The organism is Nocardioides sp. Soil_C_8 (genome assembly GCF_057656315.1).
Genome location: NZ_JBDGKQ010000003.1, coordinates 338485 through 453827 on the forward strand (window position 1 = coordinate 338485; position 115343 = coordinate 453827).

Annotated in this window: 85 protein-coding genes and 4 tRNA genes (2 of these 89 only partly in view); 56 read left to right on the forward strand and 33 right to left on the reverse strand. The window is 72.0% G+C overall.

What is annotated here, in order from left to right:
- A protein-coding gene (locus AC3A3L_RS15215; protein WP_487640885.1) for a potassium channel family protein crosses the window boundary here: on the forward strand, positions 1-1094 show its 3' portion. Its footprint begins 4 nt before the window's first position; the window shows 1094 of its 1098 coding nt (coding positions 5-1098); its start codon lies off the left edge, out of view; it ends in the stop codon at positions 1092-1094.
- Positions 1095-1098: 4 nt separating this feature from the next.
- Positions 1099-1722, forward strand: a complete 624-nt coding sequence (locus AC3A3L_RS15220; RefSeq protein ID WP_487640886.1) for a hypothetical protein — start codon at positions 1099-1101, stop codon at positions 1720-1722.
- 100 nt (positions 1723-1822) lie between these two features.
- On the opposite strand, the gene AC3A3L_RS15225 is transcribed toward AC3A3L_RS15220, so the two are convergent.
- Positions 1823-2614 carry an IclR family transcriptional regulator gene (locus tag AC3A3L_RS15225; RefSeq protein WP_487640887.1) on the reverse strand — a complete coding sequence of 264 codons (792 nt, stop codon included), beginning with the start codon at positions 2612-2614 and terminating at the stop codon, positions 1823-1825.
- 135 nt (positions 2615-2749) lie between these two features.
- Here AC3A3L_RS15225 and AC3A3L_RS15230 point away from each other — a divergent pair, with 135 nt between their 5' ends.
- The 4 genes from AC3A3L_RS15230 (at position 2750) to AC3A3L_RS15245 (ending at position 18404) form a co-directional block, all read left to right on the forward strand.
- Positions 2750-4129 (forward strand): MFS transporter, encoded by a 1380-nt coding sequence (locus AC3A3L_RS15230; protein ID WP_487640888.1) that lies wholly within the window; start codon positions 2750-2752, stop codon positions 4127-4129.
- Positions 4126-5745, forward strand: a complete 1620-nt coding sequence (locus AC3A3L_RS15235) for an arylsulfatase (RefSeq protein ID WP_487640889.1) — start codon at positions 4126-4128, stop codon at positions 5743-5745. Before AC3A3L_RS15230 ends, AC3A3L_RS15235 begins: the two co-directional genes overlap by 4 nt.
- A gap of 405 nt (positions 5746-6150) precedes the next feature.
- On the forward strand, positions 6151-7746 hold the full coding sequence (locus AC3A3L_RS15240) for a CHAP domain-containing protein (protein WP_487640890.1): 1596 nt from the start codon (positions 6151-6153) through the stop codon (positions 7744-7746).
- Between the two features lie 167 nt (positions 7747-7913).
- Positions 7914-18404 (forward strand): DUF7507 domain-containing protein, encoded by a 10491-nt coding sequence (locus AC3A3L_RS15245; protein WP_487640891.1) that lies wholly within the window; start codon positions 7914-7916, stop codon positions 18402-18404.
- 35 nt (positions 18405-18439) lie between these two features.
- On the opposite strand, the gene AC3A3L_RS15250 is transcribed toward AC3A3L_RS15245, so the two are convergent.
- The gene (locus AC3A3L_RS15250; RefSeq protein ID WP_487640892.1) at positions 18440-19126 is read right to left on the reverse strand and encodes a class E sortase; all 687 of its coding nucleotides are present in this window, start codon (positions 19124-19126) and stop codon (positions 18440-18442) included.
- A 167-nt stretch (positions 19127-19293) separates the two neighbouring features.
- Between AC3A3L_RS15250 and AC3A3L_RS15255 the strand changes: the two genes are divergently transcribed.
- Both AC3A3L_RS15255 and AC3A3L_RS15260 read left to right on the forward strand, forming a co-directional pair.
- Positions 19294-19596 carry a hypothetical protein gene (locus AC3A3L_RS15255; protein ID WP_487640893.1) on the forward strand — a complete coding sequence of 101 codons (303 nt, stop codon included), beginning with the start codon at positions 19294-19296 and terminating at the stop codon, positions 19594-19596.
- A 114-nt stretch (positions 19597-19710) separates the two neighbouring features.
- Positions 19711-22002: a catalase gene (locus AC3A3L_RS15260; protein WP_487640894.1), complete on the forward strand. Its 2292-nt coding sequence runs from the start codon at positions 19711-19713 to the stop codon at positions 22000-22002.
- Between the two features lie 53 nt (positions 22003-22055).
- Here AC3A3L_RS15260 and AC3A3L_RS15265 read toward each other — a convergent pair.
- The 3 genes from AC3A3L_RS15265 to AC3A3L_RS15275 all read right to left on the reverse strand — a co-directional run bounded on the left by AC3A3L_RS15265 (position 22056) and on the right by AC3A3L_RS15275 (position 22331).
- Positions 22056-22130: transfer RNA gene (locus AC3A3L_RS15265), tRNA-Val, on the reverse strand.
- 21 nt (positions 22131-22151) lie between these two features.
- Positions 22152-22222, reverse strand: a tRNA-Cys gene (locus tag AC3A3L_RS15270).
- Positions 22223-22258: 36 nt separating this feature from the next.
- A tRNA-Gly gene (locus AC3A3L_RS15275) sits at positions 22259-22331 on the reverse strand.
- Between the two features lie 162 nt (positions 22332-22493).
- On the opposite strand from AC3A3L_RS15275, the gene AC3A3L_RS15280 reads away from it, so the two are divergent.
- The 12 genes from AC3A3L_RS15280 to pyk all read left to right on the forward strand — a co-directional run bounded on the left by AC3A3L_RS15280 (position 22494) and on the right by pyk (position 36947).
- Positions 22494-23321 (forward strand): aminotransferase class IV, encoded by an 828-nt coding sequence (locus AC3A3L_RS15280; RefSeq protein ID WP_487640895.1) that lies wholly within the window; start codon positions 22494-22496, stop codon positions 23319-23321.
- Positions 23318-23680 (forward strand): phosphoribosyl-AMP cyclohydrolase, encoded by a 363-nt coding sequence (hisI, locus tag AC3A3L_RS15285; RefSeq protein WP_487640896.1) that lies wholly within the window; start codon positions 23318-23320, stop codon positions 23678-23680. The genes AC3A3L_RS15280 and hisI overlap by 4 nt, the downstream gene beginning before the upstream one ends.
- On the forward strand, positions 23673-24305 hold the full coding sequence (locus AC3A3L_RS15290) for a Trp biosynthesis-associated membrane protein (RefSeq protein ID WP_487640897.1): 633 nt from the start codon (positions 23673-23675) through the stop codon (positions 24303-24305). The genes hisI and AC3A3L_RS15290 overlap by 8 nt, the downstream gene beginning before the upstream one ends.
- A 53-nt stretch (positions 24306-24358) precedes the next feature.
- Positions 24359-24559 carry an HGxxPAAW family protein gene (locus tag AC3A3L_RS15295; protein WP_268111052.1) on the forward strand — a complete coding sequence of 67 codons (201 nt, stop codon included), beginning with the start codon at positions 24359-24361 and terminating at the stop codon, positions 24557-24559.
- An 81-nt stretch (positions 24560-24640) separates the two neighbouring features.
- Positions 24641-25438 carry an indole-3-glycerol phosphate synthase TrpC gene (trpC, locus tag AC3A3L_RS15300; protein WP_487640898.1) on the forward strand — a complete coding sequence of 266 codons (798 nt, stop codon included), beginning with the start codon at positions 24641-24643 and terminating at the stop codon, positions 25436-25438.
- A gap of 2 nt (positions 25439-25440) precedes the next feature.
- A complete protein-coding gene (trpB, locus tag AC3A3L_RS15305) occupies positions 25441-26742 on the forward strand; it encodes a tryptophan synthase subunit beta (RefSeq protein WP_487641198.1) in 1302 nt (433 codons plus the stop codon).
- Positions 26739-27542, forward strand: a complete 804-nt coding sequence (trpA, locus tag AC3A3L_RS15310) for a tryptophan synthase subunit alpha (protein ID WP_487640899.1) — start codon at positions 26739-26741, stop codon at positions 27540-27542. The genes trpB and trpA overlap by 4 nt, the downstream gene beginning before the upstream one ends.
- The gene (locus AC3A3L_RS15315; RefSeq protein WP_487640900.1) at positions 27532-28128 is read left to right on the forward strand and encodes an SCO family protein; all 597 of its coding nucleotides are present in this window, start codon (positions 27532-27534) and stop codon (positions 28126-28128) included. The genes trpA and AC3A3L_RS15315 overlap by 11 nt, the downstream gene beginning before the upstream one ends.
- Positions 28129-28136: 8 nt before the next feature.
- The gene (gene lgt, locus AC3A3L_RS15320) at positions 28137-29132 is read left to right on the forward strand and encodes a prolipoprotein diacylglyceryl transferase (protein ID WP_487640901.1); all 996 of its coding nucleotides are present in this window, start codon (positions 28137-28139) and stop codon (positions 29130-29132) included.
- 152 nt (positions 29133-29284) lie between these two features.
- Positions 29285-33838, forward strand: a complete 4554-nt coding sequence (gene gltB / locus AC3A3L_RS15325) for a glutamate synthase large subunit (RefSeq protein WP_487640902.1) — start codon at positions 29285-29287, stop codon at positions 33836-33838.
- A 62-nt stretch (positions 33839-33900) separates the two neighbouring features.
- Positions 33901-35385: a glutamate synthase subunit beta gene (locus AC3A3L_RS15330; RefSeq protein WP_487640903.1), complete on the forward strand. Its 1485-nt coding sequence runs from the start codon at positions 33901-33903 to the stop codon at positions 35383-35385.
- A gap of 113 nt (positions 35386-35498) precedes the next feature.
- Positions 35499-36947, forward strand: coding sequence for a pyruvate kinase (gene pyk / locus AC3A3L_RS15335; RefSeq protein ID WP_487640904.1), 1449 nt, complete (start codon positions 35499-35501; stop codon positions 36945-36947).
- Between the two features lie 153 nt (positions 36948-37100).
- On the opposite strand, the gene AC3A3L_RS15340 is transcribed toward pyk, so the two are convergent.
- Positions 37101-37176: transfer RNA gene (locus AC3A3L_RS15340), tRNA-Leu, on the reverse strand.
- 122 nt (positions 37177-37298) lie between these two features.
- On the opposite strand from AC3A3L_RS15340, the gene AC3A3L_RS15345 reads away from it, so the two are divergent.
- The 7 genes from AC3A3L_RS15345 to AC3A3L_RS15375 all read left to right on the forward strand — a co-directional run bounded on the left by AC3A3L_RS15345 (position 37299) and on the right by AC3A3L_RS15375 (position 43715).
- Positions 37299-37865 carry an ANTAR domain-containing response regulator gene (locus AC3A3L_RS15345; RefSeq protein WP_487641199.1) on the forward strand — a complete coding sequence of 189 codons (567 nt, stop codon included), beginning with the start codon at positions 37299-37301 and terminating at the stop codon, positions 37863-37865.
- A gap of 199 nt (positions 37866-38064) precedes the next feature.
- Positions 38065-39225, forward strand: a complete 1161-nt coding sequence (locus AC3A3L_RS15350) for a branched-chain amino acid ABC transporter substrate-binding protein (RefSeq protein ID WP_487640905.1) — start codon at positions 38065-38067, stop codon at positions 39223-39225.
- 137 nt (positions 39226-39362) lie between these two features.
- On the forward strand, positions 39363-40292 hold the full coding sequence (locus tag AC3A3L_RS15355) for a branched-chain amino acid ABC transporter permease (RefSeq protein WP_487640906.1): 930 nt from the start codon (positions 39363-39365) through the stop codon (positions 40290-40292).
- Positions 40289-41428: a branched-chain amino acid ABC transporter permease gene (locus tag AC3A3L_RS15360; protein ID WP_487640907.1), complete on the forward strand. Its 1140-nt coding sequence runs from the start codon at positions 40289-40291 to the stop codon at positions 41426-41428. The genes AC3A3L_RS15355 and AC3A3L_RS15360 overlap by 4 nt, the downstream gene beginning before the upstream one ends.
- A complete protein-coding gene (locus AC3A3L_RS15365; RefSeq protein ID WP_487640908.1) occupies positions 41421-42356 on the forward strand; it encodes an ABC transporter ATP-binding protein in 936 nt (311 codons plus the stop codon). Before AC3A3L_RS15360 ends, AC3A3L_RS15365 begins: the two co-directional genes overlap by 8 nt.
- Positions 42346-43056 (forward strand): ABC transporter ATP-binding protein, encoded by a 711-nt coding sequence (locus AC3A3L_RS15370; RefSeq protein WP_487640909.1) that lies wholly within the window; start codon positions 42346-42348, stop codon positions 43054-43056. Before AC3A3L_RS15365 ends, AC3A3L_RS15370 begins: the two co-directional genes overlap by 11 nt.
- A 116-nt stretch (positions 43057-43172) precedes the next feature.
- Positions 43173-43715, forward strand: a complete 543-nt coding sequence (locus AC3A3L_RS15375) for an N-acetyltransferase family protein (protein WP_487640910.1) — start codon at positions 43173-43175, stop codon at positions 43713-43715.
- Between the two features lie 21 nt (positions 43716-43736).
- Here AC3A3L_RS15375 and AC3A3L_RS15380 read toward each other — a convergent pair whose 3' ends face one another.
- Positions 43737-44189 (reverse strand): hotdog fold thioesterase, encoded by a 453-nt coding sequence (locus AC3A3L_RS15380; protein WP_487640911.1) that lies wholly within the window; start codon positions 44187-44189, stop codon positions 43737-43739.
- Positions 44190-44230: 41 nt separating this feature from the next.
- Between AC3A3L_RS15380 and polA the strand changes: the two genes are divergently transcribed.
- Positions 44231-46933 carry a DNA polymerase I gene (gene polA, locus AC3A3L_RS15385; RefSeq protein WP_487640912.1) on the forward strand — a complete coding sequence of 901 codons (2703 nt, stop codon included), beginning with the start codon at positions 44231-44233 and terminating at the stop codon, positions 46931-46933.
- On the opposite strand, the gene AC3A3L_RS15390 is transcribed toward polA, so the two are convergent.
- Together AC3A3L_RS15390 and AC3A3L_RS15395 are read right to left on the reverse strand one after the other, a co-directional pair.
- Positions 46927-48195: a lipopolysaccharide biosynthesis protein gene (locus tag AC3A3L_RS15390; protein ID WP_487640913.1), complete on the reverse strand. Its 1269-nt coding sequence runs from the start codon at positions 48193-48195 to the stop codon at positions 46927-46929. The genes polA and AC3A3L_RS15390 overlap by 7 nt on opposite strands.
- 54 nt (positions 48196-48249) lie before the next feature.
- Positions 48250-48957 (reverse strand): class I SAM-dependent methyltransferase, encoded by a 708-nt coding sequence (locus tag AC3A3L_RS15395; protein WP_487640914.1) that lies wholly within the window; start codon positions 48955-48957, stop codon positions 48250-48252.
- 25 nt (positions 48958-48982) lie between these two features.
- Here AC3A3L_RS15395 and AC3A3L_RS15400 point away from each other — a divergent pair, with 25 nt between their 5' ends.
- Positions 48983-50722, forward strand: coding sequence for an MmpA family trehalose lipid delivery protein (locus tag AC3A3L_RS15400; RefSeq protein WP_487640915.1), 1740 nt, complete (start codon positions 48983-48985; stop codon positions 50720-50722).
- 36 nt (positions 50723-50758) lie between these two features.
- Positions 50759-50935 carry a hypothetical protein gene (locus AC3A3L_RS15405; RefSeq protein WP_487640916.1) on the forward strand — a complete coding sequence of 59 codons (177 nt, stop codon included), beginning with the start codon at positions 50759-50761 and terminating at the stop codon, positions 50933-50935.
- A gap of 2 nt (positions 50936-50937) precedes the next feature.
- Here the strand turns inward: AC3A3L_RS15405 and AC3A3L_RS15410 are convergent, their stop codons facing one another.
- The 3 genes from AC3A3L_RS15410 to AC3A3L_RS15420 are packed head-to-tail and all read right to left on the reverse strand — an operon-like array spanning position 50938 to position 55522.
- Positions 50938-52035: a glycosyltransferase family 4 protein gene (locus AC3A3L_RS15410; RefSeq protein WP_487640917.1), complete on the reverse strand. Its 1098-nt coding sequence runs from the start codon at positions 52033-52035 to the stop codon at positions 50938-50940.
- A 2-nt stretch (positions 52036-52037) separates the two neighbouring features.
- The gene (locus AC3A3L_RS15415; RefSeq protein ID WP_487640918.1) at positions 52038-54053 is read right to left on the reverse strand and encodes a hypothetical protein; all 2016 of its coding nucleotides are present in this window, start codon (positions 54051-54053) and stop codon (positions 52038-52040) included.
- A complete protein-coding gene (locus AC3A3L_RS15420; RefSeq protein ID WP_487640919.1) occupies positions 54050-55522 on the reverse strand; it encodes a glycosyltransferase in 1473 nt (490 codons plus the stop codon). The genes AC3A3L_RS15415 and AC3A3L_RS15420 overlap by 4 nt, the downstream gene beginning before the upstream one ends.
- A 157-nt stretch (positions 55523-55679) precedes the next feature.
- Here AC3A3L_RS15420 and AC3A3L_RS15425 point away from each other — a divergent pair, with 157 nt between their 5' ends.
- Positions 55680-56531 (forward strand): 2OG-Fe(II) oxygenase, encoded by an 852-nt coding sequence (locus AC3A3L_RS15425; protein WP_487640920.1) that lies wholly within the window; start codon positions 55680-55682, stop codon positions 56529-56531.
- Positions 56532-56590: 59 nt separating this feature from the next.
- Positions 56591-58231, forward strand: a complete 1641-nt coding sequence (locus AC3A3L_RS15430; protein ID WP_487640921.1) for a hypothetical protein — start codon at positions 56591-56593, stop codon at positions 58229-58231.
- Here AC3A3L_RS15430 and AC3A3L_RS15435 read toward each other — a convergent pair.
- Complete coding sequence (locus AC3A3L_RS15435) at positions 58207-59391, reverse strand: acyltransferase family protein (protein ID WP_487640922.1); 1185 nt, start codon at positions 59389-59391, stop codon at positions 58207-58209. The genes AC3A3L_RS15430 and AC3A3L_RS15435 overlap by 25 nt on opposite strands.
- Before the next feature lie 131 nt (positions 59392-59522).
- Between AC3A3L_RS15435 and AC3A3L_RS15440 the strand changes: the two genes are divergently transcribed.
- Genes AC3A3L_RS15440 through AC3A3L_RS15455 form a run of 4 tightly spaced genes read left to right on the forward strand, consistent with a single transcriptional unit; the run spans position 59523 to position 64867 of the window.
- Positions 59523-60407, forward strand: a complete 885-nt coding sequence (locus AC3A3L_RS15440) for a PorA family protein (RefSeq protein WP_487640923.1) — start codon at positions 59523-59525, stop codon at positions 60405-60407.
- A gap of 31 nt (positions 60408-60438) precedes the next feature.
- A complete protein-coding gene (locus tag AC3A3L_RS15445) occupies positions 60439-61416 on the forward strand; it encodes an AAA family ATPase (protein WP_487640924.1) in 978 nt (325 codons plus the stop codon).
- Positions 61413-62627 carry a DUF58 domain-containing protein gene (locus AC3A3L_RS15450; RefSeq protein WP_487640925.1) on the forward strand — a complete coding sequence of 405 codons (1215 nt, stop codon included), beginning with the start codon at positions 61413-61415 and terminating at the stop codon, positions 62625-62627. Before AC3A3L_RS15445 ends, AC3A3L_RS15450 begins: the two co-directional genes overlap by 4 nt.
- Positions 62624-64867 (forward strand): transglutaminaseTgpA domain-containing protein, encoded by a 2244-nt coding sequence (locus tag AC3A3L_RS15455; RefSeq protein ID WP_487640926.1) that lies wholly within the window; start codon positions 62624-62626, stop codon positions 64865-64867. The genes AC3A3L_RS15450 and AC3A3L_RS15455 overlap by 4 nt, the downstream gene beginning before the upstream one ends.
- On the opposite strand, the gene AC3A3L_RS15460 is transcribed toward AC3A3L_RS15455, so the two are convergent.
- Positions 64805-65623, reverse strand: a complete 819-nt coding sequence (locus AC3A3L_RS15460) for a class I SAM-dependent methyltransferase (RefSeq protein ID WP_487640927.1) — start codon at positions 65621-65623, stop codon at positions 64805-64807. The two genes, AC3A3L_RS15455 and AC3A3L_RS15460, sit on opposite strands and share 63 nt — an antisense overlap.
- Before the next feature lie 74 nt (positions 65624-65697).
- Complete coding sequence (locus AC3A3L_RS15465; RefSeq protein ID WP_487640928.1) at positions 65698-69345, reverse strand: Ig-like domain-containing protein; 3648 nt, start codon at positions 69343-69345, stop codon at positions 65698-65700.
- Between the two features lie 218 nt (positions 69346-69563).
- Between AC3A3L_RS15465 and AC3A3L_RS15470 the strand changes: the two genes are divergently transcribed.
- The 3 genes from AC3A3L_RS15470 to AC3A3L_RS15480 all read left to right on the forward strand — a co-directional run bounded on the left by AC3A3L_RS15470 (position 69564) and on the right by AC3A3L_RS15480 (position 73104).
- Complete coding sequence (locus tag AC3A3L_RS15470; protein WP_487640929.1) at positions 69564-70466, forward strand: phosphotransferase family protein; 903 nt, start codon at positions 69564-69566, stop codon at positions 70464-70466.
- Positions 70467-70659: 193 nt separating this feature from the next.
- Complete coding sequence (rpsA, locus tag AC3A3L_RS15475) at positions 70660-72141, forward strand: 30S ribosomal protein S1 (RefSeq protein WP_311290569.1); 1482 nt, start codon at positions 70660-70662, stop codon at positions 72139-72141.
- A 120-nt stretch (positions 72142-72261) separates the two neighbouring features.
- Complete coding sequence (locus AC3A3L_RS15480; protein WP_487640930.1) at positions 72262-73104, forward strand: patatin-like phospholipase family protein; 843 nt, start codon at positions 72262-72264, stop codon at positions 73102-73104.
- A gap of 4 nt (positions 73105-73108) precedes the next feature.
- Here the strand turns inward: AC3A3L_RS15480 and AC3A3L_RS15485 are convergent, their stop codons facing one another.
- The 3 genes from AC3A3L_RS15485 to AC3A3L_RS15495 form a co-directional block, all read right to left on the reverse strand.
- On the reverse strand, positions 73109-74383 hold the full coding sequence (locus AC3A3L_RS15485) for a class I adenylate-forming enzyme family protein (RefSeq protein WP_487640931.1): 1275 nt from the start codon (positions 74381-74383) through the stop codon (positions 73109-73111).
- Positions 74384-74450: 67 nt separating this feature from the next.
- Positions 74451-82379, reverse strand: coding sequence for a PKD domain-containing protein (locus AC3A3L_RS15490; protein ID WP_487640932.1), 7929 nt, complete (start codon positions 82377-82379; stop codon positions 74451-74453).
- Positions 82380-82505: 126 nt separating this feature from the next.
- A complete protein-coding gene (locus AC3A3L_RS15495) occupies positions 82506-82664 on the reverse strand; it encodes a hypothetical protein (protein ID WP_487640933.1) in 159 nt (52 codons plus the stop codon).
- Between the two features lie 94 nt (positions 82665-82758).
- Between AC3A3L_RS15495 and AC3A3L_RS15500 the strand changes: the two genes are divergently transcribed.
- Together AC3A3L_RS15500 and AC3A3L_RS15505 are read left to right on the forward strand one after the other, a co-directional pair.
- The gene (locus tag AC3A3L_RS15500) at positions 82759-83709 is read left to right on the forward strand and encodes a GlxA family transcriptional regulator (RefSeq protein WP_487640934.1); all 951 of its coding nucleotides are present in this window, start codon (positions 82759-82761) and stop codon (positions 83707-83709) included.
- Positions 83710-83819: 110 nt separating this feature from the next.
- Entirely contained in the window at positions 83820-85109 is a 1290-nt protein-coding gene (locus tag AC3A3L_RS15505) for an aspartate aminotransferase type Ic (protein ID WP_487640935.1), read from the forward strand.
- Between the two features lie 4 nt (positions 85110-85113).
- Here AC3A3L_RS15505 and AC3A3L_RS15510 read toward each other — a convergent pair whose 3' ends face one another.
- Positions 85114-86961 (reverse strand): ABC transporter ATP-binding protein, encoded by a 1848-nt coding sequence (locus tag AC3A3L_RS15510; protein ID WP_487640936.1) that lies wholly within the window; start codon positions 86959-86961, stop codon positions 85114-85116.
- An 82-nt stretch (positions 86962-87043) separates the two neighbouring features.
- Between AC3A3L_RS15510 and AC3A3L_RS15515 the strand changes: the two genes are divergently transcribed.
- Genes AC3A3L_RS15515 through AC3A3L_RS15525 form a run of 3 tightly spaced genes read left to right on the forward strand, consistent with a single transcriptional unit; the run spans position 87044 to position 89444 of the window.
- Positions 87044-87487: a MarR family winged helix-turn-helix transcriptional regulator gene (locus AC3A3L_RS15515; RefSeq protein WP_487640937.1), complete on the forward strand. Its 444-nt coding sequence runs from the start codon at positions 87044-87046 to the stop codon at positions 87485-87487.
- Positions 87484-88080 carry a dephospho-CoA kinase gene (gene coaE / locus AC3A3L_RS15520; RefSeq protein WP_487640938.1) on the forward strand — a complete coding sequence of 199 codons (597 nt, stop codon included), beginning with the start codon at positions 87484-87486 and terminating at the stop codon, positions 88078-88080. Before AC3A3L_RS15515 ends, coaE begins: the two co-directional genes overlap by 4 nt.
- Positions 88081-88121: 41 nt before the next feature.
- Positions 88122-89444, forward strand: coding sequence for a glycoside hydrolase family 3 N-terminal domain-containing protein (locus AC3A3L_RS15525; protein ID WP_487640939.1), 1323 nt, complete (start codon positions 88122-88124; stop codon positions 89442-89444).
- A gap of 141 nt (positions 89445-89585) precedes the next feature.
- Here AC3A3L_RS15525 and AC3A3L_RS15530 read toward each other — a convergent pair whose 3' ends face one another.
- Complete coding sequence (locus AC3A3L_RS15530; RefSeq protein WP_487640940.1) at positions 89586-90548, reverse strand: sigma-70 family RNA polymerase sigma factor; 963 nt, start codon at positions 90546-90548, stop codon at positions 89586-89588.
- A gap of 186 nt (positions 90549-90734) precedes the next feature.
- Here AC3A3L_RS15530 and AC3A3L_RS15535 point away from each other — a divergent pair, with 186 nt between their 5' ends.
- The 3 genes from AC3A3L_RS15535 to AC3A3L_RS15545 all read left to right on the forward strand — a co-directional run bounded on the left by AC3A3L_RS15535 (position 90735) and on the right by AC3A3L_RS15545 (position 93316).
- The gene (locus AC3A3L_RS15535) at positions 90735-91454 is read left to right on the forward strand and encodes a 5-oxoprolinase subunit PxpA (protein ID WP_487640941.1); all 720 of its coding nucleotides are present in this window, start codon (positions 90735-90737) and stop codon (positions 91452-91454) included.
- A 387-nt stretch (positions 91455-91841) separates the two neighbouring features.
- Positions 91842-92444 (forward strand): 5-oxoprolinase subunit B family protein, encoded by a 603-nt coding sequence (locus AC3A3L_RS15540; RefSeq protein WP_487640942.1) that lies wholly within the window; start codon positions 91842-91844, stop codon positions 92442-92444.
- Positions 92441-93316: a 5-oxoprolinase subunit C family protein gene (locus AC3A3L_RS15545; RefSeq protein WP_487640943.1), complete on the forward strand. Its 876-nt coding sequence runs from the start codon at positions 92441-92443 to the stop codon at positions 93314-93316. Before AC3A3L_RS15540 ends, AC3A3L_RS15545 begins: the two co-directional genes overlap by 4 nt.
- A 12-nt stretch (positions 93317-93328) precedes the next feature.
- Here the strand turns inward: AC3A3L_RS15545 and AC3A3L_RS15550 are convergent, their stop codons facing one another.
- Positions 93329-94630: a DNA polymerase IV gene (locus AC3A3L_RS15550; protein WP_487640944.1), complete on the reverse strand. Its 1302-nt coding sequence runs from the start codon at positions 94628-94630 to the stop codon at positions 93329-93331.
- 192 nt (positions 94631-94822) lie between these two features.
- Between AC3A3L_RS15550 and AC3A3L_RS15555 the strand changes: the two genes are divergently transcribed.
- Both AC3A3L_RS15555 and AC3A3L_RS15560 read left to right on the forward strand, forming a co-directional pair.
- On the forward strand, positions 94823-95815 hold the full coding sequence (locus tag AC3A3L_RS15555; RefSeq protein WP_487640945.1) for a DUF4192 domain-containing protein: 993 nt from the start codon (positions 94823-94825) through the stop codon (positions 95813-95815).
- A gap of 53 nt (positions 95816-95868) precedes the next feature.
- Positions 95869-97332, forward strand: a complete 1464-nt coding sequence (locus AC3A3L_RS15560) for a glutamate-cysteine ligase family protein (protein WP_487640946.1) — start codon at positions 95869-95871, stop codon at positions 97330-97332.
- A 377-nt stretch (positions 97333-97709) separates the two neighbouring features.
- On the opposite strand, the gene AC3A3L_RS15565 is transcribed toward AC3A3L_RS15560, so the two are convergent.
- Positions 97710-98189, reverse strand: a complete 480-nt coding sequence (locus AC3A3L_RS15565) for a hypothetical protein (RefSeq protein WP_487640947.1) — start codon at positions 98187-98189, stop codon at positions 97710-97712.
- Positions 98190-98313: 124 nt separating this feature from the next.
- Here AC3A3L_RS15565 and AC3A3L_RS15570 point away from each other — a divergent pair, with 124 nt between their 5' ends.
- The 4 genes from AC3A3L_RS15570 (at position 98314) to AC3A3L_RS15585 (ending at position 102111) form a co-directional block, all read left to right on the forward strand.
- The gene (locus tag AC3A3L_RS15570; RefSeq protein ID WP_487640948.1) at positions 98314-98715 is read left to right on the forward strand and encodes a universal stress protein; all 402 of its coding nucleotides are present in this window, start codon (positions 98314-98316) and stop codon (positions 98713-98715) included.
- Positions 98716-98762: 47 nt separating this feature from the next.
- Complete coding sequence (locus AC3A3L_RS15575; protein WP_487640949.1) at positions 98763-99329, forward strand: HhH-GPD-type base excision DNA repair protein; 567 nt, start codon at positions 98763-98765, stop codon at positions 99327-99329.
- Between the two features lie 374 nt (positions 99330-99703).
- A complete protein-coding gene (locus tag AC3A3L_RS15580) occupies positions 99704-100984 on the forward strand; it encodes an RNA polymerase sigma factor (protein ID WP_487641200.1) in 1281 nt (426 codons plus the stop codon).
- A 101-nt stretch (positions 100985-101085) separates the two neighbouring features.
- Positions 101086-102111 (forward strand): M28 family peptidase, encoded by a 1026-nt coding sequence (locus AC3A3L_RS15585; protein WP_487640950.1) that lies wholly within the window; start codon positions 101086-101088, stop codon positions 102109-102111.
- A 4-nt stretch (positions 102112-102115) separates the two neighbouring features.
- Here AC3A3L_RS15585 and AC3A3L_RS15590 read toward each other — a convergent pair whose 3' ends face one another.
- Complete coding sequence (locus tag AC3A3L_RS15590) at positions 102116-103231, reverse strand: CapA family protein (protein WP_487640951.1); 1116 nt, start codon at positions 103229-103231, stop codon at positions 102116-102118.
- Positions 103232-103311: 80 nt separating this feature from the next.
- Between AC3A3L_RS15590 and AC3A3L_RS15595 the strand changes: the two genes are divergently transcribed.
- The gene (locus tag AC3A3L_RS15595) at positions 103312-103854 is read left to right on the forward strand and encodes a hypothetical protein (protein WP_487640952.1); all 543 of its coding nucleotides are present in this window, start codon (positions 103312-103314) and stop codon (positions 103852-103854) included.
- Between the two features lie 12 nt (positions 103855-103866).
- On the opposite strand, the gene AC3A3L_RS15600 is transcribed toward AC3A3L_RS15595, so the two are convergent.
- From AC3A3L_RS15600 to AC3A3L_RS15610, 3 genes are all read right to left on the reverse strand, one after another.
- Complete coding sequence (locus tag AC3A3L_RS15600; protein ID WP_487640953.1) at positions 103867-104694, reverse strand: EamA family transporter; 828 nt, start codon at positions 104692-104694, stop codon at positions 103867-103869.
- A 10-nt stretch (positions 104695-104704) separates the two neighbouring features.
- Positions 104705-105181, reverse strand: a complete 477-nt coding sequence (locus AC3A3L_RS15605; protein ID WP_487640954.1) for a DUF456 domain-containing protein — start codon at positions 105179-105181, stop codon at positions 104705-104707.
- Between the two features lie 109 nt (positions 105182-105290).
- Positions 105291-105536: a DUF7455 domain-containing protein gene (locus AC3A3L_RS15610; protein WP_487640955.1), complete on the reverse strand. Its 246-nt coding sequence runs from the start codon at positions 105534-105536 to the stop codon at positions 105291-105293.
- A gap of 234 nt (positions 105537-105770) precedes the next feature.
- Here AC3A3L_RS15610 and AC3A3L_RS15615 point away from each other — a divergent pair, with 234 nt between their 5' ends.
- Positions 105771-107843, forward strand: a complete 2073-nt coding sequence (locus AC3A3L_RS15615) for a DNA gyrase/topoisomerase IV subunit B (protein ID WP_487640956.1) — start codon at positions 105771-105773, stop codon at positions 107841-107843.
- A gap of 19 nt (positions 107844-107862) precedes the next feature.
- On the opposite strand, the gene AC3A3L_RS15620 is transcribed toward AC3A3L_RS15615, so the two are convergent.
- From AC3A3L_RS15620 to sigJ, 3 genes are read right to left on the reverse strand one after another with little or no spacing between them, the layout of a single operon-like run.
- Entirely contained in the window at positions 107863-108291 is a 429-nt protein-coding gene (locus tag AC3A3L_RS15620) for a hypothetical protein (RefSeq protein WP_487640957.1), read from the reverse strand.
- Positions 108288-109058 (reverse strand): SDR family oxidoreductase, encoded by a 771-nt coding sequence (locus AC3A3L_RS15625; RefSeq protein ID WP_487640958.1) that lies wholly within the window; start codon positions 109056-109058, stop codon positions 108288-108290. Before AC3A3L_RS15625 ends, AC3A3L_RS15620 begins: the two co-directional genes overlap by 4 nt.
- A 35-nt stretch (positions 109059-109093) precedes the next feature.
- On the reverse strand, positions 109094-110029 hold the full coding sequence (sigJ, locus tag AC3A3L_RS15630) for an RNA polymerase sigma factor SigJ (protein ID WP_487640959.1): 936 nt from the start codon (positions 110027-110029) through the stop codon (positions 109094-109096).
- A gap of 92 nt (positions 110030-110121) precedes the next feature.
- Between sigJ and AC3A3L_RS15635 the strand changes: the two genes are divergently transcribed.
- On the forward strand, positions 110122-110376 hold the full coding sequence (locus tag AC3A3L_RS15635; protein WP_487640960.1) for a hypothetical protein: 255 nt from the start codon (positions 110122-110124) through the stop codon (positions 110374-110376).
- Positions 110377-110391: 15 nt separating this feature from the next.
- Here AC3A3L_RS15635 and AC3A3L_RS15640 read toward each other — a convergent pair whose 3' ends face one another.
- The 4 genes in view from AC3A3L_RS15640 to AC3A3L_RS15655 are tightly spaced (at most 20 nt apart) and all read right to left on the reverse strand, a layout consistent with a single transcriptional unit that may run on beyond the window.
- Positions 110392-110886, reverse strand: a complete 495-nt coding sequence (locus AC3A3L_RS15640) for a beta-class carbonic anhydrase (protein WP_487640961.1) — start codon at positions 110884-110886, stop codon at positions 110392-110394.
- A 20-nt stretch (positions 110887-110906) separates the two neighbouring features.
- Positions 110907-112676: an MFS transporter gene (locus AC3A3L_RS15645; RefSeq protein WP_487640962.1), complete on the reverse strand. Its 1770-nt coding sequence runs from the start codon at positions 112674-112676 to the stop codon at positions 110907-110909.
- A complete protein-coding gene (locus AC3A3L_RS15650) occupies positions 112673-113404 on the reverse strand; it encodes an LppX_LprAFG lipoprotein (protein WP_487640963.1) in 732 nt (243 codons plus the stop codon). The genes AC3A3L_RS15645 and AC3A3L_RS15650 overlap by 4 nt, the downstream gene beginning before the upstream one ends.
- Before the next feature lie 4 nt (positions 113405-113408).
- Positions 113409-115343: the 3' portion of a DNA gyrase/topoisomerase IV subunit A gene (locus AC3A3L_RS15655; protein ID WP_487640964.1), read on the reverse strand. 573 nt of this gene lie beyond the right edge of the window; only the last 1935 of its 2508 coding nucleotides appear in the window; its start codon lies beyond the right edge, outside the window; the stop codon is at positions 113409-113411.

A 115343-nucleotide genomic window follows, 5' to 3' on the forward strand; every position in this document is an offset into this window, starting at 1 on the left:
GTCCCGACAGCGTCCACCCCAGCGTGGGGCGGGTCTCCCTTCCCGAGACCGAGCGGTCGCCCTGGTGGGAGCTCGGCCGACGCCTCCTGCTGGCCGCCGCGATCCTCGTCGGGACCGTCCTGCTGGTCTACTTCGACCGCGAGGGCTACCGCGACAACGCCCACCCCGATCGCCTGCTGACGCCGCTCGACGCGTTCTACTACACGACGGTCACGCTCAGCACGACCGGCTACGGCGACATCGCCCCGGAGTCGGAGCAGGCCCGGCTCATCAACGCCCTGGTGATCACGCCTGCCCGCATCGCCTTCCTGGTCCTGCTGATCGGCACCACCCTCGAGGTCCTCGCCTCGCAGGGACGCGAGATGTTCCGGGTCGCCCGGTGGAGGAAGAAGAAGATGGACCAGCACGTCGTCGTGGTCGGCTACGGCACCAAGGGCCGCAGCGCGATCGAGACCCTCGTCAACAACGGCTACGACCGGGGATCGATCGTCGTGGTCGACCCCGGGCCGGTGGCGCTGGAGGAGGCGAACCGCGACCAGCTGGTCGGCATCGCCGGCGACGCCACACGGCGCGGGGTGCTGCGCCAGGCGGGCGTGGACAAGGCGACCCACGTCATCATCACCACCGACCGCGACGACTCCAACGTGCTGGTCACCCTCACCGTTCGCCAGCTCAACCCGGACGCCTGGATCGTCGCGTCGGTGCGCGAGCACGAGAACGTGCCGCTGATGAGGCAGTCGGGCGCCAACTCCGTGATCACGTCCTCCGACGCCGTGGGCCGCCTGCTCGGCCTGTCGTCGATGTCGCCCATGCTCGGCTCGGTCATGGAGGACCTGATGACCTACGGCGAGGGGCTGGAGGTCGCCGAGCGCGAGCTGCTCGTCTCCGAGGTCGGCAAGCAGCCGCAGCGGCTGCCCGACCAGGTCATCGCCGTCGTGCGCGACGAGAAGGTCTACCGCTACTTCGACCCCGTGGTCTCGCTGCTCGCCCGGGGTGACAAGCTCATCGTCATCCGGCCGGCGAAGGAGCTGCCGTGGGCGCCGCGCCCCGGCACGCACGGCGAGGACCTGGCAGACGAGGACGACCAGGCGTGACCTCGTGATCGCCTCGCACCGCCACCGCTTCGTCTTCGTCAAGACCCGCAAGACCGCCGGCACCAGCCTCGAGATCGCGCTGTCGCGCCACTGCGGCCCCACCGACATCGTCACCCGGATCAGCCCCGAGGACGAGGAGCTGCGCGCCGCCGCCGGGGGAGTGGGACCCCAGAACGACGACACCGACCCCAGCTCGTACGCCCACATGGGGGCCCGCCGCGTCATCGAGGTGATCGGGCGAGAGACGTGGGACGACTACTTCACCTTCGCGGTCGAGCGGAACCCCTTCGACGTGGTCGCCTCCTCCTACCGCTACAGCGCCCGCAAGCCGACCTTCACCAAGACCTTCGCGGAGTTCGTGCGGACCCCGAAGCGGATGGAGCGGCTCGCGCTCAACGAGCGCCTCTACCGGCTCGACGGTCGCGTCGTCGTCGACCGCGTCTACCGCTACGAGGAGCTGCCCGACGCCGTCGCGGACATCTCCGCCCGGCTCGGCATCGAGCTCGACCTGCCCCACGCGAAGCAGGGCAGCGGTCCGCACTACCGCGAGCTCTACGGCCCCGGTGACGCCGAGATCGTCGCGGCGCGCTTCGAGCGGACCATCCGCGAGTTCGGCTACGAGTTCTAGCCTCGCTCTCCGGTGCGGAACCCCCGCTCGAGCGGGGAAACCAGCACTCGGAGGCCTTTGCAAAGGCCTCCAGGAGTCAGAAGAGGCCGACAAGTCCGACTCAGGACGGGCGGTGGCCGAGGCGCCCGGAGATCCGGGCAGCCGCGTCCTGGAGCAGCGGCAGGAGCTCGTCCATCCGGTCGGCGGGCAGCCGTTCCGAGGGAGCGGTGATCGAGAGCACCGCGGCGAGCGCGCCGTCGGCGCCGCGGACGACCGCCGACATGGTGTGCACGCCCTCGATGGTCTCCTCGAACGCACGGGCATGACCGGTACGCCGTACCTCCTCGACCTGGCGGCGCAGCTCGTCCGCGACGGGCGGGTTCACCGGGTCGATGTCGGTGTGCTCGCGGTCGTCGAGGACGCGCAGGATGTCCTCGTCGGGGCGCGCGGCGAGCAGCAGGCGCGCGGGGGCGCCGAACCACAGCGGCAGCGGACGTCCGACGTCGAAGCGCGCACTGAGGCGGCGCTCCGGCTCCACCTGCTCGACGTGGATCAGCCGGTCGCCGTGCCCCACGGACAGACCCACCGTCTCGCCCACCTCGCCGGCGAGGTCGGTCATCGGCCCGATCGCCGCGGCGTGGAGGCTCAGCCCGCGCTGGTACGCCGACCCCAGTGCGAGGGTGCGCGGTCCGAGTCGGTAGCGCCTGGTCGCCGGGTCCCGCACCGCGAGGTCGACGGCCTCGAGCTCGACAAGGATCCGCTGGACGGCCGACTTCGACAGTCCGGTGCGCTCGGCGACCGTCCGCACGCTCGGTGGGGCGGTGTCGGCGGCGAGCAGGTCGAGGACTGCGACCGCGCGACGGAGCGACCCACGCTCCTCCACACGACGCGCCGGGGCAGGTGACAGGTCCACGCAGGCACTCCTCGGTCGGTGGCAGGGGATGGCAGGCACTCCTTGACACGTGCCCTCGGGCGCCCGAACACTGTCGCAGTGTCCCACTACGGGAAGCACTGTCCCACTCATCGGGACATGACGCAAGGAGATCACATGTCGCAGCCCGGCACGACGGCACCCGCCGCTCCGGACTCCTCACGGGACGAGGCCGAGATCCGCCGCGTGGCAGGCGCGAGCCTGATCGGCTCGGTGGTCGAGTGGTACGACTTCTTCCTCTACGGGACGATGGCCGCGCTGGTCTTCAACAGCCAGTTCTTCCCGACCTTCGACCCGCTGGTCGGCACGATGATCTCGTTCGCCACCTTCGCCGCGGGCTTCGTCACCCGCCCGCTCGGCGGCTTCATCTTCGGCCACTTCGGCGACCGCATCGGACGCAAGAAGATGCTCGTGCTGACCATGCTCATCATGGGCCTGTCGACCTTCGCGATGGGCCTGCTCCCGACCTATGCGTCGATCGGGGTGGCGGCGCCCATGCTGCTGCTGGCCCTGCGCATGCTGCAAGGCATCGGGCTCGGCGGCGAGTGGGGAGGTGCCGTGCTGCTGTGCGTAGAGCACGCGCCGGACGACCGCCGCGGGTGGTTCTCGTCGTGGCCCCAGCTCGGCGTGCCGATCGGCCTGCTGACCTCCACCCTCGCCGTGACTGCGGTGACCCAGCTGCCCGAGGAGGCGTTCCAGTTGTGGGGCTGGCGCGTGCCGTTCCTCGTCTCGATCGTGCTGGTCGTCGTCGGGCTGGTGATCCGGCTCAAGATCGACGAGCCGCCGGCGTTCAAGGAGATCGAGGAGGCCGAGGCCACGGCCTCGCTGCCGCTGGTCGAGGTGTTCCGCAACCACCCCAAGGTCACCCTTCTGGCGATGGGCGCCCGGGTGAGCGAGAGCGTCACGTTCAACATCTACAACGCGTTCCTCGTCACCTACACCGTCACCGTGCTCGGCCTCGCCGCGTCGGTGGTGCTCGACGCGCTGCTGGTCGCCTCGGTCGTCGGCTTCGTCGCGATCCTGGTCTCCGGGCGGCTGTCCGACCGGTTCGGTCGCCGTCCGGTCTTCGCCACCGGGGCCGGGCTCGCGCTGGTCAGCGCCGTGCCGATCTTCGCGCTGGTCAACACCGAGAACGCCGTGCTGATCACCCTCGGCGTGGTCGTCGGGTGGGGCCTGGCCGCGTGCATCATGTTCGGCCCCGAGGGGGCGATGTTCGCCGAGGTGTTCCCCACCCGGGTGCGCTACTCCGGGATGAGCGCCGTCTACCAGATCGGGGTCATCCCGACCGGCGCCGTCGCACCGCTCATCGGTACCTCGCTAGTCAGCGCGTGGAGCGGCTCGGTCTGGCCGGTCGCGGTCTACGTGATGGCGATGGCGGCGATCTCGCTCGTGTCGGTCTTCTTCCTGCCCGAGACGCACCGCCGCGACCTGCGCGACGCCAGCGCGTACGACGCCCCGCGCGCGCAGGACCTCACCGGGACGGGAGCGACCCGATGACCGCGCCCGAGCGTCGCCCGGACGTGCTGCTGGTCCTGGCGGACGACATGGGCTTCTCCGACATCGCCTCCTACGGCGGCGAGATCCGCACGCCGTCACTCGACCGCCTGGCCGCCGGTGGCGTGCGGATGACGCAGTTCTACAACACGGCCCGTTGCAGCCCGTCGCGCGCGTCGCTCATGACCGGGCTGCACCCGCACCAGGTGGGCATCGGCATCCTGAACTTCGACGACGCCCCGGACGGCTACCCGGGCAACCTGAGCGAGGAGTGCGCGACCGTGGCCGAGGTGTGCCGCGACGCCGGCTACGCCACGTACCTCTCGGGCAAGTGGCACCTCGCGGTCGACATGGAGGACCCCAACCCGGCGTGGCCCACCCGTCGCGGCTTCGACCGGTTCTTCGGGACGCTCGAGGGGGCCGGCTCGTTCTACCGCCCCCGCACGCTCGTGCGGCAGGAGACCAACGTCGAGCACGAGGCGGAGGAGGCCGGCTGGTTCTACACCGACGCGATCTCCGACACCGCGGTGCAGTTCCTCGCCGACCACGAGCAGGAGCGCGGCGACGCCCCGTTCTTCCTCTTCCTCTCCTACACCGCGCCGCACTGGCCGCTGCACGCGCACGAGGAGGACATCGCGTCCTACGCCGGCCGCTTCGACGCGGGATGGGACCAGCTGCGCGAGGAGCGGCTCGAGCGCCTCGTCAAGGAGGGGATCATCGACCCGACGTGGCCGCTCACCCCGCGCGACGAACGCGTCCCCGCGTGGGAGGAGGTCGTCGACCGCGAGTGGGAGGCGTCCCGCATGGCGACGTACGCCGCCCAGGTCGACCGGATGGACCAGGGGATCGGTCGGGTCCTCGACCAGCTCGAGGCCACCGGCCGCCTCGACAACACCCTCGTCGTGTTCCTCTCCGACAACGGCGGGTGCGCCGAGGAGATGCCGCCGGGGGAGGGGGCCCGCGAGTTCGTCACCGCCTTCGTGCCGCTGCAGGACACGACGCGGGAGGGCGAACCGGTGGTCCCGGGCAACGACCCGTCGCTCCGTCCCGGGCCGGAGTCGACGTACATGTCCTACGGCCGGTCGTGGGCCAACCTCTCCAACACGCCGTTCCGGGAGTACAAGCACTGGGTGCACGAGGGTGGCATCTCGACGCCGTTCATCGCGCACTGGCCGGCCGGCCTGCCGACCGACGGCTCGCTGTGCCGGGTGCCGAGCCAGCTCGTCGACGTACTGCCCACCATCGCCGAAGCGGCGCGCGCCGGCTACCCGGCCCAGCGCAACGGCCGCGACGTGCCCCCAGTGGAAGGGGTGAGCCTCCTGTCCGCGCTGCGCGGCCAGCGGGAGGACGTCGAGCGCGACCTCTTCTGGGAGCACGAGGGCAACTGCGCCGTGCGACGCGGCCGGTGGAAGCTGGTCCGGAAGCACCGCGGGGCCTGGGAGCTCTACGACATCGAGGCCGACCGCACCGAGCTGGACGACCTGGCGTCGGGGCACCCCGAGCTCGTGGCCACCCTCGCCGAGGCCTGGCAGGCGTGGGCGGACCGCTGCGGGGTCATCCCGCGCGAGGAAGTCCTCGCGCTCTACGCGGCGCGCGGGCACGGACTCCCGGAGGAGTGACTCCGGGGGAGTGAGGGCAGCGGGCGACCACCACGGGGGTGTGGTCGCCCGCTCGCCGTCCGACGTGGCGGCCCTGCCGGCGTCGCGTCACAGCACGCACCGACAGGGCCTCGACCGGGGCCCCACGCACCCGATCTGACCTGCAGGTGCTCGTCAGGGTTTCCTTGATACATCGGGTCCACCCCTGGGGCGGTGCCGGCGGGTGCCGCGGCGAGATCCTGCTCACTCCCACGCGGGGCGCCGAGAATTACACGCTTGATCTTCTCCCAACGGCGTGGCGGCCTTGACTTTTGGCTCATACGATCGCTTCTCGTGCACCAGCAGTCACAAGCGCCACACTCGTCACACAGGCGACACGCGCCCACCTCAGCCCTCCAGCACCTCGTACGGCGCGCGACCCGCGCGGTGACGCTGTTCACCGGGATGCTCGCACTCGTCCTGCTGGTCGTGCCGACGACCGCCGGCCGGATCAGCCTGGCGTCGTCGACGTACCTGTGCACCGGCTACCAGTCCTGCGCAGCAGCCGGGTACGGCAACGGCGGCTACCAGCAGGCCTCCTCGAAGATGTACTGGCGCATGTACGCCGGGCACAACTGCACCAACTACGTGGCGTACCGGCTCATCCAGTCGGGCATGCCGGACGTCCGTCCGTGGCAGGGCAGCGGCAACGCGTCGAACTGGGGCGTGGCGATGGCATCCATCACCGACCAGGTCCCGACCGTCGGCTCCATCGCCTGGTACCGGCCCCACGTGACGCCGGCGGGCTCGGCCGGCCACGTCGCCTACGTGGAGCAGGTCATCTCCGACACGGAGATCATCGTCTCGGAGGACTACTGGGGCGGCGACTTCTACTGGCGCCGCATCACCAAGACCGGCGGCGGCTGGCCGAGCGGGTTCATCCACTTCAACGACCGCGTGGTCCAGCCCACGTCACCCCCCACCATCGCCGGGTCACCCATGGTCGGCGCGCCCCTGGAGGTGGCAGCCGGGGCGTGGACCCCGGCGCCCACCAGCATCACCTACCGCTGGCTCGCGGACGGTGCCGCGATCCCCGGCGCCACCGGCCCCAGCTACGTGCCCACGCCCGACGTGAAGGGCAAGGCCCTCACCGCCCAGGTCACGGCCCAGCTCAGCGGCTACACGCCCGGAGAGGCGGCGCTGGCCACCGCCCCGGTCGCCCCCGGCACGTTCCAGAAGGCCCAGCTGCCCGCGATCCAGGGTGAACCGCAGGTCGGGACCACCCTCACGCTCACCCCGACCGCGTGGGCGCCGCAGCCTGCGAAGGCCAAGACGCAGTGGTACGCCGACGGGAGCGCGCTCCCCGGGGCGACCGGGTCGTCGCTGACCCTGACGCGGGACCAGATCGGGAAGAAGATCAGTGCGCGGGTGACGGCGAGCTCGAAGGGCTACAAGAAGTCGAGGGCGACCGCGCCGGAGACCGCACCCGTGCTCGCGAAGCCGGTCACGCTCACCAAGCCGACCCGGGTCAAGGGCGCGGCACAGGTCGGCAGCCGCCTCGTGGTGAAGCCCGGCACCGCCAAGCCGAGCGACGCGACGCCCAGCTACCGATGGCTGCGCGACGGACGACGCATCGCCAAGGCCACGCGCCCCACCTACACGGCCCGTCGCGGGGACATGGGCCACGCCCTGTCCGTCGAGGTCACGTGGAACCGGCGCAACTTCCGTGCCACGACCGAGACCATCGCCGTGCCTGCGGTCACGACCGTTCCCAAGATCCGGGTCACCCCCGAGGCGAAGCGTGGTCGTGTCGCCGTCGACATCCGCGTCAAGGCACTGGGAGCACCCAAGCCGGCCGGTGCGGTCACCGTCAGCGTCGGCCGACGGACGGTCGAGGGCCAGCTCGTCGACGGGAGGGTGCGCCTCGTGGTGCGGGACGTGCAGCCGGGACGGCGTCCGCTGGTCGTGAGCTACGGGGGCACCGACCTCGTCCAGGCCGCGGTCTCGCGCACGACGGTCACGGTGCGGGGGCGCAAGACGTAGGCACGTGGTGGCGTCACGGCGTCTCACCCCTCTGGGGGTTCCGTGAGTTCTCCGCCGTTCGGTTGAGTTCCGTTCTGTTACTGGAATGTGGCAGTCCCGTGGGAGGGAGTGACGGCGCGCGCGTGTCGTCGCCGGCGGGCTCACTCGACACGTGAAGGACACACGCGATGCCTGCCTCTCGGACGGTTTCCACGTGGCTGCGCGCTGGCGCAGCACTCCTCCTGGTCGCCGTCAGCCTGGCGCTCACGGTCGTGGCGCCTGCCGAGCGCGCCGATGCCGCGGTGATCCGCCCGTTCACCACGGTCTTCTCGCAACAGACCAACGGGTCGATCCAGGTCACCGGCAACACCGTCTTCACCTGCGGAGCCACCGCGGCGTGCCAACAGGCCCAGACCGGCGCCGTGTCGTCGAGCAACAACAACTTCACGATGGTGCCCCTGGACACCGACGCCGACGCCACCACCACGCGGTCGTCGTCCGCCAACCTCACCATCCCGCCGGGAGCGCGCGTGCTGCACGCCGGCCTCTACTGGGGTGGCGCCCGGACGGCCGGCACCGGCGGCACGGCCGCCACAGGGACCGTCGGCAACATCCGCTTCCGCACCCCCGGCGCGGCGTCCTACACGACCCTGACGGCCCAGCAGCTCGACAACCAGACCAGCTCGACACAGGACTACTCCGCCTACCGCAACGTGACCGACCTGGTCCGCTCGGCCGGTGCCGGCACGTACTGGGGCGCCGACATCTCGGCAGCCACCGGGGTCGACCGCTACGCCGGGTGGAGCCTCGTGGTCGCGCTGGAGGATCCCGCCGCACCGCTGCGGGACCTCACGATCTTCAACGGCTACGCCACCGTCGTCACCAACGAGAACGTCGACACGACGATCTCCGGCTTCCTTGCGCCTCCCAGCGGCGCCGTCGGCGCCCGGTTCGGCAGCGTGACCTACGAAGGCGATGCGGGCATCACCGGTGACTACTTCCAGGTCGGCACCAACCGTCTCGCCGACGCGCAGAGCCCGTCGGCCAACTTCTTCGGCAGCCGGATCACGAGCGGTGGCGCCAACCTCGCCAACCGCAATCCCGCCTCGCTCAACAACCTGGGCCTCGACGCGAAGGTGGTCGATGCACCGGGCGTGATCCCCAACGGGGCGACCTCGGCCAACCTGCGCTTCGCCTCGACCGGCGACTTCTTCTACCCGGCGGCGCTGACCACCCAGATCGACCTGTACGCGCCCACGATCCAGGGAACGAAGTCGGTCACCAACCTCTCGGGCAACGCCCCGGCCAAGGTGGGTGACGTCCTCGAGTACACCCTCACCTTCAGCAACACCGGGGACGACGCCGCGACAGGTGCCGTGCTGACCGACGCGCTCCCGACGGGCACGACCTTCGTGCCCGGGTCGCTGCGGGTGACCGCCGGTGCCAACCAGGGCGCCAAGACCGACGCGGCGGGCGACGACCAGGGCGAGTACGACGCCGCCACGCGCACCGTCCGGCTGCGGACGGGCACCGGCGCCACCGCCGCGGCCGGCGGCCGCCTGGCGCCGTCCGCCACCACGACCGCCACGTTCCGGGTCCGGGTCGACGCGCAGTCGGCAGGTGCCACGCTGCGCAACACGGGCGTCCTCACCTACCGCGCGGAGACCATCGGCCGCGACTACACCTACTCCACCGCGGAGGTCGCCACCCCGGTCGCGGAGGAGGCCGACGTCTCGCTCACCAAGTCGGGGACGCCCGAGACCGTGCTGGCGGGCAACCAGGTGTCCTACACCCTCACCGCCCGGAACGCGGGCCCGTCGACCGCCTCCGCGGTCCAGGTGGTCGACACCCTCCCCGAGGGCGTCACGCTCGTCTCGAGCACCCCGGCCTCCGGCGCCTGCTCCGCGGCGGCCGGAACCCTGACCTGCGACATCGGCGCCATCGCGTCCGGGGCCACCGCGACGGTGACGGTCGTCGTACGCGTCCCACCCGGCTCGGTCGCGACCACGCTGACCAACGTGGCCCGTGTGAGTGCCGCGACGTCCGACCCCGACCCGGGCAACAACAACGCCTCTGCGACGACCGCCGTCACCCGTCAGGCGGACGTGGGGCTCACGAAGTCGGCCTCGCCCACCAACCCGGTGCCGGGCACGGCCGTCACCTACACCCTCGTCGCCACCAACAGCGGGGCCTCGCGCGCCGCGGGCGTCACGGTGACCGACAGCCTTCCCGCCGGGCTGTCCGTCCGCTCGGCGACCACGGACCGCGGGACGTGCGAGGTCACCGGCAGCCAGGTCGCCTGCACCGCCGCCGGGCTCGACCCGGGCGAGTCGGCGACCGTCACCGTCGTGGCCGACGTCCCGTCGGGCGCACCGTCCACGGCGCTCACCAACTCTGCGCGCGTCGTCTCCACCACGCCCGACCCCGACGCGTCGAACAACGCAGCGTCCGTCACCGTCACCCCCCAGGCCCCCCGCGCCGACCTTGTCGTGACCAAGCAGACCGTGACCTCGCCCCTCGTCGCCGGCCGCCCGGTGCGGCACCTGGTGACCGTTCGCAACGACGGTCCCTCCGACGCCACCGAGGTGACGCTGGACGACCCGGTCCCCGCTGCCGTCACAGGCGTGTCCGCCACCCCCAGTGCCGGGTCGTGCACGGTCGACGCCGGTCGCGTGCGGTGCGACCTCGGCCTCCTCCCCGCCGGCCGATCGGTCCAGGTCGCGATCGACGGCGACCTCGCGCCCGGCGCGACCGGGACGCTGGCCAACTCCGCCACCGCCTCCTCGCCGACCACCGACCCGGCACCGGGCAACAACACCGGCACCTCGAGCGCGCCCGTCACCGCCAGCGCCGATCTCGCCGTCACCAAGTCGGCCGGCCCGGTCACCGACGGCGCGGTGGCGACCTACAGCATCGTCGTCACCAACAACGGCCCCTCGGTCGCGCGATCCGTCACCGTCGTCGACGACGTGCCGGCGCCGCTGTCGTACCAGGGGTCCAGCTCGGACCAAGGAACCTGCTCCGTCGCCGCGGCGACCGTCACCTGCGCGGTCGGCGACCTGGCACCCGGCGCGAGCGCCACCGTCACCGTGCGCGCGCAGACACCGGCCAACGGCAGCGGCCGCGGGGTGACCAACACCGCCCGCGCCTCCTCGCCCACCCCCGACCCGGTCGGTGCCAACAACGCTGCGAGCTACACCCTGCCCACCACGGCGCAGGCCGACGTGAGGCTCACGAAGACCGTGTCGCCCGGCCCGGTCGTCGCGGGCGAGTCCGTGACCTACCAGCTCACCGCTCGCAACGCCGGTCCCTCCGACGCCGCCGGCGTCACGATCACCGACACCATCGGCGCCAGGGTCACCGGGGTCAGCGCGAGCACCACGACCCCCGGCGCGACCTGCGCCGTACCCGTGGGCAACGACGTGTCGTGCACAGTCCCGTCCCTGGCCAGCGGTGCGACGTTCGTCGTGACCATCACCGGTTCCGTCGCTCCGGGCGCGACGGCCGGGGCGCTCGTGAACGACGCGGACGTCAGCTCGACGACGCCGACCGACCCGACCTTGGACAACAACACCGCGTCGGCGACCGTCGAGGTGGTGCGCAGCGCCGACGTGTCGGTGACGAAGACCGGGACCGACACCGTCGCGGCCGGCGAGCAGGGGGAGTGGACCCTCGTCGTGCGCAACGACGGCCCGTCGACCGCGACGGACGTGCAGCTCACCGACTCGCTCCCGTCCGGGGTCACCTTCGGCGGCGCGACGGGGGCGTCCTGCTCGGCCGAGCGCGGCGTCGTCACCTGCCCGGTCGGCACCCTCGCGCCGGGCGCCGAGGCGACCGTGACCGTGCGCGGCACGTTCGACGCCGGACTCCTCGGAGGAGTCGAGCAGGTCAACACCGCGAGCGTCTCGTCGTCCACGAGCGACCCCGATCCGGCCGACAACACCGACGACCAGCCCGTCACGCTCACCGAGGACTCCGACGTCAGCGTCACCAAGGAGGCCGTGCCGGCCACCCTGGTGCCCGGCGCCGAGTCGCTCTACGTCCTCACCGTCAGCAACGACGGGCCCTCCGACGCGCGCGACGTCGTGCTCACCGACGCGCTCGACGGGGACCTGACCTTCGTCGAGGCGACCATCGAGGGCGGCGGCTGCACCGTGTCCGGCCAGGTCGTCACCTGCCGCCGGGACCTGCTCCCGGCCGGAGCGAGCGCGACGGCCCGCATCCGGGTGCTGGTCGACCCCGACCGGCGTACGCCCCTCGCCAACACCGCCGCGGTGACCAGCAGCAGCGACACCACCCCGGCCGACAACGAGTCGAGCGTCACCAGCCAGGTGGCCCCCAGCGCCGACCTCGCCGTCCTCAAGACCGCCTCCGACGACCAGGTCGCCGCCGGTGAGGGCGTCACCTACACGCTGACCGTCGTCAACAACGGGCCGTCGCTCGCCAGCGCCGTCGACCTGACCGACGACCTGCCGGAGGGCGTCGTGCCGGCCTCGGCGACCACCACGTCCGGCACCTGCGCCATCACCGGCCAGCAGCTGACCTGCGACATCGGCGACGTCGAGCCGGGTGCGCCGGTGACCGTGACCGTCGTCGCCGGGACCGCCCCGGGTGCGGCGGCCGGGCCCCGACAGAACCGGGCCGAGGTGTCCTCCCCGACCACCGACCCCACGCCGGGCAACAACACGGCCCGGGCCACCGTCGACGTGGTGGCCGAGGCGGACGTCCAGCTCACCAAGACCGCCGGGAGCGAGAGCCTCGTGCCCGGGCGCCCCGTCAGCTGGACGATCGTCGTCAACAACGCCGGACCGTCCACGGCCCGCGGCATCGTGGTGACCGACACGGTGCCAGGAGCGGTCACGATCACCTCGGCGTTCCACGGAACGGCCACCCCCTGCGCCGTCGCGGGGCAGCAGGTCACCTGCGACCTCGGTGACCGTCCGCCGGGTCAGCGGGTCATCAGCATCACCGGCACGCTCGCCTCGTCGTACGCCGGCACCGAGCTCGCCAACACCGCGCGGGTCGAGACGGCGACGTCGGACCCGACCCCCGGCAACAACGCGGCCACGGCGACGTCCGGCATCTCGCGCATCAGCGACCTCGAGATCGTCAAGACCGTCGACGACCCCACGCCGGTCGCCGGGCAGCGGATCACCTACACGCTCGCCGTGCGCAACAACGGCCCCTCCGACGCCCTGAACCCCCAGCTGATCGACCAGCTGCCGAGCGGCCTGACCGACGTCGTCATCCGGACGCCGACGCTCCAGGGCCAGCCGGCCACGGCCGAGTGCGAGCTGCGCCAGCCCGTCAATCCCGGCACCGTGGACAACCCGGCGGCGCCGACCGTCTTCTGCAACGGTCCCGTGTTCCGCGCCAACCTGCCCGAGGCGGTGATCGGCAGCGTCACGGCGACCGTCGCGCCGGGCTTCACGGGCACCCTGACCAACACCGGCCGGGTGAGCTCGGACACGATCGATCGCGCCGCGGACAACAACGAGTCGTCCGTCGCGACCGTCATCGGCGCCAGCGCCGACGTGTCGGTCGACAAGGCGCTCGTCGACGGCCCGCCCGTGCCCGGCGAACGCGTCGCGTGGACGATCACCGCGGACAACGCCGGCCCTTCCACGGCACGGTCCCTCGTCGTCACGGACGACGTGGACGACGCGCTGACCGGCGTGACGGCCACCGTCGGTGGCAGTGCAGCACCGTGCACCGTCGGGCAGGGGAACGTGGTGACCTGTGCCCTCGGGGACCTCGGGCTCCAGGGCAACCCGGTCGTCGCCCTCTCCGCCGACGTGCCCCCCGACTTCACCGGCACCCTCGTCAACACGGCCGAGGTGTCGTCGACGACCCCCGACCCCGACCCGACCGACAACAGCGACACCGTGTCGACGACGCCGACCGGATCGGCGGACGTGGCGATCACCAAGACGCTCGTCACCGACCCGCCCGTCCCCGGCGAACCGGTGAGCTGGAGGCTGCTGGTCACCAACAGCGGCCCCTCGGTCGCGCGTGACGTCGTGGTGACCGACGACCTGCCCGACGCGCTCACCTCCGTGACCGCGACCACCGGGGCGACCCCGAACCCGTGCACGGTGGGTGCCGGGGGCGTCGTCACCTGCGACCTCGGCGACCTGCCCGCCGGCGGCGCCGGGTCGAGCGTGGCGATCACGATCGCCGGCGAGCTCCCCGAGGACTTCCGCGGCGCGCTCGACAACACCGCAGCTGTGGACTCGGCGACGGACGACCCGGACCCGAGCGACAACTCCGACTCGGCGGGCGGCACGGCGGCGCCAGCGGCCGACGTCTCCGTCGTCAAGAGCATGACGCCGCTCCAGCCGGTGCCGGGCGAGGACGTCACGTTCTCTCTCGTCGTCACCAACAACGGTCCGTCGACCGCGCGTGACGTCGTGCTGACCGACGACGTCGCGGACGCGCTCACCGGCATCACCGCCGGGACCGGCGCGACGGCCAACCCGTGCACCGTCGCCGGCGACACGGGGCTGGTGAGGTGCGAGCTGGGCGACCTGCCCGCGACCGGCGCGGGCGCCACCGTCGTCGTCACCATCAGCGGGACCCTGGCCGAGGACTACACCGGCGCCCTCAGCAACACGGCCGCCGTCTCGACGACCACGGCCGACCCGGTCCCGGACAACGACTCCGACACGGTCACCGGCACGGCTGCGCCGGTGGCCGACGTGGCCGTCACCAAGACGCTCACCACCACCCCGCCCGTCCCGGGCAGCGAGGTCTCGTGGTCGCTGGTCGTCACCAACACCGGGCCCTCGACCGCGCGCGGGGTCGTCGTCACCGACGACGTGCCGGCCGCGGTGACCGACCTGCAGGCGTCCGCCCCCTGCAGCGTCGGGTCCGACAACGCCGTGACGTGCGAGCTCGGCACCCTCGCCGACGGCGCCAGCGAGACCATCACCCTCACGGGCACGCTGGAGCCCGACTTCGAGGGCACGCTGTCCAACACGGCCCAGGTCGCGTCCTCGACCGACGACGCCGACCCGTCCGACAACGAGGCGACGTCCACCGCCACGGCCGCTCCCGACGCCAACGTCGGGATCGTCAAGACGGTGTCGCCGAGCAACCCGGTCCCGGGTCAGCCGGTCGAGTGGACGCTGGTGGTGACCAACACCGGCCCGTCCGTGGCGCGCGAGGTCGTCGTCAGCGACGACGTCGACGACCGCATCACCGACCTCACCGCCTCGTCCCCCTGCACTGTCGGCGCGGACAACCAGGTCACCTGCGAGCTCGGCGACCTCGCACCGTCCGACGACCCGGTCGCCGTGATCACCCTGACCGGCGACGTGCCCGCGGACCTCGACGGCCCGCTGAGCAACACGGCCACGGTGAGCTCGCCCACCGACACCAACACCCCCGTCAACGACTCGTCGACCGCCGAGCCCGCAACCGCCCCGGGGGCCGACCTCCGCGTGGTGAAGACGGCGTCCACGCCGACGCCCGCCCCAGGCGGGACCATCACCTGGACGGTGACGGTGACCAACGGGGGACCCTCGGTCGCGCAGGACGTGGTGATCACCGACGACGTCGCCGATGCGCTCACCGGTGTCACGGCGAGCGCGCCCTGCACCGTGGGCGCCGACAACGCCGTCCGCTGCGAGGTCGGTGACCTCGCGACGACCGGCGCCGGCGCGACCGCGACGGTGACCATCAGCGGACGGCTGCCGGCGACGTTCACCGGTGACCTGCCCAACACAGCATCCGTCGCCTCCGACACCCCGGACGCCGACCCCTCGGACGACTCCGACACGGTCGTCGCCACCGCCGAGCCGCGGGCCGGCGTGTCCGTCGCCAAGGGCGTCAGCCCCGCGAGCCCGGTGCCGGGCGCCGACGTCACGTGGACCGTCACCATCTCCAACGCCGGCCCGTCCGTCGCGCGCGACGTGGTCCTCACCGACGACGTGGTCGACGAGATCTCCGGGCTGCGCGCCACGGTCGGCGGCGGAGCCGACGCCTGCACGATCGGGGAAGGCAACGCCGTACGCTGCGAGCTCGGCACCCTCGCGGCGCCGGACACCGTGGTCGTCACCCTCGTGGGCCGGGTGCCGGCCGGCTTCACCGGCGACCTGGACAACACCGCGGTGGTCGCCGCGCCGGACGACACCGACGCCTCGGACAACTCGGCGACCGCGGAGGCCACCGCGGACCCCCGGGCCGCCGTCTCGATCGCCAAGTCCCTCTCCGGTGACGAGGTCGTGCCCGGGGAGACCGTCACCTGGACGGTGACGGCCGCCAACGGCGGTCCGTCGGTCGCTCGTGACGTGGTCGTCACCGACGACGTCCTCGACGCCCTGACCGATGTCACCGCCACGACGGGGCAGGGGGCCGACCGCTGCACCGTCGGGACCGGCAACGCGGTCACGTGCGCGCTCGGTGACCTGGGCCCGGGGACCTCGCAGACGATCACCGTCAGCGGCCGGCTGCCGGCGGACTACTCCGGTGAGGTCGACAACACGGCGACCATCGCCTCGCCTACCGACGACACGACCGGCGACGACTCGGCGTCCACGGACGACACCGCCGTTCGGCGCGCGGACGTCGGCGTCACGAAGTCGTTGCGTCCCGCCGCCCCGGTGCCGGGGGAGGAGGTCACCTGGACCGTCGCGGTGAGCAACAACGGTCCGTCCGTGGCGCGCGACGTCGTGGTCACCGACGACGTCCCCGACGCAGTCACCGACGTGACGGTGAGCGCCGACGGCGATCCCGACCGGTGCACGGTCGGGACCGGCAACGCGGTGACCTGCGAGCTCGGCGACCTCGCACCCTCCGGCGCCGGCTCCGTCGCCACCATCACGATCACCGCGACACTTCCCGCCGACTTCACCGGCGACCTGACCAACACCGCGTCGGTGGACTCGGCAACACCCGACGACAACGCGGACAACGACCAGTCGACCGCCGTCGGCACGTCCGCCCCCCGGGCCGACGTCCGCATCGCCAAGTCGGTCGACCCCGGCCGCCCCGTCGCCGGGGAGGACGTCACCTGGACGGTCGTCGTCGCCAACGACGGTCCCTCGGTCGCGCGCGACGTCACCGTGTCCGACGAAGTGGAGGACGAGATCAGGGACCTCACCGCGACCGCGGACTCCGACCCCGACGCCTGCACGGTGTCGACGGACAACGTGGTCACCTGCGACCTGGGCGACCTCCCGGCCACCGGGGACGACGCCGAGGTGGTCGTCACGCTGACCGGACGCGTCCCGGCGACCTACGTCGGCGCGCTCGACAACACCGCCGCGGTGGCGTCCCCCACGGACGACACCCCCGGCAACAACAGCGCCACCGCCGAGGCGACCGTCGACGGCCGTGCCGACGTGTCCATCACCAAGACCGCGTCGACGTCGGCACCGGTGCCCGGGGAGCGGATCAGCTGGGACGTCCGGGTCGCGAACGCCGGACCGTCGCTCGCGCGGGACGTCCTGGTCACCGACGACCTCCTCGACGACCTGACCGACGTCACCGTGACCGGAGGCGGCGGCACCTGCACCGTCTCCACCGGCAACCTGGTGCGCTGCGAGCTGGGCGACCTGGCGGCGGACGCGTCCGCCGCGGTCACGATCAGCGGCGTGCTCCCCGCGGGCCACACCGGCGCGGTCGACAACACCGCGCGCGTCACCTCGCCGACCGACACCACGCCCGGCAACAACGAGGCGAGCACGGGGGGCACGGCAGCCCCGCGCGCGGACCTCTCGATCGACAAGGCGATGGCGCCGGCCCGCCCGGTCGCCGGCGAGGACGTCACCTTCACCCTCGCCGTGCGCAACCAGGGCCCGTCGACCGCACGCGACGTGGTCGTCTCGGACACGCTCATCGAGGCACTGTCGGCCAGGTCGGCCGTGATGACCGGCGGTGGGTCCTGCGACGTCGAGGGGCAGCGGGTCACCTGCACGCTGCCGCGCCTGGCACCCGGTGACGCCGCCACCGTCACGCTGGTCGCGGCGGTCTCCCCGGCGTACACCGGCGAGGTGACCAACGTGGCGTCGGTCTCCGCGGCCACCCCCGACCCCGACGAGACCGACAACGTCGACCAGGTCAGCGAGGGCCCGGGCAGCGGCTGCGCGTCGCGACCGGGCGCGCGGGTGCAGGTCTGTCCGGACGTGCGCATCAGCAAGACCGCATCGGTCGACCGTGCCGCGCCCGGTGACCGGATCACCTACACCATCACCGTCTCCAACGCGGGTCCCTCGACAGCGACGGACGTCCGGGTGGTCGACGCACTCGACGAGGACCTCACGCTCGTGTCCGCGGAGGTCGTCGAGGGCGGGGGCGAGACCAGCACGACCGACGGCCGGTTGACCGCGCTCCTCGGATCGCTCGCGCCGGGCGCCTCGTGCACCCTCCGCCTCGTCGCTGTCATCGACGACGACGCCGTGGGGGAGGTGCCCAACGTGGCCGTCGCCTCGACGTCCACGCCCGACGCCGGCAACGTGCAGGTCCAGGACGGTGCTGCCGTGGAGGTCCTCGCCGAGGACGCGCCCGACGGCGGCAGCGATGGCGGCGGCAACGCCGGCGACACCGAGGGGGACGACGGCGTGCTTCCCGACACCGGTCTCCCCGCCGGCGTGGTGCCGCTGACGGCGCTCAGCGTCCTGCTGCTGGCGCTCGGGCTCTGGCTCGTACGCCGGTCGCGCGTGAGCGGGGGCCGCTGACGGTCGACAGAGCACCGCGGGGTGCCGCCCGGCCGTCAGGCCCGGTTCGGTTCCTTCGACCGGAGGTGTCCGAAGGCCACCAGTCGGTCGTCGGTGTGGAACAGCTCCGAGCAGGTCGTCAGGGTGAGCAGCCGGCTGCCCGGCTCCTGCGCGGGTTGCGTGCCGCCGTCGGGGTTTCGCGGGAGCGCGTCGAGCACCCAGCCGGCGGTGAACGGCACCGTCAGGTCGTCCCCGCCGGTGTCGAGGACGTAGGTGTACGTCCAGGTCCGCGTCTCGACCACGACCTCGTCGCCCGGCTCGAGGTCCGGCATCGCACGCAGGGGCTCGCCGTGGGTGACCCGATGGGCTGCCAGGGCGAAGTTGCCGCGCCCGCCCGGTCCGGCACCGGAGGTGAACCGGCCGAAGCCCGCCGCGAGGACCTCGTCGCTGGTGCCCTCGAGCAGGGGCACGGCCCAGTCGTCGCCGAAGCGTGGGATCCGCACGATCGCCGACACCGACCCGTGGGTGGTCTCGACGGCTTCCGGGCCCTTCGCAGGAGCGTTGCCGACGTCGCGGACCCACGCCTGCTCGACCTCGTCGACGAGGGCGCGGTGCGTGCGCTGCGAGACGACGTTGGTGCCCCACACCTGCCAGGCGACGTACGCGCCGAGGCAGAGGCCGGCGACGACCAGGACGACGCCCACGCGTCCTGCCCAGCGCGCCGTGGTCGCGTCGTCGGCCATGTCCGGAGTCTGCCGCACGGACCCGGCCGGCGTGCGCACCGGCCCGGACCGGGGACGGACCGGGCCGGGACAGCCCTGCCCCGACAGCGCGCTCGTTCCGGCCGGGGCACATGCGCACCCAGCACCGTGGGAACGGGACCGCGACCACGAGTGAGGAGCGAGGACCCATGACCAGTCACGACGACGCCGCGCGCGAGGCCGCGTCCGAGGAACGCGCATCCACACCGGGCTCGGCCGGTCCGCAGCGTGCAGCGGGCGGCATGGGCTCGAGCAGCGAACGTGTCGGTCATGCCGGGCCGGGGCAGGAGGGGACCGACGGCGTACGGGACACCTCGGTGGTGGACGCCGAGGGAAGCGTGCCGCCGGAGCAGAGCCCCGGGGACCGCGAACCCCAGCCCGAGGGACTCGAGCCCAAGGCCGGCTACCCGAGCCTGGATCCGCGACACGAGGAGAAGCCCTACAAGGGTTGACGCCGGGCTCGGCGCGGGCGACGCCCGTCGGGTTCGGGCGTCCGGCGACGGCGCATCCCTCGAGGCGGTGGGGGTACGGGGGGCCTCGTCCGCACCCCATCTCGAGGAGCCCGCATGTGCCCCAAGAAGTCCGCAGCCAAGAAGCCCGCAGGCGCGGCGAAGAAGGCGGCCGGCAAGGCGGTCAAGGCCGCCGAGGCCGTCGCTGACGCCGTGTCCCTCACGGACAAGCCCGTCCCGGGTGCCCCCGGCAGCGAGCCGCCGACGCTCGAGGAACCCACCACGCCGCGTGAGGTGCCGCCGCCGAAGGCGGACCAGCAGCAGCCCACGCCGATGTCGCCCACGGGCGCGCCGAGCGCGGACCCGTCGACCGCGAGCGCCCAGCAGGGCGCCTACCTGACGACCGCGACCGGTGTCCGCATCGGCGACAGCGACCACTCGCTCAAGGCAGGCCCGCGGGGCCCGACGCTCCTGTCGGACCACCACCTGCGCGAGAAGATCATGCACTTCGACCACGAGCGCATCCCGGAGCGCGTGGTCCACGCGCGCGGAGCCGGTGCGCACGGCGTGTTCGTGGCCAACGGCGCCGCGTCGAAGGTCAGCCGGGCAGCCGTGTTCGCCAAGGGTGAGGAGACCCCGGTCTTCGTGCGCTTCTCCACGGTGCTCGGATCTCGTGGATCGGCCGACACGGTCCGCGACACCCGCGGGTTCGCGACGAAGTTCTACACGCGCGAGGGCAACTGGGACCTGGTCGGCAACAACATCCCGGTCTTCTTCATCCAGGACGGGATCAAGTTCCCCGACGTGATCCACGCCGGCAAGCCGCACCCGGACCGCGAGATCCCGCAGGCGCAGAGCGCGCACGACACGTTCTGGGACTTCGTCTCCCTCCACACCGAGGCCCAGCACCACGCCCTGTGGAACATGTCCGACCGGGGCATCCCGCGCAGCTATCGCACGATGGAGGGCTTCGGCGTCCACACGTTCCGCCTCGTCGACGCCGAGGGCGGCACGACGCTGGTCAAGTTCCACTGGAAGCCCAGGCTCGGCGTCCACTCGCTCGTGTGGGAGGAGGCCCAGCTGATCGGCGGCCTGGACCCCGACTTCCACCGCCGCGACCTCTACGACGCGATCGAGTCCGGCGCCTTCCCCGAGTGGGACCTCGGCATCCAGACCTTCCCGGACACCCCGGACCAGATGTTCGAGGGCATCGACCTGCTCGACTCCACCAAGCTGGTCCCGGAGGAGCTCGCACCCGTCCAGGTGATCGGCACCCTGACGCTCAACGGGAACCCGACCAACTTCTTCGCCGAGACCGAGCAGGTCGCGTTCCACACCGGGCACCTGGTGCCCGGCATCGACGGGACCGACGACCCGCTGCTGATGGCCCGCAACTTCTCCTACCTCGACACCCAGCTCACCCGGCTCGCCGGGCCGAACTTCAACCAGATCCCGATCAACCGCCCGCACGCCCCGGTCGCCGACAACCACCGCGACGGCTTCCACCAGCAGGCCGTCCACGGCGGCGTCGCGCCGTACAAGCCGAACTCGCTCGACGGCGGTTGCCCGTTCTTCGCGGGTGCCGACGAGGGCGCGTTCGTCGACGTTCCGGTCACCGTGCCGGAGGCGTCGAAGGTGCGCGAGAACCCGGCGACGTACGACGACCACTTCAGCCAGGCGCGCCTGTTCTGGAAGAGCATGACCCCGGTCGAGCAGGAGCACATCGTCCTCGCCTACACCTTCGAGCTCGGCAAGTGCTACGAGCAGGCGATCAAGGAGCGTCAGCTCCTCGCCCTCGCCAACATCGACGACGAGCTGTGCGCCCGGGTGGCCCAGGGCCTCGGCCTCCCCGCCCCGGAGCGGACCGTGCGCTACGACGAGCCCGACCCGAGCCCGGCCCTGTCGCAGGTGGGGGAGACGTGGCCCACCGACGGGCGGATGGTCGGCATCGTCGTGGACCCCGCCGGCGACCTCGGGTCGGTCGCCCAGCTGCGCGAGGCGCTCCTCGCGGCCGGCCTCCTGCCCCTCCTCATCGGCCCGCACGGCGGCGACCTGGGCGACGGGCTGGTGGCGCAGCGGACGTTCGCCACCGCCCGGTCCGTGGAGTTCGACGCGGTGGTCGTCGCCGGCGCCGCGCCGCCCGCACCGGACGCCGTGCCCGCCCGCGACTCCAAGGCGGGCGGCTCCGCGGCCGTGGCCACCGACCCCCGGGTCGACCTCCTGGTCGAGGAGTGCTTCCGCCACAGCAAGGCGGTGGCAGCAGCAGGAGACGGGCGTGCGGTCCTCGACGCGCTCGGCATCGGTGGTGCCGGGGTGACGACCGGCGACACCGGCTCGGACGTCGCGGACGACCTGCTGACGCTCCTGTCGGCGCACCGCGTCTGGGAGCGTTTCGCCACGACCGTGTGACCCCACATGAGCGAGAGGCCGGCTTCCGTGGGGAAGCCGGCCTCTCGTCGTGCTGGTGGGCGATACTGGGTTTGAACCAGTGACCTCTTCCGTGTCAAGGAAGCGCGCTACCGCTGCGCCAATCGCCCAGGTCTTGAGTTGTGACTGCGAGGTGGGTACGGGATTTGAACCCGTGTAGACGGATTTGCAGTCCGTTGCCTCGCCTCTCGGCCAACCCACCGTGGAGGTTCCGGAAATGAACGGGGGAGACCTTCCGAGCGGACAACGAGACTCGAACTCGCGACCTCAACCTTGGCAAGGTTGCGCTCTACCAACTGAGCTATGTCCGCCTGCATCCCTGACCGTTTCACCGGCCCTGAGTGCGAGTGGAACAGTAGCCCATGGCCGACGCGGCGCCAAAATCGGCCCCCCGTCCAGGGTGTCCCACCCGCCCCAGTGCTCCCGTCCGGCGCCCCGGGAGGCGCCCCGGGAGGCGCCCCTAGAGTGACGCCATGCGCGCGTGGATCGACGGTGACCTCCTGACGGACCCGACCCAGGGGGCCGTCGCTGTCACCGACCACGGGTTCACCGTCGGCGACGGGGTGTTCGAGGCGGTGAAGACCCTGGACGGCGTGCCGTTCGCGCTGACCCGGCACCTGACCCGCCTCGAGCGGAGTGCCGCCGGACTCGGACTGCCGGCGCCCGACCTCGACGACGTACGACGGGGTGTCGCGGCCGTGCTCGACGGTGCGGGCGACGAGGCGATCGGTCGGCTGCGGATCACCTGGACCGCCGGCCCGCAGCCGATGGGGTCGGGACGTGGCGGGGGACCGGCGACCCTCGTGGTGGCCTACAGCGCCATCGACCACGCGGCGTCCGAGACCGCGGTCGTGACCGTCCCGTGGACGCGGAACGAGAACGGTGCCACCGCCGGGCTCAAGACCACGTCCTACGCCGAGAACGTGATCGCGCTGGCCCACGCCCAGCGCCACGGCGGCACGGAGGCCGTCTTCGCGAACACCGCCGGCAACCTCTGCGAGGGCACCGGCTCCAACGTGTTCTACGTCGTCGACGGCGAGCTGCGCACCCCGAGCTTGGCGTCGGGCTGCCTCGCCGGCATCACCCGCGAGCTGGTCATCGAGTGGTGCGGCGCGGTCGAGGTCGACGAGCCGCTGGCCGACGTGCAGGCAGGGGCGAGCGAGGCGTTCCTCGTCTCCACCACGCGCGACGTCCAGGCCATCGCCCGGTGGGACGACCGCGACCTCGCGGCGCCCGGACCTGTCACGCAGCGGTGTGCGGAGACGTGGCGTGCCCGCGAGGCTGAGACGATGGACCCGTGACGACCCCACCCTCGACCCTCGACCCCGCCATCGCCGCCCGCCTGCGGCACACGGCGGAGGGCCTCGTCCCGGTCGTCGTCCAGCAGCACGGGTCCGGTGAGGTCCTGATGCTCGCCTGGGTCGACGACGAGGCGCTCGCCCGCACCATCGACACCGGGCGGGCGACGTACTGGTCGCGCTCGCGGCGCGAGTACTGGGTCAAGGGCGACACCTCCGGACACGTCCAGTGGGTCAAGGAGGTCCGCCTCGACTGCGACGGCGACACGCTCCTGTTCGTCGTCGACCAGGTCGGCGACGCGTGCCACACCGGCGACCACACCTGCTTCGACGCCGACCTCGTGCACCGGGTCGATGACTGAGCCCGGGACGGAGGGCGAGGCGCCACCCGCGAAGCCACGGCGCACCTTCGGTCCCGTCGTCCTCCTCGGCGTCGCGTCCGCCGCACTCGCCGCGTGGGCCGCGAGCAAGCCCTGGGTCTCCGGCGCCGGCGCCGACTCCTCCGTGGACGCGTCCACCTCCACGGCGATGACGGCCGTGGGTGAGATCGCGACCTCCCCGCTCGGCACGGCCCTCGCGTTCGTCGTGCTGGCCTGCTGGGGCGTCCTGCTGGTGACACGAGGCCGGTTCCGCCGTGGGATCGCCGCGTTGGGCGCGCTCACCGCGCTCGGCTACGCCGCGACCGTCGTGTGGGCGCCGTTCACCCTGCCGGACCACCTCGTCGAGCAGGTGCGCCGGCGGACGGGCGCCACCCTCGACGACACGTCGCTGACCGGCTGGTACTGGCTCGCCGTCGTCGCCGCCCTCCTGGTGCTCGCCTCGACGGGGCTGGCGCTCCGCCTCGTCCGCACCTGGCCCGAGATGGGCACCAGGTACGACGCACCCACGGGCGCGCACGCCACCGACGACGCCGTTGCCGGTGGCCGCCCCGCCGAGAACATCGACATCTGGAAGGCCCTCGACGAGGGCCGGGACCCGACCGCCTAGACTCGTCGCGCACACCGCACGACCCCGGCTCGACCGACGAAGGAGCACCAACGATGGCTGCTGGCCACGGCAACACCCCCGCTGCTTGGACCGCTGTGGCGATCGCGATGCTCGGCTTCGTCGTGGGCAGCGTCGCCCTGCTGCAGGTCCCGACCCAGATGACCCTGCTCTGGATCGGCATCATCATCGCCGTCGTCGCGTTCCCGCTGTTCCTCGTGCTCTCCAAGCTCGGCTTCAACTCCTCCGAGCACTGAGCGCCACAGCCTGCCACGGGGCACGTCCGTCCACTGGGCACCGGCCCCGGACGGACTGGGCCCGGGTGAGAGGCTGAGGTCATGCCAGCGACCGGTTCCGTCCTCGACGACATCGTCGCGGGAGCACGCGAGGACCTCGCCCGCCGCGAGGCCTCGCTCCCGCTCGGTGACCTGCGAGCCCGCCTCGCCGACGCCCCGCCGCCGCGCGACCCGATGCCGCACTTCCGCGCAACCGGGTCCAGCGTGATCTCGGAGGTCAAGCGGCGCAGCCCGAGCAAGGGTGCCCTCGCCGACATCCCCGACCCGGCGTCCCTCGCGAAGGCCTACGCCCGTGGCGGTGCCGCGGCGATCTCCGTGCTGACCGAGGAGCGCCGCTTCGGCGGCAGCCTCGACGACCTCCGCACCGTGCGCGCCGCGGTCGAGACGCCGATCCTGCGCAAGGACTTCATCGTCGAGGGCTACCAGCTCGTCGAGGCCCGCGCTGCCGGCGCCGACCTCGCGCTGCTGATCGTCGCCGCGCTCGACGACGACACCCTCCGCCGGCTCCACGACGAGGCGACCGCCCTCGGGCTGACCGTGCTGGTCGAGGTCCACGACGAGGCGGAGGCGGAGCGCGCGCTGGCGCTCGGCGCCGAGCTGATCGGCGTCAACAGCCGCAACCTCAAGACCCTCGAGGTGGACCCCGGCGTGTTCGGCCGCCTCGCTCCCCAGCTGCAGGGCGACGCGGTCCTCGTCGCCGAGAGCGGCATCTCGGGTGTCGCCGACGTCCAGCGCTTCGTCTCCGAGGGAGCAGGCGTGGTGCTGGTCGGGGAGGCACTGGTCAAGGACGGCGACCCGGAGGCCGCCGTACGAGCGATGACAGGAGTGACGGCACCGTGAGCGTGCAGTCGAACGTCCAGGCGAGCAAGCAGACGAGCGGGACCGGCAGGTACGACGCCGACGAGCGTGGCTACTTCGGCGAGACGTGGGGCGGCCGCTTCATGCCCGAGGCCCTCGTCGCCGCGCTCGACGAGCTGACCGAGGCCTGGCAGGGCGCGATGGCCGACGAGTCCTTCGTCGCCGACTTCGAGCGGGTGCTGCGCGACTACGCCGGCACGCCGAGCCGGCTCTACCACGCCGAGCGGCTCTCCGAGCTGGTCGGGGCGCGTGTGCTGCTCAAGCGCGAGGACCTCAACCACACCGGCGCCCACAAGATCCGCAACGTGCTCGGCCAGGCCCTGCTGACCAGGCGGATGGGCAAGACCCGGGTGATCGCCGAGACCGGGGCCGGGCAGCACGGCGTCGCCAGCGCCACCGCGGCTGCGTGGTTCGACCTCGACTGCACGGTCTACATGGGCGCGGTCGACACCCGCCGCCAGGCGCTCAACGTCGCCCGCATGCAGCTCCTCGGCGCAAAGGTCGTCCCGGTCGAGTCCGGCAGCGCGACGCTCAAGGACGCGATCAACGAGGCGCTGCGCGACTGGGTCGCCAGCGTCGACCACACCGCGTACCTCTTCGGCACCGCCGCCGGCCCGCACCCGTTCCCGAGCATGGTGCGCGACTTCTGCCGCGGCATCGGCGACGAGGCCCGCGCCCAGTGCCTGGAGCAGTACGGCGTCCTCCCCGACGCCGTCGCGGCCTGCGTCGGCGGCGGCTCCAACGCCATCGGCCTGTTCACCGCGTTCCTCGAGGACGAGGGCGTGGAGATCCACGGCTTCGAGCCCGGGGGAGACGGCGTCGAGACCGGCCGGCACGCCGCCACCATCCACGCGGGCGAGGTGGGGGTGCTCCACGGCGCCCGCACCTACGTGCTCCAGGACGACGACGGCCAGACGATCGAGTCCCACTCGATCTCCGCCGGCCTCGACTACCCCGGCGTCGGTCCGCAGCACTCGTGGCTCGCCGCCGCCGGGCGGGCGACGTACACACCCGTCACCGACGCCCAGGCCATGGACGCGATGGCGCTGCTCAGCCGCACCGAGGGGATCATCCCGGCCATCGAGTCCGCCCACGCGATCGCGGGTGCGCTCGACGTGGCCAAGCGGCTCGGCGAGGAGAAGGGTCCCGACGCGACGGTGATCATCAACCTCAGCGGCCGCGGCGACAAGGACATGGGCACGGCGATCGAGTGGTTCGGCCTCGGCGACGCCGACCTCGGCCCGGACGCCGACCTCGAGCAGGCGTCCGAGGAGGCCGTGCAGTGACCTCGACGACCAGCGCCTTCGAGAAGGCGCGCGCCGAGGACCGGGCAGCCCTCATCGGCTACCTCCCGGCCGGCTACCCGAGTGTCGAGGGCTCGATCCGCGCGATGCGGACGATGGTCGAGGCGGGCTGCGACGCGATCGAGATCGGCCTGCCCTACAGCGACCCCGTCATGGACGGCCCGACGATCCAGGCCGCCGCCCAGGCCGCCCTCGACGGGGGCGTCCGCACCGCCGACGTCATGCGCGTGGTGGAGGAGGTCGCCGCGACCGGCGTGCCCACCCTCGTGATGACCTACTGGAACCCCGTCGAGCGCTACGGGGTCGAGCGGTTCGCCGCCGACCTGGCGCAGGCCGGGGGCGCCGGCCTGATCACGCCCGACATCACCCCGGACTACGGCTCGGAGTGGATCGCGGCCGCCGACGCGCACGACCTCGACAAGGTCTTCCTGGTCGCGCCGAGCTCGACCGACGAGCGCGTCGCGATGACCGCCCACGAGAGCCGCGGCTTCGTCTACGCCGCCGCCGTCATGGGTGTCACCGGCGCACGTGACGCGACCTCCGCCCTCGCCGGCCCGCTCGTCGGACGCGTCCGTGCGGCGGGCGACGTGCCGGTGGCCGTGGGCATCGGGGTCAGCAACGGCGACCAGGCCGCCGAGGTGGCCGCGTTCGCCGACGGCGTGATCGTCGGATCGGCGTTCGTCCGCTGCCTGCTCGACCACGAGGGCGACGAGGCTGCCGGGCTCGAGGCGCTGCGCGGCCTGACCGCCGACCTCGCGGAGGGCGTACGACGTGCGCGCTAGGGCACTCGCCGCGGTCCCGCTGCTCGCGCTGCTGGCGGCCTGCGGCGGGGGAGCGGAGTCGAACGAGCTCACCGGCACCGTCCTCGACCCGCCGTTCGAGGTGTCGTCGACCCCGCTCGTCGACACCGACGGGCAGGCCTTCAGCCTCACCGACGACACCGACAAGGACCTCACGCTCGTCTTCTTCGGCTACACCAACTGCCCCGACATCTGCGGGCAGGTGATGGCCACCCTCGCCGGCACCCTCACGCGGTTCGACGACGAGCAGAAGGACCGGCTCGACGTCGTCTTCGTGACCACCGACCCGGCGCGCGACGACGAGGCGGTGACCGAGGACTACGTCAGCGCGTTCGACCCGAGCATCATCGGCCTCACCGGCGACCTCGACGACATCGTCGAGGTCGGCGAGAGCCTCGCCGTCGGGATCGACAAGGGTGACAAGCTGCCCAGCGGGGGCTACGACGTCACCCACGGCACCCGCGTCTACGCCATCGACGCCGACGACGAGTCGCCGCTCATGTGGGACCACGACGTGTCGCAGGCCCAGCTGGCCCACGACGTCACGATGTTGCTCGACGAAGGATGATGCTCCCCATGCTGACCGTGCCGGCCCTCGTCGGATCGCCCCTCGTGACCCTGATGTCCATCCCGAGCCCCGCCGACGGCGTGTGGAACCTCGGGCCGGTCCCGATCCGCGGCTACGCGCTGAGCATCATCCTCGGCATCGTGCTCGCGATCTGGATCGGCGAGCGGCGCTGGGTCGCCCGCGGCGGCACCGCCGGCGAGGTCAGCGACCTGGCGATCTGGGCCGTGCCCTTCGGGCTGGTCGGCGGCCGGCTCTACCACGTGATCACCGACTGGCACCTCTACTTCGGGGAGGGCCGGAACCCGATCACCGCGCTCTACGTCTGGCGCGGCGGTCTCGGGGTGTGGGGGGCGATCGCCCTCGGCGCCGTCGGGTTGTGCATCGGCGCGCGGCTGAAGGGCATCAAGCTGCTGCCCCTGGTGGACGCGCTGGCCCCCGGCGTGCTCGTCGCCCAGGCGGTCGGACGATGGGGCAACTGGTTCAACCAGGAGCTCTACGGCCGCCCCACCGACCTGCCGTGGGGCCTGGAGATCGACGTCGCCCACCGCCCGGCCCAGTACCTCGACCAGGCGACGTACCACCCGGCGTTCCTCTACGAGTGCGTGTGGAACCTCGCGGCGTTCGCGCTCATCATCTGGCTCGACCGCCGCTTCCGCCTCGGCCACGGGCAGGTGGCCGCGCTCTACGTCATGCTCTACACGCTCGGCCGCGGCTGGATCGAGAACCTCCGCATCGACGACGTGCAGATGGACGACGTGCTCGGGCTGCGCCTCAACGTGTGGACCTCCATCGTGCTCTTCGTCCTCGCGACCGCCTGGTTCATCTGGTCCGCCGTGCGCCACCCCGGCCGCGAGGAGGTGGTCCGCACCCGGGAGCCCGAGGTCGAGGACGCCGAGCGCACCCGGGACGCGGACTCCACCGAGCACACCGACACCGAGCACACCGACGACGTCGAGGGCGCCGAGCAGACCGAGGACGGACGCCCCGCCGGTCCCACGGCCTGACACACGGGGCGCCGGCGGCGCCTGCCGGTGATAGGTTCCGTCTTGCTCGGGCCAACGTCGTCCCCAGCGGTAACTTCCACCCCCTCGCCCGTCGTGGACCCAGCGAGATCCAGGTCCGCGACGCGCGGAGACGACGACGGGAGAATGCCTCCATGCACGCATTCCCGCCGAACTTCCCTCCCGCGCAGGGTCTCTACGACCCTCGCCACGAGAAGGACGCCTGCGGTGTCGCCATGGTGGCGACCCTGACCGGTGTGGCCAGCCACGACATCGTGGCCAAGGCGCTCACCGCCCTGCGCAACCTCGACCACCGCGGCGCCGCGGGCGCCGAGGTCAACTCCGGCGACGGCGCCGGCATCCTCATGCAGGTGCCCGACGCCTTCCTCCGCGAGGTCGTCGACTTCGACCTGCCGCCCGCGAGGGCGTACGCCGTCGGCACCGCGTTCCTGCCCGGTGACGACGACGCGGTGGCCAAGACCCGCCGGCGCATCGAGGAGCTCGCCGACGAGGAGGGCCTCACGGTCCTCGGGTGGCGCGAGCTGCCGGTCGACGACAGCACGCTCGGCGCGACCGCGCGCAGCGTGATGCCGAGCTTCGCGCAGGTCTTCGTCGCGGGCCGTGGCGCCCGGGTCAGCGGGATGGCACTGGAGCGGCGGGCCTTCTGCCTGCGCAAGCGCGCCGAGTCCGAGACCGACGTCTACTTCCCGTCGCTCTCCTCGCGCACCCTCGCCTACAAGGGCATGCTCACCACCGACCAGCTCGACCAGGTCTTTCCCGACCTGACCGACGAGCGGGTCGCCTCGGCGATGGCTGTCGTGCACTCGCGCTTCTCCACCAACACCTTCCCGAGCTGGCCGCTGGCGCACCCGTTCCGGTTCATCGCCCACAACGGCGAGATCAACACCGTGATGGGCAACCGCAACTGGATGCGCGCCCGCGAGGCGCTCCTCGAGAGCGACCTGATCCCCGGCGACCTCGAGCGGCTGTTCCCGATCTGCACGCCCGGCGCCTCGGACTCGGCGTCGTTCGACGAGGTGCTCGAGCTGCTGCACCTCGCCGGCCGGTCGCTGCCCCACGCCGTGCTGATGATGATCCCGGAGGCGTGGGAGAACCACCGCGAGATGGACGCCAAGCGCCGTGCGTTCTACGAGTTCCACTCCATGCTGATGGAGCCGTGGGACGGGCCGGCCTGCGTCGTGTTCACCGACGGCACCCAGATCGGCGCCGTCCTCGACCGCAACGGCCTGCGCCCCTCGCGCTACTGGGTCACCGACGACGGCCTCGTCGTGCTCGCCTCCGAGGTCGGCGTGCTCGACCTCGACCCCGCCACGGTCGTCCGCAAGGGCCGCCTGCAGCCGGGCCGGATGTTCCTCGTCGACACCGAGGAGCACCGGATCATCGAGGACGAGGAGATCAAGAGCCAGCTCGCCGCGGAGCAGCCGTACGACGAGTGGCTGCACGCCGGGCTGATCCACCTCGACGACATCGACGACCTCGAGCACATCGTCCACACGCACGCCTCGGTCACCCGCCGCCAGCAGGTCTTCGGCTACACCGAGGAGGAGCTGCGGGTCCTGCTGAGCCCCATGGCCAACACCGGGGGCGAGGCGCTCGGGTCGATGGGCACCGACACGCCGATCGCCGCGCTGAGCGAGAAGCCGCGGATGCTCTTCGACTACTTCTCGCAGCTGTTCGCCCAGGTCACCAACCCGCCGCTCGACGCGATCCGCGAGGAGCTCGTCACCTCGCTGAGCGGGTCCATCGGCCCCGAGGCCAACCTGCTCCAGCCGACCCCCGCGTCGTGCCGCCAGATCGTGCTGCCGTTCCCGGTCTTCTCCAACGACGACCTGGCCAAGATCCGCCACATCAACCGCAACGGCGACATGCCGGGCTTCCAGGTCCACGTCGTGCGCGGCCTGTACGCCGTCGAGGGCGGGGGAGCGGCCCTCGAGGCCCGCCTCGACGAGCTGTGTGCCGAGGTGTCGGCGGCCATCGCCGACGGCGCGCGCATCATCGTCCTCTCCGACCGGCACTCGACCGCCGAGCTGGCCCCCATCCCGTCGCTGCTGCTCACCGGCGCCGTCCACCACCACCTCGTCCGCGAGAAGACCCGCACCCAGGTCGGCCTGCTGGTCGAGGCCGGCGACGTCCGCGAGGTCCACCACGTGGCGCTGCTGGTGGGCTACGGCGCCGCCGCGGTCAACCCCTACCTGGCGATGGAGTCGGTGGAGGACCTCGCCCGCGAGGCCTACTACGTGAAGGTCGACGCCGACAAGGCGGTGGCGAACCTGATCAAGGCGCTCGGCAAGGGCGTGCTCAAGGTGATGTCCAAGATGGGCGTCTCGACGGTCGCGTCCTACACCGGCGCGAAGATCTTCGAGTCCGTCGGCCTGTCCCAGGCCGTCATCGACCGCTACTTCACCGGCACGACGTCCAAGCTCGGCGGGATCGAGCTCGACACGATCGCCGAGGAGGTGGCCCGCCGCCACGCGACGGCGTACCCCCGTCGCGGCATCACGCCGGCGCACCGCGAGCTCGCCGTGGGCGGTGAGTACCAGTGGCGTCGCGAGGGCGAGCCGCACCTCTTCGACCCGGAGACGGTCTTCCGGCTCCAGCACTCCACCCGCACCGGCAGCTACGACATCTTCAAGCAGTACACCGACCGGGTGAACCAGCAGTCCGAGCGGCTGATGACGCTGCGCGGGCTCTTCACCTTCAAGGACGGTGTCCGCGAGCCCGTTGCCATCGACGAGGTGGAGCCGGTCTCGGCGATCGTGAAGCGGTTCTCCACCGGCGCGATGTCCTACGGCTCCATCAGCCAGGAGGCGCACGAGACCCTCGCGATCGCGATGAACCGGCTGGGCGGCAAGTCCAACACCGGGGAGGGCGGCGAGGACCCGGACCGCCTCTACGACCCCGAGCGCCGCTCGTCGATCAAGCAGGTCGCGTCGGGCCGGTTCGGCGTCACTTCGGAGTACCTCACCAACGCCGACGACATCCAGATCAAGATGGCGCAGGGCGCCAAGCCCGGCGAGGGCGGCCAGCTGCCCGGCCACAAGGTCTACCCCTGGGTGGCCAAGACCCGGCACTCCACGCCCGGCGTGGGCCTGATCAGTCCGCCGCCGCACCACGACATCTACTCCATCGAGGACCTGGCGCAGCTGATCCACGACCTCAAGAACGCCAACCCCGCGGCGCGCATCCACGTGAAGCTCGTCTCCGAGGTCGGCATCGGCACGGTCGCCGCAGGTGTCTCCAAGGCCCACGCGGACGTCGTGCTGGTGTCCGGGCACGACGGCGGCACCGGTGCCTCCCCGCTCACCTCGCTCAAGCACGCGGGCGGACCGTGGGAGCTCGGCCTGGCCGAGACGCAGCAGACGCTGCTGCTCAACGGGCTGCGCGACCGGATCGTGGTGCAGGCCGACGGCCAGCTCAAGACCGGGCGCGACGTCGTCATCGCCGCGCTGCTCGGTGCGGAGGAGTACGGCTTCGCGACCGCGCCGCTCGTGGTCAGCGGCTGCATCATGATGCGCGTCTGCCACCTCGACACCTGCCCGGTCGGCGTCGCGACCCAGAACCCGGTGCTGCGCGAGCGCTACAGCGGGCAGGCCGACTACGTCGTGAACTTCTTCGAGTTCATCGCCCAGGAGGTCCGCGAGCTCCTCGCCGAGCTCGGCTTCCGCAGCCTCGACGAGGCGATCGGCCAGGTCGGCGCGCTCGACGTGGCCGGTGCGGTGGACCACTGGAAGGCCGCGGGGCTCGACCTCACGCCGATCCTCCACCAGGCGTCCGCGCACGGCGAGTTCGGCCAGTTCGAGGACCAGGACCTGCGCAACACGAAGACGCAGGACCACGGGCTCGCCAAGGCGCTCGACAACGAGCTGATCGCGATCGCCGCCCCGGCGCTCGAGAACGGCGAGCCCGTGCGCGCCCAGGTCGCGATCCGCAACGTCAACCGCACCGTCGGCACGATGCTCGGCCACGAGGTCACCAAGCGCTACCGCGGCGACGGCCTGCCCGACGGCACGATCGACATCACCCTCACCGGCTCGGCCGGCCAGTCGTTCGGTGCGTTCGTGCCGCGCGGCGTCACGCTGCGCCTCGAGGGCGACGCCAACGACTACGTCGGCAAGGGCCTCTCCGGCGGCCGGCTGGTCGTCCGGCCCGACCGCGCTGCCACGTTCGAGGCGGCCGAGCAGATCATCGGCGGCAACACGATCGGCTACGGCGCCACGTCCGGACAGCTGTTCCTGAGCGGTCGCGTGGGCGAGCGGTTCTGCGTGCGCAACTCGGGCGCCACGGCCGTCGTCGAGGGCGTCGGCGACCACGGGTGCGAGTACATGACCGGCGGCGTCGTCGTCGTCCTCGGTCCCACGGGTCGCAACTTCGCGGCCGGCATGTCGGGCGGCTACGCCTTCGTGCTCGACCTCGACGAGCAGCGGGTCAACCCCGAGCTCGTCGAGCTCGCCCCGGTGACCGGCAAGGCCGCCGACGAGCTCAGGAGCCTGGTCGAGCAGCACGCCGAGGAGACCGGCTCCGCCGTGGCCACCTCGCTGCTGGCCGACTGGGACGCCTCCCTCGCCCGATTCACCGAGGTGATGCCGAGCGACTTCAAGCGCGTGCTCGAAGCACGTGAGGAGGCGCTGGAGGACGGCCTCAGCGAGGACGAGGCCGCCGCCCGGATCATGGAGGTGCTCCATGGCTGACCGCACCGCACCCCGCACGCACCCGACCACCACCCCCTGTCCTGCGAAGAAGGTGAACCAGCATGGCTGACCCGAAGGGCTTCCTGAAGCACGGCCGCGAGGTCGCCTCCCGACGCGAGGTCGCCGAGCGCGTCCAGGACTGGGACGAGGTCTACCCCGACGGGATCGGCCGCGCGCTGCTGCCGATCATCAACACCCAGGCCGGCCGCTGCATGGACTGCGGCATCCCGTTCTGCCACCAGGGCTGCCCGCTCGGCAACATCATCCCCGAGTGGAACGACCTGGTCTGGCGCGACGACTGGGACGGGGCGATGGACCGCCTCCACGCGACCAACAACTTCCCGGAGTTCACCGGTCGTCTGTGCCCGGCCCCCTGCGAGACCGCCTGCGTGCTGGGCATCAACCAGGACCCGGTCACCATCAAGAACGTCGAGGTCTCGATCATCGACCGCGCCTGGGGCTCGGGCTACGTCCGGCCGCAGCCGCCGGAATGGCTCTCGGGCAAGACCGTGGCCGTCATCGGCTCGGGCCCGGCGGGCCTCGCGGCCGCCCAGCAGCTGACGCGCGCCGGTCACACCGTCGCGGTCTACGAGCGCGCCGACAAGATCGGCGGGCTGCTGCGCTACGGGATCCCCGAGTTCAAGATGGAGAAGAAGCACCTCGACCGGCGCCTGGACCAGATGCGCCGCGAGGGCACCGTGTTCCGCGCCGGGGTTGACGTCGGCGGTGACCTGACGGGCGACAAGCTGCTCGACCGCTACGACGCCGTGGTGCTCGCCATGGGCGCGACGGCTGCGCGCGACCTGCCCGTGCCCGGCCGCGAGCTCGGCGGGATCCACCAGGCCATGGAGTTCCTGCCGCAGGCCAACCGCGTGGCGCTGGGCGAGGCCCCGACCGCCGACGGGTCGGACCAGATCGTGGCCACCGACAAGGACGTCGTCATCATCGGCGGCGGCGACACGGGTGCGGACTGCCTCGGCACGTCGATCCGGCAGGGCGCCCGCTCGATCACCCAGCTGGAGATCATGCCGCAGCCCGGTGACGACCGGCCCTCGGGCCAGCCGTGGCCGACGTACCCCATGACGTTCCGCGTCTCCTCGGCCCACGAGGAGGGGGGCGACCGGGTCTACGCCGTGTCGACGCAGGAGTTCGTCGGCGACGCCGACGGCCGGGTCTCCGCGCTGCGCCTGGTCGAGGTCGACGCGAAGTTCCAGCCCGTCGAGGGCACCGAGCGCGAGATCCCGGCGCAGCTGGTGCTGCTCGCCATGGGCTTCACCGGCCCCGAGCGCACCCGGCCCGAGGGCCCCGGGCTCATCGACCAGCTCGGCGTCGAGCTCGACGAGCGCGGCAACGTCAAGCGTGACGCGTCGTACGCCGCCTCGGTGCCCGGCGTCTACGTCGCCGGCGACGTGGGGCGGGGTCAGTCCCTGATCGTCTGGGCGATCGCCGAGGGTCGCAGCGCGGCCGCTGCGGTCGACGCCCACCTGACCGGCTCGACCACGCTGCCGTCCCCGATCAAGCCGCACGAGCGCCCGCTGGTCGTCTGAACCACCGCGAGCGGTGAGTGAGGCAGGTTCCTCCGCCAGAAAACCTGCCTCACTCACCGCTCGACGTGGGTCGGGGTCTTTGGAACGATCCAATCTCCGATAGGGTGAAGCACGTGCGTAGAGCAAAGATCGTCTGCACCCTGGGCCCCGCGGTGAACACCCCCGAGGGGATCCGGTCCCTCGTCGAGGCCGGCATGGACGTCGCGCGGCTCAACATGAGCCACGGGGCGTACGCCGACCACGAGGCCGTCTACCGGCTGGTCCGGCAGGCCTCCGACGAGTCCGGGCACGCGATCGGCATCTTCGCCGACCTGCAGGGCCCGAAGATCCGTCTCGAGACCTTCGCGGACGGACCGGTCAAGCTCAAGCGCGGCGCCACCTTCACCATCACCACCCGCGACGTCGAGGGCACCGCGGAGATCTGCGGCACGACCTACAAGGGTCTGCCCGGCGACGTGAAGGCCGGCGACCCGCTGCTCATCGACGACGGCAAGGTACGGCTCAAGGTCACGTCGGTGGACGACACCGACGTCGTGACCGAGGTCGTCGTGCCCGGCAAGGTGTCCAACAACAAGGGCATCAACCTGCCCGGCGTCGCCGTGTCGGTGCCCGCCCTGTCCGACAAGGACACCGAGGACCTGCGCTGGGCGCTCCACCTCGGCGTCGACTTCGTGGCGCTCAGCTTCGTGCGCAACGCCGCCGACGCGGAGGACGTACGCGTCATCATGCGCGAGGAGGGGATCTCGGTCCCCGTCATCGCCAAGATCGAGAAGCCGCAGGCCCTCGACAACATCGACGAGATCGTCGACGCCTTCGACGGCATCATGGTCGCGCGCGGCGACCTCGGCGTGGAGTGCCCCCTCGAGGACGTCCCGATCCACCAGAAGCGCATCATCGACAAGGCGCGGCGCAACGCCAAGCCGGTCATCGTCGCCACCCAGATGCTCGAGTCGATGATCAGCGCGCCCGCGCCGACGCGAGCCGAGGCCAGCGATGTCGCCAACGCCGTCCTCGACGGTGCCGACGCGGTCATGCTGTCCGGCGAGACGAGCGTGGGGGAGTACCCCATCGTCGCCGTCGAGACCATGGCCCGCATCGTCCAGTCCACCGAGGAGCACGGTCTCGGCCACATGGCGGAGGTGGAGTGGCAGCCGCACACCCGCGGCGGCATCATCGCGAAGGCGGCCGCCGAGGTCGCCGAGCGTGTCGAGGCGAAGTACGTCGTCGCCTTCACCACGAGCGGTGACTCTGCCAAGCGGCTCTCGCGCTACCGCGGCCCGATTCCCGTCCTCGCCTTCACCCCCGAGGCCCGCACCCGCTCCCAGCTGGCGCTGACCTGGGGGGTCGAGACCTTCCAGGCGGGGGAGGTCGAGCACACCGACGAGATGGTGCGACAGGTCGACGAGGCGCTCCTCGCCATCGGACGCGTCCAGGAAGGTGACCTCGTCGTCATCATCGCCGGCAGCCCGCCCGGCATCCCGGGCTCGACGAACGCCCTGCGGATCCACCGCATGGGCGATGCCATCAACGAGGTCACCCCCGCCTACCGCCGCAGCCGCTGACCTGGCTCCGGCGGTGCCGGAGCCACATTCGACGTGCCAGGAATGTGGCTGGGCCACCGCTCGCGGAGTCGTCGGGGTCGTGTCGTCGGCGGGTGGTGCCGGAGCCACATTCGACGTGCCACGAATGTGGCTGGCCCACCGCCGGCGCAGTAGTGGTGCCCCGGGTGAGATTCGAACTCACACTGGATGGTGTTTGAGACCACTCTCTCTGCCGTTGGAGTACCGGGGCGGAATCGGCGTCGGAACCCTATCCGAACTAGCCTTGCCGTCGTGACGCAGCCCGTTGAGAGCAGCACCCCCGCAGACGGCGTACGCCGGGTCGTGATCGCCGAGGACGAGGCGCTGATCCGCATGGACCTCGCCGAGATGCTCGGCGAGGAGGGGTACGACGTCGTCGGCCAGGCCGGCGACGGCCGACGGGCCATCGAGCTGGCGCGCGAGCTCCGGCCCGACCTCGTCATCCTCGACGTCAAGATGCCCGTCCTCGACGGGATCGCGGCGGCAGAGACGATCGCGGGGGAGCGGATCGCACCGGTCGTCATCCTCACCGCGTTCTCCCAGCGCGACCTCGTGGCACGCGCGCGTGACGCCGGCGCGATGGCCTACCTCGTGAAGCCGTTCCAGCGCGGAGACCTGGTGCCAGCGATCGAGATGGCGGTCAGCCGCTACGCAGAGATCACCGTCCTGGAGCGCGAGGTCTCCGACCTCCAGGAGTCGCTGGCGACGCGGAAGTCCGTCGACCGGGCCAAGAGCGTGCTCCAGGAGAAGCTCGGGCTGAGCGAGCCCGACGCCTTCCGGTGGATCCAGAAGACCGCGATGGACCTCCGGCTCTCGATGAAGCAGGTCGCCGACGGCGTGGTGGAGCACGGCGTCGCCGGGCTCGCCGACGGCGACCCCGGGGCAGCCACCCCCTCCTGACCCGGGCTCGTCAAGGTCTCCTCAAGGCCGCAACCGCCTCGCATGTTTCGCACGCGTTTCCGGTACAGACCGGTTGGTCACGAAACGGCAACGGCACGCAACTCGGGCCGCTCAATCGTGTCCCGCGCCACATTCAGGGTGTTAGGTTCCCGCCACGAGGCTGCCGAGGTGGACAGCCCAGAGAACTACGGAGGGATCCATGATCCGCTCATCCAAGACGTGGCAGGCTGTCGCGTTCACGGCTGTGGCCGGCCTGGCGCTCAGCGCCTGCGGCACGACCGACACCGGCGGCGGCAGCGACAGCGGCGGCGGTGGCGACGACTGCACCTTCAAGATCGGTGCCATGGGCGCGCTGTCCGGCGCCAACGCCAGCATCGTCATCCCGTCCGTGGACGGCGCCGAGCTGGCGCTCGAGCAGTGGGACAACGACGAGTGCGACGTGACCCTCGAGCGCTTCGACACCGAGGGCGACCCGGCCAAGGCCACGCCGGTCGCGACCCAGATCGCCGGCGACGAGTCGTTCATCGGCGTCATCGGCGGCGCCTTCTCCGGTGAGACCCGCGCGACCAAGAGCATCTACCAGGACGGCGGCGTCCCGATGATCTCGCAGTCGGCGACCGCGACCGACCTGACGCAGGAGGACCCGGTCGAGGTGTTCCACCGCCTCGTGCCGTACGACGACTACCAGGGCGCCGCGATCGCCAAGTACCTCACCGACGAGGTCGGCGCCAGCAAGGTGTTCGTCGTCGACAACTCCGAGGCCTACGGCGAGCCCCTGGCCGACCGCGTCGAGGAGACCCTCGGCGACGCCATGGTCCAGCGCGACAAGACGCAGGTCGGCCAGACCGACTTCGCCCCGACGATCTCCAAGATGGAGTCGGCCGAGCCCGACGCCATCTTCTACGGCGGCTACATCGCCGAGGCGGCCCCGCTGCTCAAGCAGATCCGCGACGCGGGCATCGACGTCCCGTTCGTCGGTGGTGACGGCCTCTACGGTGCCGACTTCGGCAACGCCGTGGGTCCGGCCGGCGAGGGCGCGGTCGTGATGTGCCCCTGCGCCCCGATCGAGGAGGACAGCACCTTCGCTGCCGACTTCGAGGAGGCCTACGGTGGCGCTCCCGGCGCCTACGCGGCCGAGGGCTACGACGCGATGAGCGTCTTCCTCGCCGCGCTGGACGACGGTGCCCGCACCCGCGAGGACGTCCTGGCGTTCGTCAACGACTACGAGGGTGAGGGCCTGAGCAAGGACATCGCCTTCGACGACAGCGGTGACGTCCCCGCCGAGCAGGTCTCCTACTGGGCCTACAAGAACGAGGGCGGCACACTGACGCCCGAGGTCGAGGTCAAGCCCGAGAGCTGATCCAGGCACCAAGCATGACACCGCGGGGGCGGCCGGAACTCGGCCGCCCCCGCTCCATGGGCCCGGACCGGGCCGCTCTACTGGGAGGGTCCTGAGTGGACTTCGACGCCTTGATCAACGGGTTGGACCGTCACACATTGGACGGCATCACCCGCGGATCCATCTACGCGCTCGTCGCGCTCGGCTACACGATGGTGTACGGCGTGATGAAGCTGATCAACTTCGCCCACTCCGAGGTGTTCATGGTGGGCACCTGGACCGTGCTGGGCGTCTACACCGTCCTCGGAGCCACGGCCGGGATGGGCATCGGCATGGTCGTCGCGGCCACGCTCCTGGCCCTCCTGGCGGCCATGCTCGCCTCGGCCGGCACCGCGCTCGCCGTCGAGCGGATCGCCTACCGGCCCCTGCGCAAGAAGGGCGCTCCGCCGCTCATCTTCCTCATCACCGGCATCGGCTGCTCGATCGTCCTGGTCGAGACCTTCGGCCAGGTGCTCCGGGCGTTCTTCGGGCCGCCCTTCGGCCGCGTGACGGTCAACATCCCGTCGGTGATCGAGACCAAGGTCGCCTTCACCATCCCGGGGATCGACCTGCCCGTCACCAACACCCGGCTGCTGATCATCATCGGCGCCATCGTCATGATGGTCGCCCTCGACACGTTCGTGAACAAGAGCCGCCTCGGCCGCGGCGTCCGCGCCGTGGCGCAGGACCCCGACACCGCCTCCCTCATGGGCGTCAACCAGGAGCGCGTGATCATGCTCGTCTTCGTGCTCGGTGGCGCGATGGCCGGTGTCGCCGCCCTCCTGTTCACCGTCCAGTACGACATCACGAAGTTCGACATCGGCTTCATTATCGGGATCAAGGCGTTCACCGCCGCCGTCCTCGGCGGCATCGGCAATCTGCGCGGTGCGCTGGTCGGTGGCCTGCTGCTCGGCGTGGTCGAGGTGTACGCCTCCCAGGTCTGGGACTCCAGCTGGACCGACGTCACCGCCTTCATCGTCCTCGTCCTGGTCCTGATGTTCCGGCCCACCGGACTGCTCGGTGAGTCCCTCGGAAAGGCACGCGCATGAGCCAGATCCTCGACTCCTACCGCGGGCTCCAGCTCGGCAACCGCTGGGACCGCGCCCCGAAGTGGGTGCGCTCCCTCGGCCTGCTGCTGGTGATCGCGTTCGCGTTCTACCTGCCCTTCCTCAACATCCTGCCGTTCGCCTACATCCGCACCGACCTGAACCCGACGGGCTCCGACTGGTCGAGCGTGCTGTTCCTCATCGTCGTCTACATGATCGCGGCCGTCGGGCTCAACGTCGTGATCGGGTTCGCCGGGCTGCTCGACCTCGGCTACGTCGGCTTCTACGCCCTCGGCGCCTACTCCGTGGCCCTGTTCGGGTCGCCCTCGTCGCCGGTCGTCGCCTCGCTGCAGTCGCGGTTCGGGCTGTCCGAGGAGTGGGCCGTCCCGTTCGCCATGTGCATCCCCATCGCGATTGCGATGTCGCTCACCGCGGGTGTGATCCTCGGCGCTCCGACGCTGCGGCTGCGAGGCGACTACCTCGCGATCGTCACGCTCGGATTCGGCGAGATCATCCGCATCACCGCGCGCAACCTGGACAACGTCACGGGCGGTGCCGCGGGCATCACCCAGGTCCCCGTGCCGCCCGGCCCGGAGATCGACGGACGGTCGTTCTTCAACACCATCGACGCCGAGCGCTGGTACTGGCTGGCGCTCGTCGTCCTCATCATCATCGTCTGGCTGGCCAGCCGCCTGGAGCACAGCCGTGTCGGTCGTGCCTGGCTGGCCATCCGCGAGGACGAGGACGCGGCGGCGGTCATGGGTGTCGCCGGGTTCAAGTTCAAGCTGTGGGCCTTCGCCATCGGTGCATCCGTCGGTGGACTCGCCGGGCTCCTGTTCGGCTCCAAGCAGCAGTACGTCGAGCCCAACGCGTTCATGCTCAACCTGTCGTTCCTCTTCGTGGCCATGGTGGTCATCGGTGGCTCGGGCAACATCGTCGGCGTCCTCATCGGTGCCTTCCTGCTGACCTACCTCCCCGAGCGCTTCCGCGAGCTCCAGGAGTGGCGTCCCTTCGCCTTCGGGCTGGCGCTGGTGCTGGTGATGGTGCTGCGGCCGCAGGGCCTGGTGCCGAGCAGGCGGCGCGCCGCAGAGATCGAAGACCGACGACACGAGGCCCAGGAGGCTGCCGCAGATGTCTGAGCACAACACCGAGGTCGTCGAGGAGCTCAAGGACACCTCGGACCACGACCAGATCGCCATCGAGGCCTCGGGCGCCGAGGGCGACGTCCTGCTCGAGGTCGACCACGTCACGCTCCGCTTCGGCGGCGTGGTGGCGCTGAACGACGTCGACTTCGAGATCCGCCGGGGCGAGATCCTGGGACTGATCGGCCCCAACGGCGCCGGGAAGACCACGTGCTTCAACGCGATGACCGGTGTCTACACGCCGACCGAGGGGACGATCCGCTTCAAGGGTCAGGAGATCGCGGGCACCAAGCCGCACAAGATCAACCACCTCGGCATCGCACGCACCTTCCAGAACATCCGGCTCTTCCCGGAGATGTCGGCCCTGGAGAACGTCATGGTCGGGTGCGACGCCCGGCACAGGACGAGCGTGCTCGGGGTGCTGTTCCGTGCCTACCGGGTCCGTCCCTCCGAGGAGGAGCTGCCGGCGAGCGGCATCCGCCGCAGCTTCGCCAAGGTGTTCGGCATCAGCCGCCACACGTTGGAGGAGCGAGCCGGTCGACGTCGCTCGATGGAGCTGCTGCGCTTCGTCGGCATCGCCGACCGGGCCCACGAGGTCGCGCGCAACCTGCCCTACGGCTATCAGCGGCGCCTCGAGATCGCTCGCGCGCTCGCCACGGAGCCGGAGCTGATCTGTCTCGACGAGCCGGCTGCCGGCTTCAACCCCGCGGAGAAGGAGGACCTCATGGGCCTCATCCGCCGCATCCGCGACCTCGGTCACACGGTCCTGGTCATCGAGCACGACATGAAGCTGGTCCTCGGCGTCACCGACCGGATCATCGTGCTCGAGTTCGGCCAGAAGATCGCCGAGGGCACTCCTGAGGAAGTCGCCCGCAACCCGAAGGTCATCGCCGCCTACCTGGGAGAGCCTGACGATGCTGCTTGAGATGAAGGACGCCGTGCTGAACTACGGCAAGATCCAGGCCCTCCACGGGATCACCGTGACGGTCAGTGAGGGCGAGATCGTGTCCCTCATCGGTGCCAACGGCGCCGGCAAGACGTCGACGATGCGCGCCCTGTCCGGGGTCCGCGGGCTGTCGGCGGGATCCGTCGTCTTCGACGGCCAGGACGTCACCAAGATGCGGGCCGACCAGCGCCTGCGCAAGGGGCTCGTGCTGTGCCCCGAGGGCCGCGGCATCTTCCCCGGCATGACGGTCACCGAGAACCTCAACATGGGCGCCTACACCCGCAAGGACAAGGCGGCCATCGACGAGGACTACGACCGGGTCTTCGGCCTCTTCCCGCGCCTGCAGGAGCGCAAGAAGCAGGTCGCCGGCACCATGTCGGGCGGTGAGCAGCAGATGCTCGCCATCGGCCGCGCCCTCATGTCGCGTCCCAAGCTGCTGATGCTCGACGAGCCGTCGATGGGCCTCGCGCCGATGCTGATCCAGCAGATCTTCGACATCATCACCGAGATCTCCCAGCAGGGCACCACGATCCTGGTGGTGGAGCAGAACGCCAAGCAGGCCCTCTCGCGCAGCGACCGGGCCTACGTGCTGGAGACCGGCAACATCGTCAAGACCGGCACGGGCGCCGAGCTCCTCGACGACCCGACGGTGCGTGAGGCCTACCTCGGCGTAGCCTGATCCCGCCAACGGGGATAGGGTTCGTCCCGGCGTGGTGCCGCGACAGGCGGCAGGGGGCCACGGTGGGTGCTCGAGGAAGTGGTGTGTCGATGAGTCGGACGCCGGTGACCGTACGCGTGGCAGAGGCCACGGACGTCCCTGCCCTGCGTGAGCTGTGGAGCGCCATCCTGCGTCGGGGTGCGCTCGACGAGCAGCTCGCCGACGTGGCGGGGATCGTGGCCGCCGCCGACGCGCGCGAGGACCAGTGCGTGGTCGTGGCCGAGGTCGACGGCGAGGTCGCGGGGGGCGTGTACCTCGAGGCGACGACGTTCACGCCGCTCAACCTCGAACGGGCCGTCCTCGCGGTCTCGCCGCACGTGTTCACCCGGTTCCGCCGCAAGGGGGTCGGCAGCGCGCTCATGGAGGCCGCCTGCCGGTTCGCCGAGCAGCACGGCATCAGCCACGTCCAGACCGCGGCGGCGGCCGAGGCGCGCGACGCCAACCGCTTCATGGCTCGGCTGTCGTTCACCCCGCAGGCGACGCTGCGGGCCGCCACCACCAGCGCCGTGCGTGCCCGCCTCCCGCAGTCGCGCCAGGCCACGCCGGCGGCGACCAGCCGGCAGCGGATCGACCGGGTCCTCGCGGCCCGTCGGATCCGTCGCGAGCGCGTCCCGGGCTGAGCCCGGACGTCAGGGCCTGCGTCAGCTGGGGGCGTCCAGCAGCGCGCAGGTGATGCGCGAGGTGCAGACCCGGCGGTCCTGGTCGTCGGTGATCACGATCTCGTACGACGTCGACGACCGGCCGAGGTGGATGGCGGTGGCGACGCCCGTGACCAGGCCCGACGTGGCGGCGCGGTGGTGGGTGGCGTTGATGTCGACCCCGACCGCGATCTTCGCCGGGTAGGCATGGATGGCGGACCCGATGGAGCCGAGGGTCTCGGCCAGCACGACCGACGCGCCGCCGTGCAGCAGGCCGAAGGGCTGGGTGTTGCCCTCCACGGGCATGGTCGCCACGACCCGCTCCGCGGAGACCTCCACCAGCTGCACGCCCATCTTGTCGTTGAGGCGCCCGTTGCCCTGCGGGAGGAAGGCGATGAGCTCCTCGACGCTCAGGTCGGCCAGCGACGTGGGCGGGGACGCAGGTGTCTCGTTCATGCGGTCATTCTGCTGTCGGTGGCGGCCGATAGAGTCGGCGGGTGCCTGAGACGAGCGAGACGACCCGCCCCCGCCTCCTCCTGCTGGACGGCCACTCCCTGGCCTACCGGGCGTTCTTCGCCCTCCCGGTGGAGAACTTCGCGACCGCGTCCGGCCAGCACACCAATGCCGTCTACGGCTTCACCTCGATGCTCGTCAACGTGCTGCGCGACGAGCAGCCCACGCACGTCGCGGTCGCCTTCGACAAGTCCCGCCAGACCTTCCGGCTCGAGCAGTACAGCGACTACAAGGCCAAGCGCAACAAGACGCCGGACGAGTTCGGCAGCCAGCTGCCGCTGATCCGGCGGGTGCTCGACGCGCTCCACATCCAGCACCTGTCGATGGAGGGCTACGAGGCCGACGACATCATCGCGACGCTGGCGACCCAGGCCCTGGGCGAGGGCATGCAGGTGCTGATCATGACCGGCGACCGCGACTCGATCCAGCTCGTCACCGACGACTCGACCGTCCTCTACACGATGCGCGGCGTCAGTGAGCTGGCGCGGCTCACGCCGGCGGCGGTGGAGGAGAAGTACGGCGTCCCGCCGCACCGCTACCCCGAGCTCGCCGCCATCGTGGGAGAGACGTCCGACAACCTGCCCGGCGTCCCGGGCGTCGGCCAGGGCTACGCCGCGAAGTGGATCAACCAGTTCGACGGCCTCGACAACGTCATCGCCCGCGCCGACGAGATCACCGGCAAGAAGGGCGAGGCACTGCGCGCCCATCTCGGCGACGTCATCCGCAACCGCCAGCTCAACGCGCTGGTGCGCGACCTCACGCTGCCGGTGCGTCCCGACGGCCTCGCCCGGCAGCCGTGGGACCGCACCGCCGGCCTCGAGCTCCTCGACGAGCTCGAGTTCCGGGGCGAGCTGCGCACGCGGCTGCTCGACACGATCGACCCGGATCCCGCCGACACCGCCGAGGCCGAGGCCGGATTCGAGCTCGACGGCCGCCGCCTGGGCGCCGGTGAGGCCGGATCATGGCTCGACGAGCACGCACACGCCGGGACGCGGGTCGGTGTGGCCGTCCAGGGCAGCTGGCGGGCCGGCACGGGCGAGGTGCTCTCCGTGGCGGTGGCGACCCGCGAGGGGCAGGCGGCCTGGATCGACGTGACGGAGATCGGCGCCGACGACGACGCAGCCGTCGCGGCGTGGCTGGCCGACCCGGAGCGACCGAAGGCGATCCACGACGCCAAGGGGCCGAGACTGGCGCTGGCGGCGCGCGGCTGGGACCTCGCCGGGCTCGAGGTCGACACCGCCCTGGCGGCCTACCTCGTCCAGCCCGACCAGCGGTCCTACGACCTCGCCGACCTGACCCTGCGCTACCTCAAGCGCGAGCTCCGTCAGGACTCCGTCGACGCCGACCAGCTCAGCTTCGACGCGATGGACGACACCACGGCCAGCGACACCGCCATGCTGACCGCCCGCGCGGTCCTCGACCTGGCCGACGCGCTCGACGACGCGGTCGAGGAGCACGGCGGCACCCGCCTCCTGCGCGAGGTGGAGCTCCCCCTCATCGCCACCCTGGCCCGGATGGAGCAGGTGGGCATCGCCGTCGACACCGACTACCTCGAGGGCCTCGAGTCGGAGTTCAGCGACCAGGTGCGCGCCGCCGCGACCGACGCCTACGACGTCATCGGCAAGGAGATCAACCTCGGCTCGCCCAAGCAGCTCCAGGTGGTGCTCTTCGACGAGCTCGACATGCCCAAGACCAAGCGCACCAAGACCGGCTACACCACCGATGCCGACGCCCTGCAGCAGCTGTTCGAGAAGACCGAGCACCCGTTCCTGCAGCACCTGCTCCGCCACCGCGACGTGATCCGCCTGCGCCAGACCGTCGAGGGCCTGCTCAAGACCGTCGCCTCCGACGGCCGGATCCACACCACCTACAACCAGATCATCGCGGCCACCGGCCGGCTCTCGAGCACCGACCCGAACCTCCAGAACATCCCGATCCGCACCGAGGCCGGTCGTCGCATCCGCGAGGGCTTCGTCGTCGGCGAGGCCGGCGAGTCGCTGATGACGGCCGACTACAGCCAGATCGAGATGCGGATCATGGCCCACCTGTCCGAGGACGCGCTGCTCATCGAGGCGTTCCGGTCCGGCCAGGACTTCCACTCCATCACCGCGGCCCGCGTCTTCGGCGTCGCCGCCGAGGACGTCAGCGTCGAGCAGCGCGCCAAGATCAAGGCGATGAACTACGGCCTCGCCTACGGCCTCTCCGCCTTCGGCCTGTCCCAGCAGCTGCGCATTTCGACCTCGGAGGCCAAGGGCCTCATGGACGAGTACTTCGAGACCTTCGGAGGCGTCCGCGACTACCTCGGCGGCATCGTCGACGAGGCACGGCGCTCGGGCTTCACCGAGACCATCCTGGGGCGTCGCCGCTACCTCCCCGACCTCACCAGCGACAACCGGCAGCGTCGCGAGACGGCCGAGCGGATGGCGCTCAATGCGCCCATCCAGGGCTCGGCGGCCGACCTCGTCAAGGTGGCGATGCTGGGCGTCGAGCGCGCGCTGGCCGAGCACGACCTCCGCTCGCGGATGCTGCTCCAGGTGCACGACGAGCTCGTGCTCGAGGTGGCGCCGGGGGAGCACGACGCGCTCGCCGAGATCGTCCGCACCGAGATGGGCGGGGCGGCCGACCTCACCGTCCCCCTCGACGTCTCCATCGGCACCGGCCGCAGCTGGCACGACGCGGCTCACTGAGCGGTCGAGCGCTCCCGCAGCTTGACCAGGCTGATGGGCAGCAGCACGGCAAGGAGCACCAGCTCCACCGTCAGCACGACCGCCAGCAGGCCCGGCACGCTCGACACCGACGTCGCCGCCACGACCACGACGACTCCCAGAGCGACCCAGACGAGCAGCATGGACAGGATGCCCTGACGGGCGAGCACCGAGTAGACGAGCAGCTGCAGGATCGCCATGCAGGTCCCGAGCAGCGCGAAGACCCACAGCAGGTCGCCGACCTCGTCGTACTCGCGACCGCCGGCGAAGACCAGTGCGAGGTCCGGCAGCGCCGCGGTGACCAGGACGCACGCGCCGCCGAGGCCACCGATGAGGGCCATGCTGTTGAGGAGCGCGCGAGCGGGGTTCGCGCTGTTCGCCATCGACGGGAACGCCACGACCACGACGAACTGGGGCAGGAACATCACCGCGCGCGACACGATCAGCCCGGCGGCGTACAGCCCCGAGTCGTGCGAGTCCAGGATCGATCGCCCGACCAGCATGTCGATGTTCGTGAGCGCGAAGTACGCGAAGAGTGCCTGGGAGTTGACGACGGCTTCCTTGATGATCGGCAGGAACCCGTGTCGTTCGTGCGACTCACCGGCCTCCCGGGGCTGGCGCAGCACCGCGAGCCCGTAGAGGAAGGGTGCGTAGAAGCCGAGGGTGACGCCCAGGAACGCCATGAACTCGGTGGGCTGCCACAGGACCAGGGCGAGGCCCATGACCAGCCGGGAGACGCCGGTGAGGGCGTACATGACGGCGAGCTCGCGCCACCGCCGCTCGCCCTGCAGGATGCCCATCTGCGCACCGGTCATGGTCATGGGTACGGCGGCGACGGCAGCGAGCAGCGCGGTGGGGAGGCTGTCGAGGTCCAGCACGTGGTTGATCAGCGGCGCGCCCAGGAGCAGCACTGCGCCCACGAGGAGTGACGCGCGCAGCGAGACGCGAAGCATTTGGCTCTCGATCTGTCCGACGTGTGTCGGATCCGCGCTGATGCGACGGGCGGCCGTGGCCTGCAGTCCGAGCATGACGACGCTGACGATCATCATGAGGTTCATCAGCGCGAAGTAGGCGCCGTACGGGACGGGACCGATGATCCGGGCCGCGGCCATCGTGAAGCCGTAGGTCGCGACGTTCATCACCATCATCGCGACGGCGATCTGCCCACTGCCTGTCAGGAAGGTTCTGACGCCGCTCCGCCGGCTGACCGCCGTCGGCGACCCGTCGCGAGCTCGAGTGGACATGCGGCACACCATAAGGCGTCCCGTGCGGAGCCGGCGGATCGACGGCGCCGACGCTCAGTACGGGTCGGCGACGTCGTCGTGCCCCAACAGGCGGGCCGCCCGTCGGGCACGAAGCCGCAGGAGCACCTTGACGAGCAGGTTGCGCGCGAACCACGGCAGCTCCCCGAGGACTCGCGCGCGATCGCGTGAGCCGGGCCGCCGCACCTCGAAGCGGGCGAGCGAACCGGTGCGGCCGAGATAGCGGTGCCTGCCTCCCAGTGCAGCGTCGCGCAGCACCGCGAGCGTCACGCCCACGGACGAGAACGCGTCGTGCACGAGGAGCGTGTCGCCCGGCTCCAGGAAGCGGCTCCAACTCATGTCGTCGAGGCACGACCACACGTCGTGCTTCCCGTCGACGTAGACCAGTCGGACGGGCTCCGTCCACGCGTCCCGGACCGCGCGGCTCGTGGCGACGCGGACATCGACCCGGTCGGTGACACCGGCCAGTGCGAGGTGCGCGCGGAAGCGGTGCTCGGTGTCGGGACGGCCGTAGCGCCAGTCGTCGGGGAACGGGTCGATCGCGGTGACCGCTGCCCCGGCGCCCGCCAGGACGACCGTCGAGCGACCGAGGTGGCTGCCGACCTCCACGACACGGTCGGGAGCCACCGCGCGGGCGGCGTCGTGGAGGACGCGCGCCTGGTCCTCGGTCATCCATCCGTCGATGTCACGGGCGATGGCCCAGACCGCCTCGAAGTCGCGAGCGCGTTCGGTCCGGTCCGGCACCGGGACAGCATAGGGTGGCGCGGTGGTGCCGACGCCCAGGACGACGCCGAGCCGTCGGCAGTGGCAGGACTGGGTGGTCATCGGGTGGCCCGTGCTGCTCGCCGCCGTCCTGCTGCTCCCGCTGCTCACCCGGCCCGGGCACCCGCTGGCGCGCGACCTGGTGTTCGTCCCGCGCCAGCCGTTCACCGACGCGACGTGGGGGCTGGGTGACGTGGCGCCGCGGGCGGTGCCCCTGGACTCCGTCGTCGCCACGCTCACCCATGTCGTCGACGGGGGAGTGCTGGCCCGGGTCGCGCTGCTCCTCACCCTCGTGCTCCTCGGCTGGGGCGTCGCCAGAATGGTGTCGCCCCTCGGACGCACGGCCCAGCTGGCCGCCTCGGGCTTCGCGGTGTGGAACGCCTACGTCGTGGAGCGTCTCGCCCTCGGGCAGTGGGCGCTGCTGCTCGGCTGCGCCGCCCTCCCGTGGCTGGTGTGCGCCGCGATGCGCTACCGCCGCGAGGGTCGTGCGGGCGACCTGGCGGCAGCGGTGGCGTGGACGGCGCTCGCGTCGCTGACGCCCACGGGGGGCCTGCTCGCGCTGGCCGGGCTGGTCGCCGCGGCGACCCCGCACGTACGACGACTCGCTGCGCTGGTGCTCGCCGGCGGGCTGCTCCAGGCTCCGTGGGTCCTGGCAGCTGTGACCGGGCCGGCGGGCGCCGTGTCCGACGCCTCCGGCGTGACCGCCTTCGCGCCCGACACCGAGTCCGGGTTCGGGCCAGTCGTAGCCCTCCTCGGGCTCGGGGGGATCTGGGATGCCCGCTCCGAACCGGCCTCGCGGACAACGTGGCTCGCGGTCGCGGCGGCCGTCCTCGTCGTGCTGGTCCTGGTCCTCGGCCTGCCCGTCCTGCGGCGAGCCTGGGGCTCGGGTGACACGTACCGCTGGTGCGCGCTGGCTGCGACGGGTGCCGCGGTCGCCCTCTTGGCTGCGACGCCGTGGGGCGCGCACGCGCTGACGGTGCTGGTCGAGTCGGTCCCGGGCGCCGGCCTGCTCCGGGACACCCAGAAGCTGCTGGCGCCGGCTGTCGTGCTGGTGTCCGCGAGCGCAGGCGCCTGCGCCGCGCGGGTCGTCCGGCGGGCGGCGGGCAGCGACGTCGCCCCGCTGGCGGCCCTGGTGCTCGTGCTCGCTCCCGTGCTCCTCCTCCCGGACGCGACCACCGAGACGTGGCCGACGGTGAGGCCGGTGGAGATCCCCGCCGACCTCGAGGAGGTCGCGGCCCGGTTGTCGGGCGAGGAGGGCACGGTGGTGACGCTGCCGTGGCGCTCGTACCGCTCGTTCGCGTGGGCCCGCGCCGGGCAGACCTCATCGGATCCGCTCACCCGCATGGCGGATGCCGACGTCGTGGTGAGCGACTCCCTGCAGGTGGGCCCCGTCCTGGTGCCGGGGGAGAGCCGGCTGGCCGCCGACATCGGTGCCGTCCTGGACAGCGGCACGCCTGCCGATCTCGCGCCGCTGGGCGTCCAGTGGGTCGTGCTCTACCCGGACGACCCGGACGCCCCGCTCGTCGACACGACCGGGCTGGAGCAGGTGGTCGACGGCGACCACGTCGCGCTCTACCGGGTGCCCGGCGCGTTCGTGGGGGGCGACGACGGTGACGGCGCCCGCGCGCTCGTCGTGCGCGGCGCGCACCTGCTGGCGCTGCTGGTCGCGGCCGCGGCCGTCCTCGTCGCAGCCGGCGCGCGGATCCGGGCGCGTCGACATCGAGACGCGGGGGCGCAGGTCATGTAGCCTAACGACCGGTAACTTCGTCAGAGGGAGACGTCAGTGAGCAACACGGTCAACGCAGGTTCGTCGGCGGGTGGGATCCTCACCGGCATCGTCCTTCCTGCAGCCGTCGGTGCACTCCTCGCGGGTGGCGTCCTCGGTGGTCTGGTCTACAGCCAGACCCAGGCGCCCGAGACCAACCCGGCCAGCCAGGAAGTCCTCGTCTACGGCGACTGACGTCACCGGGCTCCGGTCGACCGGAGCACCTGCTCGACCCTGGTGGCGCACGAGGACCACGTGAGGGTCTGCGCCATCGCGTGCGCGGCTGCGCCCATCTCGGTCCTCCGTCCGGAGTCCAGGAGCAGCTCACGGACCACGGCGACCATGTCGTCGAGATCCTCCACCAGTCGTCCCGTCACCCCGTCGCGGATCGACTCGGTGACCCCGCCGGCGCGGGAGTAGGCGACGCTCGGGGTGCCCTGCGCGCCGGCCTCGGTGACCGCGAGGCACCAGCCCTCCTTGACCGACGGCATCAGCATGACGTGGGCCCGCGCCACGAGCTCGTCGCGGCGGGCGTCGCTGACGTGGCCGTGGAAGGTCACCCGGTCGGTGACGCCGAGGTCGGCGGCAGCCTCGACCAGCGGGTCCCGCCACCAGCCGTCTCCCACCACGTCCAGGCGCAGGTCGGGGAGCTCGGCCGCGAGCCGCTGCACCACGGTGAGCGCGTGCTCGATCTGCTTGTGCGGCACGAGCCGCGACAGGACCACCAGCCGCGGCGCGCCCGGCCGCTCGACGCGGAGCGGCGGTGGTGCGGCGGCCAGGCCGTTGCGGACGACCGTGATGGCGGCGGGGTCGACACCGATCGCGGCCAGGTCGCGGGCCGACGCGTCGGAGACCGTCAGCACGGGGCGCCTGCGGTAGAGCACCGGGACCACCCGGCTCTCGACGAACCAGCCCACCCGTCCCGCGAGGCCGGGGTAGATGATGCGCCACTGCTCGGCGTGGACGTGGTGGACCAGCGCGACGACGCCCCGACGGCGTACGAGGGGGGACCCGAACGGCAGGCCGTTGACGACGTCGACCACCACGTCCACGTCCCGGCGGTGCCGCAGGAGCCAGGCCAGGCCGCGCGGGTAGACGGTCAGGCGCCCGCCGGTCCGCCGGAGTCGTACGCCGTCACGCTCCTCGTGCCGCGGCGCCCCGGGGTGGCGGGCACAGAGCAGCGTCACCCGGTGGCCACGCGCCGCGAGCTCGCGGCCGACCGACTCGACGAACACCTCCGAGCCCCCGCCGTCGGGGTGCGTGGTGTCGCGCCAGGTCAGGAAGGCGACGTGCACCGTCAGCCCCGGCCGACCGCTGCAGCGGCCTCGTCGAGCTGTTCGCACAGCGGCATGTCGAGTCCCCTGAGGTGCTCGATCCTCACCCCCACCTCGGCGGCTTCCTCCGGGTCGCCCAGCCACTCGAGCGGTGCCGGGGTGGTGTGCCAGTCGTCGTCGGTCCGCGTGGAACGGAGGAAGCCGACGGGGCCCGACGGCTTGGCGGTGATCTCGTAGAAGCCGTACTGCGTCAGGTTGCGGAGGTTGAGGTCGGCGTACCCGTTGGGCGGGAAGTCGAAGGTGTTCGCGCCGTACTCGCCGTCGCTGCCCACGAGGACGAAGCGCATGTCACGGTCCTTGGTGACCTCCAGCAGGGCGGTGTCGGCCGTGCCGCTGATCCGGAAGAGCGGCACGCGCCCCGGACGGAGCCTCCCGTCCGGACGGATCCTGGCCGCCTCACCACGCGCCTGCACGGTGGTCCAGGGCTCGTAGGCGTCGCCGGTGTTGAGGTAGAGGGCGTCGCAGTCGCCGGCGATGCGGAGCTCGTCGGTCACGCCGTCGTCGGCGAGGGAGTCCGAGTGCGTGACGAGCCCGGCCTGCGCCGCCGGGCTGGCACTCTGCTGCCACCCGATGAAGCGCTCCAGCTGCGGACCGCGCGCATGCACGGCGGCCATGTAGAGGCCGGTGGACAGCTGGGCGGCCATGGAGAAGGCCGCCAGCGCCGCGGCCACACCCGCGACGAGGGGGAGGGCCCGCCTCCCGTGCAGGGCCTGGGCCAGGAGGATCGTGCCGATCGCGCCGCCGAGGACGAGAGCGGGCACGAACTCGCTGGCGTAGCGTGCGGCGAAGTAGCCGTAGGCCATCACGGCGCCGGTGATGAGGACCGACGCCAGCATCGGCACCCGCAGCACCCGGGTGCGCGGCGGCGCCCAGGGCGAGAAGACCACGACGGCCGAGACGACCTGCAGCAGCATGAACAGGGGCATGAAGGCGGTCGCGCTGCCGGTGCGGTAGGCCTGGTCGACGAAGGCGCCGGCCAGTGCCTCGGGCGGGCGGGCGGGGAGGGTGATCCACGGGAAGTAGTCCACGAAGCGGATGCCGGTGGGCCACAGGTAGGCGTGGAACGCGGTGGGGAAGAACTGCAGACCGGTGATCGCGCCACCGTTGGCCTCGAGGGCGGCGCGACGGTGGGCGTTGACCTGGGTCCAGATCTGGTCCTGCAGCGGGAACATGTAGACGTGGTCGAACTTGTGCAGGTTGTAGGCGATGGAGAGTGCGAGCGGGACCACGCCCGCGAGCAGGACTCCCCACCACAGCCTCCGTCGCTCGGGGGTCGATCGCCGCACCGCGAACCAGAGCGCCACGGCGATGACCGTGAGGCAGAGCGCCCAGCCGGCCGTCGCCCGGGTCGCGATGGCCACGAAGCAGAAGGCGCCGAGCCAGCGGATCGCGTGCCAGTCCGGCGCCGTCAGGACGCGCAGGAGCCAGTAGAGGGCGCCGAGCGCGGCGGCGATCGCCCACGCGTAGACCTCGTGGTAGACCCAGGGCAGCGAGGCGTCGTACGTCATGAAGGTGCCGCCGGCGGCAGCGGCGAGGAACGTCGCGACGAGGAAGGCCTCCCCCCGGGTGACCTGCTCCCGACCGGTGATGCGGGCGTGCAGCCACCAGACCAGCTTGGTCGCACACACGACGAAGACGATCCACGCCAGGCCCATCGACAGCAGCGTGAGGCGGCCGTCGAACTCGTGGGTCGTCATGACCACGGGCAGGCGCAGGAGCGCGGGCCAGGGCGGGAAGTACATGTAGGTGGTGCCGTCGCGGACGAAGCCCTCGATGGCCATGCTGCCGTCGGGCACCGCGATGTGCCCGTCGAGGAAGGCGCGAGCCTGCAGCTCGTAGACGCCCGAGAAGAACCCGGACGTCGCGGTGCGATCGAGGTCGCGCGAGACGTTGAAGAGGGTGAGCAGGTGGACGATGCCACCGATGGTGAGTCCTGCGGACGTGCTGATGACCCGGCGCCGACGGTCGGGATCGGTCACGCCACCTCCAGGCGGTAGAGGAACTGGTAGCCGAAGAGTCGCGGCCACGCCCTCACCAGGGTCCGGTCGGCGCGGGAGATCCCCCGCACCAGCTGCTGACGGCTCGGGGTGGCCTCGGGCCCGTCGACGACGGACTCGAACGGGGTGCCGACCACCCGGTGCTCGAGGACCCGCAGGCCGGACTCGGCGAAGAGCCGCTCGATCGTCGTGCGCGTGAAGAACCGGACGTGACCGCGGTCGAGCGGGCCACGCTGGTCGTAGTCGAACTTGCCGATCGCGATGCGGCCGCGGGGGTACCAGTGGCCGAAGTTCGGCACCGAGACGAGGATCTCCCCGCCCGGGACGAGCTTGGACACCAGGTCGTCGAGGAGCTGCTGCGGCTCCATCACGTGCTCGAGGATGTCACCCGCGACCACGACGTCGTACTCGGCCTTGATGCTGGCGGGGAGCGGCTGGTTGAGGTCGGCCTCGATGAACGAGCTCACCCGCTCGGCGACGCCGTCGTGCTTCTGGCGGTCGAGCCCGGTGACGTGGTGTCCGAGGCCGCGCGCGAGGTCGGCGAAGCGGCCGTCGAAGCACCCGGCGTCGAGCACCCGGGACGGCTCGCGACGCGTGAGCCACTCGAGCAGGACTCCATGGGACCCGGTCACCTTGAGGGCATAGAGGTCGGTCTCGGTGGACGCGACGCCGCCGCCGAAGCCGCGGTGGTTCGCCCAGTGCCGCACCACGTCGGCGGTGACGTCGCGGGCGTACTTCATGCCGTTGACGTAGCAGATCTCGTCGCCGTAGTAGGTGGGGATGGGGACCTCGACGATGCGCTTCCCGGCGCGCACCAGCCCGAGGATGATCTCGGTGTCGAAGTCGAAGCCGTCGGAGTACGACGCCAGGTCGAGGTCGCTGAGCGAGTCGGTGCGGTAGGCGCGGTAGCCGCTGTGCCACTCGGAGAGGTGCTGGCCGGTCAGGGCGTTCTGGAAGCCGGTGAGGATGCGGTTGCCCACGAACTTGTAGGCCGGCATGCCTCCGGCCCGGGCGCCGCCCTTGTCGAGCATCCGGGAGCCGAAGACGGCGTCGGCCTCACCGCTCACCAGCGGCGCGACCAGGTCCTCGATGCACTCCGGGGCGTACTGGCCGTCACCGTGGAGCAGCACGACGACGTCGAGGCCGTGCTCGATGGCCCAGCGGTAGCCGGCCTTCTGGTTGCCGCCGTAGCCGAGGTTGCGCTCGTGCTTGACCACGGTGACCGGGAAGCTCGCAGTGTCGCGGAAGCGCATGCCGATCTCGTAGGTGTCGTCCTGGCTCGCGTCGTCGCAGACCATGACGTGGTCGACCGACGTGGCGAACGACTCCGGAAGGCGGGACAGCGTGCGCTCGAGCGTGGAAGCAGCGTTGTAGGCGACCACCAGGACACCCACCCGGGGTGCCCGGTCGGCGGTGGTGGGTGCGGTCGTCCCGCCCTCGACACCTGACATCACGGCTCTCCCTCCAGAGCGCCCGGCGGCGCCCCCACAGTGACGAGCGCCTCATGAACCGGCCGAGTGTAACCCGCCAGTAGCATTTGCGCAGGAACGCTGGGAAGAGTCCGTGGTACGCCTCCCGGAGGCGGCGGCTGGTGGCATGATGCGCGCCATGGAGACCGCCCTTCAGCTCGTCGACATGACGCGCCTGACCGCCGACCTGGACCGCGCCTCGCAGGACTACCGCGCGGCCCGACCGTTCCCGCACATCGTCCTCGACGACGTCCTCCACCGCCCCGCGTTCGAGGAGGCGGTGGCCCAGTTCCCGGGCATCGACGACGAGTTCTGGAAAGGCTACGTCCACGTCAACGAGACCAAGTTCTCCAACACCCAGACCGACACGTGGGCACCGAGCCTCCAGGCGGTGGCGCAGGAGTTCTGCTCGCCCGAGTTCGTGGCCTACCTCGAGAAGCTCACCGGCATCGAGAACCTGATCCCCGACTACTCGATGGACGGGGGCGGCCTCCACATGACGAAGCGGGGCGGCCACCTCAACATCCACGCCGACTTCTCCACCCACCACACCCACGAGAACTGGGCGCGCCGCGTCAACATCCTGCTCTACCTCAACGAGGAGTGGCGCGACGAGTGGGGCGGCAAGCTCGAGCTGTGGGACCCGGCGATGACGGCCCGCCAGGCCACGGTGACACCAGCCGGCAACCGGATGCTCGTGTTCACCACCTCGGCCGACTCGTTCCACGGCCATCCCGACGGGCTCACCTGCCCGCCCGACGTGGCGCGCCGGTCACTGGCGATGTACTACTTCACCGAGGAGGCCGCGCCGGTCCGCAAGTCGACCAACTACCAGGCGCGTCCCGAGGAGGGGCGGGCCCGGAAGGCCGCGATCGCCGCGGACCGGACCGTCCTCGACGTCTACGACCGGCTCAAGCGCCGGCTGAACATCTCGGACGAGGCCGCCCACAAGGTGCTCGGCAGCCTGGCCCGGCTCCGCAAGCGGAAGTGAACGCGGAGCAGAGCCGACTGAGTCGCCTCCGCCCGCTGCTCCCCGGGTGGGACCGGGCCGTGCTCTACGTCGCGGTCCTGGTCCAGGGCGGAATCGCACTGTGGCTGGGCAGCCGCGGCTGGTTCAGCGGCGACCTGATCCGCTACTACGTCGAGCGAGGTGGCGCGCCCGGCGGCAGCGAGAGCCTCATGCAGCCGCACGCCGCGCACTGGCAGCTCACGCTGATCCTCGGCTACCTGCTGCTCTTCAAGCTGATCGGCCTCACGACCTACGTCCCGTACCTGGCGCTCACCGTGCTGGTGCACCTGGCGCTCGTCCTCGTCATGCACCACCTGCTGCGTCGGCTCGGTGCCGGCCGCGTCGCCGCACTGGCCTCCGCGCTGCTCCTGCTCACCTACGGTGCGGGGTCCGAGGCGTTCCTGGTCGAGGCCCCGGTCGCACTGACCGCGTCCATGCTCCTCGGCGCGATCTCGATCCTCGTGCTGCTCCGCCGCGACCACGACGCGCGCAGCACCGTCATCGCAGCCGTCCTGCTGCTGGTCGGCGTGACGGTGTCCCTTGGCGGGGTCGTGGCGGCGGTGTGGGTAGGGGTCTTCGCGCTCGGACGCGGCTTCTGGCACATGGTGCGCGTCGTCGCGCTCCCGGCCGTGGCATTCCTCGCGTGGTACGCCGTCTGGGGCCGCGGCTCGAGCCGCATCCTGCTCTCGAGGGAAGAGGTGCTGCAGGTCCCGGAGGCGGCCGCGACCCTCCTGACCGCGCCGTTCGACAACGTCTCAGGTGGCTGGGGGGCGGGCCCGGCGCTCGTCGTGGCCGTGGTCCTCGCAGCCGCGTGGCGGGCGCGTGAGCGGCCGCTGCTCGTCCAGGCGACCGTAGCGGGACTCACGGGGGCTGTCTTCCACGCCGTCGTGAGCGCCGTCGCGCAGCTGCCGTACGGGCTGGACCAGGTGACGACCAGTCGCTACCGCTACGTCGTGCTGCTCCTGATGCTGCCCGGCCTGGCCCTGCTGCTCGACGCCGTCGCCTCGCTCGTCGCGGGACGGTTCGACCCCGACCGGCGACGTCCCGCCATGGCCCTGGGGCTCGCGGTGGTCTGCCTGCTGGCGGTCCACGCCAGCCTGGGGCAGTACCGCGTCAGCCGCGGTGTCGCGGAGATCGGTGAGCTCACCAGGACCCACCTCGCCGGCACCATGCTCGCCACCGAGGCCGGGGAGAAGCTGCTGAACGACGCCGTCCGTGGCTCCTACATCAGTGGTGAGGACCTCGCGCGCCTCGCCGAGCCCGACGTGCGCTCCGAGCTGCCCGACCTCGATCCCTCGGGACAGGACCGGCTCGACGCCGAGAGCAACTACTTCGTCACCGTGACCGAGGACGAGCTCGAGCTCGCCCCGCCCGCCGAGGTGGCCACCGACTCCTTCGACCCCGACGTGAGGACCCGAGGTGGGTGCCGTGTCTACCGGGCCACCAACAGCACACCCACCGTGGTGCTGACCAGCTACCTCGGCGCGGGCTTCCGCTTCCGCGGTGGCACCGAGCAGGTCACGACGACCCTGTCGCGTCCCGACGACGGCCGCACGTCGGACTCGATCCAGTGGCGCGTCACCCCGGGGGAGTGGACCTACGTCGCGACGACAGCACAGCTCGCCGACCTCGCCGTGATCTTCGACGGCGGGGGCGACTACACCATCTGCTTCGAGGACTGAGCCGGGTCCGTCGGGTCGGTGGGAGCCGATCGGCTCCGTCCCCAGAACGGGCGGTCCAGCAGCCGCGAGACGTGGCGCTCGAGCAGGTAGTGGGTGGCCACGCACAGGACGGTCAGCACCACCAGCGCGACGAGGGCCCGAGGCGGCCACGCCCAGTCGCTGGTGCGTGCCTCGACCGCGGCGAACGCCGGGTAGTGCCAGACGTAGATGACCAGCGAGTGCCGGCCCAGGAAGCTGAACGGTGCCAGGCGCGTCGAGGTCAGGACGTGGCCCCCCAGGGCGATGGACCCCAGGAGCACGGCGAGGTCGAGCTCGAGCAGCGTGACGCCCCAGTGCAGGAAGCGTTCGTCGTCGGAGCAGAACCACAGCAGGGGAAGCAGGGCGAGGCAGGAGATCGTGCCCGACCAGCTGAGGGCGCGGGGGGTCACCGCGTCGCGCGGCAGGAGCGTCAGGCCGACGCCGAGCAGCATGCCGACGACGACGGCGTCCATGCGGGCCGTGGTCCGCAGGAGCACGTTGATGACCGGCTCGAGCTCGGTCACGTGCATGCGCCACCAGGTGAGCAGGAGGAGGAGGCCCCCCAGTGTCGCGACCTGCGCTGCCGGGCTCCGGCGCACGAGGTAGAGGACCAGGGTGAGCGCCACGAAGGCCTGCATGTCGACCGAGAGGTACCAGAGGTGCCCGAGGTCCCAGCGTGAGTCCGCGCTGTCCGTCTGCAGGTACCAGTTCCAGGTGTAGGTGAAGATGTGGAACATGCTCTTGGCGTTGGTGCTGCTCGGGGTCGGGTCGTCGACGAGGGCCGACGCGAGCACGACCAGGGGCACCGCGACCAGGACCACCGGGGCGACGCGGACGACGCGGCGCACGATGCTCACCAGCGGCCGCATCCCGTCGGGCCCGCGGTGGGTGAGCGAACGGTGCACGAGGAAGCCGGTGACGACGAAGAACACCGTCACGGCGAAGTTGCCGCTGCGGAAGAGCGGACGCACCCACGGCGTGTCGTCGATGGTGTCGATGGGCCACAGGATCCAGCCGTGCGAGAGCACGACGACGATGATCGCGAACCCCCGCAGGCAGTCCATCGCGGCGAGTCGCCGGCGGACCGGGACGGCGCCGGCGGCCTCGCTCGGGGCGGGTTCGCCGGTGGTGGTGACGGCCATGGGGCGGACTCTAACCCGCCTCGGCGGGCCGTGATCCGACGTCGCGAAACTCGGTTCCACGATTGGCTACCCATTGGTCACTTCGCTGCTAGAGTCGCCCCGACTTGTGGGCGACCGGGAGGAATTTCGCTATGCGTAAGGGCTTGGGCATCGGCTTGACGGTGCTGGGAGCGTTCTTGGTCGCCTTGGCGATCCTCGCCCAGTTCTGGGCTCCCGGGCAGCTGATGAAGACCCCTCTCGACACCGACAGCACCACGCTCCTCGACGGGACGGCGGAGCTCTCCAACGGTGACGGCGGCACGGACGAGTTCCCGGTCAAGGCCTTCAGCGTGACCCACGCCGACTCCGAGCGCTCCGACTCCGACGTCATCGTCTTCCAGAACTCCAGCTGCCTGGTCAAGGACGAGGGCGACATCGACGAGTGCGTCAGCGCCGACGACCCGCAGGAGCGCCTCATCTCCGCGAGCACCGACGACTTCGCGACGGACCGCCGCACCGCGGAGGCCGTCGACGACCCGCAGTACCTCCCGCCGAGCGCGGAGGCGAAGGAGGGCCTGGTCAACAAGTGGCCCTTCGAGGCGGAGAAGAAGGACTACCAGTACTGGGACGGCTACGCCGGCCAGGCAGTCGACGCCACGTACGACCGCACCGCGGACGTCGACGGCCTCGAGGTCTACGTCTACAAGATCTCCGTCTCCGACGCGCCGATCGAGCTGAGCGACGGGGTGCCGGGCACGTACTCGACCGAGCGTGAGATCTGGATCGACCCAACCACGGGCGCGATCATCAACCAGTTCGAGACCCAGGACCGCCTCGACGAGGACGGCAACACCTTCCTGTCGCTGGACTACGGCTTCACCGACGAGCAGATCGCGGGCAACGCCGAGGACGCCAAGTCCAACTCGAGCTCGCTGAACCTGGTGACCAAGACGGTGCCGCTGATCGGTTGGATCGTCGGCATCCCCGCCCTGCTCATCGGCATCGCGCTGCAGCTCATGCGTCGCCGCTCCGCCTGAGACGACCTCGAGAGGCAGTTCCTCGAAACGCATGTCTGACATCGCGACCGTCCACACCGACGACGTCCGGTGGTACGCCGACACGTTCGGGCGGGTGGTCGACAACGTCGAGTCGGCCGTCCTCGGCAAGCGGCACGTCGTACGCCTGGCCCTCACGTGCCTGGTCTCCGGCGGACACCTGCTGGTCGAGGACGTGCCGGGCACCGGCAAGACCATGCTGGCGCGTGCCCTGGCGAAGTCGCTGGACTGCTCGTTCGCGCGGATCCAGTTCACCCCCGACCTGCTCCCGTCCGACGTCACCGGCGTCACGGTCTACGACCAGGCGCACGGCAACTTCTCGTTCCACGCCGGGCCGATCTTCCACAGCGTCGTCCTCGCCGACGAGATCAACCGAGCCTCGCCGAAGACGCAGTCGGCGCTGCTCGAGGTCATGGAGGAGGGCCACGTCACCGTCGACGGGCAGACGCACGACGTCGGCCGCCCCTTCATGGTGATCGCCACGCAGAACCCGATCGAGCAGGCGGGCACCTACCAGCTGCCCGAGGCGCAGCTCGACCGGTTCCTGATGCGCACCAGCGTCGGACACCCCGATGCCGAGTCGACGGAGGCACTCCTCGCCGAGTCGCGCGTGCGTGACCGCGCGGCCGGGCTCGGTCCCGTCATCGGGACCAGGGAGATCGACCAGATGACGCAGCTGGCCGACATGGTGCACGTCGACCGGGCGATCATCCGCTACGTCCGCGAGCTCACCGAGGCGTCCCGTGACGTGCCCGACGTCCGGATCGGGCTGTCCACGCGCGGGTCGCTCGCCTGGATCCGCGCTGCGAAGGCGTGGGCCATGGCCGAGGGCCGTGGTCACGTCGTGCCCGAGGACGTCGCGACGCTGGCCCGCCCCGTGCTGGGGCACCGGCTGCTGATGGCGCACGGCGCCGCGTTCGGCGGGGTGACGGCGGACGAGGTCGTCGACGGCCTGCTCGCCCGGGTCCCCGTTCCGCGCGATCGAGCGTGAGCCCGCGGCCTGCCCCGACCGCCCGCGGCGCGATGGCCCGGTCGTGGGCCGTGATGGGCGCTCCGCTGCGGATGCTCACCCCGTTGGGACGCAGCGTGCTGCTCGCGGGCGTGGTGCTCACGGTGCTCGCGCTCTGGCTCAACTGGCAGGAGTTCGTCCAGCTCGGCCTGGTCGCCTTCGGCCTGCTGCTCGTCGGGTTCCTGTGGCAGGTCCTGCCCGGGACGCCGACCACCACCGTCGAGCTGCGACCAAGCCGGGTGGTGGAGGGGAGCGGGACGACGCCCGTGGCCACGGTCCACCTGCGGGCGGGCGCCACGCCGATGCTGTCGCCCAAGCTCACGGTCCCGGTGGGGCGGCGGGAGGTGGGCCTGCGACTGCCGTTCGTCTCGCCGTTCGCCCACCGCGCTCAGGGCGTGCCGCTGCCGCCGATGCCCCGTGGCGTGCACACCGTCGGTCCGGTCGCCTACGAGAAGACCGATCCCGTCGGCCTGGTGAGCCGGCGGTTCACGTCCGGCACCGCCCTCGAGCTGTTCGTCGCGCCGCGCGTGACCCAGCTGTCGCTCTTCGCCGGAGGGCTCACCAACGACCTCGACGGTGCGACCAGCCAGCAGCTGTCGATGAGCGACCTCGCCTTCCACGCGCTGCGCGAGTACGTCCCCGGCGACGACCTGCGTCACGTGCACTGGCGTTCGTCGGCCAAGGCGGGCGAGCTGCTCGTGAGGCAGTACCACGAGACCCGACGCGGTCACGTGACGATCCTCGTCGACGACCACCGCGCGTCGTACCGTCGGTTGCGAGACTTCGAGCTCGCGGTCTCGGTGGCGACCTCGATCGCCCTCCGCGCCGTGCGTGACGACTTCGACACCGACCTCCGCTGCGGACCGCACGCCGCGCGTGGCAGGAGCGCCGAGGCCGTGACCGACGCCGCCTGCCGGTTCGTCGCGGAAGGAGCGGACGACTACCTCCAGCGCGCGGCGGACGCCGCCGGAGCGGTGGCGGGCACCGGTCTGGTCGTGCAGGTGACCGGGTCGGCGCGTGACAGCCTGGAGCTCGACGCCGCTGCCCGCCGCTTCGACCAGGGCGCCGACTGGCTGGTGGTGCGCGCGGACAGCGAGGGCGACTCACGGGTGACGGACTCCCCGCGGCTGCGGGAGCTGGTCGTGTCCGACCTGTCGCGGCTGCGTGAGCTCCTGGCGCGGGGACTGCGATGAGTGGCTCACGGGCCGAGGAGCGCCGCGCCCGCTGGCACCGGGTGGTCGACAGCGTCGTGGTCTTCACGTCCATCGCGATGGTCCTCACGCTCCTGGACGAGAGCTTCTGGTCGCGCGACTACCTGGTCGCCGGCCTCGTCCCGGTCGTCGTGCTGCTCGCCCTCGCCTGGTGGCTGCGCCGGTTCCAGGACGGCGTGTGGATCTACTCCGTCGTCGCCCTGCTCGCCTACGCCCCCCTCGGTGCCCTCGTCGCGCTCCGACGTCCGGGTCCGTGGATCGCGCCGACGCTCGACACGATGACCCGCGTGCTCGGCGACACCTTCACCGCGCCGCGACTGTTCGTCAGCACCCTCCCTCCGGTGGAGGCGTCCGGGACCCTGATGCTGCTGCCCTACGCGATCGGGTTCGCGGCCGCGGCTCCTGCTGCCTGGCTGGCGCTCTGCACGAAGCGGCCGCTGGCGCCCGCGGTGCCCGTCATCGCCGCGCTCGGGGTGACCATCCCGGTCGCCGTGCTCGTCCCGGACTACTACATCGCGCGCGGCGCCGTCCTCAGCGTCGTGCTGCTGGCGTGGGTCGCCAGTCGTGGCCGCCGCGCCGAGGCGCTCGTCGTGGCCCGGCGCGGGGGCCTGCTCGCGACCGTGGCAGCCGTGGCAGTCGTGGCGGTCGTGTCCGGCCTGACCAGCCTGCTGGTGCCCGACGACGACCAGACCGAACGGGTCCGGCTGGAGCCAGCGGGCAACACCCAGGTGGTGTCCGACGCCGCGGAGTCGATCGTCCCGAGCGGCGCCGCACGCACGGAGCTCTTCAGGGTCACGGGTGCTCCCGACGGTGCCCGGCTGCGATTCGGCACGCTCGACCTGTACGACGGCGAGGCGTGGGTGCCCGCCGAGGAGTCGCCGGGTGCGGGTTCCGCCGGCACCTTCCGGCGGATCGGCAGGGAGGTGGAGGCGCTGCACGACGGTCCCGAGGTGCAGATGCGGGTGCGCATCTCGCCGGGCTACGTCAGTGACTGGCTGCCGCTGCTCGGTGACCTGACCGCGCTGGACCTCGACTACCGCGACGGACGCACGCAGATCGACGAGGTCCGCTACAACCAGGCTACCGGGAGCGCCGTAGTGGTCGGGGGAGTGGACCCGCGCGACGACTACACGCTCACGGCGGTCCTGCCACCCGACCGGCTGGGTGACGGAGCCACCATGACCGCGACGGACGAGCAGCGCCAGCCCGCAGGGGCCTTCCTCGACCAGTTCCTCGTCCCCTTCGACCGGCCGGAGCTCGCACCGCTCCAGCGCGTGCTGCTGCTCGCGCGCTACCTGCGGCAGAACGGCGAGGTGCGGGTGACCGGTGGCTCGTCGCAGAAGCCCGTCGACCTCGGCCTGCGGCTCCTGGGCGCCGACCGCATCGCGGCGACGACGTTCCAGTACTCCGCCGTCACGGCGCTCGGTGCGTCCCGGCTGGGTGTCCCGGCTCGCGTGGTGGTGGGCGCGGCGCCCGGCCGCCGCGGCGTCGTCACCCAGGGTGACGTGATGTCGTGGGTCGAGCTCCAGCTCGCCGACGGGACGTGGGCCACGCTCGAGCCCGACCGCTACACCGGCGTGCACCCCTACTCCGAGGAGGAGTCCGAGGACGACCGGATCGGTGCGACGTCCTGGGTGAAGGACGAGCTCGAGCTCGACGAGGACGAGATCAAGATCCCGAAGGGCGCCGACATCGAGCTGTCCCCGGACGCCGTCATCGAGGAGGAGCCAGACCCCTGGCCAGTCGTCGGTCTCGGCGCCCTCGGCCTGGCAGCCCTGGCGCTCCTCGCCCTGCTCGCGGTTCCCGGCGCCAAGGTGCTGAGGCGCTCGCGACGGCGGCACACCTCGTCGTGGTCGCAGCTGTACGTCAACGGCTGGCAGGAGGTGCTCGACGCGGCCCTCGACCTCGGTACGCCGGTGCCGGACGGGTGGAGCCGCCTCGCCCAGGCGACGGAGCTCGGGGCGGGGCGTGACCTCGCCCGGCAGGCGGACGACGCGGTCTTCGCGCCCGTCGCGCCTCCCGCCGAGCAGGGCCGGGCGTTCTGGGACGCCTGCCAGGACCTGCGGCGCGAGCTGCTCGGGAGGGCCGGCGCGCGCCGTCGGGCCTGGTCCCACCTCAACCCGTCGTCCCTCGTCTCGGGCTGGGCCCGCGGCCGGCGGTCAGCCCGGCAGGTGCGCCACGAAGATCGCGGTGCCCGGCGTCAGCACGCCGCGGGTGCGTGACCAGCCGCCCCACACCCGGTCGTGGTGCTCGGGCCACTCCGGCTCGACGAGGTCGACGAGCCTGAAGTCGGCGGCCGCGAGGAGTCGTACCCAGTCGCCGAGCGTGCGGTGGTGCTCGACGTAGGAGACGACGCCGCTCGCGTCGTCGACCTCGACGTAGGGCGTGCGGTCCCAGTAGGACTGCGTCGCGGTGAGGCCGGCCTCACCGGGGTCGTCGGGGAACATCCAGCGTGTCGGGTGGGTGACGGAGAAGGCGAAGCGACCCCCCGGCCGCAGCACGCGGGCCACCTCGGCGACCGCGACGTCGATGTCGCTCACGAACTGCAGCGCGCCGAACGAGCAGAAGACGACGTCGAAGCTCTCGGCGGGGAAGGGGAGGGCGGTCGCGGTGCCGCGGACGGATGGCACGGCCACGCCTGTCTCCGCGTCGAGGCGCAACGAGTGCTGCAGCTGGCGGTGGGAGAGGTCGAGGCCGAAGCCGCGGCCGCCATGGGTGCGGACCCAGCGTGAGCACTGCCCGGCGCCGCTGCCCACCTCCAGAACGTCGAGGCCGGTCACGTCGCCGAGGACGCCGAGCTCGTCCTCGGTGTGGCCCTCGGGGCCCCAGACGAAGCCGGCGTCACCGAGGAACGCTCCGTGCGTGGCCTGGTACTCGTCGGCGTAGCGATCCCAGTCCGGGCCGTTGGCGCTGCGTGACTCGCGCTCGGAGACGGGGCGCCGCTCGACCCGCACGGACTGCGGCAGGTGATCCTCCACCCCCGGAGCGTAATGGTGCCGGTGCACCGGGCGTGCGACCGCCCGGTGCACCGGCACCCCAGGGGTGCGACTCGTCAGCCGGTCCCGAGGGAGCCGGAGGCCGTCCGGCCCTCGCGGACCCGCGGATCGCGCGGTCCAGAGCGCCAGTCGGCGGGGTTCGAACGGGCGCGGACCTCGGCGCCGTCGCTCACGCCGCCGCGGTCGGTGTCGCACTTCGTCGGGTCGGTGCGGTCACGGCCGAACCGCTTGTTGGCCTTGCCGGTGATCTCCACCTCGTCCTTCAGCCCGTCGCGGTCGGTGTCCTTCCTGGTGGGGTCGGTCCGCGTCTGGCCGATCCTGAACGACTTCTGCTTCGTCCGGACCTTCTGCTTGATCTTGACGCCCCTGACCTCCGTGCCGTCGGACAGTCCGTCCTTGTCGGTGTCCGCTTCCAGCGGGTCGGTCCGCACGAGGATGGCCGTGCGCGCCTTCCTGCCGCAGACCTCGAAGCGCTCCTTGATGCGCACGCCCGCGACCTCGCGGCCGTCCGTGATCCGGTCGTCGTCGGTGTCGCGGTCCTTCGGGTCGGTCCCGTGGACGCCGATCTCGCCACCGTCGGAGAGGCCGTCGCTGTCGGTGTCCGCGTCCAGCGGGTCGGTGCCGGTGGTCGTGACCTCCTGGCCGTCGGTGAGGCCGTCGCCGTCGGTGTCGGGGTCGGTCGGGGTGGTGCCGATCTGACCTTCCTGCTGGTCCGGGAGGCCGTCACCGTCGGCATCACCGGGCGCCGCCACCACGGTGAACGTCACCGTGTCGGCCTCGCTCTCGCCGCCGCCCCCGGTCTGGGTTGCCGAGACGGTGTGGGCGCCCGCCGGGAGGAGCACGCTCGAGGAGCACGACCACTGACCGTCGGCGCCGACCTCGGCGGTGCACAGGACGGTCGTGCCCTCGCGGACGGTGACCGTCCGGCCGGGCTCGCCGGTGCCCGAGATGGTGGGCGTCGTGTCCTGGACCGTCGCGCCCTGAGCAGGCGAGGTGATGTCCGGCGCGCCCGGGACGTCCGCGTCGCCGCCGCCGGCAGCGATGGTGAACGTCGTGGTGTCGGTCGCGGTGTTGCCGGCCTCGTCCCGCGCGGTGACCGTCAGCGTGTTCGGGCCGGGCGGGAGCGGCAGGGTCGGGGTGCACGACCAGACGCCCGTGGGGGCGACGTCGGCCGAGCAGACCGGCAGCCCGTCCCGGGTGACCGCAACGCGGGCACCCGGCTCTCCGTCACCGCTGACGACGGGGCGGAGGTCCTGCGTCGTCGTGCCGTCGGCGGGGGTGAGCACCTCGACACGGGTGGTGGTGTCGACCTCGACGTTGACGGTGTCGGCATCCGAGGTGTTGCCAGCATCGTCGGTCGCCGTCGCACTGTAGGTGTCCTCGCCGTCAGGCAGGGGCTGCTCGGGGGAGCAGCTCCAGGCGCCGGTGAGGGGTGCCGCGTCGGCGGTGCAGACCTGGTTGCCGTCGGAGTCCTCCACGGTGACGGTCGAGCCGGGCTCGGCCGTGCCCGAGAACTCCGGGGTGGCGTCGTTGGTCGGCTCGCCGTCCGCTGGGGCCAGGATGACCGGAGCAGCGGGGGGAGTTGTGTCGCCGCCGTCGAGGTCGATGGTGAACGTCGTCTCCCCGGTGGCCGTGTTGCCTGCCTCGTCGGTCGCGGTCGCCACGAACGTGTGTGCGCCGGGAAGCAGCGGCAGCAGCGGTGAGCAGCTCCAGTCGCCGCTGGGCCGGACGGTGGTGCTGCAGACCGGAAGGCCGTTCTCCGTGACGACGATGGAGGCACCAGCCTCGCCCGTGCCCGAGGCCTCGGGAGTGAGGTCGTCGGTCGTGGAGCCGTCGGCCGGGGTCGTGAGCGTCACGGCGGTGGCCGTGTCGACCTCGAAGGTGACGGTGTCGGGCTCCGAGGTGTTGCCGGCGTTGTCGGTCGCGGTCGCGGAGTAGGTGTCCTCGCCGTCGGGCAGCGGCTGCTCGGGCGAGCAGCTCCAGGCGCCGGTGAGGGGTGCCGCGTCGGCGGTGCAGACCTGGTTGCCGTCGGAGTCCTCCACGGTGACGGTCGAGCCGGGCTCGGCGGTCCCGGAGAACTCCGGTGTCGCGTCGTCGGTGGGCTCGCCGTCGGCCGGGGTCAGGATGACCGGGGCGTCCGGGGCGGTGGTGTCACCGCCGTCGGGCGCGACGGTGAACGTCGTGGTCGCGGTATCGGTGTTGCCCGCCTCGTCCTCGGCGGTCGCGGTCAGGGTGTGCCCGCCAGCGCTCAGCGGCGCTGCGGGGGTGCAGCTCCAGCTGCCACCTTCACCGACCGTGGTGGCGCAGACCTCGCTGCCACCCTCTGTCACCACGATCGTGGCGCCGGGCTCGCCCGTGCCCGAGACGGTGGGCGTGGTGTCGTCGGTGGTCGAGCCGGTGGCCGGGGTCTCGATCGTGACCGTCGTGGCGGTGTCGACCTCGAAGGTCACGGTGTCCTCGGGCGAGGTGTTCCCCGCCTCGTCGGTGGCGGTCGCGGTGAAGGTGTCCTCGCCGTCGGGCAGGGGCTGCGCAGGTGAGCAGCTCCACGCCCCGCCGGGACCGTCGGCGACGTCGGTGCAGACCTCGTTGCCCTCGGAGTCCTCGACGACGACGGTGGAGCCGGGCTCGGCGGTGCCGGAGAACTCCGGGGTGGCGTCGCCGACGATGTCGCCGTCGGCGGGGGCCTCGATGACCGGTGCGGCCGGGGCCTCCTCGTCGACGGCCGGGCACTCCACGCCGCCCTCGGGTGCGGTGGCCTCGACCGACATCGGCGCGATGTCGAGATCGACGCTGGCGGCGTCGAGGATCCCGACGTCCAGCACGTCGAGGGAGATGCTGAGGAACGCGTCGGTGGACGCCGCGCCAGTGGCGCCGGTCGACTGGTCCTGCGCCGGTCGCACGGAGACGGTGAGGTCGGCCAAGGCGCCGAGGACGCCCAGGTTGATCTCCCGGCTGTCGCCGGGCAGGAGGTCGATCGTGGTGCCGCCTGCGGTGACCGAGACCGATGGCGGGTTCGAGTACGACGCGGTGCCGGTCGTGCCGTCCGAGCGGGCCTCGAGCACGACCGGGTTGGCGACGTCGATGGCGACGGCACCGCCGAGCAGGCCGATGTCGCCGATCGTGGTGGTCGACCGGGAGACGACGTCGGAGCCGTCCGTGCCGTCGTCGTCCAGGAACGTGCGGGTCCGGGTGTCCGAAGCGCGGACGTCTGCGAGCCTGCCCAGGCCGGGCAGGCTCGCGAGGGTGAGCCCTGCCAGGGTGGTCTGTGCGTCGGACAGGACGCGCTCACCGTCGGCGTTGGCCGGGACGCACGTGGCGGGGTCGTCGGAGAACGCGGCCTGCGTGTCGCCCTCAATCGTGCCCACGTCGATCACCGGAGCCAGGTTCACCGCGAGGAGCTCCTGGGCGGGCGGGTTCGCGCTGGGCGGCGCGGTGACCTCCTGCTCGCCGAGGGCGAGGCCGGTGCCGAGGAGGTTCCCGTCGAGGTTCGCCGAGACGGCGCTGCTGGTGCCGCTGGCGGCGGTGCTCGCGACCGTGCTGCGGCTGTGACCGACCTGGACGCCCGCGAGGTCCAGGGTGAGCAGGTCGACGTCGAGGTCGACGATGTCGGCGTGCGCCGCGGCGCCGTAGGCCGCGGGAAGCGGCGTGGCGACGGCCTGCTCCTGGGTGAGACCCAGCAACGAGCCGGGCAGCGCGACGGCCATGACGGCGGCCGCTGCTCTCGTGGACCGGCGCCTGGACCGGTGCGGTGACGGATGCATCTGGTGTTCCCCCTTGTGTGGTGCGGACCCCTCCCAGGCCCACGCGTAGGTGACATGGCTGCTACAGGAGCAACGAAGTACCCACAATTGGGTAACGCATGTCCAGGTCTCACCGGCCCCCCGAGATCGACCTCGGGCTGCGGCGGTGGAACCATCCGGGCATGAGCGAGCTGGGACCGGTGCTGAGGCCGCTGGAGGGCGGCCACTCGGGCCGCACGTTCCTCGGGGAGGTCGGCGGCGAGCGCGCCGTCGTACGCCTCTATCCACCCGACGACCCTCGCGGCGACGCGGCACCCGAGGTGGACCAGGCCGTGCTGCGGCTGGTGCGCGGGCTCCTGCCCGTTCCAGACGTCCTGGAGGTGCGACGTGCCGACGCCGCGGCGGGCCGGCCGGGGCTGCTGGTGACGTCGTGGCTGCCGGGGGAGCGCGGCGACCTCGTGGTGGCCACGCTCTCCACGGCCGGGGACCACGAGGGTCTCGCTCGATTGGGAGCGAGCACCGGCACGGTCGCCGCCGCGCTGGCGGGGATGCCGATGCTGCACCCGGGCCCCTTCGTGGACGCCGAGCTGACCGTGGGCGCCTTCCCGGGCGGCGGTCTCGACGAGTGGGTGGCCTCACGCCTGTCGCAGTGGCCGGCGTCCGAGCGCGGTGCGCTGACGGAGGTCGCCCGGTGCGCGCAGGACCTGCTCGACACCCAGCGCCGTACCTGCCTGGTGCACAGTGACCTCAACCCGAAGAACCTGCTCGTCGACCCCGCGACCCTCGAGGTGACCGGCGTCCTCGACTGGGAGTTCGCCCATGCGGGCCACCCGTGGACCGACCTGGGCAACCTGCTGCGGTTCGAGCGGGAGCCGTCCTACGTGGCGGGTGTCCTCGGCGCCTGGGTCGCCCGGCACGGGGGAGCGACGGACGCGTTGCTCGACGGTGCTCGCGCCGCCGACCTCTGGGCGCTCGCCGACCTCGCCGCCAGGTCGGGCGAGAACCCGGTGGCCGACCGAGCGGCGGCCCTCCTCCGGGCCGTGGCCCGGACCGGCGACACGCACGCCGAGCCCCGTGGCTCGTAGCATCCTGCCGGTTGGACGCGGGAGGTCACGCACGCGTACGCTTGGGTGTTGCGCCAGTCGTCTGCCCGGCTTCCATACCGAGCGAACCAGGGCTCGCCGCGTCACCGCCCGTGATCTGTCACCGTCGGGGCCAGTGAAACAGACAGCTGCACGCGTCCGCACGACTCCATCCATCCAAGGAAATTCCTTCCATATGACGAGCACGCTCTCCACTCTTCCGGACTACGACGCCCCGCAGGTGGCGGTCAACGACATCGGGTCGGAAGAGGACTTCCTCGCGGCGATCGACGCGACGATCAAGTACTTCAACGACGGCGACATCGTCGACGGCACCATCGTCAAGGTGGACCGCGACGAGGTCCTCCTCGACATCGGCTACAAGACCGAGGGCGTCATCCCCTCGCGCGAGCTGTCCATCAAGCACGACGTCGACCCCAACGAGGTCGTTTCCGTGGGCGACAAGGTCGAGGCCCTGGTCCTCCAGAAGGAGGACAAGGAAGGCCGTCTGATCCTGTCCAAGAAGCGCGCCCAGTACGAGCGCGCCTGGGGCACCATCGAGCAGGTCAAGGAGGAGGACGGCGTCGTCGAGGGCACCGTCATCGAGGTCGTCAAGGGCGGCCTCATCCTCGACATCGGCCTGCGCGGCTTCCTGCCCGCCTCGCTCGTGGAGATGCGTCGCGTCCGCGACCTGCAGCCCTACGTCGGCCAGACGCTCGAGGCCAAGATCATCGAGCTCGACAAGAACCGCAACAACGTGGTCCTGTCGCGCCGCGCCTGGCTCGAGCAGACCCAGTCCGAGGTCCGCCACGGCTTCCTGACCCAGCTGCAGAAGGGCCAGATCCGCAAGGGTGTCGTGTCCTCGATCGTCAACTTCGGTGCGTTCGTGGACCTCGGCGGCGTCGACGGCCTCGTGCACGTCTCGGAGCTGTCCTGGAAGCACATCGACCACCCGTCCGAGGTCGTCGCCGTGGGTGACGAGGTCACCGTCGAGGTCCTCGACGTGGACATGGACCGCGAGCGTGTCTCCCTGTCGCTGAAGGCGACGCAGGAGGACCCGTGGCAGCACTTCGCCCGCACCCACCAGATCGGCCAGATCGTGCCGGGCAAGGTCACCAAGCTGGTGCCCTTCGGCTCGTTCGTCCGCGTCGAGGAGGGCATCGAGGGCCTGGTGCACATCTCCGAGCTCGCCGAGCGTCACGTCGAGATCCCCGAGCAGGTCGTCCAGGTCAACGACGACGTCATGGTCAAGATCATCGACATCGACCTCGAGCGTCGCCGGATCTCGCTGTCGCTCAAGCAGGCCAACGAGACCGCTGCCGCCGCCGACGTGGAGGAGTTCGACCCCACGCTCTACGGCATGACCGCGACCTACGACGAGCAGGGCAACTACGTCTACCCCGAGGGCTTCGACCCCGAGACGGGCGAGTGGCTCGAGGGCTTCGACGAGCAGCGTGCGATCTGGGAGGACCAGTACGCCAAGGCGCACGCCCGCTGGGAGGCGCACGTCAAGCAGCAGGAGGAGGCCAAGCAGGCCGAGGTCGAGGCCGGCGAGGCCACGTCGTACTCCTCCGGTGGCGACGCAGCGGCCGAGACCGGTGGGGACACCGGCGGTTCGCTCGCCTCCGACGAGGCGCTGCAGGCGCTTCGCGAGAAGCTGACCGGCGGCTCCAACTGATCCGCTGATCGACACGTAGCATCCAGCAGCACCACGACGGCCCGCCGGGGAGACCCGGCGGGCCGTCGTCGTCCCCGCGTGTCGGCACGTCGTCAGGGCCGGTCCGATAGAACTGGGCCCATGACAGGACGCGGAACGTCGGCACTGGTGCTCGGCGGCGGGGGCATCACCGGGATCGCCTGGGAGCTCGGGGTCCTCACCGGGCTGGCGCGGGCCGGGATCGACCTGACCGGGGCCGACATCGTCGTGGGCACCTCCGCCGGGTCGGTCGTGGGCGCGCAGGTGACCAACGGCCTGCCGCTCGAGGAGCTCTACGCCGCCCAGCTCGAGCCCGCCGACGCCGAGCTCGGCGGCCGGCTCTCCCGCATCGCCGCGCTCAAGCTCGTCCCGCCCTACGTGCTGCCCGGGACCGGCCGCGACAAGCTGGCCCGGGTGGGCCGGGTCGCCCACGCGTCCCACGCCCCGGGGAGCGTCGACCGCGAGGGCGTCATCCGCGCCCGGCTCCCGGTCCACGACTGGCCGGACCGCGACCTGCGCATCACGGCCGTCGACACCGCCAGCGGAGAGTTCGCCGTGTTCCGGCCCGACTCGGGGGTGGACCTGGTGGCGGCCGTCGCCGCCAGCTGCGCCGTCCCCACCGTGTGGCCGCCCGTGCAGATCGACGGCCGCACCTACATGGACGGCGGCATGCGGTCCACGGCCAACGTCGACGTGGCCGCCGGTGCCGAGCGGGTCGTCGTGCTCGCCCCGCTCCCGCGCTCGGTGAGCAAGAAGGTGTCCATCCGCGCCCAGCTCGAGCGCGTGGGGCCGCGCGCCTGGTCGGTCGTGACGCCGGACGCCGACGCGCTTGCCGCGTTCGGCCGCAACCTGCTCGACCCGGCGAAGCGCGCCGTCGCGGCCGAGGCGGGCCTGCGCCAGTCCCGCGACCTCGTCGACCAGGTCGGCCCGGTCTGGGACGCCTGACCCGTCAGAGCACGCGGGGCAGGGCGTCGCGCCGTACCTTGCCGGTGGCGGTCATCGGCAGGTCGGGCACGCGCACGTAGTCCTTGGGACGCTTGGCCGGCGCCAGCACCTCCCGCGCGTGCGAGCGGAGCGCGTCGGTCGTGACGTCGCCGACGACGGCGGCGCACACGCGCTGGCCCCAGTCGGGGTCGGGGACGCCGAAGACAGCGACGTCGACGACGCCGGTGACCTCGCGCAGCGCGTTCTCGACCTCGAGCGGGTAGACGTTGACCCCGCCGGTGATGATCAGGTCGGTGCGTCGCCCGTCGAGGTGGAGGTAGCCGTCGGCGTCGACGGTCCCGACGTCGCCGACCGTGAACGCAGGCCCGTCCGGCGTCTCCCGCCACGCGGCGGCGGTCTTCTCGGGCGCGCCGAGGTAGGTGAACCGGGCGTGCTCCGGCACGGCGCACCAGATGCGCCCGTCGTCGTCGGTGGACAGGATCCGGCCGGGGCGTGCGCGGCCCACCGTGCCGGGGCGGCGCAGCCACTCCTCGGAGCGGCAGGCGGTGAACTGGCCCTCGGTCGAGCCGTAGAACTCCCACGTCGACCCGTCGGGGAACAGCTCGACCAGCCGACGCTTGACCGGCGCGGGACACGGGGCGCCGGCGTGCGCCACGAGGCGGAACGACGACAGGTCGGGCACGCCGACGGCGTCCCAGTGCGTGAAGAGCCGCTGGAGGTGCGTCGGGACGCAGAACATCGTGGTCGGGCGCTCGCGCTCGATCGCTGCCGTGACCACCGCGGGGTCGAACTTCCCCGGCACCACGATGCGGCCGCCGGCGAGCAGGGTGCCGGTCGCGAAGCGCAGCGGCGCCGAGTGGTGCAGCGGGCTGAGCACCAGGTTGACGTCGTCGGGGGCGAACCCCCACAGGTCCCGCTCCTCGGCGACGAGCGCCGCGGCGGCCGGCTGCGGGAGCAGCCCGGACCAGACGCCCTTCGGGGTCCCGGTCGTGCCGCTGGTGCAGTGGATCGGCCGGCCGAGGGGCAGCGAGCGGGACCGTCCCGGGCGGGACGCGAGCAACTGGTCGACCTGTGCCTGCGAGGTCACGAGCAGGTCGGGAGCGATCGGCTCGAGGATGCGGTCGCGCTCGGCCTCGGTGAGCGCGGGGTCGAGCGGGACGGGGAAGACGCCGTCGGCGAGCAGCGTGAGCACCAGGTCGACGTACGCCGGCGAGCCGGGGAGCAGCAGCGCCACCCGGTCACCGGCGACGAGCCTGTCACCCCCGCCGGCTCCGACCATGGACGCATTGTGCCTGCGCCCGCACCCGCCGGGGACACCGGCGGGTGCGGGAGTGAGTGCTCGGCCGTCAGCGGCGCACGGTGAGCCACCAGCGGACGACGCGCTTGTTGCCGGCCTCGTCACGGACCACCAGCACGACGCGGTGCCGACCCGGTGCGAGCGTCTTCGACGTCGCGACCAGGAGGCCCTTGCGGGTGACCCGCACCGACGCGGCCTTCTTGCCGCCGAAGCGCACGGTGACGTCGCGCGCCCGGATGTCGTCGTACCGGTCGCTGAGGCGCGCCCGCACCGTGGGCGTGCGGTCCATGGTCGCCGTGCTGCCCTTCAGCACCTTGACCTTGGGCTTGCCCCGGTCGACCGTCCACGAGCGCGATGCCGGCGTGGCGTCGGTGTTGCCCGCCTTGTCGGTGGCCCTCACCCGGAGCTCGTGCTCGCCCTGCGCGAGCCTGGTGAACGTCGCCGGGGAGCTGCACGCGGCCCAGGCGCCGCCGTCGAGGCTGCACTGGAAGGTGCTGCCCGGCTCGGACGAGGTGAACGTGAACGTCGCCGCCGGTCCTCGCCCCTGGCCCTTCGGGCCGTCGGTGATGGTGGTCTCCGGAGGTGTGGTGTCACCGGGAGCGGGCTTGGCCCTGACCGTGACGGTGACCTTGTCCTCGCCCGCCGCGACGTCGTCGTTGCCGGCGTACGACGCCGTGAGCTCGACCGCTCCGGGCTCGGTGAACGGGCCCACCGTGAAGGTGGCGGTGCCACCCTCGAGCGCGGTCGGTCCGTAGGACTTCCCGCCACCGGTGAGGGTGACCTGCCCGGCGGGGGTCGCGCCGTCGGCCTCGACCTCGACCGACACCGTGGTGGTGTCGCCCACCGTGACCTCCGCCGGCGTTGCGGTGGCCGTGACGGTCGACGCGGCCGGGTCGGTCGGGTCGTCGCCGCCGACGACGACCTCCACCGTGTCGGTGACCTCGTCGGTGCCGTCCTGGCTGCCCACCGTCACCGTGGCCTCGTAGGTGCCGGGCTCGGTGTAGGTGTGCGTCGGGTCGGCACCCTCGGCCTCCTCGCCGTCACCGAAGTCCCATGCGTAGGTCAGCCCGTCGGTGCTGGGGTCGAGGTCGACGCAGCCGATGCGCTTGGACGGGTTGTCCGGGTCGTGGATCACGATCGCCATCGCCTTGGAGCCGGCCCGCTGGTCGCTGGTCACGACCACCTCGCCGCTGGCCCCGTCCGCGTCGCTGGTGAACGGCAGCCAGATCTCGTTGTCCTCGGAGAACGGCAGGTTCGTGTCGAAGCGGAAGTGTGCCCCGCCGTTGCCGTCGGCGCACGACTGCTCGTGCACGTGGACCATGTGCGCGGCGTCGGCCTTGAGGCCGGTGACGTCGAGCGTCGTGACCGTCGTGTCGCGCGAGCGGACCATCGAGGCGGTGCCGCTCAGCTCCGGGTAGGTGGCGGTGCCGTCGGCGAACGCCTTGAAGTCGCCGCCGGTCGTCACCTCCGTCGAGAAGTCGACGTCCAGTGGTGCGTCGCCGGTCGCCGGGGTGGCCGTCGCCTCGATGTCGGGCAGCGCCTCGACGTCGATGCGCACCGTGGCCGTGCCGGTGTTGCCGTCCGGGTCGGTCGCTGTCAGCACCGCCCGGTAGGTGCCCGGCTCGGTGTAGGTGTGCTGGGCCAGCGGCTTGGGTCCGGCCATGGAGGTCGTGCCGTCACCGAAGTCCCACTGGTAGGAGATGGTGTTGCCCTGGTCGTCCTGGGCGTTGCCGGAGAAGGAGACCAGCAGCGGGGCCCGGCCACTCGTCGGTGTGCCCGTCGCCTGGACGCGGGGCGCCTCACCGGTGACGGTGATCTCGAACTCGTCCTCGTAGACGCCGCCCTTGTCGTCGCTCACCTCGAGGGTCGCGGTGTACGTCCCGGGGTCGGAGTAGGTCACGTGGGCGTGCGACAGCGTCGACTCGTCCGAGGGCTCGTCGTTCTGGCCGAAGTCCCACTTGTAGGTGAGGGCGTCGCCGTCGGGGTCGCTGGCCCGCGCCTCGAAGTGGACGTAGAGCGGCGCGGCGCCCGTGCGGGGTGAGACGAACGGCTGCGCCGTCGGCGGCTGGTTGTCCGCAGCCGGCTCCTCCACGACGACCGTGCCGGTCATGGTGGCGCCGTGGATGCTGCACCAGTACTGGTAGGTCCCCGGCTCGGTGAAGGTGTACCTCACCGGCTCGCCGTTCGGGCCGCGGTACTCCTGCAGCGGCGGGTCCCACGTGGCGTCGGTGTCGCGCGAGGTCAGGTCGTGGCCCATGGTGGCCTGGTCGAACTGCCACTCGACGGTGTCACCGACCTCGATGGTCACAGTTGAGGTTCCGGTGTCGACCGAGCGCCAGTAGTTGCCGCGGGCCTCGTCGACCGCGTCGACGACCCAGGTGCGACCCTCGGCGGGGTCGTCGACCACGACCTCGACGGTGTCCTCACCGGTCTGGCCGTCGGGGTCGGTGACCGTCACCGTGGCGGTGTAGGTGCCCGGCTCGGTGTAGGTCCAGCTCGCGTCGGCGGTGTCGGCGGTGTCGTCCTGCGTGCCGCCCACACCGAAGTCCCACGCGTAGGTGAGGTCGCCGCCCTCGGGGTCGGTGCCCTCGGCGCTGAACTCGACGTCCAGCGGCGCGGTGCCGGTGGTGGGCTCGGCGGTGGCGGTCACCGTCGGGTCCTCGCCCTGCTCGACGCCGGACCAGCGGAAGAAGTCGAAGTCGGCGACCGGGTCGCCCGGGGCGCCGCCCTTCAGCGCCATCACCCCGACGCGCGGGTTGGTGATCCCGGCCAGGGCGCGCGGGTCGCCGACCTGCGTGAACTCCTCGCCGTCCGTGGAGTAGGAGCCGCGCAGCTGGGAGCCGTCGGAGGTGAACCGCAGCCAGAAGGTGGTCGGGAAGTCGCCGGGCAGGAACGGCCCGTCGAAGCTCCCGCCGCCGGTGTTCCAGTTGCCGCTGAACTGGAAGTCGTTGTTGCTCGGGCTCGACGACTTGAGGAACTCGATCCACTCGTTGTCGTTGCCCTTGTCGACGAAGGTCAGCTTCGCGAACCCGGAGCCGCCGCTGCCGGCGACCACGAGTCCAGCCTGCTGGCCGGCCTCGGTCGGGTCCCAGGTGAGCTTGGTCGTCGCCGTCCACGCACCGTCGGGTGCGCGCTGGGTGATGATGTTGGCGGTGTCGTTGTACTCACCGGGACGGGCCGTCAGGTGCAGCGCACCACCCGATACGTCGTACGCCGTCTCGTCGGGGCGGCGCACCGTCCAGTGGCAGTTGTCGAGCAGCTCGGAGTCGTTGAACTCGTCGGAGCGCTCGGGCTGCTCGCACGGAGGAGCGGGCTCCTCGGAGCGGACCCCGGAGATCCCGAAGACGTGCAGCTTCGGGTCGACGGGGAGGGTGAGCGTGTCGGGCTGCTTGCCGGCCTCGAGCGGGATCCGCTGGGTGAAGATCATGACCCGCGGCGAGGTGTCGCCGCCGCCGTTGTGGCGGTAGGGCATGTCGATGGCGATCTCCTCGCCGAACTTCGGCGTCACGGCCCAGTCGGTGAACCGGAGCGGGACCTGGACGGTGGTGCCGTCGTTGTAGGCGAGCGTCGCCTCCTTCTGCACGTCACCGTTGTGGGCCGTGGCGAGGATGCTCAGCTCGTCGTAGGTGCCGGTCGGCAGCGGGACGACCTGGCCGTCGGACTCGACGTTGTTGAGCTGGCCGTCGGCCGGGCTGCCGAAGTCGTAGTCCACGCCGTTGATCCGGACCGGGCCCCCGTTCTGCTGGACGGCCTGGGGGAGGAGCTCGGCGGCGAAGGTCCAGCCGCCGCCGTCGAAGTTGCCGTCACCGGGGTTGGCGTCGGTGGAGATGCCGTCGTTGTTGAACAGCTCCGACAGGTCGGCCACCGGGCGGCACTCGCCGTCGGCGAGGACCTCGATGCGCACCGAGCTGGTGCCGGTGTTGCCGTCGGGGTCGGTCGCGGTGACCGTCGCGGTGTACTCGCCGGCCGTGGTGTAGGTCCACGTCGGCGACTTCTCGGTGGAGGTGTCGTCGTCCGTGCCGTCGACGCCGAAGTCCCACGCCCAGGTCACGGCCTGGTCCTGCGGGTCGGTCGCGGAGGCGTCGAAGTCGACGTCGAGCGGCAGCACGCCGCAGCGCGGGGTCGCGGTCGCTGTGGCGACCGGGTCGACGAGGACGGTGATCTCCTCGGTCGTCCGGGTCAGGCCGCGGTTGCCGTCGGCGTCGACGGGCGTGACCTCGGCGGTGAACGTGCCGCCCTCGGTGTAGGTGTGCGAGACCGTGCCCGGTGCCCCGGTGACCGGGTCGGACCCGTCGCCGAAGTCCCACTCGTAGGTGATCGCGTCGTCCTGCCGGTCGATGCCCTCGGCGGTGAAGTCCACCGCGAGCGGTGCGCCGCCGCGGACCGGGTCGGCCGTCAGCGTGTTGACGAACGGCTCCTCGACCTCGAGCTCCTTGACCTGGATGTTGCGGAAGCTCACCTCGTCCGCGGTGCCGTGGTTCTGCAGGCCGATGTAGCCGCCGGTGCCACGCGTGCCGTCGGAGGTGTACTCGTTCACCACCTGGCCGTTGAGGGTCATCGTGTAGGTCTGACCGCTCACCCGGATCTCGTAGTCGTTCCACTCGCCGATCGGCTTGGCGTTGCGGGCGTCCTCACGGTCGAAGTTGTAGACCGATCCGGTCTTCTGCGGCTCGTCGTTGGGCTGGCCCTCCTTGATCTGGATCTCGTGCCCGTTGTCGACCGCGACCCAGGGGTCGTCGCCCGGGTCCGGGAAGCGCGTGAAGACGCCGGAGTTGTCACCCTCGTCGGACAGCTTGAACTGGAGCTTGACCACGTAGTCGTCGAAGGTGCGCTCGGAGTACCAGAAGAGGCCGAGGCCGCCCGAGCTGGTGAGGGCGCAGTTCTCGACGGTGAAGCCGCCGGGACCGGCCTGCTTCCACGCGGACACGTCCGTGCCGTCGAAGAGCAGCTCGTAGCCTTCGTCGGGCGTCGGAGCGGTGGCGCACGGCTGGCGCACGGTCACGTCGACCGCCTTGCTCGTGCTCTTGCCGGTCGCGTCCCTCACGGTCACGGTCGCGGTGTACGTCCCGGGCTCGGGGTAGGTCCACGTGGCGTCGGCGGTGGAGGCGGTGTCGTCGTCGGTGCCCTCGACCCCGAAGTCCCACGCGTAGGTGATGTCGTCACCGTCGGGGTCGCTGGCCTCGGCCGCGAAGTCGACCTCCAGCGGGGCGAGCCCGTCGGCCGGTGTGGCCGTCGCCGAGGCGATCACCGGCGACGTGTTGCCCGCGACGCCCTTGCCCGCGACGCTGAACTCGTCGAAGTTCATCTCGCCGTTGCCGGCGTAGACGAAGTAGAGCGGGCGGCCGCCCGGGTCGGCGTCACGCGCCGTGATGGGCGCGCTGACGGTCTTGTAGAAGTACTGGCCCTGCGTGCCACCGTCGAGCGGCACGGTCGCCACGACCGGGCCGTTGGCTGCGCCCGCGCGCACCTGGATGGTGGCGCCGGCGGCCGGTCCGCCGGAGTAGCGGACCGAGATGTCGGTCATGTTGACCAGGCTCATCGGGTCGAACATCACCCAGTCGTTGTTGCCCATGCCGGTGATCAGGCCGCCACCGCCGGGGCGGGTGCCGGACTTGTCGTCGTAGCCCGTGTAGCCCACGCCCTGACGGTTGGTCGCGTGCTCGGCCTGGCGGAGCTTGGGCTGGAGGATGACGGTGTCGCTGCCCTGCAGGGACGCGTTGGCACCGCCGTTGGCCCCGCCGTCGCGGTAGGTGGCGATGAGGACGCCGTAGGTGTTGGCGTCGGGTCCGTGGTCGGCCGAGGCCGCGGTGCGGATCGTGCCTTCACAGCCGTTGACCGACAGGTTCGGGTGCACGTGGATGTCGTGACCGAGACCCTCCTGGACGACCACCTCGCGGCAGTCGACGGTCTCCTCCGCGTCCTGCACGTCGACGACGAAGGGGATGTCGTCGCCGGAGGCGTAGAAGCCGCCGTCGGACGGGAGCTCGATGGTGACCTCGGGGGCGGTGTTGCCGACGGTGACCACGACCTGCGCGGTCGCGGACTTGCCGGTCGAGTCGGTGACGGTGAGGAGCACCGTGTAGTCGCCGACGGAGTCGTAGGTGTACGACGGGTTGGCGTCGGTCGAGTCGGTCTGGCCGTCGCCGTCGAGGTCCCACGCGTAGGTGACGTCGTCACCGTCGGGGTCGCTCGTGCCGTTGCTGCTGAACTGGACGGCGAGCGGGGCCGGACCCTCGGTCACGTCGGCGCTCGCGCGGGCGACCGGGGCCGAGCCGTTGATCGCGTAGTCGATGCGCACGAGCTTGGTCTGGGGGGAGCCGGAGAAGAAGCCGGTGCCGTACTCCAGGACGTACATCGAGCCGTCGGGTCCGAACTCGAGGTCACCGGGCGCCACGAAGCCGCTCATGAAGTCGTTGATGGACGCGATGTTGCCCTCGGCGTCCATCCGCACCTCCTTGATCCAGCCGCGGCTCATCTCCGACATGAAGTAGGAGCCCTCGTAGTGCGCCGGGAAGGCGGTGTCCTTGGCTGAGGTGTTCTGCGACTGCCGGTAGACCTGCCCGCCGGTGGGGGTGGCGCCCTGGACGGCGGGGTACTTGTAGGGGGCGACGTCGGAGTAGGGGATCCACGCGTCGGTCATCGGCGGCAGGGTCTGCAGCCCGGAGCTGTTGGGGGAGTCGTTGACGCCCGCCATCTGCTCGGGGTCGTTGCAGGGGAAACGCTTGGGGGTGCCGTCGGGGTTGGTGCGGTAGCGGTTGGCCACGAAGTCCCAGTCGACGTAGGCGCCGCCGAAGTCCATCTTGGTGAGGTCGTCGCCGACCTCGCCGCCGCAGTAGGGCCAGCCGCCGTTCATCGGGACCTCGGTGCGGTTGAACTCCTCGAAGTGGCGCGGGCCGCGGTTGGGGCTGTTCACGCGCGAGTCGGGGCCGACCTCGCCCCAGTAGAGGGCGTCGGTGTCGGCGTCGACGCCGAGGCGGTAGGGGTTGCGCAGGCCCATCACGTATATCTCGGGTCGCGTCTTCGCCGGGTCGGCTTGGGGGTAGAGCGCGGACGGGTAGGCGCCGCCCTCGCCGAACAGGTTGCCCTCGGGGATGTCGTACGAGATCCCGTCACCGGCGGTCGGGTTCACGTCACCGGCGTCGTCGTTGCGGGGGATGACGCGCAGGATCTTGCCGCGCAGGTCGTTGGTGTTGGCCGAGGACTTCTGGGCGTCGTAGTCGGAGCGGCCGGGCCGCTCGTCGTGGGGGGAGTAGCCGTCGTTGTCGGACGAGGAGGTGTTGTCGCCCGTGGCGAGGTGGAGCACGCCGCCGTCGCCGAACTGCACCGAGCCGGCGGAGTGGCAGCAGACGTTGCGCTGCGTGCCGACCTCGAGGATGACCTTCTCCGACTCCTTGTCGATGTACGTCTCGCCGTCGGCGGTCTCGACGGTGAGACGGGCCAGCCGGTTGGCGTTGTGGGAGGCGGGAAGCGGCGCGTAGTAGACGTAGATCCAGCCGTTGTCGGCGAAGTCGGGGTCGACGGTGATGCCGAGGCCACCGTCCTCGAGGCCGCTCCAGACGCCGAGGCTGGGGTTGTTCATGATGATCTCGATGCTGCCGTCGGCGGGGTCGTACATCGAGATGTCGCCGGCACGGGTGATGAAGAAGACCCGGCCGTCGGGAGCAACGGTCAGCTCCATGACCTCGCCGAGGCCGGTGCCCTGGCCGAGGACGACCTTCTGGAACTTGGAGAGGTCCGGCGGGTCGTCCGCCGCCGCGGCACCCGACGTCGCGGTGCTGTCGCGCTTGGTCGACCTCGACTGCGCCTTCCCCTTCCCCTCTTCCTCGGGGGACGCCGACGGTGTGGGCTCGGAGGTGGCGCGGTCAGGCACCGGGTCGGGCACGGCGGCCGCCACCGGGGCGGTGAGCCCCTGGGCGAGTGCCAGGCCGGTCACCAGGGCGAGCAGCGAGACGAGGAGCTGACGAGACCGCACAGGCATGATGCGCCTTCCACAACCGAGAGTCCGAGGAGCGCCACAGGCGAGACGGCCGTGTGACTCGCATCACGCTAGGCGGGACTTTTGTGTCAGGTCAAGCAAAAGGTGATTTGCGCTCGTCGAAACGCCTCAGGCGCGGGGGACGAGGTGGAAGCGCTCCTCGATGGGACCGAGGTCGTCGATCGGGTGCGCGCTGGAGGCGGGGCCGGCGAACCGGTCGTGGCGGGCGTAGCTGACCAGCAGTGCGACGACGGCGGCCAGGGCGATGAGGGCGATGATCGTGTTCATGGCAGCAATCATTCGCTCATTCACTTCCTGCCACCAGTGGCAGGAATGCCAGTATTAGTTGATTTACTGCCAAGACTCGTGGCAGGCTACGGCCATGGAGAAGGTCGCCGTCGTCGTCCAGGAGCAGCCCGAGCCGTTCGGCCTCGGCGCGTTGTGCGAGGTGTGGGCCGAGCCCTACCACCCCGAGGACGACAACCCGGTCTTCGACTTCAAGGTGGTCACCCCCCGTCCCGGTCGGCTGCGCACACGCGCGGGGTTCGACCTGCACGTCGAGCACGGGCTCGACGAGGCGGCTGACGCCGACCTGATCTGCCTTGCGCCCAAGAGCGACCACCGCGGCACCTCGCCCGAGGTCTCCGAGCTGCTCCGGTCGGCCCACGCGCGGGGCGCGATGCTCTTCGCCCACTGCTCGGCGACGTTCATGCTGGGCGAGGCGGGGCTGCTCGACGGGCGTCGGTGCACCACCCACTGGCGCTACGCCGCCGAGCTGGCGGCCCGCTACCCGGAGGCGGTCGTCGACCCCGACGTGCTCTACGTCCAGGACGGCTCCATCGTGACCGGCGCCGGGTCGGCCGCCGCCCTCGACGCCGCACTCCACGTGATGCGCCAGCAGTTCGGCGCCAAGGTCGCGGCTGCCACCGCGCGACGCATGGTCGTGCCCCCGCACCGAGACGGCGGCCAGGCCCAGTACATCGCGCGCCCGGTGCCGGTCTGCGAGTCGGAGGCGCTGGCGCCGCTGCTGGCCTGGATCAGCTCCCACCTCGCCGAGGACCTCGACGTGGAGACGCTCGCCCGCCAGATGCACATGTCGGCCCGGACCTTCGCCCGGCGCTTCAAGGAGGAGACCGGCACGACGCCCTACAGCTGGATCCTCGGTGAGCGGGTGCGCGCCGCCCAGGAGCTGCTCGAGCAGACCGACCACTCGATCGACTGGGTGGCCTCCGAGGTCGGGTTCGGCAACGCCGCCACCCTGCGCAACCACTTCGGTCGCGCTCGTGGGGTCAGCCCCCAGGAGTACCGCCGGACCTTCCGGCTGACCGCCTGAGCCCCACCTGGCTGCACCCGTCCTGCAACCGTTCTGCTCTCGCCGGGGAGCGGCGTACCACGGGCAGGAACGGCGACCGCGGCGCGCGCGGCGACCTCTAGGCTGGAGCCGTGAACGCGACTGCGCTGGCCGACCTGTCCGCCGACGACCTCGCCGCGCTGCTCGACGAGCAGCGGGCCGCCTACGAGCAGCTGAAGTCCCAGGGGTTGAAGCTCGACCTGACGCGAGGCAAGCCGTCGGCGCAGCAGCTCGACCTCGCCGACGCGATGCTGCGCATGCCGACGTCGACGAAGTCCGCCAGCGGGGTCGACGTACGCAACTACGGCGGGCTCGAGGGCCTGCGCGAGCTGCGGGAGATGTTCGCCGAGCTGCTGTGGGTCGAGCCCGACCAGGTCGTCGCCGGCGGCAACTCGAGCCTCTCCGTCATGCGCGACTGCCTGGTCTGGATGATGCTCTTCGGCGCGGTCGACTCCGAGCGGCCGTGGGGCAAGGAGGACAAGGTCCGGTTCGTGTGCCCGGTCCCGGGCTACGACCGGCACTTCACCCTGCTGGAGAGCCTCGGGATCGAGATGCTCACCGTCCCGATGAACGACGACGGTCCCGACGTCGACGCGGTCGCTGCCCTCGTCGCCGACGACCCGAGCATCAAGGGCATGTGGATCGTCCCGACGTACGCCAACCCGTCCGGCGCCATCTGCAGCCAGGACGTCGCCGCCCGGCTGGCCGCGATGCCCACCGCGGCGCCGGACTTCAAGATCTTCTGGGACAACGCCTACGCGCTGCACCACCTCACCGAGGAGGAGGCCAAGAGCGCCGACATCCTGACCCTCGCCTCGGCCGCGGGTCACCCGGACCGGCCGATCATGTTCGCCTCGACCTCGAAGATCAGCTGGGCCGGCGCGGGCGTCGCGTTCCTCGCGGCCTCCGGCGCCAACGTCGGGTGGTACCTCGGTCACCTCGGCAACGGCTCCATCGGCCCCGACAAGGTCAACCACCTGCGGCACGCCGAGTTCTTCGGCTCCCCCCAGGGCGTGCGCGACCACATGGCCAGGCACCGCGAGATCATCGGGCCGAAGTTCGCCGAGGTCGACCGCGTGCTCTCGGAGCGGCTCGGTGGCCGCGACGTCGCGACGTGGAACACCCCGACCGGCGGCTACTTCGTCAACCTCGACGTCGTGCCCGGGACCGCCAGCCGGGTCGTGGCCCTCGCCAAGGAGGCCGGCGTCGCGCTGACGCCCGCCGGGTCGTCGTTCCCCTACAAGCAGGACCCGGACGACACGAACATCCGGCTCGCCCCCACGATGCCTCCCCTCGCCGAGGTCACCGCGGCGATGGAGGCGGTCGCGACGTGCGTGCTCCTGGCGGCGGCGGAGAAGGCGGCCGGCGAGACGGCAGCCTGACGCGTCAGGCTGCCGCGGGCTCGGCGCCCAGGCCGCCGCGCACCAGGTCGGCGTAGCGACCTCCGAGGAGCAGCAGCTCCTCGTGGGTGCCCAGCTCCACGACGTGCCCGGCGCGGAGCACGGCGACCTGGTCGGCGTTGCGGACGGTGGAGAGCCGGTGCGCGATGGTGATCGTCGTACGGCTACGCGTCACCTCGTCGAGGGTGGCCAGGATGGCCCGCTCGGTCTCGTTGTCGAGTGCGCTCGTCGCCTCGTCGAGGACCAGCACGGCGGGGTCGCGCAGCAGCGTGCGGGCGATGGCCAGCCGCTGCTGCTCGCCACCGGAGAACCGGTGCCCGCGCGAGCCCACGACCGTGTCGTAGCCGTCGGGCAGCGAGGCGATGACGTCGTGGATGCGGGCCGTGCGGCAGGCCTGCTCGATCTCGGCGTCGGTGGCGTCGGGGCGCGCGTGGCGGAGGTTGTCGCGCACGCTGGCGTGCATCAGGTAGGTCTCCTGGGTGACCACGCCGACGACCGCGGCCAGGTCGGTCGCCGCCAGGTCGCGGACGTCCACCCCGTCGACCAGCACGCGCCCGGCTGTCGCGTCGTGCAGTCGCGGCACGAGCGAGGCGAGCGTCGACTTGCCGCTGCCGGTCTCGCCGACCAGCGCGAGCGTGCCGCCCGCGGGGACGACGAGGTCGATGCCGGACAGCACCGCGCGCTCGCCGTCGTACGAGAAGCCGACGCCCTCGAACCGCACCTCGCCGTGCACGCGTCGTGGGTCGAGCCGGACCGGCTCCTCGGGCTCGACGAGGTCGACCGGGAGGTCGGCGTACTCGAAGATGCGGCTGAAGAGCGCGAGGGACGCGGTGAGGTCGACACCCACGTTGAGCAGCCCCATGAGCGGCCGGAAGAGGGTGCCCTGGAGGGCGATGAAGGCGACCAGGGTGCCGATGGTCATCCCGCCCGACGTGGCCGGGAAGCCGGCGGCGAGGTAGATCGCGGCGGGCACGGCGGCGAAGACGACGTTCATCGTCGCCATCCGCCAGCGCCCGGCGAGACGGGAGCGGATCTCGAGCCCGACGAGGTCGGACGACGTCTCCTCGAACCGCGCGGTCAGGCGCGGCGAGGCGCCGAGGGTCTTGCTGAGCAGCACGCCGCTGACCGAGAGCCCTTCCTCGATCTGCACGTGGAGGTCGGCGAGCCGGCGCTGGCGCTCCCCGGTGATCCGGTGCCGCATGCGGGCGACCTGGCGGGTCAGCAGGACGGCCGGCGGCAGCACCACCAGCGAGATGAGGGCGAGCCGCCAGCTCAGGGCCACCATGGCCACGGCGGTGCCGACCACGACGGTGACGTTGGCGGCGATGGAGGTCGCCGTCTGGGTCACGACGCCCTGCATGCTGCCGATGTCGTTGACCAGGCGGGACTGCACCTCGCCGCCGCGGGTGCGGGTGAAGAAGTCGAGGGACTGTCGCTGCAGGTGGGCGAACAGGTCGCTGCGCAGGCGGTGCATGACGCGCTGGCCCACCGCGGTGGAGAGCCAGGTCTGCACGACGCCGATGACGGCGGTGGCGACCGCGACGGCGAGCATGGCGCCGACGAGGAGCAGCAGCAGGCCGACGTCCTGCCGGGGGAGCGCCTCGTCGATCACGTGCCGGACGAGGAACGGCTGCGCGAGCCCCACGAGGGAGCTCAGCACGATGAGTGCGACCACCACGGCGAGGGTGGCACGGTGCGGGGTGAACAGCCGGGCGATGCGGCGCAGCGACACGGGGGAGTCGGCCAGCTGCCGCAGGTCGGCGGGATCTGGACGGCCGCCGCGGCGGCGGCCGGACGAGTCGGCGTGGGCTCGGGAGTCGGTGTGGTCAGCCATCCGACCAGCTCCTCTCTGAGATCGAAGTGATGAGGTAACCTCATCATGAGGTACCAACCTGCTGTGGGGCGGAGGTATTCCCGTGGGGCACGACCCGGGACATCACGAGGGCCACGAGCCGGCGACCGGCGACCTGGTCATGGCGCTGGCGCGACGCGTACGACGCGCCCACGTCGAGGCGCTCGCCGGCTGGGAGGTGACTCCGGGTCAGGCCCGCGCGCTGCGGGTCGTGGCGGGTGCTGAGGGGATGCGTCCCTCCGCCCTCGCCGACGCGCTCCGCATCGCGCCTCGCTCGGCCACCGAGGTCGTCGACGCGCTGGAGGACCGGGGATGGGTGCGGCGCGAGCCGGACCCGACCGACCGTCGGGCCACCCTCCTGGTGCCCACGGACGCCGGGCAGCGGCTGGTGGCGCAGATCGACGACGTACGCCGCGACGCGTCGCAGCGGGTCCTCGACGTGCTCACTCCCGCCCAGCGTCGTACGCTCCACGAGATCCTGGCCGTCGTCGTGGGGGAGGACCTGTGACCGTTCGTGTCGGCCTGACCGGCGGCATCGCCTCGGGGAAGAGCACGGTGTCGGCGATCCTCGCCGAGCTGGGCGCCGTCGTGATCGACGCCGACCTCATCGCCCGCGAGGTCGTCGCCAGGGGGACACCCGGGCTGGCAGCGGTGGTCGAGGAGTTCGGCCCGGACCTGCTCACGTCGGACGGCGACCTCGATCGGCCGGCGATGGGCGCCCTCGTCTTCGCCGACCCCGCCGCCCGGGGCCGGCTGGAGGCGATCATCCATCCCCTGGTCCACCGGCGCAGCGCCGAGCTCGAGGCCGCGGCGCCCGAGCACGCGGTCGTCGTGCACGACATCCCGCTCCTCGCCGAGGTCGGGCGAGCCGGGTCCTTCGACGCGGTCGTCGTGGTCGACGCACCCGCCGAGCTGCAGGTGCAGCGGATGGTGGAGGACCGGGGCTGGACGCGTGAGGACGCCGAGTCCCGCATCGCCGCACAGGCGACCCGCGAGCAGCGGCTCGCGATCGCCACCCACGTCGTCGACAACACCGGGTCGCTGGCCGACCTCCGCCGGCAGGTCGAGGCGATCCACGACGAGCTCGCGCGACGGGCCTGACGTTTCCGGCTCGCGAGGCTCGGACGGGTAACCTCCCGGGCGTGTTCTCGATCCGACCCCGACTGGCCGTGATCGCGACGGGCGTCCTGCTCGTGAGCGGGTGCGCCGGACTCGGCCAGGCGCCCGACGACGCCGAGCCCGCCACCTCGACGCCGTCGTCCTCGGCGCCGGCGTCGGGGACCGGAGCCCCCGCCTCGCCGGAGGCGGAGGCGACCGAGGACCCCGACACCCCGACGTCGTGGGGGCCGACGACGGGGGAGCTGGAGCAGGCGCAGGAGCTCGTCTCGACCTGGAGCTCCGAGCAGCTCGCCGGCGGCGTCATCGTCGGGCGCTTCCACGGCACGGACCCGCAGGAGCCGGCCCGCATGCTCCGTGACCTGCACCTCGCCGGCGTCTCGGTCACGGGCGACAACGTCACCGACCGCGACCAGGTGCTCGCGATGACCTCGGCGCTGGCGGACGCCGCGAAGGCCGACGACCGGGACTTTCCGCCCGTGATCGGGGTGGACCAGGAGGGCGGCTACGTCTCCCACCTGCGCGGCATCGCCACCGACTTCCCGCACTTCCAGTCGGCCGGGCTCGCGATCGCGGCGGACGCCCGCCTCGGCCGTCGGGTGACCCGCGCCGCGGCCCTCACCACCGGCCTCGAGCTGCGCGACCTCGGATTCACCTGGGTCTTCGCCCCGGTCGCCGACGTGACGATCGGCGCCGCCGACCCGACGATCGGTGCCCGCTCGCCCTCGCAGGACCCCCGGCTCGCGTCCCAGGCCGTCGGTGCCGCCATCAAGGGTTACGACGACGCGGGTGTGGTGTCCACCGTGAAGCACTTCCCGGGCCACGGCGGCGCGACCAGCGACAGCCACGACACGCTGCCGGTGCTCGACTCGACCCTCGCCGAGCTCGAGGCGCACGACCTGCCGCCCTTCGAGTCGGCGATCCGCCAGCACGCGCCCGCCGTGATGCTGAGCCACCTCGACCTCACCGACATCGCGCCGGGCGTGCCCGCGAGCATGGCCCCGGAGGTCTACGACCTGCTGCGCGACGACCTCGGCTTCGAGGGCGTCACGATCACCGACTCGCTCGGCATGGGTGCCGTCGGCGGGCGCCCGACGCCGGCCCTGCAGGCGCTGCAGGCCGGTGCCGACCTGCTCCTCATGCCGGTCGACACGGCGACCACGCACCAGATCGTCACGGACGCGATCGACTCGGGCGTGGTGTCGCGGGCGCGGGTCGAGGAGGCCGCCGCCCGGGTGGTCGCCGTCCAGCTGTGGCAGGCCCGGGTGGCACGCGAACGGCCCGTCCCCGCCGACGTGGTCGAGCGGGCACGGGCCGCGAGCGCGGACCTGGAGTCCGCGGCGTACTGAGGCTCAGCCAGCGAGCATCAGGACGCGTGCATCAGGCTATGTCGCGGTCTGAGGGTGCGTGCCTGGCAAGGCGGAGGAGCGAAGGCGGCCTTTGAGCGGAGCGGGCCGTCGAGCGACGAGAACGCAGCCAGGAGCGTGCCATCAGGCCGCGAGGTCCGGGTCCCCGGCGCGACGGAGCTTTTGCAGCGCCTCGCGCTCGAGCTGGCGGACCCGCTCTGCGGAGATGCCGTGGCGGGCACCGATGTCGGCGAGCTTGTGCTGGCGGCCGTCCGCGAGGCCGTAGCGGGCGCGGACGATGTCGGCGGACCGCTCGTCGAGGATCCCGACGAGGTCCTCCAGGCGCTGGCGGGCCTCGGCGTCGAGGACGTTGAGGTCCGGGCCGGGCGCGGTCTCCTGCGCCATCAGGTCGCCGAGCGAGGTGTCGCCGTCCTCGTCCACCGGCGTGTCCAGCGAGACGTGGTCGCGTCCCCAGCTCATCAGGTCGAGGACCCGGTCGACGTCCATGCCGAGCTCGGTCGCGATCTCCTGCGGCTCCGGGTCACGGCCGAGCTGGCGCTCGAGCGTGCGTCGGGCGCTGCCGACCTGGTTGAGCTCCTCCACGACGTGCACGGGGAGGCGTACGACGCGGGCCTGCTGCGCGATGCCGCGCGTGATCGCCTGGCGGACCCACCACGTGGCGTAGGTCGAGAACTTGTAGCCCTTGGTGTAGTCGAACTTCTCGACCGCGCGGATCAGGCCGGTGTTGCCCTCCTGGATCAGGTCGAGCATCGGCATCTGCGAGCGGCCGTACTTGCGAGCGATGGAGACGACCAGGCGCAGGTTGGCCTCGATGAAGCGGTCGACGGCGAGCCGGCCCTGCTCGGCGAGCCACTCGAGCTCGGCCTCGTTGGCGCTCATCGGTGCACCGCCCTTGCGGCGGCCGACGCGACCGGTGTCGAGGAGGTGCTGGGCCAGCAGGCCGGCCTCGATGGTCTTGGACAGCTCGACCTCGGTCTCGGCGTCGAGCAGCGGGGTGCGAGCGATCTCGTCGAGGTAGAGGCCCACGCTGTCGCGGCCCTCGATCTCACGAGTGGTGGTGGTGCGCTTTGCCTGTGCGGTGCTCATCTCGTCCTCCTGCTCTCGTGCGATCACCCCGGTGTCGCACATCTGTTCCAACGCCTGTGTCCGCCGCGGGATTCCCCGCCCCGGATGTGGTGCCTTCATCTGCCTTGACGAGCCAGTACCCACCGGAGTTGCAACATCGACCAACTCTCAGGGACTTCTCAGGGGTTCCCCGGGGAGACTGGCCCCATGCACACCGCCGACGGCCCGGGACGGGTCGACCTCAACGCCGACCTGGGCGAGGAGGTGACCGACGACGACGGCCTGCTCGCCGTGGTCACGAGCGCCAACGTGGCCTGCGGGTTCCACGCCGGGACGCCCGCGACGATGCGGGCCGTGTGTGCCGGCGCCGTACGACGCGGGGTGACGCTCGGCGCGCAGGTGTCGTACGCCGACCGCGCGCGCTTCGGCCGCGTCGAGCTCGACGTCCCGGGCGACGTCCTGCGCGAGCAGGTGGCCGAGCAGGTCGGCGTCCTCTCGGCCATCGCCGCGGCCGAGGGTGGCGCGGTGGCCTACCTGAAGCCGCACGGCGCGCTCTACCACCGGGTGGCCCGCGACGAGGACCAGGCAGGGGCCGTGCTCGACGGGTCGGGCGCACTCCCCGTGATGGGCATGCCCGGCTCGGTACTGCTCTCCATGGCCCGGGCGCGCGGCCGGGGCGCGCGGCTCGAGGGCTTCCCCGACCGGGGCTACGACGCCGACGGCGGGCTCCTCCCGCGCGACCGGCCGGGCGCCCTGGTGACCGACCCCGACCGGGTGGCGGCGCGGGCGGTCGAGCTGGCGGCCGCCGTCGACTCGGTGTGCGTGCACGGTGACTCCCCGGGAGCGGTGCGGACGGCGGCTGCCGTACGTCATGCGCTCGAGGCGGCCGGGCTCGTCGTGACCTCCTGCTGGTCCTCCACAGGCTGACCCCTCGGCTGTGGAGGGTCGGCGCCAGGCTGTGGAGCAGCGCACGACTTCTGTGGGGAACCCTGTGGGACCGCAGGTTTGTCCGCGGGACCCCTTGCGGGGCGGCGCTCGGACGACGTAGAACTCTCCTACCGACACCGCTCCGGCGGGATCGGGGATCGGATCGGACGAACAGCTCCAGACGGCGACTTGCTCGCCGCGCAGGCCCGGTGGCGGGGACTGTGGGGGCCGGGAGACCGGTTCGGTGGATCGGACGTCACCATCCCGATCACATCGAGGGGCTCCTGACGCTCATACCGTCGGGAGCCCCTCACCTGTGTGCACCCACGAGGCTGCCAAACCCCGTGGCCCGTGGGCAACTCCTCGCCGGTGGACGCTGGGGGGACAATGACCGACGTGGAGGTCGTCGACGTCGGGCCGCGCGCCTGCCTCGTCGAGGTCGAGGACGCCGTCGCGGCGGCCGCGCTCGCCGCCTGGGTCCGTGCCTCGGGGCTCGCGGCCGAGGAGGTCGTGCCGGCGGCGCGGACCGTCCTGGTCGACGGTGCCGACCCGGCGGCGGTGCGCGAGCTGCTGCCGCGGTGGGCGGACCAGCACCATGCCTCACCAGGACAGCTGGTGCGGCTCGCGGTGCGCTACTCGGGCCCCGACCTCGCCCGGGTCGCCGACCACTGGGGATGCACGACGGAAGAGGTCGTCGACCTCCACACGTCGCTGGAGTTCACGTCCACCTTCTGCGGCTTCGCCCCCGGCTTCGCCTACCTCGCGGGCCTGCCCGCCGACCGCGAGGTGCCCCGGCTGGCGTCACCCCGAGCCCGGGTGGCGCCCGGGTCGGTCGCGCTCGCCGACACCTGGTGCGGCGTCTACCCGACCGCGTCACCGGGCGGGTGGCTGCTGATCGGCACCACTGACGCCGACCTGTGGGACGTCGGGCGTGCCGAGCCGGCGCTCCTCGCCCCGGGCACCCGGGTGCGGTTCGAGGTCCGGGCGTGACAGCGTCCGGCCCCGTCCCCGACGCACCGGCAGTGGTGGAGGTGGTCGACCCGGGCCCGCTCTCGACGCTGCAGGACCGCGGCCGGCGGGGATGGGCCCACCTGGGGGTCCCCCGCGCCGGGGCACTCGACCGGGGTGCTGCGGCCCTGGCCCGTCGCCTCGTCGGTGGCGGCCCGGACGACGCCGTCGTGGAGACCACCGCCGGCGGCGTCGTGCTGCGGCCGCACCGGGCGGTGACGCTGGCGGTGACCGGCGCGGCCTGCGCGGTCCGGGTCGCGGGACGTGCCGTCGCCCATGGCGCACCGGTGACGGTGCCCGCCGGGGCGCTGGTGTCGGTAGGACCCGCGGCGAGCGGGGTGCGGTCCTACGTGGCCTTCGCGGGCGGGATCGTGGCCGCACCGGTGCTGGGCTCCCGCTCGACCGACACGCTCGCGTGGGTGGGACCCCCACGGCTCGCGGCGGGCGACCGGCTCCCGCTCGGGCCGGCCGGTCCGCTGCCGGAGCCGCCTGCTGCTGTCGTCGTACGACCGCGCGAGCCGGTGCTGCACCTGCGCCGCGGGCCACGGGCCGACTGGCTCGACCCAGCGGGATGGACGCGGCTCGACGGGGCGTCGTACGCCGTCGCCTCGGACAGCGACCGCATCGGGCTGCGGCTGGCGGGACCGCGGCTGGAGCGGCGTGGCGGCGAGCTCGCCAGCGAGGGGATCGTCCTCGGCGCCGTCCAGCTGCCGCCGTCGGGCCAGCCCGTGGTGTTCCTGGCCGACCACCCGACGACGGGCGGCTACCCGGTCGTGGGGGTGGTCGTCGACGACGACCTCGACACCTGCGCGCAGCTGCGTCCCGGGGACGAGGTCGTGCTGCGCCTCGTGTGACGCAGGTGTGCCTCAGTCCTCGGCCGGGGGCTCGAAGCGGTGCAGGGCAGGGTCGTCGGCGCGGAAGCTGCGCACCGGTCCCGGAGGTGTGTCGGCGGTCTCGAACCGCACGGTCACCACACCCGCGCCGGAACCCCACACCCAGCCCGCCCCCATCTCGTCGTGCACCACGTCGGCGCCGGGGGGCCAGGCGCGTCGCGGCGGATCGGGCACCACGACCTCGACGTCCTCCTCCTCGCCGGTCTCGCCGAACAGGTCCTCCTGCACCCAGTCGGCGAGGCCGGAGACCCCGACGCCCAGCAGGCGCACGCCGCCGGTCGTGTCGAGGTCGGCGAGCAACGACCGCGCGATGCGAGCGATGGTCGCGCCGTCGTCGGTCGGGCTCGCGAGCGTGCTCGACCGGCTCAGGGTGGTGAAGTCGTGGAGTCGCACCTTGATGGTGACCGTGCGGCCGGACGACCCGTTCTTGCGCATGCGCGTGCCCACCTCGCGCGCCTGCCGCGTCAGGAGCCCCTCCATCAGCCTGCGGTCCGTGAGGTCGCTGTCGTACGTGCCCTCGACGCTGATCGACTTCGCCTCCCGCTCGGCGACGACCGGGCGGGAGTCCTGCGCCCGCGCCAGCTGCCACAGCCCGTGGCCCTGCGCCTGGCCGAGCAGGCGCACCAGCTCGTCCTCGCTGACGGCCTCGAGCTCGGCGACGGTGTGGATGCCGGCGCGTCGCAGTCGCTCGTTGGTGGCCGGACCCACGCCAGGGATGACCTTCACCTTCATCGGTCGCAGCAGGTCGAGCTCCGTGCCCGGCGGGACGACCGTCATGCCGTCGGGCTTGTCGAGCTCGCTGGCGACCTTTGCGAGGAACTTCGACGACGCGATGCCCACGGTCGCGGTCAGCCCGCCCGTCACCTCCTGCACCCGCCGACGCAGCTCGGCGCCCGCCTCGGTCACGGTCGCCACCTCGAGGTCGGGGAGGCCGGCTGCCGCGAGGTCGACGAACGCCTCGTCGAGCGAGAGCGGCTCGACGAGGGGCGACAGCTCACGCAGGACCTGCATGACCCGCCAGCTGGTCTCGCGGTAGGCATGGAAGCGACCGCTGAGGAAGGCGGCGTGCGGACACCGGGCACGGGCCTCGCGGGTCGACATCGCGGACCCCACGCCGTACTTCCTGGCCTCGTACGACGCGGTGGAGACCACGCCGCGCCCCCCGGTGCCCCCGACGATGACCGGCTTGCCGCGCAGCGACGGCTTGTCGCGCTGCTCGACTGCGGCGAAGAAGGCGTCCAGGTCCAGGTGCAGGATCGACGCGGTGCTGCGCATCAGCCGGTGCGGCCGGAGGAGGACTGCGTCGTCACGGGGCCCATCCTCCCGCACCCTCCCGCCGTCCGGGGACGCCCCCGGGCGCCGGTCGTGGACCACGAACCGTCCACAGACGCCCCCGGCAGCCGCCTGTCCACAGGGACCTCGACGACGAGGCGTGGAGAGTGGGTGGCTCCGGGAAGCGTCACCGGCATGGAACCCCACGACCTCGCACCCGTCCCCCCGCCCACCCCGACCCCGGCGCCGATCCCGATGCGGGTCCGCACTCCGGGCGACATCGCCGTCTTCGTGCCGCTCGCCATGGGCTTCGTCCCGCACCGGTCCGTCGTCGTCGTGAGCGTCGGCGCCTCCGGTGGCGGCATGCACGCCCGCGTCGACCTGCCCCACGACCCCGACGACGTCGACAACGTCGTCGAGGCGCTGCTGCGCGCCGCCCGGCGCAACGGCGTGCGCGACGTCGTCGTGGTGGTCTACGACGACGACACCACGGTCGCCGACGAGGCGGCCTGGTCGGTCCACGAGGAGTTCACGGCTGCCGGCATCGAAGTGCGAGAGGTGCTGCGCGTCCATGACGACCACTGGTACGCCGTGCTGCCGGGGGCGCCGCTGGCTGCCTACCGCGGCGTTCCGTTCACCCGCGCCGAGCACCCGTTCACCGCGAGGTCCGTCTTCGAGGGGAGGGTCACGCACGCCAGCAGGGAAGCGCTGCGCGAGACGGTCGCGCCCGACGCGGCGGCGGTCACCCGGAGCCTGCCCCACCTCCCGGGCGCGACACCCCTTCCGCCCGGTGGCCTCACGGCGCTGGTGCGTCGCCACGTCCGCGCCGGCACGACGTTCTCGGGGTCCGAGCTTGGAGCCGTCTGTGCCAGCGTCACGACGGGTGAGCGCCGCGACGAGGCCTGGGCGTGGCTCGACCGGGCGGACGCCCGACGGGCGGTCGAGCTCTGGTCGGACGCGGTGCGTCGACTGCCCACCTCGCACGTCGCCGGTGCCGCTGCCGTGCTGGCCTTCGCCGCCTGGCTCGCCGGGGACGGCGCCCTGTCGTGGTGCGCGGTCGACCGGTGCCGGGAGGCCGAGCCCGGCCACACGCTCGCGGGTCTGGTCTCCCAGCTGCTCGAGTCGGCGACACCGCCCGACACGTGGGCGACCCTGCAGCCGGGGGTGAGCGGTGACCCGGCGGCGTGAGACCAGCCCTGTGGACGGTTCCCGGGCGAGGGGCCCGTGACTAGGGTGCCGTCATGGGAGAAGAGGTCGACCAGCAGGAGTTCAGCCGCGCCGACCGGACGCGCCACCGCGAGAAGGTGCGCCGCAACCTCGACGTGTTCGCCCGCATGCTCCGCGAGGCCGCCTTCGACACCGACGACCCGATGACGGGCCTCGAGATGGAGCTGAACCTCATCGACGACGCGGGCGACCCGGCGCTGAAGAACGCCGAGGTCCTGGAGGCCATCGCCGACCCCGACTTCCAGACCGAGCTCGGCCAGTTCAACATCGAGATCAACGTGGCCCCGGCCAAGCTGCGCGAGGGCGGCCTCTCGAAGTTCGAGAAGAGCCTGCGCCGCTCGCTCAACGACGCGGAGGAGAAGGGCTCGCAGGTCGGCGCCCACCAGGTCATGATCGGGATCCTCCCGACGCTGGCCGAGGGGCACATGAACGTCTCGTCCCTGAGCTCCAACCCGCGCTACAACCTGCTGTCCGAGCAGATCCTCGCCGCGCGCGGGGAGGACATCACCATCAGCATCTCGGGACGGGAGCGACTGGTCACGACCTCGGACTCGATCGTCCCGGAGGCTGCCTGCACCAGCACGCAGTTCCACGTGCAGACGTCTCCGGACCAGTTCGCCGCTCACTGGAACGCCGCGCAGGCGATCGCCGGGGTGCAGCTGGCGGTGTCGGCCAACTCGCCCTACCTGCTCGGCAAGGAGCTGTGGCGCGAGACCCGCATCCCGCTGTTCGAGCAGGCGACCGACACCCGCAGTGAGGAGCTCAAGGCCCAGGGCGTCCGGCCACGGGTGTGGTTCGGCGAGCGGTGGATCACCTCGGTGTTCGACCTCTTCGAGGAGAACGTCCGCTACTTCCCGGCGCTGCTGCCGGTGACCGACGACGAGGACCCGCTCGAGGTGCTGGAGTCCGGCGGCACCCCGGCCCTCCACGAGCTCAAGCTCCACAACGGCACGATCTACCGGTGGAACCGGCCGGTCTACGACATCTCGCAAGGCATGCCGCACCTGCGCGTGGAGAACCGCCTGCTCGCTGCCGGGCCGACCATCGCCGACACCATCGCCAACGCTGCCCTCTGGTTCGGCCTGGTCCGCTACCTCGTCGAGAGCGAGCGCCCGCTCTGGTCGCAGATGTCGTTCTCCGCCGCGGAGGAGAACTTCCACGTCGCCGCCCAGATGGGCGTCGACGCCCAGGTCTACTGGCCGGGCCTTGGCCAGGTCCGCGCCACGGAGCTGGTGCTGAGGCGCCTCCTGCCCATGGCCCGCGCCGGCCTCGACTCGTGGGGCGTCCCGTCGGAGGAGAGCGACCGCTACCTCGGGATCATCGAGCAGCGCTGCCAGACCGAGGCCAGCGGCGCCGGCTGGTTCGTCGACCGGGTGCACCAGCGTGGGGGAGCAGACCGCTACGACGCCCTGCGGGCGACCCTCCTCGACTACCGCGAGCGCATGCACAGCAACGAGCCCGTCCACACCTGGGACTGACCACCCGCACGGCTGCGGGCCCGGACTGGGCCCCGGACTCGGCCCCGGAATCGGCCCCGGAATCGGCCTGGGACGAGCCACGCCGCCCGAGCGGTGCGTGAGACATGTTCTGAGCGGTCAGAACGTGTCTGGCTCACCGCCGCACCCCGGGGGCCGGTGCCCCAGCCACCTGCCGGGCGCCCGCGACGTGGCTGGGCCACCGCTGGTGGGCGGGTCTGCCCGCGGCGCGCGGACGAGCGGTGGCAGATCGACATTCCGCGAGCTCGGGATGTGGCTGGGCCACCGCTGGTGGGCGGGTCTCCCCGCGGCGCGCGGACGAGCGGTGGCAGACCTGCATTCCGTGAGCTCGGGATGTCGCTGGCGCACCGCTCGAGCGGTCAGCCGCGCACGGACGCCGGACGGGGCCGCAACCGACGCCACTCGCGGCGCACGTCGCTGACGGGGTCGAACCATCCCCGGCGCGTCACCACGACCAGGCCGACCGGCATCCCCAGGGCTTGGGCGGCCCACGCCGCTGGGCCGAGCCAGCGCAGGTCGTCGTCGTGGGTGCTGAGCTCGCCCGGCCGGGTCAGCCACAGCGCGGGACGCGGGGCCAGCGAGGCGGACGCGCGCAGGAGCGCGAGGGCGACGTCGGCCCGCAGCGCCGCATCGGGGAGGGGCGGGTCCTCGACGTGGCGCACGCACCGACCGGGCACGCCCGCGTGCACCGTCACCGGGAAGCGCCGGCGGGTCTCCTCCTCGACCAGCGCGAGGGTGGCCGCGCGCAGGACGGCGTGCGTGTGCCGGTCGACCGGTGCCTGCAGGGCGGGGTGCGTCGCGGGACGGAGCGCCGGAGGGGGCGCGGGGGGCGGGGCCACCGGTCCAGAGTGCCCCAGCGCCGAGCGTCCGACCCACCCCTCCACAGGCTGCCGAAGCCCAGCCGTTTCCGTTACGGTGCCAGCAGGCCCGCGGCGAGGCGTCGTGGCCCCGAGAGGAGACACCATGGGCACCGTCGTCGTCGGATACGTCCCCAAGCCGGAGGGTGAGGCGGCCCTCGCTGCCGGCATCAGCGAGGCCAAGCTGCGCGGGAGCAAGCTGGTCGTGGTGAACTCCCACCGGGGTGGGCAGGACTACGACGGACCCGCTGCCCGCGCCGCCGACGACGAGATGGCCGGCATCCAGAAGCGGCTCGAGGACGCCGGCGTCGAGCACGACGTCCGCCAGCTCGTCCGCGGCTTCGAGCCCGCGGAGGACCTGATCAGCATCGCCGAAGCCAACGGCGCCGAGCTGCTCGTCATCGGCCTGCGCCGGCGCTCGCCCGTCGGCAAGCTGATCCTCGGCAGCAACGCCCAGCGCGTGCTCCTCGACGCGCCGTGCCCGGTCCTGGCGGTCAAGGCCCAGTAGCAGAGCGCCCGCCGACGCCGGGGGCCGACGTCGGGCAGGATGGCCCCATGGGCTTCCAGATCACCGGCGACGCCGCCGCCGACAAGGTTCTCGACGACTCCGCGTTCGCCCTGCTCGTGGGCATGATGCTCGACCAGCAGTACCCCATGGAGCACGCCTTCCGGGGCCCGGCCAAGGTGCTGGACCGCTTCGGCACGGTCGAGCCCGACGCGATCGCGGCGGCCGACCCGGAGGAGTTCGCCGCGATGGCCGCCACCCCGCCGGCCATCCACCGCTTCCCCGGTTCGATGGCGGCCCGGCTGCAGGAGCTCGCGCGGATCGTCGAGGAGACCTACGGCGGCGACGCCTCCCGGCTGTGGACGGAGGCGGAGGACGGCGAGGACCTCCTCAAGCGCGTGATGGCGCTGCCGGGATTCGGCAAGCAGAAGGCGCAGATCTTCGTGGCGCTGCTGGCCAAGCAGCTCGACGTACGCCCCGACGGCTGGGAGACCGTCGTGGGCGACTACGCGCTCGACGGCCACCGCTCGGTCGCCGACGTGGTCGACGCCGAGTCGCTGCAGAAGGTGCGGGACTTCAAGAAGGCCAAGAAGGCTGCCTCCAGGGCTGCGGACTGACCGCCGGCCCCACCGCGGAGGAGAGCCCGCACGCAGCCGTGTGACACGCGCGGTTCGCAGCCGGATGTCGGGCCGTCTGGAGGGTCGTGGCAGAATGACGACGCGGCTCTTGACGTCACCGGGCCTCGCCGCGCCCCGAAGTTGCTGGACGAGAGGTGTTCGTGTCCTCACACGCACGCAAGTTGCTCCCCGCAGAGGTGCTGACGCACCCCTCCATCGCTGCCCTGGTCGCCGGTGCTGCCCCCACGGGCACCGTGTCCCCCGAGGACGTACGGCGCGCCAGTGACGAGGCCGGGGTCGAGCCCCGGCACCTGAAGGCCCTGCTGGTGCACCTCAGCGGCCTCGGCATCTCGGTCCAGATCGATGCCGCGGGCATGCGTGCGGTCGCCGCCACCAGCAAGCGGACCGCGACCTCCTCCGCCGCCAAGAAGGCGCCGGCCAAGAAGGCACCCGCCAAGAAGGCGAGCCCGGCGGCGGATGCCAAGCCCGCGGCCAAGGCGGCAGCGCCCGCGAAGAAGGCGGCCGCCGGCAAGGCCACCGCGGCTGACGAGGTCGTCGACCTCGGGACCGCCGAGGCGCCCGTCATCGGCCCCGACGGCAAGAAGGTCCTCCCCGACATCCCCGACGCCGAGTTCGAGAAGGACGTCGCCGCGGACCCGACGATCAAGGAGGACGAGAAGCAGGCCTTCACCGTCTCCGCGGCCGACGAGACCGACGAGCCCGAGCAGCAGGTCATGGTGGCCGGCGCGACGGCCGACCCGGTCAAGGACTACCTCAAGCAGATCGGCAAGGTGCCCCTCCTCAACGCCGAGATGGAGGTCGAGCTCGCCAAGCGGATCGAGGCCGGCCTGTTCTCGGAGGAGAAGCTCGCCAAGGGCGGCCGGATCAGCCCGAAGATGCTCGAGGAGTACGAGTGGATCGCCGAGGACGGTCGGCGCGCGAAGAACCACCTCCTCGAGGCCAACCTGCGACTCGTCGTCTCGCTGGCCAAGCGCTACACCGGACGCGGCATGCTCTTCCTCGACCTGATCCAGGAGGGCAACCTCGGCCTGATCCGTGCGGTCGAGAAGTTCGACTACACCAAGGGCTACAAGTTCTCGACCTACGCCACGTGGTGGATCCGTCAGGCGATCACCCGCGCGATGGCCGACCAGGCCCGCACCATCCGCATCCCGGTGCACATGGTCGAGGTCATCAACAAGCTGGCCCGCGTCCAGCGCCAGATGCTCCAGGACCTGGGGCGCGAGCCCACGCCGGAGGAGCTGGCCAAGGAGCTCGACATGACCCCGGAGAAGGTCATCGAGGTCCAGAAGTACGGCCGCGAGCCGATCTCGCTCCACACCCCTCTCGGCGAGGACGGCGACTCGGAGTTCGGTGACCTGATCGAGGACTCCGAGGCCATCGTGCCGGCCGACGCCGTCTCGTTCACCCTGCTGCAGGAGCAGCTTCACGCGGTGCTCGACACGCTCTCCGAGCGCGAGGCCGGCGTCGTCTCGATGCGGTTCGGCCTCACCGACGGCCAGCCCAAGACCCTCGACGAGATCGGCAAGGTCTACGGCGTGACCCGCGAGCGGATCCGCCAGATCGAGTCGAAGACCATGTCGAAGCTGCGCCACCCGAGCCGGTCGCAGGTCCTGCGCGACTACCTCGACTGAGGTTCCGCTCAGCCAGCACGTCACGAGCGGCGTCGCCCTCCGGGCGGCGCTGCTCGCCATTTCGCGACCTGTCGTCGCGACGCCCCGACTACGGTGACCGCATGTCCGCCCCGCGTCGTGCCGCTGCCGTGGCGACGGTCGCAGCGGTCCTCCTGACCGCGTGCACTGGCCCGGGCAGCGACGGGACGTCAGGCACTCGGGACGAGCCCGAGCAGCCGACCGGGCAGCCGACTGAGCAGCCCACCGAGCAGCCGACCGAACCGTCCCCGTCGGGACCGGCGACGACGGACGACCCGGCAGCCGAGTCGGGCGACCCCGTCTCCGCCGACGACGTCGACCCAGCGACCGCGCTGCGCGCCGTCCGCCGCCTGGCGGGCAGGATCGGTCCGCGCGAGGCGACCGGGGCGGCGTACGACCGTGCCGCCCGCTGGGTGTCCGCCGAGCTGACCCGGCTCGGGTACGACGTCGAGCGCCACCGCGTGGACGTTCCTGCGGGGGAGCCGTGGGGGGTGCCCGTCCCTGCCGGGCGCTCGGCCAACGTCGTCGCCACGCCGACCGGCTTCGACCCGGCCGAACCGCACCTGGTCGTGGGCGCGCACCTCGACACCGTCCCGCAGGCTCCGGGGGCGGAGGACAACGCCTCGGGGATCGGCGTGATGCTGGCCGTGGCCGAGGCGGCGTCGGACCGGCGCACCCGCCTGCCGACGGTGTTCGTCGCCTTCGGTGCCGAGGAGCCACGCGGGCCGACCGACGACGACCACCACTACGGGTCGCGGCGCTACGTCGCCGCGATGCGGCCTGCCGAACGCCGGGCACTTCGGGGCATGGTGTCGCTCGACCGGGTCGGCGTGGGGGAGCGGGTGCCGGTCGGGTCCGCCGGCGACTCCGACCCCGTCCAGCGGGCGCTGCTCGCGGCGGCGCGGCGCGCAGGTGCCGCCGCCGTGGCCGAAGGCGACCAGCGCAGCAGCGACCACTGGTCGTTCGTCCGCGCCGGGCTGCCGGGTGCGCGGCTGGGCTCGACGCCGTACGCCGGCTACCACTCCGCCGGGGACGTGCCGGGTGTCGTGTCCGCGGCGCAGCTCGAACGGGTCGGGCGGATCGTGGCCGCCTGGCTGGCCCCGGCCTGAGCCGTCAGCCCAGCCCGGCGCACCCGCGCAGGGCGTGGCGGTGCTCCCGGGAGGCCGCTGCCGCGGGTCCGGAATCCGGTCTCGCGAGGCCGTCGGCGCCGATGGTCGCCGGCCACCAGCGTGACGTGGTGACCCGGGCCCGCCCGGCCGGACTTCGCGGCGGCTGGACGGTGAGGGTGAGGACGCCAGTGGGACCGGGGGAGTACCACGCGAAGTTGCCGAGTCCGTAGGCGACGTAGCCCGGTCCGAGCCGGCCGTCGCCCTGCAGCTCGTGGGCGTGGCTCCCCACCACGACGTCGGCACCCGCCCCGACCAGCCGACGGGCGAGCGAGCGCTGGTCGGCGGAGGGGCAGCGCTCGCCCTGGACGCCCCAGTGCAGGTAGGTCACGACCACCTCCGCGTCGGTGTCTGCCCGTCGTACCTCGCGGAGCAGGCGCCGCGGGTCGATCGCGTCGGCGACGCCGGAGGTGTCCCGATCCGCCGCCCACGCCCCGGTGGGGTCGGCGGTGGGGTCCTGGTCGGCGACCGAGGCGGCGAACGTCGCGACTCGCGTCCCGCCCACGTCGGTGACGGCCGGGGTGAATGCCTCGTCCGCGTCGGCGCCGATGCCGACGACGGCCAACCCGGGCCGTACGGCGGCCGCGGCGCGCAGCGTCGACGGGAGTCTGGCCCGTCCGAAGTCGAGGGCGTGGTTGTTGGCCATGCTCGCGACGTCGATCCCCGCGGCCGCCAGCGCGTCGAACGCCGTGGTGGCGGCGGAGAAGGTGAACCGCTTGCCCGGCTCGGGGCGCCCACCCGACCCCACGGACGTCTCCAGGTTGACGATCGCCACGTCGGCAGCGGCGAGCGCCGCGGATGCCGGCGCGAGGGCGGTGGCCGGCCGGCGCAGGCGCGACGCCAGCGGCCCCTCGAAGTGGACGTCTCCCGCGACGGCGATGCTGACCGGGAGCGGAGGCGGGTCAGAGGGAGCAGGCGTCGCGGTGGTCGGTGACGGCGGGACGCGGGGCGCCGACGGCGTCGACGGCACGTCCGGCGAGCTGCACCCGGCGACGGCGCCGCCCAGGACCAGGGCGAGCACCGGACCGCACCGGCGTACGCCCCTCCTGACGGCCCCGGTCATGCCGTCATCGTGCCACCGCGCCCCCGACTACCACCCGAAGTGGGTGACGCGCCGTGGGTGGACGGTGACAGACTCGCGTCATGAGAACTCGGATCTCGCTCCTGGCTGTCCCCGTCCTTGCGCTCACCGCCCTCACGGCCGCGCCCGCACACGCGGAGTACTACAGCATCGACGACCCGGCCGACGCCAAGGGATCGCTGACCGACATCTACGGGCTCCAGGCCAACCACGGTGCGGAGAACGTGCTCGTCAAGGTGCGCTTCAACGAGCTGATGCGCAGCAGCGCGGCCGGTGTCTCCGTCTTCTTCGACACCGACCGCGACACGAAGGGGCCGGAGTACGTCCTGAGCAGCGGCCTCGGCGACGGGACCGACTACGTGCTGACCGAGGCCGACGGGTGGCGCGGCAGCGACGAGCGGGTCCGGTGCGACTACTCGGCCCGCCCCAAGTGGGGCCGTGACGTCTTCCGGGCCGTCGTCAGCCGTGACTGCTTCGACCGGGTGCCGTCGGTCCGCGTCTCGGTGAAGATGGTCGACCAGGCCGACGGGTCCACCCCGGTCGTCGACTGGGCTCCCCAGCGCAAGCGCTGGACCCTGCCGATCGGGTCCGGGCTCGGCGCCTGACCGACGGGCGCCTCAGGCAGCCGCGACGAGCCCCACGGCCAGCCCGCACAGCACCAGCCCGAGCGCCTGCGGCGGGTGGATGCGCTCGCGCAGGACGAGCGCCGCCAGTGCGATGGTGACGGCCGGGTAGAGGGACGTGACCACCGACGCGATCGTCAGCAGGCCGGTCTGGGTAGCGAGGAGGAACGCCGCGGCCGCGGCGGTGGACAGCACGCCGGTGACCGCGCCCCACGCCTGGGACGGGTGGTCGGGGACCCACCGCGCCCCCAGCACGGCAGCCGTGAGGGCGACCGCGACCGCACCCACCCCCTGCGCGACCGCCAGCGGCGCGAAGCCCGCGCCCTCGGGCACCTGGCCCATGGCGGCGAAGAGCAGCCCGAAGCCCACTCCTGCGAGGACGCCGTCGAGGATCCCGGCAGCGAGGTCGCCCGAGCCGCCTGGCTCCCGGCTGACGAGCCAGATGCCCGGGACGGCGGCCGCGACGCCCGCCCACACGAAGAGCTCCGGACGCTCGCCTGTCGCGACGCCGACGCACACCGGCAGGAGGGCCGCGCCGACCGCCGAGATCGGTGCGACGACGCCCATCCGCCCGGACGCCAGGCCGCGGTAGAGGAACGCGCCGCCCACCCCGCTGCCGACCCCGGCCAGCGCGCCCCACCAGAGGTCCACGCGGGTGGGTGAACCCTCGGTCCCCAGCGCGATGCCGACGGCTCCGATGAAGGCCACGGTGGTGCCGACGAACGCGACCGGCCACGCCGACGTACGACGTGCAGCGACACCGCCGACGAAGTCCGACAGACCGTAGGCGACAGCCGCCGCGAGCGCGAGCAGGACCGCCATGCCGCCGTCCTCAGGTCGCCACGACGCCGGCGACCCACGCGGCGGCGGCGAGGAGGGCTGCCGCGAGCTCGATCAGGATCGACGCCCCGACGGCGCGCAGCGCGCCCTTCGTCGACGGCCAGGCCAGTGCGCCGCCCACCCGTGCCCGCTCCGCGACGTAGACGCCGAGGACGAACCCGATGAACATCCCGACGACCGGGATCACGAAGAACCCGACGAACCCGAGCAGCGCGCCGACCAGCAGCGTGCGGTTCGGGACCCCGGCGGTCTTGAGCTGCCGACCCGGCACGAGGTACTTCACCACCGAGCCCCCGACGAGCAGCAGGGCGCAGACGGCGAACACGGCCCAGCCCGTGGTCGTACCGATCTGGAGGGCCCACACGAGGATCGCGACCAGCACCAGGATCGTCCCGGGCAGGACGGGGACGATGATGCCCGCAATGCCGACGGCGATCGCGACGGCGACGAGGAACTCGGTGGCGCTCACGGGGCACAGCCTCCCAGATGCCTCGACAGCCACTGCCCGGGCACGCAGAACGGCCCCGGAGAGCGTGTCCGGGGCCGTTCTGGAAGTAGGTGGGTGCGGTCGGTGTGGCTCAGGCCTCGCTGCCGGCGGAGGGGGTGTCCAGCTTATGGGTCTCGTCGTGGACGTTCGCGGCGATCTCGCGGAGCTTCTCGCCGTGCTCGCGGGCGTGGTGGGCGCAGAACAACAGCTCGCCGCCGGTCTGGAGCTCCACCCGGAGGTAGGCCTGGGCGCCGCAGCGGTCGCAGCGGTCACCGGCCGTGAGGACGGCCTGGGTGGGTGCGGTGGCAGTGGTCACGTCAGCCTCATTTCTGTTCATCGGTGTCTGGCCCAACGTAGCCAGTGGGGCAAAGATTCCCTGCTGGCGTTTCAGGATCGAGAACTCCTCAAGTCAATCACGTCACACTCCTCCACGCTGGCGTTGTCCTCAACATGGACGAGCCGTTGCGGAAGTGATACCTCTCCGGTGCCCCACGCTAGACCTGCCCATACGCGGCCCGGGGCAGGCGTGCCTCCGTCGGGGCCCGGCGTGTCGCAGGTAGGTTCTTCCCTTGTGGCAGCACCATCGGACAACACCTACAACGCCGCACACCTCCTCGTCCTCGAGGGGCTCGACGCGGTCCGCAAGCGACCGGGCATGTACATCGGCTCGACCGACACGCGCGGTCTCATGCACTGCCTGTGGGAGATCATCGACAACGGCGTGGACGAGGCCCTCGCCGGCGTCGCGCACCGCGTCGAGGTGACGCTGCACGACGACGGCTCGGTCGAGGTGTACGACGACGGGCGCGGCATCCCGACCGACAAGGAGCCCAAGACGGGCCTCCCGGGTGTGGAGGTCGTGGCCACCAAGCTGCACGCCGGCGGCAAGTTCGGCGGCGGGTCCTACGTCGCCACCGGCGGCCTGCACGGCGTGGGCCTGTCCGTGGTCAACGCCCTGTCCGCCCGGATGGACATCGACGTCGACCGCTCGCCCTCCCAGCAGGGCCTGTCCTTCCAGCGCGGCGTGCCCGGCGTCTTCGACGGCGACGGGCCCGGTGCGTCGTTCACCCCGCAGTCCGGACTGACCCGCAAGGGCAAGCGGGTGGCAAAGGGGAGGACCGGCACCCGGATCCGGTTCTGGCCCGACCGGCAGATCTTCACCAAGGACGCCCGCTTCGAGATGGACGGGCTCATCGGCCGCGCCCGCCAGACGTCGTACATCGTCCCCGGCCTCGAGCTCGTCATCCGCGACCAGCGCACCTCGGAGATGGTGGAGGAGAAGTTCCGCCACGACGGCGGCATCGCGGAGTTCGTCGAGTTCCTCTCCCACGGCGAGCCGGTGACCGACATCCTGCGCCTGCAGGGCACCGACACCTTCACCGAGACCGTGCCGCTGCTCGACGACAAGGGCCACATGACGCCGCAGGAGGTCGAGCGCGAGCTCGCCGTCGACGTCGCGGTGCGGTGGGACACGGCGTACGACACCGAGGTGCGCTCGTTCGTCAACGTGATCGCGACGCCCAAGGGCGGCACGCACGTCGGCGGCTTCGAGGCGGCGCTGACCAAGACGTTCAACGACTCCATGCGTGCTGCCAAGGTGCTCAAGGCGGCCGACACCGACGTCATCAAGGACGACGTGCTGGAGGGCCTGACGGCCGTGGTGACCGTGCGGCTGGCCGAGCCACAGTTCGAGGGGCAGACCAAGGAGATCCTCGGCACACCGGCCGCGCGGAGCGTGGTGCGCAAGGTCGTGGCGGCCGAGCTCAAGTCGTTCCTGACCTCCACCAAGCGGGCCGAGAAGGCCCAGGCCAAGCTGCTGATGGAGAAGGTGGCGGGGGCGTCCAAGACCCGGCTCGCGGCGCGCCAGCACAAGGAGAACCAGCGTCGCAAGAACGCGCTGGAGTCCTCGGCGCTGCCGGCCAAGCTGTTCGACTGCCGCAGCACCGACACCGAGCGCACCGAGCTGTTCATCGTCGAGGGCGACTCGGCGATGGGCACCGCCAAGGCGGCGCGGAGCAGCGAGTTCCAGGCGCTCCTGCCGATCCGCGGCAAGATCCTCAACGTCCAGAAGGCCACCGTCGGCGACATGCTGAAGAACGCCGAGTGCGCCTCCATCATCCAGGTCGTCGGGGCCGGCTCGGGGCGGACGTTCGACCTCGAGGCGGCCCGCTACGGCCGGATCATCCTGATGGCCGACGCCGACTCCGACGGGGCGCACATCCGCTGCCTGCTCGCGACGCTGTTCTTCAAGTACATGCCCGAGCTGGTGCGCGACGGCCGCCTCTTCTCGGCCGTGCCGCCGCTGCACCGCATCGAGCTGTCGAACCCCAAGAAGGGGATGGACAAGTACATCTACACCTACTCCGACGACGAGCTGCAGCGGAAGCTCGCCGAGCTGAAGAAGAAGAACGTGCGCTGGAAGGACCCGGTCCAGCGCTACAAGGGCCTCGGGGAGATGGACGCCGACCAGCTGGCCGAGACCACCATGGACCCGCGCCACCGCACGCTCCGCAAGCTCACCATCGACGACGTCGACGAGGCCAGCAAGGTCTTCGACCTGCTCATGGGCTCCGACGTGGCCCCGCGCAAGGAGTTCATCGTGCAGGGGGCCTACGAGGTCGACGTCGAGACGCTGGACGCCTGACCCGGAGCCGTTCGCGCCGTCACCCCGAGCGTGGGCGGGGAGCCGGGCCGAGCAGGAGGAGGCCCCCGAGCACGGCGGTGCTGCTGAGCGACACCATCTGCGCCACCACGTCGAGCGTCGACAGGCCGTCGAGGTGGAGCGCGTGGTAACCCAGGTGCGGGATCGAGAAGACGACCCAGGCCAGGCCGATCGCCCGGCTCGCGACCACCGCCGCCGCCTCCGAGCGCTGCAGCGCGGCGTACGCCGTCGCCGCGGCGAGGCCGAGGTAGAGCGTCCCGACGTCTCGGACGAGGTGCTCGTTGTAGGGGCCGTCGATCGAGATCCAGATGAACCCGAGGCCGGGGAACGAGTCGTAGAACCCTCGCGGGGCGAACGCCGCCCAGCCTCCCACGAAGGCGCCGATGAGTGCGGTGGCCCACAGCAGGCCCCGGCGCAGCCCGAGGCTCATCGGAGCTCTGCCAGCCACTCGGCGAAGGTCTGCGTCCCGTGGTCCGCGTCCCGGCCGGTGACGAGGCCACCGTCGCGCATGACCCGCCCGAGCGACCCCGGGACGGGGACCGCGAGGACCCGGGACGGGCGCCCGGTGGCGCGCGCCCAGCGGCGGACCATGTCGACCATGCGTTCACGGCGCGGGCCGCCGAGGTCCGCGACCCGACCGGACGGCCCGGCCTCGGCCAGGTCCACCAGCCGGGCGGCGACCTCGGCCGCCGCGACCGGCTCGGACACCATGCGGGGCACGACCACGAGCGGACCGAGGGTGATCGCGCCGTAGATCTGGGCGGCGAACTCGTGGAACTGCGTCGCCCGGAGGATCGTCCACGGGACCGGGGACTGCTCGACGAGCTCCTCCTGCAGCACCTTGCCGGCGTAGTAGCCGGTGGGTGCCCGGTCGATGCCGACGATGGAGAGCGCGACGTGGTGCGCGACCCCGGCTCGTGACTCGGCTCCGAGCAGGTGGCGGGTCACGGTGCCGAAGAACGTCCGGGACTCGTCGGAGTCCTGGGTGGCCCGTGAGGTGACGTCGATGACGACGTCCACGTCGCGCAGGGCGTCGTCGAGGCCGGTCCCGGCCACCAGGTCGGTGCCGCGGGCGCGGCTCAGCACGACGACGGCGTGACTGCGCTGCCGCGCGATCTCGACGACGTGCCGGCCGACGGTGCCGGTGCCGCCGGCGACCGCGATGGTCAGGGACGGGGAGGGACGGTGTTCGCTCATGCCACCTCGACCGGACGTCCACCCGGAGTGTGAGGTCAGTCGACCGTGTCGTGCGTCTCGTCTCCGCTGTCGTCCCAGGTGGCGAGCTTGTCGGGGTTGAGCGTCAACCAGATGTTGCTGACCAGGCCGTCGCGGACGCGGAACGTCGCGACGGCGGCGACCACGTCGTCGCGGCGCAGCACCAGCCGTGTCTCGTCGCGGTCGTCCTCGAGCGTGGCGACGAGGTCGGACGACTTGCGGAGGGCGCCCGTCAGGAAGCGCGCGACCCGGTCGGCGCCGACGACCGGGCGGAGCGCTGCCCGCACCCGTCCGCCGCCGTCGCTGACGGCCGTCGCCCCCGGGTCCAGCCGTGCGACCAGTGCGGCGACGTCGCCGGTGAGGCAGGCGCCGATGAACGACTCCACGACCTGGCGGTGCTGGACCGGGGTGGAGTCGCGGCGACGTTCGTCGTCGACGTGCTTGCGGGCGGTCGACGCGAGCTTGCGCACGGCCTGGGGCGTGCGTCCCACCATCTCGGCGATCTCGTCGAACCGGTAGCCGAACACGTCGTGCAGCACGAGCGCGACCCGTTCGGCGGGGGTCAACGACTCCAGCACCACCATCAGCGCCATGGTCACCTCGTCCGCCAGCGCCGCCTGGTCGGCCGGGTCGGTCGGCGTGGTGTCGGCAGCACGACCGAGTGGTGAGCCCGCCGCCAACGGCTCCGGCAGCCACTCGCCGACGTACGACTCGCGACGGTGCCTGGCCGAGTCGAGGACGTTGAGGCACACCCGGGTCATGGCCGTGGTCAGCCAGGCCGCCGGGTTGCGGATGCCGTCACGCTCGTCGGGCGCGAGCCGGTACCACCGGACGTAGGTCTCCTGCACGGCGTCCTCCGCCTCGGCGCGGCTGCCGAGCATCCGGTAGCCGATGGCCATCAGCCTGTCTCGCTCGTCGAGGAGCTCCGCCACGCTCTCGTGCTCGTCCGTCACACCTGCATCCTTCCGCCCGGTCTGCTGGAACGACCGGACGGCACGCAGGAACGTGACGTCACACTCGTGCAGGCTGCCCGGTCGGAGTGGGCATGACCATCCAGATGACTCTTCCCACCGACCCCACCCATGCCGCAGGGCAGGCCGTCCGCCCGCTGCCCCTGCTGACGGCCACCTGCTCCGGCATGGCCGAGATCGACCGCGACACCAGCGAGATGCTCGGCCGCGCCCTCGGTGTCGACCACCTGCTGGAGCAGTTCGCCGAGATCGGCTACCTCGAGGCGCAGGCCCGTGCGCTCGCCGAGGCGGCGCGGTCGACGTGCCTCGTCCGCGTGGTCGTCGCCTGACCGATTCCGACGCGCTCAGACGTGCTGGGTCAGCAGGCCCGAGTCGACGTCGTACAGGAAGCCGCCGACCCTGGCGCGGTCGCCGATGAGCGGGTGCGTGCGCACCTTGGCGACGTCCTGGCGCAGCTGGTCGAGCTGGTCGGTGACGACGCCGAACGACGCCCAGCTGGCGTCGACGCCGGCGGACTCGCCGACCTTGACCCGGAGCTCCTGCTCGGAGGCCGAGGCCATGGCGCACCGGGTGTGGGGGACCACGAGGATGCGCTGGACGTTGAGCAGGTGCACGCCGAGGACGAGGGCCTCGAGGGCCTGCGGGGTCACGCGCGCGCCCGGGTTGCGGAAGATCTTGGCGTCGCCGTGCTGGAGCCCCAGCATCCTCAGCGGGTCGATGCGCGAGTCCATGCACGTGACCAGGGCGATGCCGGCATGGGCCTTGCCGTCGAAGCCGCCGAGGTCGAAGGTGGCCGCGAAGTCGCGGTTGGCCTGCAGGAGGTCGTCGAAGTCGCTCACGACCGGCAGGCTAGCGCCCCTCAGGCACCGCCGGTGAAGACGTCTCGCGCTGCCAGCCGCGTCGGCGGCACCTGGCGGAAGAGCACGAGGGCCAGGACCGCCGCCACCACCGCGCACCCGGCGGCACCCCAGAACACCGCGTGCTCCTGGGCGATGCCGGCGACCCGGAGCAGGTCGGAGAAGTCCTTGCACCGGCTCTTGCCGTCGCAGACCTCCTGCACCGGCGGGATGGCGAGCTGCTCGGAGTAGTAGCGCCGCAGCCCGATCGTGGTGAGCGCGGAGATCCCGACCAGCATCCCGACCATCCGCGCGACCACGACGAAGGCGCTCGCGACACCGTGGACGTCGTCGTCGGTCGAGGCGAGCAGGGCCGCGTTGACCGGCGCGAGCGCCAGTCCGAACCCCAGGCCGCCGGTGATGAGCGCGACGTTGGCGACAGGCTCCTCGATCGTCGTGAGCCCCCAGCGGGTCATCAGCACGAAGCCGGTCGCGGCGAGCAGCATGCCGATGGCGGTGACGGGGCCGGGGGACAGGAACCGGATGAGGTAGCCGCCCGCCACCGCGCCCACCGGCAGGGCGAGCAGGAAGCGGACCAGCACGAGGGCCGCCGGCAGCTGGTCGTCGGGGTAGACGGTCGTGCGCGCGAAGAGCGGGATGTCGATGAGGGCGGCGATCAGCGCGGCGCCCACGAAGAAGCTGACCAGCAGCGCGCCCCACGCCGGCGTACGACGCAGCGCGCCTCGCGGCACGAGCGGGTTCGCGGCCCTGCGTACGTGCCAGGCGAAGGCTGCGGCGGCCACGAGGGCGCCGAGGAGGTACCACCGGCCCTGCGGCGAGAACACCTCGATCTTCGGGTCGGCGGTCGCGAAGGCGAGGATCACCCCGCCCAGGGCCGCGGCGAGCAGCAGGGCGCCCACCAGGTCGGCGTCGACGAGCACACGTGTCCAGCCGCGCAGGTCCAGCAAGGCGCGCGGCGCGAACCAGCACCAGGCGGCCAGCAGGACGAGCGCGGCGACCGTCGCCATGCCGATCGGGGTGAGCCAGCGGCCGTCCCCTGCGAACGGGACGAACAGCCGGCCCCAGCTGAGGTCGCGCATCAGCGGGGCGGGTCGCAGGAACACCACGGCTGCGCACGCGAGGGTGAGCAGCAGCAGGACGAGGCCGACGAGGTCGGGCACGCGTCGGGTGCCCGCGGGTCGCTGCTGCGGCGCGAGCGCCCGGATCGCGGCGGCGAGCACGAGGCCGACGGCGAGGTTGATCGCGAAGATCGCCCGCCAGTCGGCGACCGCGAGGACCGCCGCGCCGAACAGCGGGCCCAGGACCGAGCCGATCTCCTGCACGGCCGAGACGACGCCCAGCGGGACGCCGCGACGCTCGACCGGGTAGAGGTCGGCCACCAGTGCGAGGGTCGCCGGGACGAGGCCGCCGCCGCCGACACCCTGGAGGAAGCGGCCGGCGACGATGCTCGGCATGTCGTAGGCGACCGTGGTGATCAGCGACCCCAGGGCGAACAGCACGAGCGCCATCACCAGCACCGGCACTCGCCCGCGCAGGTCGGCGATCCGGCCGATCAGCGGGAGCATCGCGACGTAGCCCAGCAGGAAGCCGCTGACGATCGGCGCCGCGCGCTGGAGCTGGTCGATGGGCACCCCGACACCGGTCATCATGTCGGGCAGCGCGAGGACGACGACGTAGGTGTCGGCCGCCGCGAACGCCACGGCGACCGCCGCCATGGCGAGGAGCGCCCGCGAGGCGCGCGGGACCACCGTCTCGCCCGCGGTGGTGCTCACGGCGCGGTGATGTCCTTCTCGGTGCCGTAGTCGGCGAAGTCGACGGTGTAGGTCATCGGCTCGGCGCGGGGGTAGAACACCCCCGTCAGCGTGGCCTCGCGCAGCTCGCCCTCGTCGGTGACCTGCCACTCGACGTCGAAGGAGTCGCCGCTGGAGGACGGGATGATCGACTTCATGGCGCTGCCCGGCACCGTGCCGGAGTAGGTGGTGAGGATCTCGGTGTTGTCGGCACCGCCGCGCACGCTGTCACCCGCCTCCGGGGACTCGGTCTGCTCGAGCAGGCCGGCGAACCCGTCCTCGCCGATGAGGTTCGACGGGTCGGGAGCGCCGTACTCCTTCGGGTTGACCTTGTTCCAGCCCGGGGTGAAGGGGAGCTGCGCGTAGACGGTGTCGCCCACCGCGACGACGGGTACGTCGACGGTCTGGCCGGCGAACACCACGGTGATGGTGCCGTCGAAGGCCGGCGCCTGCGTGACCGTCCCGGTCGCCTTGGTGATGCCGGACACGCCGTCGGGCAGCGACGGGGTGGACAGGGTGAGGTCGACGCCGCTCGTCTCGGTGAGGGTCGTGGCCGCCTCGGACAGGACCTCCTCGGGCGTGGGGCCGGCGTCGCCGCCGCCTCCGCTGCCGCCGTCGTCGCCGGAGCAGGCGGACAGCACGGGGAGGGCGAGGACGAGGGCGGCGACCGTGGCGCGGAGCCGTCCGGACGTGCGTGCGCGAGCGAGCATGGCCTCAGCCTTCCACAGGGGCGGCTGCGTCACCGGAGCCCGCGCCCGACGCCGCGCGGGACGCGACCTGGGCCGCGACCGGCGAGGCGACTGCCGCGATCGGCTGCGGCGCGGGGACGCCCGAGCCGTCGCGCCGGCCGTTGGCCTCCGGCAGGTCGACGGGCGCGCCGCTCGACGCGGCCGCGCGGGCCGGGCCGGGGCCGGCCCAGGCGTTGACCAGCACGTCCTCGCCCTTGAGGAAGCGGTGGCTGCGGACGCCGCCGGTGGCGCGGCCCTTGCCGGGGTACTCGCTGAACGGCGTCACCTTCACCGCACCCGCCTCCGTGCCCTCGAGCGCAGCGGACGACCCGGACGCAGTCACGACGACAGCATCAGCCGGGTCGAAGGCGCCGAAGAAGGCGACCCGCTGGCCCGAGCCGAGCTTGATGCCGGCCATGCCGCCGCCGGAACGGCCCTGCGGACGCACCCCCGAGGCAGGGAAGTGGAGCAGCTGCGCGTCGGAGGAGATGAAGCAGAGCTCCTCCTCGCCGGTGGTGAGCTCGACCGCACCGACGACCTCGTCTCCGTCCTTGAGGCCGATGACCTCCCACTCGTCGCGGTTGAGCACCTCCGGGTTGACCCTCTTGACCACCCCGTCTCGCGTGCCCAGCGCGAGGCCGGGACCGTCGGTGGTCAGCGAGGTGAGGGCGAGGGCCTTCTCTCCCGCCTCGAGCGCGACGAGCTCGGTGAGCGGCACGCCGCCGGCGACGACCGGGTCGTTGGCCGTGGACGGCAGCTCGGGACCGATGTCGATGACCGAGATCCTGACCAGCCGGCCGCGGTTGGTGAGCAGCCCGATCTCGCCGCGCCGCGACGTCAGCACCGCCGAGACCGTCACGTCGTGGCTGGCGCGGTCGCCCCCGCGCCCCGGGGCCTCGGCGTCGCGCGTGCGTGCCAGGAGCCCGGTGGAGGACAGCAGGACGAAGCACGGGTCGTCGGTGACCTCGACCGACGTCGCGGCCGTCACCGCGGGCGCGGCGCCGAGCAGCACCGTACGGCGCGGAGTGCCGTGCTCCTTGGCGACGTCGGTGAGCTCGTCGGAGACCACCTTCCGCAGCAGCTTCTCGTCGGCCAGGATCGCGTCGAGGTACTCGATCGTGCGCTCGAGCTCGCTCTTCTCCTTCTCGAGCTCGAGCTTGCTGAACTTGGTGAGGCGCCGCAGGGGCATGTCGAGGATGTAGTCGGCCTGCACCTCGGTGAGGTCGAAGACCGAGATCAGTCGCTCCTTGGCCGCCGCGGCGTTGTCGGAGCCGCGGATCACCTGGATCACCTCGTCGATGTCGAGGATCGCGATCAGCAGGCCGTCGACGAGGTGCAGCCGGTCCGCGGCCTTGGCGCGGCGGAAGGCGGAGCGACGGCGTACGACGTCGAAGCGGTGGGCGAGGAAGACCTCGAGCATCTCCTTGAGGCCCAGCGTGCGCGGCTGCCCGTCGACGAGGGCGACGGCGTTGATGCCGAAGGAGTCCTCGAGCGCGGTCTGGCGGTAGAGCTGCTCGAGGATCGCCTCGGGGACGAAGCCGTTCTTGATCTCGATGACCAGGCGCAGCCCGTTGTCGCGGTCGCTGAGGTCCTTGATGTCGGCGATGCCCTGCAGCTTCTTGCCGAGCACGAGCTTCTTGATCTGCTCCATGACCCGCTCGGTGCCGACGCCGTAGGGCAGCTCGGTGACGACGATGCCCTTGCGCCGGGCGGTCACCGACTCGACGCGGGCGGTCGCGCGCATCTTGAAGGTGCCGCGGCCGCTCTCGTAGGCGTCGCGGATGCCGTCGAGGCCGACGATCTTGCCGCCAGTGGGCAGGTCGGGGCCGGGGACGAAGCGCATCAGGTCGTCGAGCGACGCCTTGGGGTGGGTGATGAGGTGCTTGAGCGCCTGGACGACCTCGACGAGGTTGTGGGGGGC

Excerpts from the sequence above, each read along its gene's own strand:
- AC3A3L_RS15380 (WP_487640911.1), bottom strand. The coding sequence starts at position 44,189 with ATGAACGAGACACCTGCGTCCCCGCCCACGTCGCTGGCCGACCTGAGC.
- AC3A3L_RS15330 (WP_487640903.1), top strand. The coding sequence starts at position 33,901 with ATGGCTGACCCGAAGGGCTTCCTGAAGCACGGCCGCGAGGTCGCCTCC.
- AC3A3L_RS15575 (WP_487640949.1), top strand. The coding sequence starts at position 98,763 with ATGGGCTTCCAGATCACCGGCGACGCCGCCGCCGACAAGGTTCTCGAC.
- AC3A3L_RS15500 (WP_487640934.1), top strand. The coding sequence starts at position 82,759 with ATGGAGAAGGTCGCCGTCGTCGTCCAGGAGCAGCCCGAGCCGTTCGGC.
- AC3A3L_RS15350 (WP_487640905.1), top strand. The coding sequence starts at position 38,065 with ATGATCCGCTCATCCAAGACGTGGCAGGCTGTCGCGTTCACGGCTGTG.
- AC3A3L_RS15555 (WP_487640945.1), top strand. The coding sequence starts at position 94,823 with ATGGAACCCCACGACCTCGCACCCGTCCCCCCGCCCACCCCGACCCCG.
- AC3A3L_RS15480 (WP_487640930.1), top strand. The coding sequence starts at position 72,262 with ATGACAGGACGCGGAACGTCGGCACTGGTGCTCGGCGGCGGGGGCATC.
- AC3A3L_RS15580 (WP_487641200.1), top strand. The coding sequence starts at position 99,704 with ATGCGTGCGGTCGCCGCCACCAGCAAGCGGACCGCGACCTCCTCCGCC.
- AC3A3L_RS15370 (WP_487640909.1), top strand. The coding sequence starts at position 42,346 with ATGCTGCTTGAGATGAAGGACGCCGTGCTGAACTACGGCAAGATCCAG.
- AC3A3L_RS15490 (WP_487640932.1), bottom strand. The coding sequence starts at position 82,379 with ATGCCTGTGCGGTCTCGTCAGCTCCTCGTCTCGCTGCTCGCCCTGGTG.
- AC3A3L_RS15425 (WP_487640920.1), top strand. The coding sequence starts at position 55,680 with ATGGAGACCGCCCTTCAGCTCGTCGACATGACGCGCCTGACCGCCGAC.
- AC3A3L_RS15345 (WP_487641199.1), top strand. The coding sequence starts at position 37,299 with ATGGACCTCGCCGAGATGCTCGGCGAGGAGGGGTACGACGTCGTCGGC.
- AC3A3L_RS15420 (WP_487640919.1), bottom strand. The coding sequence starts at position 55,522 with ATGTCAGGTGTCGAGGGCGGGACGACCGCACCCACCACCGCCGACCGG.
- gltB (WP_487640902.1), top strand. The coding sequence starts at position 29,285 with ATGCACGCATTCCCGCCGAACTTCCCTCCCGCGCAGGGTCTCTACGAC.
- AC3A3L_RS15390 (WP_487640913.1), bottom strand. The coding sequence starts at position 48,195 with ATGTCCACTCGAGCTCGCGACGGGTCGCCGACGGCGGTCAGCCGGCGG.
- AC3A3L_RS15620 (WP_487640957.1), bottom strand. The coding sequence starts at position 108,291 with ATGAGCCTCGGGCTGCGCCGGGGCCTGCTGTGGGCCACCGCACTCATC.
- AC3A3L_RS15510 (WP_487640936.1), bottom strand. The coding sequence starts at position 86,961 with ATGGCTGACCACACCGACTCCCGAGCCCACGCCGACTCGTCCGGCCGC.
- AC3A3L_RS15245 (WP_487640891.1), top strand. The coding sequence starts at position 7,914 with ATGCCTGCCTCTCGGACGGTTTCCACGTGGCTGCGCGCTGGCGCAGCA.
- AC3A3L_RS15650 (WP_487640963.1), bottom strand. The coding sequence starts at position 113,404 with ATGCTCGCTCGCGCACGCACGTCCGGACGGCTCCGCGCCACGGTCGCC.
- AC3A3L_RS15260 (WP_487640894.1), top strand. The coding sequence starts at position 19,711 with ATGTGCCCCAAGAAGTCCGCAGCCAAGAAGCCCGCAGGCGCGGCGAAG.
- rpsA (WP_311290569.1), top strand. The coding sequence starts at position 70,660 with ATGACGAGCACGCTCTCCACTCTTCCGGACTACGACGCCCCGCAGGTG.
- AC3A3L_RS15255 (WP_487640893.1), top strand. The coding sequence starts at position 19,294 with ATGACCAGTCACGACGACGCCGCGCGCGAGGCCGCGTCCGAGGAACGC.
- AC3A3L_RS15295 (WP_268111052.1), top strand. The coding sequence starts at position 24,359 with ATGGCTGCTGGCCACGGCAACACCCCCGCTGCTTGGACCGCTGTGGCG.
- AC3A3L_RS15635 (WP_487640960.1), top strand. The coding sequence starts at position 110,122 with ATGACCATCCAGATGACTCTTCCCACCGACCCCACCCATGCCGCAGGG.
- AC3A3L_RS15600 (WP_487640953.1), bottom strand. The coding sequence starts at position 104,694 with ATGGCGGTCCTGCTCGCGCTCGCGGCGGCTGTCGCCTACGGTCTGTCG.
- AC3A3L_RS15535 (WP_487640941.1), top strand. The coding sequence starts at position 90,735 with ATGCACACCGCCGACGGCCCGGGACGGGTCGACCTCAACGCCGACCTG.
- AC3A3L_RS15280 (WP_487640895.1), top strand. The coding sequence starts at position 22,494 with ATGCGCGCGTGGATCGACGGTGACCTCCTGACGGACCCGACCCAGGGG.
- AC3A3L_RS15540 (WP_487640942.1), top strand. The coding sequence starts at position 91,842 with ATGACCGACGTGGAGGTCGTCGACGTCGGGCCGCGCGCCTGCCTCGTC.
- lgt (WP_487640901.1), top strand. The coding sequence starts at position 28,137 with ATGCTGACCGTGCCGGCCCTCGTCGGATCGCCCCTCGTGACCCTGATG.
- AC3A3L_RS15590 (WP_487640951.1), bottom strand. The coding sequence starts at position 103,231 with ATGACCGGGGCCGTCAGGAGGGGCGTACGCCGGTGCGGTCCGGTGCTC.
- AC3A3L_RS15585 (WP_487640950.1), top strand. The coding sequence starts at position 101,086 with ATGTCCGCCCCGCGTCGTGCCGCTGCCGTGGCGACGGTCGCAGCGGTC.
- AC3A3L_RS15470 (WP_487640929.1), top strand. The coding sequence starts at position 69,564 with ATGAGCGAGCTGGGACCGGTGCTGAGGCCGCTGGAGGGCGGCCACTCG.
- trpC (WP_487640898.1), top strand. The coding sequence starts at position 24,641 with ATGCCAGCGACCGGTTCCGTCCTCGACGACATCGTCGCGGGAGCACGC.
- AC3A3L_RS15625 (WP_487640958.1), bottom strand. The coding sequence starts at position 109,058 with ATGAGCGAACACCGTCCCTCCCCGTCCCTGACCATCGCGGTCGCCGGC.
- AC3A3L_RS15455 (WP_487640926.1), top strand. The coding sequence starts at position 62,624 with ATGAGTGGCTCACGGGCCGAGGAGCGCCGCGCCCGCTGGCACCGGGTG.
- AC3A3L_RS15440 (WP_487640923.1), top strand. The coding sequence starts at position 59,523 with ATGCGTAAGGGCTTGGGCATCGGCTTGACGGTGCTGGGAGCGTTCTTG.
- AC3A3L_RS15595 (WP_487640952.1), top strand. The coding sequence starts at position 103,312 with ATGAGAACTCGGATCTCGCTCCTGGCTGTCCCCGTCCTTGCGCTCACC.
- AC3A3L_RS15445 (WP_487640924.1), top strand. The coding sequence starts at position 60,439 with ATGTCTGACATCGCGACCGTCCACACCGACGACGTCCGGTGGTACGCC.
- AC3A3L_RS15550 (WP_487640944.1), bottom strand. The coding sequence starts at position 94,630 with ATGCGCAGCACCGCGTCGATCCTGCACCTGGACCTGGACGCCTTCTTC.
- AC3A3L_RS15290 (WP_487640897.1), top strand. The coding sequence starts at position 23,673 with ATGACTGAGCCCGGGACGGAGGGCGAGGCGCCACCCGCGAAGCCACGG.
- AC3A3L_RS15250 (WP_487640892.1), bottom strand. The coding sequence starts at position 19,126 with ATGGCCGACGACGCGACCACGGCGCGCTGGGCAGGACGCGTGGGCGTC.
- AC3A3L_RS15485 (WP_487640931.1), bottom strand. The coding sequence starts at position 74,383 with ATGGTCGGAGCCGGCGGGGGTGACAGGCTCGTCGCCGGTGACCGGGTG.
- AC3A3L_RS15365 (WP_487640908.1), top strand. The coding sequence starts at position 41,421 with ATGTCTGAGCACAACACCGAGGTCGTCGAGGAGCTCAAGGACACCTCG.
- AC3A3L_RS15465 (WP_487640928.1), bottom strand. The coding sequence starts at position 69,345 with ATGGCCGTCGCGCTGCCCGGCTCGTTGCTGGGTCTCACCCAGGAGCAG.
- AC3A3L_RS15570 (WP_487640948.1), top strand. The coding sequence starts at position 98,314 with ATGGGCACCGTCGTCGTCGGATACGTCCCCAAGCCGGAGGGTGAGGCG.
- AC3A3L_RS15230 (WP_487640888.1), top strand. The coding sequence starts at position 2,750 with ATGTCGCAGCCCGGCACGACGGCACCCGCCGCTCCGGACTCCTCACGG.
- AC3A3L_RS15610 (WP_487640955.1), bottom strand. The coding sequence starts at position 105,536 with ATGAACAGAAATGAGGCTGACGTGACCACTGCCACCGCACCCACCCAG.
- AC3A3L_RS15560 (WP_487640946.1), top strand. The coding sequence starts at position 95,869 with ATGGGAGAAGAGGTCGACCAGCAGGAGTTCAGCCGCGCCGACCGGACG.
- AC3A3L_RS15495 (WP_487640933.1), bottom strand. The coding sequence starts at position 82,664 with ATGAACACGATCATCGCCCTCATCGCCCTGGCCGCCGTCGTCGCACTG.
- AC3A3L_RS15530 (WP_487640940.1), bottom strand. The coding sequence starts at position 90,548 with ATGAGCACCGCACAGGCAAAGCGCACCACCACCACTCGTGAGATCGAG.
- AC3A3L_RS15235 (WP_487640889.1), top strand. The coding sequence starts at position 4,126 with ATGACCGCGCCCGAGCGTCGCCCGGACGTGCTGCTGGTCCTGGCGGAC.
- AC3A3L_RS15360 (WP_487640907.1), top strand. The coding sequence starts at position 40,289 with ATGAGCCAGATCCTCGACTCCTACCGCGGGCTCCAGCTCGGCAACCGC.
- AC3A3L_RS15435 (WP_487640922.1), bottom strand. The coding sequence starts at position 59,391 with ATGGCCGTCACCACCACCGGCGAACCCGCCCCGAGCGAGGCCGCCGGC.